General features: G+C 45.0%; 99 protein-coding genes and 1 tRNA gene (2 of these 100 cut by a window edge). 38 read left to right on the top strand and 62 right to left on the bottom strand.

Annotated features, from left to right (window positions below; all coding sequences use genetic code 11):
- The 9 genes from H8706_RS05065 to H8706_RS05025 all read right to left on the bottom strand — a co-directional run.
- Window positions 1-34, bottom strand: the beginning of a protein-coding gene (locus H8706_RS05065) for a serine/threonine-protein phosphatase (protein ID WP_262431748.1). The gene continues 1,136 nt to the left of window position 1, outside the view; 34 of the gene's 1,170 nt are visible here — the first part of the coding sequence; its start codon is at window positions 32-34; the stop codon falls past the left edge of the window.
- Window positions 27-1,700: a [Fe-Fe] hydrogenase large subunit C-terminal domain-containing protein gene (locus tag H8706_RS05060; protein WP_262431747.1), complete on the bottom strand. Its 1,674-nt coding sequence runs from the start codon at window positions 1,698-1,700 to the stop codon at window positions 27-29. Before H8706_RS05060 ends, H8706_RS05065 begins: the two co-directional genes overlap by 8 nt.
- A 29-nt stretch (window positions 1,701-1,729) precedes the next feature.
- A complete protein-coding gene (locus H8706_RS05055) occupies window positions 1,730-1,972 on the bottom strand; it encodes a (2Fe-2S) ferredoxin domain-containing protein (RefSeq protein ID WP_178347709.1) in 243 nt (80 codons plus the stop codon).
- Window positions 1,973-2,094: 122 nt separating this feature from the next.
- Window positions 2,095-2,844: a phosphotransferase family protein gene (locus H8706_RS05050; RefSeq protein ID WP_178347710.1), complete on the bottom strand. Its 750-nt coding sequence runs from the start codon at window positions 2,842-2,844 to the stop codon at window positions 2,095-2,097.
- A 14-nt stretch (window positions 2,845-2,858) separates the two neighbouring features.
- A complete protein-coding gene (adhE, locus tag H8706_RS05045) occupies window positions 2,859-5,477 on the bottom strand; it encodes a bifunctional acetaldehyde-CoA/alcohol dehydrogenase (RefSeq protein ID WP_262431746.1) in 2,619 nt (872 codons plus the stop codon).
- 200 nt (window positions 5,478-5,677) lie between these two features.
- The gene (locus H8706_RS05040) at window positions 5,678-6,607 is read right to left on the bottom strand and encodes a LysR family transcriptional regulator (protein ID WP_262431745.1); all 930 of its coding nucleotides are present in this window, start codon (window positions 6,605-6,607) and stop codon (window positions 5,678-5,680) included.
- Between the two features lie 187 nt (window positions 6,608-6,794).
- Window positions 6,795-7,553: a DeoR/GlpR family DNA-binding transcription regulator gene (locus tag H8706_RS05035; RefSeq protein ID WP_262431744.1), complete on the bottom strand. Its 759-nt coding sequence runs from the start codon at window positions 7,551-7,553 to the stop codon at window positions 6,795-6,797.
- A 19-nt stretch (window positions 7,554-7,572) separates the two neighbouring features.
- A complete protein-coding gene (locus H8706_RS05030; RefSeq protein ID WP_394354523.1) occupies window positions 7,573-8,298 on the bottom strand; it encodes a class II aldolase/adducin family protein in 726 nt (241 codons plus the stop codon).
- A 100-nt stretch (window positions 8,299-8,398) separates the two neighbouring features.
- A complete protein-coding gene (locus H8706_RS05025) occupies window positions 8,399-8,617 on the bottom strand; it encodes a hypothetical protein (protein WP_262431743.1) in 219 nt (72 codons plus the stop codon).
- 399 nt (window positions 8,618-9,016) lie between these two features.
- On the opposite strand from H8706_RS05025, the gene H8706_RS05020 reads away from it, so the two are divergent.
- Window positions 9,017-9,190 (top strand): FeoB-associated Cys-rich membrane protein, encoded by a 174-nt coding sequence (locus tag H8706_RS05020; protein WP_262431742.1) that lies wholly within the window; start codon window positions 9,017-9,019, stop codon window positions 9,188-9,190.
- A 128-nt stretch (window positions 9,191-9,318) separates the two neighbouring features.
- Here H8706_RS05020 and spoVG read toward each other — a convergent pair whose 3' ends face one another.
- Entirely contained in the window at window positions 9,319-9,609 is a 291-nt protein-coding gene (spoVG, locus tag H8706_RS05015; RefSeq protein ID WP_178347716.1) for a septation regulator SpoVG, read from the bottom strand.
- Between the two features lie 153 nt (window positions 9,610-9,762).
- Between spoVG and polA the strand changes: the two genes are divergently transcribed.
- The 17 genes from polA to H8706_RS04930 all read left to right on the top strand — a co-directional run bounded on the left by polA (window position 9,763) and on the right by H8706_RS04930 (window position 28,412).
- Window positions 9,763-12,381: a DNA polymerase I gene (gene polA / locus H8706_RS05010; RefSeq protein WP_262431741.1), complete on the top strand. Its 2,619-nt coding sequence runs from the start codon at window positions 9,763-9,765 to the stop codon at window positions 12,379-12,381.
- Between the two features lie 30 nt (window positions 12,382-12,411).
- Entirely contained in the window at window positions 12,412-12,993 is a 582-nt protein-coding gene (gene coaE / locus H8706_RS05005; RefSeq protein ID WP_262431740.1) for a dephospho-CoA kinase, read from the top strand.
- A 3-nt stretch (window positions 12,994-12,996) separates the two neighbouring features.
- Window positions 12,997-13,545 carry a lytic transglycosylase domain-containing protein gene (locus H8706_RS05000; RefSeq protein ID WP_262431739.1) on the top strand — a complete coding sequence of 183 codons (549 nt, stop codon included), beginning with the start codon at window positions 12,997-12,999 and terminating at the stop codon, window positions 13,543-13,545.
- A 133-nt stretch (window positions 13,546-13,678) separates the two neighbouring features.
- Window positions 13,679-13,765: transfer RNA gene (locus H8706_RS04995), tRNA-Leu, on the top strand.
- A 125-nt stretch (window positions 13,766-13,890) separates the two neighbouring features.
- Window positions 13,891-15,495: a phosphoenolpyruvate carboxykinase (ATP) gene (pckA, locus tag H8706_RS04990; protein ID WP_178347720.1), complete on the top strand. Its 1,605-nt coding sequence runs from the start codon at window positions 13,891-13,893 to the stop codon at window positions 15,493-15,495.
- A gap of 401 nt (window positions 15,496-15,896) precedes the next feature.
- Entirely contained in the window at window positions 15,897-16,841 is a 945-nt protein-coding gene (locus H8706_RS04985; RefSeq protein WP_178347721.1) for an L-lactate dehydrogenase, read from the top strand.
- An 18-nt stretch (window positions 16,842-16,859) separates the two neighbouring features.
- Entirely contained in the window at window positions 16,860-18,236 is a 1,377-nt protein-coding gene (gene fumC / locus H8706_RS04980; protein ID WP_178347722.1) for a class II fumarate hydratase, read from the top strand.
- A gap of 33 nt (window positions 18,237-18,269) precedes the next feature.
- The gene (locus H8706_RS04975) at window positions 18,270-19,079 is read left to right on the top strand and encodes a CoB--CoM heterodisulfide reductase iron-sulfur subunit B family protein (RefSeq protein WP_178347723.1); all 810 of its coding nucleotides are present in this window, start codon (window positions 18,270-18,272) and stop codon (window positions 19,077-19,079) included.
- Complete coding sequence (locus H8706_RS04970) at window positions 19,069-19,455, top strand: 4Fe-4S dicluster domain-containing protein (protein WP_394354522.1); 387 nt, start codon at window positions 19,069-19,071, stop codon at window positions 19,453-19,455. Before H8706_RS04975 ends, H8706_RS04970 begins: the two co-directional genes overlap by 11 nt.
- A 16-nt stretch (window positions 19,456-19,471) precedes the next feature.
- On the top strand, window positions 19,472-21,466 hold the full coding sequence (locus H8706_RS04965) for a CoB--CoM heterodisulfide reductase iron-sulfur subunit A family protein (RefSeq protein WP_178347725.1): 1,995 nt from the start codon (window positions 19,472-19,474) through the stop codon (window positions 21,464-21,466).
- Window positions 21,457-21,891 (top strand): hydrogenase iron-sulfur subunit, encoded by a 435-nt coding sequence (locus H8706_RS04960; protein WP_178347726.1) that lies wholly within the window; start codon window positions 21,457-21,459, stop codon window positions 21,889-21,891. Before H8706_RS04965 ends, H8706_RS04960 begins: the two co-directional genes overlap by 10 nt.
- A complete protein-coding gene (locus H8706_RS04955; RefSeq protein ID WP_262431738.1) occupies window positions 21,879-22,871 on the top strand; it encodes a 4Fe-4S dicluster domain-containing protein in 993 nt (330 codons plus the stop codon). The genes H8706_RS04960 and H8706_RS04955 overlap by 13 nt, the downstream gene beginning before the upstream one ends.
- Window positions 22,864-23,889 (top strand): 4Fe-4S dicluster domain-containing protein, encoded by a 1,026-nt coding sequence (locus H8706_RS04950; protein WP_262431737.1) that lies wholly within the window; start codon window positions 22,864-22,866, stop codon window positions 23,887-23,889. Before H8706_RS04955 ends, H8706_RS04950 begins: the two co-directional genes overlap by 8 nt.
- Entirely contained in the window at window positions 23,882-24,715 is an 834-nt protein-coding gene (locus H8706_RS04945; RefSeq protein WP_262431736.1) for an FAD/NAD(P)-binding protein, read from the top strand. Before H8706_RS04950 ends, H8706_RS04945 begins: the two co-directional genes overlap by 8 nt.
- 35 nt (window positions 24,716-24,750) lie before the next feature.
- The gene (locus tag H8706_RS04940) at window positions 24,751-25,425 is read left to right on the top strand and encodes a 4Fe-4S dicluster domain-containing protein (protein ID WP_178347730.1); all 675 of its coding nucleotides are present in this window, start codon (window positions 24,751-24,753) and stop codon (window positions 25,423-25,425) included.
- A gap of 14 nt (window positions 25,426-25,439) precedes the next feature.
- Window positions 25,440-27,035 carry an FAD-dependent oxidoreductase gene (locus tag H8706_RS04935; RefSeq protein ID WP_178347731.1) on the top strand — a complete coding sequence of 532 codons (1,596 nt, stop codon included), beginning with the start codon at window positions 25,440-25,442 and terminating at the stop codon, window positions 27,033-27,035.
- Between the two features lie 114 nt (window positions 27,036-27,149).
- A complete protein-coding gene (locus tag H8706_RS04930; RefSeq protein WP_262431735.1) occupies window positions 27,150-28,412 on the top strand; it encodes an aspartate-alanine antiporter-like transporter in 1,263 nt (420 codons plus the stop codon).
- Between the two features lie 58 nt (window positions 28,413-28,470).
- Here H8706_RS04930 and H8706_RS04925 read toward each other — a convergent pair whose 3' ends face one another.
- The 12 genes from H8706_RS04925 to H8706_RS04870 form a co-directional block, all read right to left on the bottom strand.
- Window positions 28,471-28,878, bottom strand: a complete 408-nt coding sequence (locus H8706_RS04925) for a hypothetical protein (protein ID WP_178347733.1) — start codon at window positions 28,876-28,878, stop codon at window positions 28,471-28,473.
- A 155-nt stretch (window positions 28,879-29,033) separates the two neighbouring features.
- On the bottom strand, window positions 29,034-30,140 hold the full coding sequence (locus tag H8706_RS04920) for a hypothetical protein (protein ID WP_262431734.1): 1,107 nt from the start codon (window positions 30,138-30,140) through the stop codon (window positions 29,034-29,036).
- A 96-nt stretch (window positions 30,141-30,236) separates the two neighbouring features.
- The gene (locus H8706_RS04915; protein ID WP_262431733.1) at window positions 30,237-33,014 is read right to left on the bottom strand and encodes a carbohydrate binding domain-containing protein; all 2,778 of its coding nucleotides are present in this window, start codon (window positions 33,012-33,014) and stop codon (window positions 30,237-30,239) included.
- A gap of 24 nt (window positions 33,015-33,038) precedes the next feature.
- A complete protein-coding gene (locus H8706_RS04910) occupies window positions 33,039-33,686 on the bottom strand; it encodes a hypothetical protein (protein WP_262431732.1) in 648 nt (215 codons plus the stop codon).
- The gene (locus tag H8706_RS04905; protein WP_262431731.1) at window positions 33,602-34,132 is read right to left on the bottom strand and encodes a hypothetical protein; all 531 of its coding nucleotides are present in this window, start codon (window positions 34,130-34,132) and stop codon (window positions 33,602-33,604) included. Before H8706_RS04905 ends, H8706_RS04910 begins: the two co-directional genes overlap by 85 nt.
- 24 nt (window positions 34,133-34,156) lie before the next feature.
- Window positions 34,157-35,527 (bottom strand): hypothetical protein, encoded by a 1,371-nt coding sequence (locus H8706_RS04900; protein ID WP_262431730.1) that lies wholly within the window; start codon window positions 35,525-35,527, stop codon window positions 34,157-34,159.
- A 12-nt stretch (window positions 35,528-35,539) separates the two neighbouring features.
- Entirely contained in the window at window positions 35,540-38,275 is a 2,736-nt protein-coding gene (locus tag H8706_RS04895) for a hypothetical protein (protein WP_262431729.1), read from the bottom strand.
- On the bottom strand, window positions 38,272-39,996 hold the full coding sequence (locus H8706_RS04890; protein WP_262431728.1) for an S-layer homology domain-containing protein: 1,725 nt from the start codon (window positions 39,994-39,996) through the stop codon (window positions 38,272-38,274). Before H8706_RS04890 ends, H8706_RS04895 begins: the two co-directional genes overlap by 4 nt.
- A gap of 16 nt (window positions 39,997-40,012) precedes the next feature.
- Entirely contained in the window at window positions 40,013-42,808 is a 2,796-nt protein-coding gene (locus tag H8706_RS04885) for a stalk domain-containing protein (protein ID WP_262431727.1), read from the bottom strand.
- Between the two features lie 293 nt (window positions 42,809-43,101).
- Window positions 43,102-44,007, bottom strand: a complete 906-nt coding sequence (locus H8706_RS04880; protein WP_262431726.1) for a carbohydrate ABC transporter permease — start codon at window positions 44,005-44,007, stop codon at window positions 43,102-43,104.
- 18 nt (window positions 44,008-44,025) lie between these two features.
- Window positions 44,026-44,979, bottom strand: coding sequence for an ABC transporter permease (locus H8706_RS04875; protein ID WP_178347740.1), 954 nt, complete (start codon window positions 44,977-44,979; stop codon window positions 44,026-44,028).
- Window positions 44,980-44,991: 12 nt separating this feature from the next.
- Entirely contained in the window at window positions 44,992-46,488 is a 1,497-nt protein-coding gene (locus H8706_RS04870; RefSeq protein ID WP_262431725.1) for an extracellular solute-binding protein, read from the bottom strand.
- A 214-nt stretch (window positions 46,489-46,702) separates the two neighbouring features.
- Here H8706_RS04870 and H8706_RS04865 point away from each other — a divergent pair, with 214 nt between their 5' ends.
- The 4 genes from H8706_RS04865 (at window position 46,703) to H8706_RS04850 (ending at window position 53,063) form a co-directional block, all read left to right on the top strand.
- Window positions 46,703-48,442: a sensor histidine kinase gene (locus H8706_RS04865; protein ID WP_262431724.1), complete on the top strand. Its 1,740-nt coding sequence runs from the start codon at window positions 46,703-46,705 to the stop codon at window positions 48,440-48,442.
- Window positions 48,443-48,840: 398 nt separating this feature from the next.
- Window positions 48,841-49,782, top strand: a complete 942-nt coding sequence (locus H8706_RS04860) for a hypothetical protein (protein ID WP_262431723.1) — start codon at window positions 48,841-48,843, stop codon at window positions 49,780-49,782.
- 16 nt (window positions 49,783-49,798) lie between these two features.
- A complete protein-coding gene (locus tag H8706_RS04855; RefSeq protein WP_262431722.1) occupies window positions 49,799-51,358 on the top strand; it encodes a response regulator in 1,560 nt (519 codons plus the stop codon).
- Window positions 51,336-53,063, top strand: a complete 1,728-nt coding sequence (locus H8706_RS04850; protein ID WP_262431721.1) for a sensor histidine kinase — start codon at window positions 51,336-51,338, stop codon at window positions 53,061-53,063. Before H8706_RS04855 ends, H8706_RS04850 begins: the two co-directional genes overlap by 23 nt.
- Before the next feature lie 487 nt (window positions 53,064-53,550).
- Here H8706_RS04850 and H8706_RS04845 read toward each other — a convergent pair whose 3' ends face one another.
- Window positions 53,551-54,204, bottom strand: a complete 654-nt coding sequence (locus H8706_RS04845; protein ID WP_262431817.1) for a single-stranded DNA-binding protein — start codon at window positions 54,202-54,204, stop codon at window positions 53,551-53,553.
- Window positions 54,205-54,515: 311 nt separating this feature from the next.
- Here H8706_RS04845 and H8706_RS04840 point away from each other — a divergent pair, with 311 nt between their 5' ends.
- From H8706_RS04840 to H8706_RS04830, 3 genes are read left to right on the top strand one after another with little or no spacing between them, the layout of a single operon-like run.
- Entirely contained in the window at window positions 54,516-55,256 is a 741-nt protein-coding gene (locus tag H8706_RS04840; protein WP_262431720.1) for an alpha/beta hydrolase, read from the top strand.
- Window positions 55,257-55,299: 43 nt separating this feature from the next.
- Window positions 55,300-56,034, top strand: a complete 735-nt coding sequence (locus H8706_RS04835; protein WP_262431719.1) for a YebC/PmpR family DNA-binding transcriptional regulator — start codon at window positions 55,300-55,302, stop codon at window positions 56,032-56,034.
- On the top strand, window positions 56,031-56,300 hold the full coding sequence (locus tag H8706_RS04830; RefSeq protein ID WP_178347406.1) for a DUF1292 domain-containing protein: 270 nt from the start codon (window positions 56,031-56,033) through the stop codon (window positions 56,298-56,300). The genes H8706_RS04835 and H8706_RS04830 overlap by 4 nt, the downstream gene beginning before the upstream one ends.
- Before the next feature lie 78 nt (window positions 56,301-56,378).
- Here H8706_RS04830 and H8706_RS04825 read toward each other — a convergent pair whose 3' ends face one another.
- Both H8706_RS04825 and H8706_RS04820 read right to left on the bottom strand, forming a co-directional pair.
- Window positions 56,379-57,764 carry an MATE family efflux transporter gene (locus tag H8706_RS04825; protein ID WP_262431718.1) on the bottom strand — a complete coding sequence of 462 codons (1,386 nt, stop codon included), beginning with the start codon at window positions 57,762-57,764 and terminating at the stop codon, window positions 56,379-56,381.
- A 142-nt stretch (window positions 57,765-57,906) separates the two neighbouring features.
- Entirely contained in the window at window positions 57,907-60,105 is a 2,199-nt protein-coding gene (locus H8706_RS04820) for an alpha-galactosidase (protein ID WP_262431717.1), read from the bottom strand.
- Window positions 60,106-60,382: 277 nt separating this feature from the next.
- Here H8706_RS04820 and H8706_RS04815 point away from each other — a divergent pair, with 277 nt between their 5' ends.
- From H8706_RS04815 to H8706_RS04780, 8 genes are all read left to right on the top strand, one after another.
- Window positions 60,383-61,786, top strand: coding sequence for an L-fucose/L-arabinose isomerase family protein (locus tag H8706_RS04815; RefSeq protein ID WP_178347403.1), 1,404 nt, complete (start codon window positions 60,383-60,385; stop codon window positions 61,784-61,786).
- A gap of 34 nt (window positions 61,787-61,820) precedes the next feature.
- Window positions 61,821-63,239: an FAD-binding oxidoreductase gene (locus tag H8706_RS04810; RefSeq protein ID WP_178347402.1), complete on the top strand. Its 1,419-nt coding sequence runs from the start codon at window positions 61,821-61,823 to the stop codon at window positions 63,237-63,239.
- 21 nt (window positions 63,240-63,260) lie between these two features.
- Complete coding sequence (locus tag H8706_RS04805; protein ID WP_262431716.1) at window positions 63,261-64,352, top strand: (Fe-S)-binding protein; 1,092 nt, start codon at window positions 63,261-63,263, stop codon at window positions 64,350-64,352.
- A gap of 21 nt (window positions 64,353-64,373) precedes the next feature.
- Window positions 64,374-65,201, top strand: coding sequence for a class II fructose-bisphosphate aldolase (locus H8706_RS04800; RefSeq protein ID WP_178347400.1), 828 nt, complete (start codon window positions 64,374-64,376; stop codon window positions 65,199-65,201).
- A complete protein-coding gene (locus tag H8706_RS04795) occupies window positions 65,198-66,127 on the top strand; it encodes a carbohydrate kinase family protein (protein WP_262431715.1) in 930 nt (309 codons plus the stop codon). Before H8706_RS04800 ends, H8706_RS04795 begins: the two co-directional genes overlap by 4 nt.
- Window positions 66,102-66,890 carry a 5-deoxy-glucuronate isomerase gene (gene iolB, locus H8706_RS04790; RefSeq protein ID WP_178347398.1) on the top strand — a complete coding sequence of 263 codons (789 nt, stop codon included), beginning with the start codon at window positions 66,102-66,104 and terminating at the stop codon, window positions 66,888-66,890. Before H8706_RS04795 ends, iolB begins: the two co-directional genes overlap by 26 nt.
- 83 nt (window positions 66,891-66,973) lie before the next feature.
- Entirely contained in the window at window positions 66,974-68,446 is a 1,473-nt protein-coding gene (locus H8706_RS04785) for a xylulokinase (protein WP_262431714.1), read from the top strand.
- Between the two features lie 22 nt (window positions 68,447-68,468).
- A complete protein-coding gene (locus H8706_RS04780) occupies window positions 68,469-69,887 on the top strand; it encodes an FAD-binding protein (protein WP_262431713.1) in 1,419 nt (472 codons plus the stop codon).
- Window positions 69,888-70,107: 220 nt separating this feature from the next.
- Here H8706_RS04780 and H8706_RS04775 read toward each other — a convergent pair whose 3' ends face one another.
- The 16 genes from H8706_RS04775 to H8706_RS04700 form a co-directional block, all read right to left on the bottom strand.
- The gene (locus H8706_RS04775) at window positions 70,108-70,950 is read right to left on the bottom strand and encodes a hypothetical protein (RefSeq protein WP_262431712.1); all 843 of its coding nucleotides are present in this window, start codon (window positions 70,948-70,950) and stop codon (window positions 70,108-70,110) included.
- A gap of 11 nt (window positions 70,951-70,961) precedes the next feature.
- On the bottom strand, window positions 70,962-71,909 hold the full coding sequence (locus H8706_RS04770) for a siphovirus ReqiPepy6 Gp37-like family protein (protein ID WP_262431711.1): 948 nt from the start codon (window positions 71,907-71,909) through the stop codon (window positions 70,962-70,964).
- Window positions 71,910-72,767, bottom strand: coding sequence for a phage distal tail protein (locus H8706_RS04765; protein WP_178347393.1), 858 nt, complete (start codon window positions 72,765-72,767; stop codon window positions 71,910-71,912).
- Window positions 72,767-73,966, bottom strand: coding sequence for a hypothetical protein (locus tag H8706_RS04760; protein ID WP_262431710.1), 1,200 nt, complete (start codon window positions 73,964-73,966; stop codon window positions 72,767-72,769). The genes H8706_RS04765 and H8706_RS04760 overlap by 1 nt, the downstream gene beginning before the upstream one ends.
- A 24-nt stretch (window positions 73,967-73,990) precedes the next feature.
- The gene (locus H8706_RS04755) at window positions 73,991-74,551 is read right to left on the bottom strand and encodes a bacteriophage Gp15 family protein (protein ID WP_262431709.1); all 561 of its coding nucleotides are present in this window, start codon (window positions 74,549-74,551) and stop codon (window positions 73,991-73,993) included.
- Window positions 74,551-75,087: a hypothetical protein gene (locus H8706_RS04750; RefSeq protein ID WP_178347390.1), complete on the bottom strand. Its 537-nt coding sequence runs from the start codon at window positions 75,085-75,087 to the stop codon at window positions 74,551-74,553. The genes H8706_RS04755 and H8706_RS04750 overlap by 1 nt, the downstream gene beginning before the upstream one ends.
- Window positions 75,088-75,127: 40 nt before the next feature.
- Entirely contained in the window at window positions 75,128-75,538 is a 411-nt protein-coding gene (locus H8706_RS04745) for a chloramphenicol resistance protein (protein ID WP_178347389.1), read from the bottom strand.
- Window positions 75,529-75,927 carry a minor capsid protein gene (locus H8706_RS04740; RefSeq protein WP_262431708.1) on the bottom strand — a complete coding sequence of 133 codons (399 nt, stop codon included), beginning with the start codon at window positions 75,925-75,927 and terminating at the stop codon, window positions 75,529-75,531. The genes H8706_RS04745 and H8706_RS04740 overlap by 10 nt, the downstream gene beginning before the upstream one ends.
- Window positions 75,921-76,211 (bottom strand): hypothetical protein, encoded by a 291-nt coding sequence (locus tag H8706_RS04735; protein ID WP_178347387.1) that lies wholly within the window; start codon window positions 76,209-76,211, stop codon window positions 75,921-75,923. Before H8706_RS04735 ends, H8706_RS04740 begins: the two co-directional genes overlap by 7 nt.
- Window positions 76,212-76,214: 3 nt before the next feature.
- Window positions 76,215-76,532, bottom strand: coding sequence for a head-tail connector protein (locus tag H8706_RS04730; RefSeq protein WP_262431707.1), 318 nt, complete (start codon window positions 76,530-76,532; stop codon window positions 76,215-76,217).
- A 1-nt stretch (window position 76,533) separates the two neighbouring features.
- The gene (locus H8706_RS04725) at window positions 76,534-77,385 is read right to left on the bottom strand and encodes a P22 phage major capsid protein family protein (protein WP_178347385.1); all 852 of its coding nucleotides are present in this window, start codon (window positions 77,383-77,385) and stop codon (window positions 76,534-76,536) included.
- A gap of 69 nt (window positions 77,386-77,454) precedes the next feature.
- Complete coding sequence (locus H8706_RS04720) at window positions 77,455-77,997, bottom strand: hypothetical protein (protein WP_262431706.1); 543 nt, start codon at window positions 77,995-77,997, stop codon at window positions 77,455-77,457.
- A gap of 151 nt (window positions 77,998-78,148) precedes the next feature.
- On the bottom strand, window positions 78,149-79,507 hold the full coding sequence (locus H8706_RS04715; protein WP_262431705.1) for a phage portal protein: 1,359 nt from the start codon (window positions 79,505-79,507) through the stop codon (window positions 78,149-78,151).
- Window positions 79,508-79,602: 95 nt separating this feature from the next.
- On the bottom strand, window positions 79,603-80,835 hold the full coding sequence (locus H8706_RS04710; protein WP_178347382.1) for a PBSX family phage terminase large subunit: 1,233 nt from the start codon (window positions 80,833-80,835) through the stop codon (window positions 79,603-79,605).
- A complete protein-coding gene (locus H8706_RS04705) occupies window positions 80,828-81,229 on the bottom strand; it encodes a hypothetical protein (RefSeq protein ID WP_262431704.1) in 402 nt (133 codons plus the stop codon). The genes H8706_RS04710 and H8706_RS04705 overlap by 8 nt, the downstream gene beginning before the upstream one ends.
- 160 nt (window positions 81,230-81,389) lie before the next feature.
- Window positions 81,390-81,788, bottom strand: a complete 399-nt coding sequence (locus H8706_RS04700) for a hypothetical protein (protein WP_178347380.1) — start codon at window positions 81,786-81,788, stop codon at window positions 81,390-81,392.
- A gap of 671 nt (window positions 81,789-82,459) precedes the next feature.
- Here H8706_RS04700 and H8706_RS04695 point away from each other — a divergent pair.
- The 5 genes from H8706_RS04695 to yfcE all read left to right on the top strand — a co-directional run bounded on the left by H8706_RS04695 (window position 82,460) and on the right by yfcE (window position 86,175).
- Window positions 82,460-83,098 (top strand): S24 family peptidase, encoded by a 639-nt coding sequence (locus H8706_RS04695; RefSeq protein ID WP_262431703.1) that lies wholly within the window; start codon window positions 82,460-82,462, stop codon window positions 83,096-83,098.
- Window positions 83,099-83,124: 26 nt separating this feature from the next.
- Window positions 83,125-83,733 carry a YigZ family protein gene (locus tag H8706_RS04690; RefSeq protein ID WP_262431702.1) on the top strand — a complete coding sequence of 203 codons (609 nt, stop codon included), beginning with the start codon at window positions 83,125-83,127 and terminating at the stop codon, window positions 83,731-83,733.
- A gap of 43 nt (window positions 83,734-83,776) precedes the next feature.
- Complete coding sequence (gene trxA / locus H8706_RS04685; RefSeq protein WP_394354527.1) at window positions 83,777-84,124, top strand: thioredoxin; 348 nt, start codon at window positions 83,777-83,779, stop codon at window positions 84,122-84,124.
- A gap of 69 nt (window positions 84,125-84,193) precedes the next feature.
- Entirely contained in the window at window positions 84,194-85,612 is a 1,419-nt protein-coding gene (locus H8706_RS04680) for a penicillin-binding transpeptidase domain-containing protein (protein WP_262431701.1), read from the top strand.
- A 14-nt stretch (window positions 85,613-85,626) separates the two neighbouring features.
- On the top strand, window positions 85,627-86,175 hold the full coding sequence (gene yfcE, locus H8706_RS04675; protein ID WP_262431700.1) for a phosphodiesterase: 549 nt from the start codon (window positions 85,627-85,629) through the stop codon (window positions 86,173-86,175).
- 61 nt (window positions 86,176-86,236) lie between these two features.
- On the opposite strand, the gene H8706_RS04670 is transcribed toward yfcE, so the two are convergent.
- The 21 genes from H8706_RS04670 to H8706_RS04570 all read right to left on the bottom strand — a co-directional run.
- A complete protein-coding gene (locus H8706_RS04670) occupies window positions 86,237-87,100 on the bottom strand; it encodes a ketose-bisphosphate aldolase (protein ID WP_178347374.1) in 864 nt (287 codons plus the stop codon).
- An 18-nt stretch (window positions 87,101-87,118) separates the two neighbouring features.
- A complete protein-coding gene (locus H8706_RS04665; RefSeq protein ID WP_262431699.1) occupies window positions 87,119-87,982 on the bottom strand; it encodes a class II fructose-bisphosphate aldolase in 864 nt (287 codons plus the stop codon).
- Window positions 87,983-88,039: 57 nt separating this feature from the next.
- Window positions 88,040-89,122 (bottom strand): PTS fructose transporter subunit IIC, encoded by a 1,083-nt coding sequence (locus H8706_RS04660; protein WP_262431698.1) that lies wholly within the window; start codon window positions 89,120-89,122, stop codon window positions 88,040-88,042.
- 63 nt (window positions 89,123-89,185) lie between these two features.
- Entirely contained in the window at window positions 89,186-89,494 is a 309-nt protein-coding gene (locus H8706_RS04655) for a PTS fructose transporter subunit IIB (RefSeq protein WP_178347371.1), read from the bottom strand.
- 45 nt (window positions 89,495-89,539) lie between these two features.
- The gene (locus H8706_RS04650) at window positions 89,540-89,878 is read right to left on the bottom strand and encodes a PTS sugar transporter subunit IIA (RefSeq protein WP_262431697.1); all 339 of its coding nucleotides are present in this window, start codon (window positions 89,876-89,878) and stop codon (window positions 89,540-89,542) included.
- Between the two features lie 63 nt (window positions 89,879-89,941).
- Window positions 89,942-90,250, bottom strand: a complete 309-nt coding sequence (locus tag H8706_RS04645; protein ID WP_178347371.1) for a PTS fructose transporter subunit IIB — start codon at window positions 90,248-90,250, stop codon at window positions 89,942-89,944.
- Window positions 90,251-90,295: 45 nt separating this feature from the next.
- Window positions 90,296-90,748 carry a PTS sugar transporter subunit IIA gene (locus tag H8706_RS04640; protein ID WP_262431696.1) on the bottom strand — a complete coding sequence of 151 codons (453 nt, stop codon included), beginning with the start codon at window positions 90,746-90,748 and terminating at the stop codon, window positions 90,296-90,298.
- Window positions 90,749-90,751: 3 nt separating this feature from the next.
- Complete coding sequence (ptsP, locus tag H8706_RS04635; RefSeq protein WP_262431695.1) at window positions 90,752-92,434, bottom strand: phosphoenolpyruvate--protein phosphotransferase; 1,683 nt, start codon at window positions 92,432-92,434, stop codon at window positions 90,752-90,754.
- A 6-nt stretch (window positions 92,435-92,440) separates the two neighbouring features.
- The gene (locus tag H8706_RS04630) at window positions 92,441-92,695 is read right to left on the bottom strand and encodes an HPr family phosphocarrier protein (RefSeq protein WP_178347368.1); all 255 of its coding nucleotides are present in this window, start codon (window positions 92,693-92,695) and stop codon (window positions 92,441-92,443) included.
- Between the two features lie 39 nt (window positions 92,696-92,734).
- Window positions 92,735-94,738: a BglG family transcription antiterminator gene (locus H8706_RS04625; protein ID WP_262431694.1), complete on the bottom strand. Its 2,004-nt coding sequence runs from the start codon at window positions 94,736-94,738 to the stop codon at window positions 92,735-92,737.
- Window positions 94,739-95,151: 413 nt separating this feature from the next.
- Entirely contained in the window at window positions 95,152-96,528 is a 1,377-nt protein-coding gene (locus H8706_RS04620) for a PHP domain-containing protein (protein ID WP_262431693.1), read from the bottom strand.
- A gap of 171 nt (window positions 96,529-96,699) precedes the next feature.
- Window positions 96,700-99,408: an S-layer homology domain-containing protein gene (locus H8706_RS04615; RefSeq protein WP_262431692.1), complete on the bottom strand. Its 2,709-nt coding sequence runs from the start codon at window positions 99,406-99,408 to the stop codon at window positions 96,700-96,702.
- Between the two features lie 19 nt (window positions 99,409-99,427).
- Window positions 99,428-101,059 (bottom strand): S-layer homology domain-containing protein, encoded by a 1,632-nt coding sequence (locus H8706_RS04610; protein ID WP_262431691.1) that lies wholly within the window; start codon window positions 101,057-101,059, stop codon window positions 99,428-99,430.
- 36 nt (window positions 101,060-101,095) lie between these two features.
- The gene (locus H8706_RS04605) at window positions 101,096-103,789 is read right to left on the bottom strand and encodes a hypothetical protein (protein WP_262431690.1); all 2,694 of its coding nucleotides are present in this window, start codon (window positions 103,787-103,789) and stop codon (window positions 101,096-101,098) included.
- 19 nt (window positions 103,790-103,808) lie between these two features.
- The gene (locus tag H8706_RS04600) at window positions 103,809-106,148 is read right to left on the bottom strand and encodes an Ig-like domain-containing protein (protein WP_262431689.1); all 2,340 of its coding nucleotides are present in this window, start codon (window positions 106,146-106,148) and stop codon (window positions 103,809-103,811) included.
- A gap of 12 nt (window positions 106,149-106,160) precedes the next feature.
- Entirely contained in the window at window positions 106,161-107,864 is a 1,704-nt protein-coding gene (locus tag H8706_RS04595; RefSeq protein ID WP_262431688.1) for a hypothetical protein, read from the bottom strand.
- Window positions 107,865-107,884: 20 nt separating this feature from the next.
- Window positions 107,885-111,244: a sugar-binding protein gene (locus tag H8706_RS04590; protein WP_262431687.1), complete on the bottom strand. Its 3,360-nt coding sequence runs from the start codon at window positions 111,242-111,244 to the stop codon at window positions 107,885-107,887.
- A gap of 17 nt (window positions 111,245-111,261) precedes the next feature.
- Window positions 111,262-112,149, bottom strand: coding sequence for a carbohydrate ABC transporter permease (locus H8706_RS04585; RefSeq protein WP_262431686.1), 888 nt, complete (start codon window positions 112,147-112,149; stop codon window positions 111,262-111,264).
- A gap of 16 nt (window positions 112,150-112,165) precedes the next feature.
- Complete coding sequence (locus tag H8706_RS04580; RefSeq protein ID WP_262431685.1) at window positions 112,166-113,086, bottom strand: carbohydrate ABC transporter permease; 921 nt, start codon at window positions 113,084-113,086, stop codon at window positions 112,166-112,168.
- 79 nt (window positions 113,087-113,165) lie between these two features.
- Window positions 113,166-114,551 carry an ABC transporter substrate-binding protein gene (locus H8706_RS04575; protein WP_262431684.1) on the bottom strand — a complete coding sequence of 462 codons (1,386 nt, stop codon included), beginning with the start codon at window positions 114,549-114,551 and terminating at the stop codon, window positions 113,166-113,168.
- 329 nt (window positions 114,552-114,880) lie between these two features.
- Window positions 114,881-115,343, bottom strand: partial view of a hypothetical protein gene (locus H8706_RS04570; RefSeq protein ID WP_262431683.1) — the end only. The gene runs 3,218 nt beyond the window's last position; only the last 463 of its 3,681 coding nucleotides appear in the window; its start codon lies beyond the right edge, outside the window; it ends in the stop codon at window positions 114,881-114,883.

Genomic DNA, 115,343 nt, shown 5'->3' with positions numbered 1-115,343 from the left:
TTTTGTAGCCGATGTCGGCGCATAGGTTATTCATCTATAATCGACTCCTTAAGCTTTGACAGTGCAATCTTTGTTTCGGCGGCAGTTTCGCCGAGAAGCGACGCGATTTCCTGAACAATACGCATCTGTTTATCGACAACCTTGTCGGCGGTTTCCACCGTATTACGGCTTATTCTTTCTTTCTTCTCGCGCTCTTTTTCCTCGTCGGTGACATCGCGCATAATGCAGATTATAAGTCTGTTTGCGTTGTCGTAGATAACCGTTTCTTCAACATATCTGTTATACTCGGCAAGATAAACAAGCTTGTTTTTTGCCTCCTCGCCGCGCATAGCGTCGGTAAACGGTTTCGGGTCGAGAATACGCACAACCTGGTCACCGAGAATATCCGACGCACTGCGCAGGTTTATGATATTTCTCGCCGAATTGTTTATCTGCTGAACCTCCAGCTTTTCGTTAACCACAATAATGCCGTTGGGCGTATTGTTAACAATGTTGTCCGAAAAGCTTTCCGCTTTGTCTTTAAGATAAGGCAGACACATAGAAATTTCCGCCTTGCCCTGATAAATGGCAATCGCCTTTTCACGGCAGGTGTTGTATCCGCACGAACCGCAGTTAAGCTCGTCGCTCGGTTTCATTTTGCCCATCTGGCGCAGAATTTCGTTGATTTCATAATCGCTCGGAGTCTGAAGCTTATGCTCGATAAATTCAAAATGCTTTTTAAGCTCCATTTTGTCGGGCTGGGTAACTTCAAAATCCTTTTCGCCGGCATATTTTGCAACCGCCGCATAATCCCTTATCGGCATACGGTGGTATTTTTCCATAACCGGACCGCCCACACAGCTGCCGACGCACGCCGACATCTCGATAAAGCAATTATGTATTTCTCCGCTTTCAATGTCTTTTAACGCGGCAATACAGTTGTCCGTGCCGTCTATCGACATATATGTGTACTTTTGGGCGCTTTTTGCCATAGTTTTAAGAATACCGCCGTTGGTCGGAAAAAACCTTGCGCGGCTGTGCTCGTTTTCGTCCATTTCAGGCTCAAGTTCGATGTTTTCGCTTTTGAGCCAGTTTGTAAGTTCTTCAAACGTCAGCACACTGTCAACAATGCCCTCGTAATGCTCCGCCTCGTCTTTTTTCGCAACACACGGTCCGATAAACACGGTTTTTGCGTTGGGATAGCGTCTTTTGATGTCGAGGCAGTGCGCCTGCATAGGCGACACAACGTCCGCAAGATAAACAAGAAGCTTCGGAAAATACTTCTGAATAAGAAGGTTAACCGAATGACAGCAGGACGAAATGAGAATATCTCTGTCCTCTTCGTTCAAAATACGGTCGTACTCATTTTTAACCATTGTCGCGCCTGCCGCGGTTTCTTCAACATCGAAAAATCCGAGCTTTTTAAGCGCTTTGCGCATAGAATTTATACCTATTCCGTCGTAGTTTGCCGCAAAGGACGGCGCGATTGAAACAATAACCGGCGCACCGCTCTGGAGGAAAACCTTTGTTTTTTCGGTTTCATCCACAATCTCCTTTGCATTTTGGGGACAGACAACAAAGCACTGACCGCACAAAATGCACTCGTTGCCCACAATATGCGCCTGCTCGCCCGAAAAACGTATTGATTTTACGGGGCAGTGTCTTATACATTTGTAACAATTTTTGCAGTTTGATTTTTTTAGTGTCAAACAGTTCGGCATTTCACTTTATCTCTCCTTTTTCGCCTTTTTTATGCAAGTTCAGCTTTTATTTCTTTTTCAAAGAAATCTTTTGTGGCTTCGGGCGTTACCGAATGGAAAGCCTCGTCTACCGTTACACAGACGCCCTCCTGGCATCTGCCCATACAAAACGTTCCGCCAAGCTCTACCTTATCGGTAAGATTGTTTTCCGAAATAAGATACTGAAGCTGTTCAACAACCTGTCTTGACCCTTTAATGTGGCAGGAACTGCCGATACAAACCGTAACTTTCATTTTTTCATACCTCCGAAAAATTTATAATTTTTTTATTCTTTATATTCGTGCAAATGCGCGCAATGCGGAAAATCCGCCATTGCACGCTCTGCTTTTTTTACATATTTTTTGCTGATAATTTTTTACTGATAATCCACAACGTCAACCCACTCGCGCAAAAACTCTCTTTCCGCCTCGTTGCCCTTTACCGACTGCGCCGCCGCAACAATCGGAAGCCATTTCTGAACATACTGCCTTGCGGTGTTGCTTCTTGTGCAGTAAGCGTGAAGATACTGCTTTGCGCCTTCTATATCTCCGTTTAACCAGAACAGAAGATAGGTTCTCGCCGCGTCCGCCGCACCGTTTCCCTGCGACGCGTGCGCCCAGTCGATTATATACGCTCTGTCGCGCTCGTTTATAATGATGTTGCTCGGGTTGAAATCGCCGTGGCAAACTTTTTTGTGGTTCGGCATCGAATCAAGACGCATATGCAAATCGTAACGCGTTGTTGCGTCAAACTCGCTCTGCGAAATTTTCATATCCAGCTTATCTTTAAGCTTGGTTAAAAGAGGACATCTCAATGCGTGCATTGCCACCTGCAAATCCGCAAGCATATTTATATAATCCTTCTTTTTGCCGGGCTTTTCCTCCATAAGCTGTGCAAGCGTTTTGCCCTTGATATATTCCGATACAATCGACCATTTGCCGTCGATAACCGTAACCTCCAGGATTTTCGGAACGCGCAGTCCCGTCTGCTCGATACGCGCCTGATTGAGAGCTTCGTTTAAAACGTCTGCCTTTGAGTAGTCGGAGTTGAACACCTTTATGCATTTGTCACCGTCGCGGTAAACCGTCTTGTTGTTTCGTACTGCAATCATTTTTTCAGGCTTCATATTTTCTCCCCCCTTTATAAGTTTGCATCTTTGCCGTAATAAGCGGCAAGATACATTTCCTTTATCTCGCTCATAAGCGGATATCTCGGGTTTGCGCCGGTGCACTGGTCATCAAACGCCTGCTCGGTCATCTCGTCAAGACGCGCGAGAAAATCTTTTTCGTCTATGCCGTAATCTTTTATTGACTTTTTAATTCCCACTTTCTCTTTAAGAGCATTCACCGCACCGACAAGCTTTTCAAGCTTTTCTTCGTCAGTTTTTCCGCCGAGTTTCAAATAATCGGCAATTTCCGCGTACCTTTCAAGCGTATGAGGGTGGTCGTACTGCGGAAACGTTCCCATTTTCTTCGGTGTTTCGCTCGCGTTAAAGCGGAGAACGTGTTCTATCATAAGAGCGTTTGCAACTCCGTGCGGAAGGTGATGGAACGCGCCCAGCTTATGCGCCGTTGAGTGGCACACGCCGAGAAATGCGTTTGCAAAAGCCATACCCGCCATTGTTGCGGCATTCGCCATTTTTTCACGCGCAAGAACATCGGTTTCGCCGTTTTCGTATGCGCGCGGAAGATATTCAAATATTGTTTTGAGCGATTTCAACGCCAATGCGTCGGTGTAGTCCGTCGCAAGCATTGACGCATATGCTTCAAGCGCGTGCGTCACCGCGTCAATTCCCGACGCCGCGGTAAGTCCTTTGGGTGCGGACATATGAAAATCGGTGTCCACAATCGCCATATTCGGCAAAAGCTCATAGTCGGCAAGCGGATATTTCACGCCGGTTTTTTCGTCGGTGATAACCGCAAACGGCGTAACCTCCGAGCCTGTTCCGGCAGAAGTCGGCACGGCAATAAAGTACGCTTTTTCTCCCATTTTCGGGAACGTGTAAACCCTTTTGCGTATATCGGAAAAACGCATTGCCATATCCATAAAGTCCGCCTCGGGGTGTTCGTAGAGCACCCACATAATTTTTGCCGCGTCCATTGCGGAACCGCCTCCGAGAGCAATAATGCAGTCGGGCTCAAACGATTTCATAAGCTCCGCTCCGCGTTTTGCACATTCAAGCGTCGGGTCGGGTGCAACGTCGAAAAATACTGTGTTTGCAATGCCCATTTCGTTGAGTTTATCAATAATCGGCTTTGCATAGCCGTTTTTGTAGAGAAAACCGTCGGTAACGATAAATGCCTTCTTCTTGTTCATCACCGTCTTAAGCTCGCCGAGCGCGACGGGCAGACAGCCTTTTTTGATATAAACCTTTTCGGGTGTTCTGAACCAAAGCATATTCTCTCTCCTCTCGGCAACGGTTTTTATATTCAGAAGGTGCTTTACGCCGACATTTTCGCTGACCGAGTTGCCTCCCCACGAACCGCAGCCGAGGGTGAGCGACGGCGCAAGCTTAAAGTTATACAAATCGCCGATACCGCCGTGAGATGACGGAGTGTTAACCAGTATTCGGCATGTTTTCATACGCTCGGCAAATTTATCCAGTTTTTCCCTTTCGGTGACTTCGTTAAGATAAATCGACGAGGTGTGACCGTAACCGCCGTCCGCGATTAACCGTTCCGCTTTTTCAAATGCGTCCTCAATGTTTTTCGCCTTATACATTGCAAGGACGGGCGAGAGTTTTTCGTGCGCAAATTCCTCCGAAATATCAACCGACTCAACCTCGCCGATTAAAATTTTCGTATCCTCGGGAACTTCAATATGCGCAAGCTTTGCTATTGTGTGCGCCGTCTGACCTACGATTTTCGCATTTAGCGCACCGTTTATGATAATGGTTTTTCTTACCTTGTTTGTGTCCTCGCGGTTTAAAAAATAACATCCGCGTGCGGCAAATTCTGCTTTAACCTCGTCGTATATATCGCTCATAGCAATCACCGACTGCTCCGACGCGCAAATCATACCGTTGTCGAAGGTTTTTGAATGGATAATCGAGTTTACCGCTTTTAAAATATCGGCACTGCTGTCGATAATCGCAGGTGTGTTTCCCGCACCTACTCCGAGCGCCGGTTTTCCGCTCGAATATGCCGCTTTTACCATTCCGGGCCCGCCTGTTGCAAGGATAATATCAGCCTCTTTCATAACAAGGTTTGTCATTTCAAGGCTCGGCGAGTCAATCCAGCCGATTATGCCTTCGGGCGCGCCTGCCTCAACCGCCGCCTCAAGCACCGTTTTCGCCGCGGCGATGGTGCTGTTTTTTGCCCTCGGATGGGGGCTTATGATAATTCCGTTTCGGGTTTTTAATGCAATAAGTGTTTTAAAAATTGCCGTAGATGTGGGATTTGTGGTCGGTATAACCGCCGCAATAACTCCGAGCGGTTCGGCAATTTTTTTAATTCCGTATGCTTTGTCCTCATAAATTACACCGCAGGTTTTTGTATTGCGGTATGCGTTATAGATGTATTCACTTGCATAATGATTTTTGATAACCTTGTCCTCAACAACACCCATTCCCGTTTCTTCAACCGCCATTTTGGCGAGCGGAATACGCATTTTGTTTGCCGCCGAAGCCGCCGCAAGAAATATCCTGTCAACCTTATCCTGTGAAAATACGGAAAATTCGTTCTGTGCTTTTCTAACGCGGGCAATAGCCGTTTCAAGACTTTCCACACTGTCTGTCAGTGCATAATTTTTCGTTTTCATAATATTAAGGCCTCCCATTCTTAATACGCACGGCACATCTTTTGATGAAAACTTCCCCGCCGTGCCGACTGCATCGCTTTTCCAAAGGCAAAATTTTAACATCTCTTACCTTTGTTAAAATTTTAACATAGTTTTTTCACATTAGGAATAGTAAATAAAATATAGCAATATATCAAAAACGATATACTATAAAATACATATCAAAAATTAAAACATTCCCTTTTAACTCTGCAAACTTCGGAGATGAAGATGCTGTCCAGCTTTGAAAGCTTGTAGTCGCCTCTGTAAATAAGCATATCCTTGTAGATTTTCTTGCTTTCCTCCGACCTTTTCTGCACAAGCCTGTAACGCTCGCAAAGGCTTTTGGGAAGCGGCGAAACCCACATAAAACTGTCGGTGTTTTCCGAAAGAATGTCAAACTGGCTCGCACGGTCAAACACAAAAATACGCTTGTTTATATTATCCTCTGTTACCTCTCTTTTATGCGACGGAAAAGGCTGCGGCGGAGTTGAAGAATCGGTGTGCACAATTTCGGTAAACGCAGAAAGGCTCTCGCACGACACTGTTTTTTCTTTTGCAAGCTCGTGTTTCTCGCTCATAGCGGCAACATAACCGAACTCTGTTATAAGCTCATACGAAAGATTTTTCTCCTCCAAAAGCCGTTTGAAATACGAGTCGTAGTTGGACGCATAGCGGATAATTCCCAGCCTGCATATGCCGTTTACAATGTTGCTGACGGTTGTCATAGAGTTTGTTTCTTGATAAAAAATTTCGGACGGCTCTTTTTTGTCGATATACTTATTCAGCGCCAGAAACGCCTCGGCAATGTAGCTTGCGCGCGGAACAGACGCGGAAAAACGCTGTTTTTCGCCGCGTTCGCGTTTGTAGATGTTTTCAACCTCGTCTATCTGCGCAAGAATTTTGCGCGCGTATTCCAAAAACTGCTCGCCCTCGCGCGTTACAATCATTCCGCGCGTTGTGCGCTCAAAAATAGCAATGCCGAGATTTTCCTCAAGCTCCTTTATCGCACGGCTCAAATTCGGCTGATTCATAAAAAGATTTTCCGCCGCTTTGTTTATGGAACCCGTGCTTGCCACCTCAACGGCGTATCTTAAATGAAGAATATTCACCGTGCACCTCCGAAAATTTAAAATTTTGCATACAATTATACAATTTAAGTATATCACATAGTTTTCGGCAGGTCAATCAAAAATTATGCCGTTTTAACCAAAAAATTGACAAAAAAATACCGCTTTATCAATTATGATAAAACGGTATTTAATATAAAAGTGAAAATATTTTTCAAAATACGGCAAATTATACCTCCGCGGTTTTTGTGCCGTGTTCGTCAAGATACGCGCGCTCGTCCTCCGAAAAATGCCTGTCAGTGATGATATAATCCACATTGTCCGCGCTTGTGAGCTTGATATGCCCCACCTTGCCGAACTTGCTTTTGTCGCACAAAAAATACTTGGTTTTCGCATTTTCAAACATTTTCTGCTTGACTGCCGCCTCGGCGCCGTCGCTCTCCAGAATAAGAAAATTGTCGGCAAAACCTTTTGCGGAAAAGAACATTTTGTTCGCAAAAAGACTTTTTTCAATACATTTTTCCGCAATATTTCCCACAAATGAACCGTTTTCGCTCAAAACACCGCCGACGCTCACCACTCTCACACCGCTGTCGGACAAAAGCGAAATCACCTTCAACGAATTTGTAATTACGGTTAAATTTTTGATGTTTTTAATTTCGTTTGCAAGATAATATGCGGTGGTTGACGCGTCGATAAACACCGTGTCAAACGGGTTTATGTGCCGTGATGCCTCTTTTGCAATGCGCACCTTTTCGGCGGTATACGCCTTAAATCTGCGGTTGTACGAAAGCTCCGCGGTGGTTTGGTCAACGCTCACCGCACCGCCGTGCGTGCGGATAAGCTCGCCGTTTTTCTCCATTTTTTCAAGGTCACGGCGCACCGTTTCTTCGGTAACACCCAAAACCTCGCTCAAAACACTGACTGCCGCCGAGCCGTTTTCCTTTAACATTTCAAGTATTCTGTTGTGACGTTCAATCGCGAGCATATTTTATAAAAAACTCCTTTTATCTCATCTTGACACAGCAGGACATAACGTTGCAGTCCTTGCAGTCCTGACCGTTGCAAAGGTTTGCAGGGTGTTTGCCGGTCATTTTAAAGTTGCGTCTTATCTGATAAAGACGTTTGATGTTTTCGTTGTCAAATTTGTTGGGTCCGCCGAGCTGTTTTGAAAGGAACAAAAGCTGTGCGTAAAATTCGAGCGACTCCATTTTGTGATACGCGTTAAGAAGCGAATCGCCGTAGGAAAGCGCGCCGTGGTTTTCCAAAAGAACAGCGTCAAAATCCTGCAAATATTTTGAAACCGCGTCGGGGATTTCCTCGGTGGACGGTGTGCCGTATTCCGCAATGGGAACAGCGCCGAGCGAAATAACCGCCTCGGGCATAATGGGGTCTACAAGGGGAATACCTGCGATTGCAAAGCTTGTGGCATACATCGGGTGCGCGTGAACAACGCTTTTAACGTCGGGGCGCTCTTTGTATACGCGAAGGTGCATTTTGATTTCGGACGACGGTCTGAAACCCTCGTTCGCCTCCAAAACCTTGCCGTCGGAATCAATTTTGCATATGTATTCGGGTGTCATAAAACCTTTGCTCACGCCCGTGGGAGTGCACAAAAATTCGTTTTCCGAAATTTTAACCGAGATGTTTCCGTCGTTTGACGCAACCATTCCGCGGTCGTAAATTCTTTTGCCTATGTCGCAAATCTGTTGCTTGATTTCTGCCTCTGTCATAATTAAAAACCTCACTTAACAATAATTTTATAGCTTAATTTTAACAGATTTTCGGAAAAAGTCAAGCATTTTCAAACATTTTCAAACAAAATAACAGATTTTATTTGATTTTTGTCACGTCAATTTTATTTTCAAGACAATATTTTGCACTCTTTATGAAAAATGCGTTTATACTGCACCCCATTTCGCCGATATGTTTCATAAATTCTTGATAATCCTCATTTTTAACATTCAGCGTAATATGCTTGTAGTGCTTTTGATTGTATCGGTTGTTCGCTTTTATTCTCGCCGGACTGTTCTTGTTTTCGTTGTTTTCCATAACATCACCCCTATGAATTTTGTATATATTTGACCATTTTTGCACTGGATTATTGTATATTTTGCACATTGACAATACCAATAATCCAGTGTATAATATAAACCGTAAAACAAAAGCTCACATTATTGCTCAATTTGAATGTCACGATTTAAAGAGAGCAGACAAGGATATAAGCATTAGACTCCCAACAATCTAATGCTTGCGCGTTTATTACATTATTTAGCTACAGTTATACATAATAATATTATAATATTTGCGGGGCAATGTCAAGCGGCATTGCCTTGTCCTTGTGTTTGCGTAAAAATATTAAAAAAACTATTGACAAACAAAAAAATATGTGTTACACTTCTTTTGTAAGTTAGATACAACTAACTACATAAATAACGAGGAGGACTGCTTATGTTTGCTTGGCTTGCACAAAACATTTCTACAATTATTGTAGCTGCAGTGCTTATTTTGATTGTTGCGCTTATTGTTAAATATCTTGTAAAGAATAAGCGGCAGGGAAAATCCTCTTGCGGCGCAGGGTGCGCACATTGTGCTCTTCACGGCAAGTGTCACGGCGCAAAATAATTTTTAATCACCTACCTTAACAAACGGCAAAATGACTTTTGCCTGCACACAATTAAAAACACCAAACACAAGCAAAAAAGGACGGTAATTTTCACCGTCCTTTTTTGCATTCTTTATATATTAAGACTCTATCCCACTATATCAATAGCGTTAAGCTCGTCCTGAACGAGCGTACTCTCGTATTTATCAATAATTCTCTGCTGCAAAAGCTCGCGCATTTCCATATTTATCGGGTGCGCAATGTCTTTATACTCGTTTTCGGGAGTTTTTCGGCTGGGCATTGCTATAAAAAGCTTGTCCTGCCCCTCGATTATTTTGATGTCGTGCACCACAAAGCAGTTGTCAAACGTCACCGACACCACCGCTTTCATTTTTCCCGTTTCAGCAATCTGTCTTATTCTGATATCCGTTATTTCCATTGTGAAAACCTCCGTAAATATTTTGTGTTCTACATTTATATTATGAAGCTTTTTTTATATTTTATTCATTTTTTGTTCACTAATAATATATTGATTTTTTCATCAAAATATTATATAATGATAAATCAGGCAAATAAATTTAAGGAGTTTAAAATGAAAAAATTATTGCTTATCGACGGAAACAGCATAATAAACCGTGCATTTTACGGCATAAAACTTCTCACAAACAAAAGCGGAGTTTTCACCAACGGAATTTACGGTTTTTTAAACATACTTTTTAAAAATATTGACGAGCTTTCGCCCGACTATGTGTGTGTTGCGTTTGACTTAAAAGCGCCTACCTTCCGCCATAAAATGTATGACGGCTACAAGGCGCAGAGAAAGCCTATGCCCAAGGAGCTTGCTATGCAGATGCCGATTTTAAAGGACGTTTTGTCGGCGCTTAACATTGCAATGTACGAAAAAGAGGGCTACGAGGCGGACGACATTATCGGCACAATCAGCAGAATTTGCGACGAAGAAAATGTCGGATGCTATATCGTCACGGGCGACAGGGACGATTTACAGCTTGCAAGCCAAAACACAAAAATTCTTCTCACCGTCACCAAGGGCGGTGCGAACGAAACCACATCATACGACGAGGACGCGGTTTTTGAAAAATACGGAGTTACGCCCGAGCGGTTTATTGACGTTAAGGCGCTTATGGGCGACAGCTCGGACAATATTCCGGGAGTTGCCGGAATAGGTGAAAAAACCGCGCTCGGACTTATCCGGAAATACGAAAATCTCGACGGAGTTTTTGCGCACGCGGACGAAAACACAAAGAGCGTTGCCAAAAAGCTTGCCGACGGCAAAGACAGCGCGTATTTAAGCTATACGCTCGCGAAAATCGACCGTTTTGTGCCGATTGATTTTAACTTTGACGACAACTTATACGGCAATTTTGACGCGGAAAAAACCGAAAAAATATTTAAAAATCTTGAGTTTAACTCATTTTTGAAAAAACTCGGCATAGGCGGTGCGAAGACCAGAGCCGAGGTTAAATTTGAAAAGCTTAACAAAGCCGAAACTTCGTGCGGTGATGACAACAATCTTGTTTACAGAATTTACGAAGCGGACGGCGAAATTTTTGCATTTTGCTATCTTTCGGGCGATACCGTTTTTGCAATTTACAACGATATGTTCACCGAGGGCGATTTTTACGGCGAGATAAAACGTGTGTTTGAAGATGAAAACATCACAAAAATTTCGTCCGACATAAAAAAAGATATTGTTCTTCTGCACGGCAGAAACATAGAATTTAACGGGAAATATTTCGACACGTCGGTGGGCGGATACATTCTAAATCCGTCGCGCTCGAACTACGAAATCAGCGCGGTTGCAAGTGAATTTTTAGACATTGAAATTCCCGATTTGAAAGAAACGTTAAAAAAAGAAAAATGCACCGTTTCGGCGCTTAATTCCGAAACGTTTTCGCGCATTGCCGCCGGAGAAACCGACGCGGTATCGGCTCTTTGGAAATATGAAAAGGCCGAGGCGGAAAAGCACGAACAGCCGCACCTTTTATACGACATTGAACTGCCTCTTGTAAAGGTTCTTGCGTCAATGGAAATTGAGGGATTTAAGGTTGACAGACAAAAACTTTCGGACTTTTCAAAATATTTGTCCGAAAATATCGGTATTCTGGAAAAGCAGATTTATGCAATCGCAGGCGAGGAATTTAACATTTCGTCGCCCAAACAGCTCGGCGTAATTCTGTTTGAAAAGCTGAATTTGCCTGCCGTTAAAAAGACGAAAACGGGATATTCCACAAACGCGGAGGTTTTGGAAAAACTCCGCGGATACAACGACATTGTTGAATATATTTTGGAATACCGTATGCTGACAAAGCTGAAATCCACCTATGCGGACGGACTTTTGGCGGTTATCGGCAGTGACGGGCGCGTACATTCAAGCTTTAACCAAACCGTCACCGTGACGGGCAGAATAAGCTCAACCGAGCCGAATTTGCAGAACATTCCCCAGCGCAAAGAACTGGGGCGCGAAATCCGCAAAATGTTTGTTGCGAAAAACGACGAATACACGCTTGTTGACGCAGATTATTCACAGATTGAATTAAGGGTTCTCGCGCACATTGCCGATGACAAAAATATGATTGAAGCATTCAAGAACGGCGCGGACATTCACACCGCCACCGCGAAAAACGTTTTCGGCGTGACAGATGATGAAATCACGCCTATGCTCCGTTCAAAGGCAAAGGCGATAAATTTCGGCATTGTTTACGGCAAGGGCGAATTTTCGCTCGCACAGGATCTGCATGTTACGCGCAAAGAGGCAAAAGCGTATATCGACGGATATTTCGAAAAATATTCGGGCATTAAAAAATATATGGAAAACATTGTTAAAACGGGCAAGGAGCAAGGATTTGTCGAAACGATTTTCGGCAGACGGCGCTATATTCCCGAGCTTAAATCGTCCAACTTTATGCTCCGTTCGTCGGGCGAGAGAATGGCGCTCAACACGCCTATTCAGGGCACTGCCGCAGACATTATAAAAATTGCGATGGTGAAAGTTTACAACGCGCTGAAAGCGGAAAATCTGAAATCGAAACTCATTTTGCAGGTGCACGACGAACTTTTGATTGAAACGTACATTCCCGAAAAAGAAAAGGTTAAAAAGATTTTAAAAGAGTGTATGGAAAGCGCGTGCGACCTTAAAGCGCGCCTTGTTGCGGAGGTCGGCGAGGGAAAAACCTGGTACGACGCACACTGATTTTACCGCGTTTTAAAAGGGGGAATTTTCGTGATTATCGGCATAACGGGCGCGTCGGGCGCAGGCAAAAGCATAGCATCCGAAATTTTTAACGAAAACGGGTTTTACGTTATCGACCTTGACAAAACCGCGCACGGAATATACGAAACAAGCAAAGAATGTGTCGGCGAAGTTGCAAAGGCTTTCGGCAAAAACATTCTTGACGCGGACGGGAGGATTGTCCGAAAAAAACTCGGCGAAATCGTTTTTGCGGACAAAGAAAAACTGAACATTTTGAACAAAATCACGCATAAATATATATTGGAGGAAGTTTATGCCGAAATGGACGGCAGGAAAAACGTCATTCTCGACGCGCCTCTTTTGTTTGAAACGGGGCTTGACAAAAAATGCGACATCACGCTCGGCATACTTTCGGCAGACAGTTTGAAATCCGCGCGTATAGAAAAGCGCGACAGCGTATCGGAAATTTACGCAAAAAACCGTCTTGCGCGCCAAAACGGCGACGGATTTTTTGAGGAAAACTGCACCTTCTGCATACGCAACGACGGCGGTATTGACGAATTTAAAGACAAAATCCGTCTGTTTATTAAAAATGAGGTGAACAAAAAATAAATTATGTATAAATTTTTTAAAAGGCTGATTATTTTTGCGCTTATCGCGGTGATAGCCGCCTGTGCTTTCAAAACGCCGATTTTAAAGGCAATATACCCGATCGGGTATATAGACGAAATTGACGAAAATTCACAGCGTTTCAACGTTGACAAATACCTTGTTATGGGTGTAATCAGCGCGGAGAGCGGATTTGACCATCAGGCGCAGAGTCACAAGGGCGCGATGGGCGCAATGCAGGTGAAAGAGGACACGGCAGAGTGGTGCAACGAGCACTTTGCGCTCAATCTCGACGTGAGCAATCTTTACAATCCGTCGGTAAATATCACGGTCGGGTGCTCGTATCTTGAATATCTTATAGATATGTTTGACGGCGACGCTTATGTGGCACTTGCGGCATACAACGCGGGGCTCGGGAACGTGAAAAACTGGCTCAAGGACAAAAACTATTCCTCCGACGGCAAAACGCTTGACAAAATTCCGTTCAAAGAAACCGACGAATACGTTAAAAAGGTGCTTAAACGCAGGGATATATACAAAAAGCTATATGGGTAAAATATGCACATTTTTTACATATTTGATGTAAAAAAATATGAAAATTTTGAATAAAATTGAAAATTTGTATTGCTTATTTTGAAACGGTGTGATATAATGTGTTTCGATTAGGCTGATATACAAATAAAAATCCGCACCCGTGGCGGAATTGGCAGACGCGCACGGTTCAGGTCCGTGTGAAAGCAATTTCATAGGAGTTCAAGTCTCCTCGGGTGCACCAGAAGGTCTTAAGAAATCAAGGCAAAGCGTTGATTTCCTAAGACCGCTACTTAAACATTTGTTAATTTTTAAGGAACATTATTAAAAGCCTTATGAAGAAAAAGTATGAAAGAGAGGTAATTCAAAATGGCAAAAATTGATTTGAGCAAGTATGGCATTTCGGGTACAACCGAAATCGTGCACAATCCCTCTTACGATATGTTGTTTGAGGAAGAAACAAAATCAAATCTCGAAGGATTTGAAAAAGGTCAGGTAAGTGAACTCGGCGCAGTTAACGTTATGACAGGCGTTTACACGGGACGTTCGCCCAAAGACAAATTTATCGTTATGGATGAGAACTCAAAGGACACCGTTTGGTGGACAAGCGACGAATATAAAAACGACAACCACCCTGCTTCAAAAGAGGCTTGGACGGCTGTTAAAAACCTCGCGCTCAAAGAGCTTTCAAACAAAAGACTCTTTGTTGTGGACGCTTTCTGCGGTACGAACAAAGACACGCGTATGGCTATAAGATTTATAGTTGAGGTTGCTTGGCAGGCTCATTTTGTTACAAATATGTTCATCAAGCCGACCGCTGAAGAACTTGAAAACTTCGAGCCCGATTTCGTTGTTTACAACGCGTCGAAAGCTAAAGTTGAAAACTACAAAGAGCTTGGCTTAAATTCCGAAACCGCAGTTATGTTCAACATCACAAGCCGTGAGCAGGTTATTGTTAACACCTGGTACGGCGGCGAAATGAAAAAAGGTATGTTCTCTATGATGAACTACTACTTACCGCTCAAAGGCATTGCGTCTATGCACTGCTCGGCAAACACCGATATGGACGGCAAAAACACAGCTATCTTCTTCGGTCTTTCGGGCACAGGCAAAACAACTCTTTCCACCGACCCGAAACGTCTCCTCATCGGCGACGACGAGCACGGCTGGGACGACAACGGCGTATTCAACTTTGAGGGCGGATGCTATGCAAAGGTTATCAACCTTGACAAAGACTCCGAGCCCGACATCTACAACGCTATCAAACGCGACGCGCTTTTGGAGAACGTTACACTTGACAAAGACGGCAAAATCGACTTTAACGACAAGAGCGTAACGGAAAATACACGTGTATCTTATCCGATTAACCATATTAAAAATATCGTACGTCCCGTATCTGCCGCTCCCGACGCAAAGAACGTAATCTTCCTGTCGGCTGACGCATTCGGCGTACTCCCCCCTGTTTCGGTTCTTACACCCGAACAGACACAGTATTACTTCCTTTCGGGCTTTACCGCTAAACTTGCGGGTACAGAGCGCGGAATTACCGAACCCACACCGACATTCTCGGCTTGCTTCGGTCAGGCATTCCTGGAGCTCCACCCCACAAAATATGCGGAGGAACTCGTTAAGAAAATGCAGAAGAGCGGTGCGAAAGCATACCTCGTTAACACCGGCTGGAACGGCACCGGCAAACGTATCTCAATCCGCGATACAAGAGGTATTATCGACGCTATTTTGAGCGGTGACATCAAAAATGCACCCACAAAGAAAATCCCGTACTTCAACTTTGAAGTTCCCACAGAGCTCACGGGCGTTGACAAAAACATTCTCGACCCCAGAGATACTTATGCTAATGCTTCCGAGTGGGAAGAAAAAGCTAAAGACCTCGCTGCAAGATTTATCAAGAATTTTGCAAAATACGAGGGCAATGCGGCAGGCAAAGCTTTGGTAAGCGCAGGTCCGCAGATGTAGTTTTAAGGTAAATTTTCGGATTAAATCCGAACGTTTGCATTTGAAATTTACACATAAAATTTTGAAAATAATTTTTAAAGCGTTCTCTTTTTAAGAGGACGCTTTTTGTATTTTATGAATATTTTTTTCACATATCGGGTACCGCCGTTTTTTCGCAAATTCTTATTTTTTCGCATAATGCACGGGAATAATGCCGTTTTTGGCATATAAATTTTGCTATATCAATAAATATAATACGATATACCAAAAATAATGTTGCAATTATTGTCGAATTATGTTATAATTTACAGAGTATTTATAATATATTGTTAAAAATTTGACAAACTATCGGACACAATTACTCCGACCGTGTTTGACAACAAATCTACCAAGAAATCTACAAGGAAAGGTGTAATGAATTTATGAACAAAATTTCTATCGTAGGAACAGGAAGCGTAGGCTCCACTATTGCTTACACACTTACAGTAATGGGCATAGCGTCAGACATTGTTATGATTGACATCAACAACGAAAAGGCGCTCGGCGAAGCTCTCGACATAAGACAGGGCACTCCGTTTTGCGGCGCTTGTTCCATCTATGCCGGCGACTACCGCGACGCGGTAAATTCCGACATTGTTATCATAACCTCCGGAATAGCAAGAAAACCCGGTCAGACAAGGCTCGAACTTGCGCAGACAAACGTTAACATCACAAAGGAAATCATTCCCGAAATCACAAACTATGCGCCCAACGCAATTTACATTATTGTCAGCAACCCTGTTGACATACTCACTTATACATTCCACAAATTCTCGAAAATTCCCGAAAACCACATCATCGGTTCGGGCACAATTCTCGATACCGCAAGACTGCGCGCGCGTCTTTCGGAATACTACAACATAAACCAGAGCAACGTTCACGCTTACGTTTTCGGCGAGCACGGCGATTCGTCGTTTATTCCGTGGTCGGTTGCAAACATCTCAAACGTTCCGATTACGGAATGTCACAAACTCATCACAACTCCGGGAATTTCAAGCCCCGAGCTTGACCTTGAGGAAATTGAGCAGTACGTAAGAAAATCGGGCGGACGCGTTATCGCAAGAAAAGGCGCGACATTCTACGCGGTTTCGGTTTCGGTTTGCCACATCTGCAAATGCATTTTGAGCGGAATTGACACAACTATGACGGTTTCTACAATGATGCACGGCGAATACGGCATTGACGATGTTTGCTTGAGCACCGTAAATATGATCGGTCACAACGGCGTAAGAGGAAAAGTAAACGTTTCGCTTACCGACGAGGAAATCAAAAAACTCCGTCACAGCGCAGATACATTAAAAGAAGTAATCAACAATCTTGACATATAAGAAAGGTGGAAATTTAAAATGGAATACCGTATTGAACACGACTCTATGGGTGAAATGAAAGTTCCTGCCGACCGGCTTTGGGCGGCACAGACACAGAGAAGCCACGAAAACTTTAAAATCGGCGTGGACATTGAAACAATGCCCCGCGAAATCACACATGCATTCGGAATACTCAAAAAAGCGGCGGCAATGGCAAATGCCGAGCTTAAACCCGAAAAAATGACGGCTGAAAAGCTGGACGCTATCAAAAAAGCGTGCGACGAGGTTATTTCGGGCGAACTTAACGGACATTTTCCGCTCGTTGTTTGGCAGACAGGTTCGGGCACACAGTCCAATATGAATGCAAACGAGGTTATTGCAAACCGTGCAAATCAGCTTGCCGGCACAAAACTCTGCCACCCCAACGACGACATAAATATGAGCCAGTCGTCTAACGACACATTCCCCACCGCTATGCACATTTCGGCGGTTATCGCGATTGAGGATAAACTCCTCCCCGCGGTTGAAAAACTTATCGAAACATTCAAAAAACTCGAGGCTGAAAACGAAGGCATCGTAAAATCGGGACGTACGCATCTTCAGGACGCTACGCCTATCAAATTCAGTCAGGAAATTTCGGGCTGGAGATCGAGCCTTGAAAGAGATGCCGAACTTCTTAAAATGGCGGTTAAACCGCTCTGCGAACTTGCTCTCGGCGGAACGGCTGTAGGTACGGGACTTAACGCTCCGAAAGGATTTTCGGAATTGGTTGCAAAAAAAGTTGCCGAACTTACAGGCAAAGATTTCATCACCGCTGAAAACAAATTCCACGCTTTGACATCGAAAGACGAAATCGTTTTCGCTCACGGCGCTATCAAAGCAACAGCGTGCGATATGCTTAAAATCGCAAACGACATTCGCTGGCTTGCGTCCGGTCCGCGTGACGGTTTGGGTGAAATTCACATTCCCGAAAACGAGCCGGGTTCGTCCATAATGCCGGGTAAGGTTAACCCCACACAGTGCGAGGCGGTTACAATGGTTGCGGTTCAGGTTATGGGCAACGACGTTGCGGTTTCGGTTGCGGCATCGCAGGGTAACTTTGAGCTTAACGTATTTATGCCCGTTGCGGCTTACAATTTTCTCCAGTCCGCAAGACTTCTTGCAGAGGCGATAGTTTCGTTCAACGACAACTGCGCAGTGGGAATTACCGCAAACAAGGACAAAATGTATCACAATCTCCACAACTCGCTTATGCTTGTTACGGCGCTCAATCCGTATATCGGATACGAAAATGCCGCAAAAACGGCTAAAAAAGCCTTCAAAGACAATATTTCGCTTAAAGAAGCCTGCGTTGAATTAGGTTTCCTCACAGCGGAAAAATTTGACGAGGTATTCCACCCCGAACAGATGGTTTAATACAAAGTATTCCCAAATATTGGAGGTAGACAAATGAAGGTAAGTTATTTTCCCGGATGCACCCTCCGAACAAAGGCGAAAAAACTTGATTTCTATGCGCGAAAATGCGCCGAAATTCTCGGTGTTGAAATGTGCGAAATCAAGGACTGGCAGTGCTGCGGCGGTGTGTTTGTAAGCGCAAAAGACGAAATTGCGTCAAAGCTTTCGTCGGTCCGCGCGCTTAAAGCCGCAAAAAAAGACGGTCAGCCTTTGGTTACGGTGTGCTCCGCTTGTCATAATGTTATAAAACAAACAAACCACGAAATGCAAACCGACAAGGATTTTGCCGCAAAAGCAAACCTCTATATGTCACAGGATAAAGACTTTGACGGCGAGGACTACAACGGCGAAACCGAGGTTCTGCACTATCTTGAATTGCTTAAAAACACCGTCGGCTTTGACAAAATCAAAGCCGCGGTGAAAAACCCGTTAACCGGCAGAAAGGTTGCGGCATACTACGGCTGTATGCTTCTGCGTCCCGGCAAGGTTATGGCGTTTGACGACGTTGAAAATCCCTCAATTATTGAGGATTTCATCCGCGCTCTCGGCGCAGAACCCGTTATTTATTCTATGAGAAACGAGTGCTGCGGAGGATATGTTGCACTTGAGGACGCACAAAGCGCGAAGAAAAAATCAAACGCGGTGTCCGACAACGCAAAGGCAAACGGCGCGGAGGTTATAGTTACCGCCTGTCCGCTTTGCAAATACAACCTTATCAAAAACGAAAGCAGTGTTCCCGTTGTATACTTTACCGAACTTTTGGCTGAAGCTCTCGGCGTGAAGGAGGATAATGATGCAGAATAAAAACTTAAAAGAACAAGTTATCCGTATGTCGGGCGTCAACCCCAGAAAGTGTATGCGATGCGGAAAATGCTCGGCAACCTGCCCGTCCTACGGCGAGATGGAATATCATCCCCATCAGTTTGTATATATGGTTGAAAACGGCGATATTGACACTCTTATGAAATCCGATTCGGTATACAAATGCCTTTCGTGTTTCGCGTGCGTAGACCGCTGTCCGAGAGGCGTTGAGCCTGCAAAGCTTGTTGAGGCGCTCCGTCTTTTAAACGTTCGTCAAAAAGGCGCAAACCATCTCACGGCGAACGATATTCCGAAGCTTTTGGACGACGATATGCCCCAGCAGGCAATTATGAGCGCGTTCAGGAAATATTCAAAATAGAAAGGAGAGAAAAACAATGCAAAGAATTGGAGTTTTTGTCTGTCACTGCGGAACGAACATCGCAGGTACGGTAGACGTAAAATCTGTTGCCGAAGCGCTTAAAACAGAACCCGGTGTTGTTTTCTCCACCGATTATCAGTATATGTGCTCGCAGGCAGGTCAGGAAATGATTATAAATGCCGTTAAAGACAACAATCTTACAGGTATTGTTGTTTGCTCCTGCTCACCGCGTATGCACGAGGCGACGTTCAGAAAAACCGCCGCAAAAGCAGGTATTAACCCTTATATGGTTGAAATTGCAAATATCCGCGAACAGTGCTCGTGGGTTCATAAAGACGTTCCCACAGGCACACAGAAAGCGATTATTCTCGCAAAAGCCGCAGTTGCAAAAGTTAACCTCAACGCACCGCTCACACCCGGCGAAAGCCCCGTTACAAAGCGCGCGCTGGTTATCGGCGGAGGTATTGCCGGTATTCAGACCGCTCTTGACATTGCAGACGCGGGATTTGAGGTTGACATTGTTGAATCGAAACCGACAATCGGCGGAAAAATGGCACAGCTTGACAAAACGTTCCCCACGCTCGACTGCGCGGCTTGTATTTTGACGCCTAAAATGGTGGACGTTGCACAGAACGAAAAAATCAGAATTTTCTCATATTCCGAAGTTACCGACGTAAAAGGCTTTGTCGGAAACTTTGAAGTTACCGTAAAACGCAAAGCGCGTTACGTTAAAGAGGACGTCTGCACAGGATGCGGAGCGTGCACAGAGAAATGTCCGCAGAAGAAAGTTCCCAACGAGTTTAACCTCGGTATGGATACAAGACGTGCTATCTACATTCCGTTTGCACAGGCAGTGCCCAAGGTTGCCACAATCGACCCCAACTACTGCACAATGCTTAAAACGGGAAAATGCGGTGTCTGCTCAAAGGTTTGCACCGCCAAAGCAATAGATTACGAAGCAAAAGACGAATTTATCACCGAACGTTACGGCGCGATTGTTGCCGCAACGGGATTTAATCCCATTTCAATGGACAAATTCGACGAGTTTGCTTATTCGCAGTCCAAGGACGTTATCACCTCTCTTGAGCTTGAGCGTCTTATGAACGCGGCAGGTCCTACGGGCGGTACGCTTTTAAGACCGTCGGACAACGAGCACCCTCACACCATTGTTTTTGTTCAGTGCGTAGGCTCAAGATGCGATTCGTGCGCGGCAAAGGGCAAGGAATACTGCTCGAAAATCTGCTGTATGTATACAGCAAAGCACGCAATGCTTATACGCGACAAATATCCCGACACCGACGTTTATGTTTTCTACATCGACGTTCGTACGCCCGGTAAGAATTTCGACGAATTTTACCGCCGTGCGGTTGAAGAATACGGTGTTCACTATATAAAAGGTATGGTCGGAAAGGTTACGCCCGAAAACGGAAAATTAAAGGTTCAGGCGAGCGACCTTCTGGACGGAAAACAGCTTCATATCGACGCGGATCTGGTTGTTCTCGCGGCGGCGATAGAGCCTGACAAATCGGCGCGTCCGCTTGCAACAATGCTCACCGCAAGTATGGATACAAACGACTTCTTCACCGAGGCGCACCCCAAACTGCGGCCCGTTGAAAGCCCCACCGCCGGCGTGTTCCTCTCGGGAGCGTGCCAGGGCCCGAAAGATATTCCCGAAACGGTATCGCAGGCAGGCGCGGCGGCATCAAAGGTTATCGGACTTTTGTGCAAAGACAAGCTTGTGGGCAACCCGTGCGTGGCACATTCGGACGAAATGATGTGCAACGGCTGTTCGACCTGTGCAAACGTTTGCCCCTACGGTGCAATAACCTATGTTGACAAAGAATTCCGTATGCCGGACAGAACCACGAAAGTGCGCAGAGTTGCGTCGGTAAACGAGGCGGTTTGCCAGGGCTGCGGTGCGTGCACGGTTGCTTGTATGTCGGGCGCTATGGACCTTAAAGGCTTTACAAGCAAACAAATTATGGCGGAGGTAGATGCAATATGCAAGTAAACGAATATAAACCGCTTATCGTTGCGTTCTGCTGTAATTGGTGTTCATATGCAGGCGCAGACCTTGCGGGCAACAACAGACTTAATTATCCCGCGGACGTAAAAATTATCCGCGTTCCCTGCTCGTGCAGAGTAAACCCGATGTTTATTCTCCGTGCGTTTCAAAGAGGCGCCGACGGTGTAATCATCTGCGGATGCCACCCCGGCGACTGCCATTACACCTCGGGAAACTACTACACACGCCGACGTATGGCGCTTTTGTTCTCAATGCTCGACTATCTCGGCATAGAAAAAGAGCGTACTCGCGTTGAATGGGTAAGCGCCGCGGAGGGTGCAAAATTTGCGCAGACTATGAACGATTTTGCGTCAAAAGTTGCGTCACTCGGCGAAAATAAGAGATTGGAGGATTTACGATGCAAAAAATAAACCGTGAAATTCTCATTTCAAAAGCAAAAGAACTTATGGAAAACGGCACGGTAAACCGTGTTCTTGCCTGGGGAAAGGGCGAATTTGACTACGACGTTACGCCGTCGGTTTTCAAAGACGTATCCTCCCTCGATGACGGCTTTGTATGGGGCAGCTTCTGCGGTGCAAACTTTTCAAAATATCTTGTAAAAGAAACCGCAAAAGACGAAAACAAGGTTTTGGTTTTCTTAAAACCCTGCGACTCGTACAGCTTTAATCAGCTTCTCACCGAGCACCGTTTTGACCGCGAGAAGGTTTACGCGGCGGGTATCCCCTGTGACGGTATGCTCGATATTAACAAAATAAAAGAAAAATGCGACGGTATTGTGTCGGTTGCCGAAAACAACGGCAAAATCACCGTTGACACCTTATACGACGGCAAAATCGAACTTGACAGAAACGACTATCTCTCGGAAAGATGCATAAACTGCAAATCGAAAAAATGCGTTGCGTACGACGAACTTATCGGCGAAAACGGCGAGGTTCTCGAAAATACGCGTTTCGACGAGGTGGAAAAGCTTGAAAAAATGACTCCCGACGAAAGATTTGCTTTCTGGCAAAACGAACTTTCGCGATGCATACGATGCAACGCGTGCCGTGACGTTTGTCCTGCCTGCACCTGTGAAAAGTGCGTGTTCGATAACCCCAATTCGGGCGTTGAAAACAAAGCGGCGTCAAACGAATTTGAAGAAAAAATGTTCCACATTATCCGCGCGTTCCACGTTGCCGGAAGATGTACCGACTGCGGTGAGTGCTCGAGAGTTTGTCCCCAGCACATTCCGCTCCACCTTTTAAACAGAAAGTTTATAAAAGATATAAACGCTTTCTACGGCGACTATCAGGCAGGCGAAGAAGTCGGCTCGAGAGCGCCGGTTGTAAACTACACCACCGAAGATATTGAGCCGGGCGAGGCAGTGGAAAGAGGTGAAGGCGATGCGTAAAATTTCAGCTGATAATATAACCGCGCTTTTTGAAAAAATCGCGTCGGGCAAAACCCTTTATATTCCGCAGGATACAAAGGGCGGTGCAAAATTTAAAAAGTTTGAAAACGGCAGTGTTCTTTCAAACGAGCTTAACACGGTGCGCAGTGCAAAAGATTTCTTCTTTCCGCAGACCGAAAACCTTATGGATTTTAAAGTTGAGGGCAAAAACATTGAAGTTATCGACACGCGCGAAGAATGTGAAGATTTCGTTATTTTCGGCATAAAAGCGTGCGATGTGAAAAGCTTTGACGTTCTCGACCGCGTATTTTTGGCAGAGCCTGTAGACACCTATTACAAAAACAGGCGCGAACACGGCATTATAATGTCGCTCGCGTGCAATAAACCCGTTGAAACGTGTTTCTGCCATACTTTCGGCATTGACGCGTCCGAACCCGACGGCGACGTGGTTTGTTATAAAGCGGACGGATTTTTCTATCTGGACGCAAAAACCGAAAAGGGCGAAAATCTCTTAAAAGAAATTGACAGCGTTACCGAAAATGCGGACGAAACCGCGGTTGACGAACAGAAAAAGGTTATAAAAGAGTTTCTTTCGCGCCTTCCGCTTGCAAATCTTACGGCGGACAAATTCGGAAGCGGAAAAACAAAAGAGTTTTTCGACGCGCCCGAATGGAGCGAGCTTTCCGAGTCGTGCCTGGGCTGCGGAACGTGCACATTTGTGTGTCCCACCTGCCAGTGCTACGATATAAAAGATTTCAACACAGGTCACGGCGTTAAGCGTTTCCGCTGCTGGGATTCGTGTATGTATTCCGAATTTACCAAAATGTCGGCAGGTCAGCCCCGTCTTACCCAGCTTGAACGTTTCCGTCAGAGATTTATGCACAAGCTTGTGTATTATCCCACAAACAACGACGGACTTTTCTCGTGCGTCGGCTGCGGAAGATGTCTGGCAAAATGCCCCATTCAGATGAACATTGTAAAAGTTATGAAAAAGTTAGGAGGCAAGGCAAATGCTTAACGAAAAAGAAGCGCTTATCCCCGTTGTCGGCGTTGTTACCGACATTCGCATAGATACGCCCGACGTTAAAACTTTCCGCGTGGTAACCCCCGACGGAAAAAAAGCTTTCGAGCATAAACCCGGTCAGTGCGCTATGCTTTCAATCCCGGGAGTCGGCGAAGCGATGTTTTCGATAACCTCCTCGCCCACTAACACAGAATTTATGGAATTTTCCATAAAAAAATGCGGCTGCGTCACCGAATGGCTCCATTCTATGGAGGTAGGTCAGCAGATTACAATCAGAGGACCTTACGGCAACGCATTTCCCGTTGACACCGAATTTAAAGGTCACGATATGCTCTTTATCGCCGGCGGTATCGGTCTTGCACCGCTCCGCTCGGTTATAAACTACTGCCGTCACTACCGCGACAGATACGGTAAAATTGATATTGTGTACGGTTCGAGAAGTATGCAGGATTTGGTGGACTACAAAGAAATTATCGACGAATGGTCGAAGGACGAAGGTGTGAACGTTCACCTTACAATCGACCGCGAACAGCCCGAATGGAACGGACACGTCGGATTTGTTCCGAACTATGTTAAAGAGCTCGGATTTTCCACCGACAAAACCGCGATTTTGTGCGGACCTCCGATTATGATTAAATTCACTCTTGCAGGCCTGCAGGAACTTGGATTTGACAAAACGCAGGTTTACACCACAATGGAACTTCGTATGAAATGCGGAATAGGAAAATGCGGACGGTGCAATATCGGTTCAAAATACGTCTGCAAGGACGGCCCCGTTTTCAGATGCGACGAAATCGACGAGCTGCCCGATGAATACTAATACGACGGATTTTGATATATAAGGAGGAACTGATTATGGAAAATATGGTTAATGTTTACCTTTTCGGCAAGCAGTATTCTGTGCCCGATAACCTTACAATAATGCGCGCAATGGAATATGCAGGCTATCAGCTTGTGCGCGGCTGCGGCTGCAGAAACGGATTTTGCGGTGCATGCGCTACCATTTACCGCATAAAGGGCGACAAGGAACTTAAAACTTGTCTTGCTTGTCAGACCAAGGTTGAAGATAATATGTATGTTGCAACTCTGCCGTTCTTCCCTCTCGTAAAAGAGGTTTACGACATTGAAAAGGTTAAGCCGACAGAGCAGATTATGATGCAGCTTTATCCCGAAATTTACGCTTGCGTAGGCTGTAATGCCTGCACAAAAAGCTGTACGCAGAGCCTTAACGTTATGCAGTATATCGCATACGCACAGCGCGGAGAGTTTGACAAATGCGCCGAGGAATCGTTTGACTGCGTTATGTGCGGTGTATGTTCGTCAAGATGTCCCGCGGGAATTTCGCATCCGCAGGTTGCAATGCTTGCAAGACGTCTTAACGGAAAATATCTCGCGCCCAAGACAAAACATCTTGAGGACCGCATAAAAGAGATTAAAGACGGCACATTTACCGAGCTTATAGAAAATCTTATGGGCAAACCCATTGACGAAATCAAAGAACTTTACAATAACAGAGAAATCGAAAAGTAAGGAGGTTTTAAGCAATGTATTCTGAAAATTTTCAAAAATCACTTAAAGCGGTTGAAGAAGCAAGAAAAGAAAATATCGCTTACGAGCCGAAACGTATGACGGCGGAGGAAAAAGAAAAACTGCTTGCCTCCTATCATCCCGACTACAAAAAAAGCGAATTTAAAAAGCTTTCGTTCGGCCCGAACAAAGGCGAAGAAGTGCCGATTGAGCTTTGCGATATGCTCGAGGCTCATTCGAGAATTTCCGCAAAGGACGTTGACCTTTCAAACATCAAATACGACGTTGACGTGCTTATCATAGGCGGCGGCGGTGCCGGAACAAGCGCGGCTATCGAGGCGGACAACGCCGGCGCGAAAACTATGATTGTCACAAAACTCCGTATGGGCGACGCAAACACAATGATGGCAGAGGGCGGTATTCAGGCGGCAGACAAACCCAACGATTCGCCGGCAATCCACTTTGTGGACGCATTCGGCGGCGGTCACTACGCGGCAAAAAGAGAACTTCTGGCAAAACTTGTGTGCGACGCTCCCGAGGCTATCGGCTGGCTTAACGAACTCGGCGTTGAGTTTGACAAAGAGCCGGACGGCACAATGATTACCACCCACGGAGGCGGTACATCGAGAAAACGTATGCACGCGGCGAAAGACTATTCGGGCGCTGAAATTATGAGAACCTTGCGCGACGAAGTGTTAAACCGCGGTATCGAGGTTGTGGACTTCACATCCGCGATTGAACTTATTCTCGACGAAAACGGCAAGGCTGCAGGCGCTGTGCTTATGAATATGGAAACAAAAGAGCTTATGGTTGCGAGAGCAAAAACTGTTATCATCGCAACGGGCGGTGCCGGACGTATGCACTACCAGGGCTTCCCGACCTCCAACCACTACGGCGCAACTGCGGACGGTCTTGTTTTGGGCTACCGCGCAGGCGCAAAGCTTTTGTATGCCGACACACTTCAGTATCATCCCACAGGCGCGGCATTCCCCCAGCAGATTTTCGGTGCGCTTGTTACCGAAAAGGTGCGTTCGCTCGGCGCAAAACTCGTAAACAGGGACGGCAAAGTGTTTATGCATCCGCTCGAAACGCGTGACGTTGCGGCGGCGTCCATCATAAGAGAGTGCAGTGACCGCAAAGAGGGCGTTGACACGGGAAGCGGAGACGCGGTTTGGCTCGACACGCCTATGATTGAGGCAATCGGCGGTGAAGGCACAATCGAAAAACGTATTCCTGCAATGATGCGTATGTTCGCAAGCTACGGCATAGACATTCGCAAAGAGCCGATTTTGGTTTACCCCACACTTCACTATCAGAACGGCGGTCTTGATATAAACGTTGACGGTATGACAACAAACGTTGAAAACCTCTATGTTGCAGGCGAGGCAGTCGGAGGAATACACGGCAGAAACCGTCTTATGGGCAACTCACTGCTCGATATTATCGTATTCGGCAGAAGCGCCGGCAAAAATGCGGCGGCTCATTCAAAAGACGTTAAAGTCGGCGCGCTCACACTTGAGCACATTGCAAAATTTGACGCGGAAAGAGAAAAAGCAGGTGTTAAAACAGACGCTGTTTCGCCTATGCTTTTGCCCGATTACCGCAGAAAATAAAAAAACATAAAACGCATCTTTGTCCGAAACATCTGAAATACACGGGTGTTTCGGACAAAATGTTACTTTGGAAAATACATAAAAAGAACAATTAAACTGAAAGAGGACTTAAAAATGCACTTATTTAACGGAGTTATTTCCATTTCGAGCGTATCGTACCTTATCTTTTCGATAATGGCGATTGTAGCGCTCGGATACTTACTCGGACGCGTAACCGTGAAAGGCATTTCGCTCGGTACTGCCGGCGTTTTTGTCATTTCGCTTTTGTACGGCGCGTTTTTCTATGAACAGCTTGCAAACGCTTTAAAAACGGCAGAAATTGCACAGCAGGGACTTAAAATTGTTGAAAATCTCGGACTTGTTTTCTTTGTAACCTCGGTAGGATTTATCGCCGGTCCGAAATTTTTCAAAAACCTTAAGCAAAACTTTAAATCGTATATTCTTCTCGGTGTTGCAATCATTCTGTCGGGCGGAATAACCTGTGTGGTTTGCTATCTTATCGGCAGAAACTTTGAAGCCGACCACACACAGTTCCTCGCGCTTATCGACGGACTTTTGTCGGGCTCGCTCACCACAACGCCGGGATTTTCAGCGGCAAAAGAAACGGTTAAAAACGTTTACGGCGCAAACGCAAATCTTGCGGCGGAGCTTGAATCGGCGGTTACCGTCGGCTATGGTATCGCATACCTTTTCGGTGTAATCGGCGTTGTTTTGTTCGTTCAGATTATGCCCAAAATCGTGGGCGCAAATATGGATGAGGAGCGCAAAAAACTTTTGAGCGTAAACACAGGTTCGGCAGCAAAAGCGCTCGGAAACCTTATCGACATTGACGATATGGGACTCGGCGCGTTCGGACTTGCGGCGCTTATCGGAATTATAATCGGAAACATCAAAATTCCGCTCTCGGCAAAAGGACTTTCGGGAACGTGCTTCTCGCTCACCACAACGGGCGGTTGTCTTATCACCGCGCTTGTGTTCGGACATTTCTCGCGTATCGGCAAGGTTAACGTTATGCCTCCGAAAAAGACTCTTGAGTGCCTTCGTGAGCTCGGACTTATGATATTCTTAATCGGCGCGGGCGTTGCCGGCGGTGCAAACTTTGCGAAGTATTTCAAACCGATATACTTCCTCTACGGCGCACTTATGACCATTGTTCCGATGATTGTCGGATTTATAATCGCAACAAAGATTTTGAAGCTGAGTCTGTTAAACTCGCTCGGCTCAATCACAGGCGGTATGACAAGCACCCCTGCGCTCGGCACGCTTATCCACGTTGCAAAAACGGAGGACGTTGCCTCGGCATACGCGGCGACATATCCTATCGCACTTTTGGCGGTTGTGCTGGTGTCGCAGTTTATGATTGTTATATTCGGTTAGGTTTACAAAAAGTATGTAAAGGACGGGACGGAATTTTAATCCCGTCCTTTTTTAATGCCTACATTCTGCATCTTTGTCCGTCATTGCTTGACGTTCCGAGTGCGTTTATGATTATGCCCGATATAAGCAGAGAGGCAAAAAATGCCACAAATGCCGATATAATCGCGGCAGTCAAAACGGCGGCGTCAAGCGTTGCGAGTGCGATTATTGAGGTTATAACAGTTCCGATTGCTCCGACTGCAAGAAGAATACGTCCGCATACGCTTGTGTGCTGACGGCACGAGGTACAGCGCGACATAAATATACCGGCAATGAGCAGTGCAAGCGCTGCAGTGCCGACAACAAAAACCGCCCAGACGGGTTCTGCACCGACGATATATCCGAAGTAGCGGAGCACGCCGACAACCGCCGCAACGACAAGCGAAATTACAATCTGCAATGCGCAGCAGCATCCGTTTTTACACATAAAATTAACCCCCTTTTTCGTTTGAATTGCAAGTTTTCCTTGCATTGTATAATATGTATAAAAAACGGAGTTGGTGCAAAATTTGTCGAAAATTAAAACGGTACACAAAAATGTGTACCGTTTTTCAAATTCCACTCGTTTTTTTTTATATATTTTTATGGTAACGAAACAGTTTCTGCCGCACAGAGAGGTGCAAGACTCGACTTGTTCCAGAAGAATATTTTTGCGGTTTTCGCATCAGCGTGACCGAATGTTTCGTCGTTGAGAGGAACCGTCTGACTTCCGCCTGCCGGAACGCTCAATGCTGTACTTGCCTCTTTTGCCGCAAGAAGATTTTTGTCGTTGTCGTAGAGCGCAATGAAAACATTTCCCTCAACCGCATTACTTCCGTCATTTACGATTTTTACGGTTTTCTTTACTGCGTCAATGTCGGTCATATATACGTCGTACGGCTCGTAGATGAGAATGTCATCAAACATATAACCGTTTCCTTTTGCGTTACCAATGTTAATTGCATTTAACTTTTCAGCAGGATCCGATACATTCTTCCACCAGTTACAATCAGCCATAAGCTCTCTTACATCTGCAGATATTTTAGCCTCTGTACCGTTAACGAACATCTTATCTATTTTTGCAACTGCGCTATCTCCGCTGCCACTCTTAATCAAAACTAAAGTAAAGTCAATCCACGTCTTGCTTGCCGTTCCGTCGATATTATATAACCATGGCGTATTATATCCGCTCGATGTAGTGGGGTCAGTAATAAACTTGTATATCTCTACACGATTTTTACTTGTCCACAGGAACCGCAAGGCTCTTGCGCTGTTTGAACTTCCAAATCTCAACATAAAATCATCGCCCGCTGCTCGTGTGCTCACATTAAATTTAAAAGAAATAACCAATCTGTCGGCAGATGTCGGTATTACCTTATCACAAACCCTAATTGTCTTATACTGCGTATCATTATAGGCATAAATATTGTCATTTTCTTTTTTAGCAGTAAAACCGGCTCCGGCTTTGTCGGCCTCTCTAATTTGATTTGCACGATAACCGGGTTCGCCCTTAGCAACAGGAGCAACCCCCCCGTCAACCGTTCTATTCTCAAAATCATCATCAACAAATATCGTTTTAACCGGAGGCATATAGCTTTCGGGTTTTACATTTGTTTGCGCACCTGCCGCAAAGACGCTCGCCGTACCAAACACAGTTGCAGATAAAAGTGTTACAACAAGGAGTAAACCTAATATTTTTTTACTTTTCAATTTTATCCACCCTTTCAAATTTTCATTTTCTAACTTAAGAATATCACACCGCGTCCGCGGTTACAATTCCACTTTTTTAACATTTGGTGTACTTTTTCAATTCATTTTAATACTGCTTATTTTTATGCTTTCGCCAAGGCGCGTTTCGCCGAATGTAAAGCGAATTTTGCTTGTTTCACAACTTAATGTCAACGTATTTTCACCTGCGTTTAATCCGTTTATTTCGGTAATTTTTCGCAGAGCACCGTCCGATTTTGCATACACAAAAATTTTCGCGTTCGTTTTTTCTTTCGCATTTATAACGATACTTGAAATATTTTCGTATTCGCCGAAATCAACTTCAAAATACTCGCCCTTACGCACCTCGGACGCAAAATACGTATCGGCACTGCCGTCAAACGCATAGCGTAAATCACGGTAGCCGCAGCCGTCCTCGGCAAAGGCAAGCGACGAATAATAAAGCCTGTTGTCCGACGTATTTTCCGCGTTCTCCGTATGGCAGATGTCATACCAGCCGTTTTTGCACTCGGCGGTTATACCAAGCTTAATATCGGGATTTTCTGCGTCTGCATCCGAAAAAACTCCGAGATAGATATGACCTGCGTTTTGCTTATTTTTAAACGAAATTTTTTGCGTAATATACGAAATTTCGCCCGCTTTCCAGTTTTTCGGATTTGCGTCAAGCGTTATTTTTTCCAAAATATTGCCGTCCGCGTCCGCAAGCGCAAGCTTTACGCCCGAATTTTGCTTGTATCCCGCATAAAGCGGTGCACTTCCGTCATTTTTAACCGCCATCATAAAATATCCGTCCGCAAAATTCTTAGGATATTTAAAGCTTATCGGCTTAAACCAATACCCCGTTTCATTTGCCATACGCTTTGACAAATCGGGAAACATTTTGTAAAAATCCTCGGGATTCCAGTATCCGAGCGAAATATAGCTTACCGCACCCTCACGGATTGTCTTTTCTATAAATGTCGGAAGATAGCCGAAATATTTTGAATATTTGCCCTTGGAATAGGTTTTTCCGTTGTATGTGCCTGCCGGATAAAATGTTTCGGGTTGTGCAAACCACTCCGCAACCGCAAAATTTTTGCCGTCAAACCTTTTAAGCTTCAAATGCTCGTCCCTCTCGCCCGGGTTCATCGTTCCGTCAACGCGAATACCGGCGTTAAGCGTATCGGACGCATAATTAAGCGCCATTGTGTTCGAGGTGAACATTGCAAGCGGAAGTCTGAAATTTTTGAATAAATCTACAAGCCTTTTGAAGTCCTCATCGGTGTATGTGACGGAATTTCTGTAACCGTCAAAGACACTGCTGTAAAAATGCCATTCGCCCCAGTTGCCGTAAACACGCATATCAACATAGGCAATATTTTCGTTGCCGTTAAACCTTTCGGCGAATTTATCCAAAAATCTCTGCATTTTTTCAAGAAAAACCGCGTCGTTGTAATACGGAATTTTCAGATAGTTATTGCCGATTTTAAGGTCGTAGCTTTTTGCGCCGTACTTTGTAAAAAGCCAGCCGGGGGTATCTTGGCGGTAATCTGACGCACTGTTATAGCACACGGTTGAGCCGATGCCGATACCCAGCATCATACCGTTTTCGGCACAGTAGTTTATATTTTCTTCAATTTGGTCAAAATTATAAACTCCGTCCTCCGGTTCGAGCGCCGCCCAGCCGTAACGCGCGTAGACAACGTTTGAAATTTTTGCGCCGTCACCGCTTAAATTGAGTTGGGAAAAATCGAGCTTTGTAGTGTAATAATTAAGCCCTTTATACGGGTTTTTCAGCACTTCGTTTGTATCCTTCGGATGAATTGAAACATAATCGGATTTTTTTCCGATTAAATTTTCAAGCTCGCGCGCAGTGTCGATTTCGCAAAAATACGCATTTTCCGCAAGATATTCGCCGTAGGTTATAACCTTTCGTATCGAGCAGAAATCAATATAAAAATCAGAGATATTGTTAAGCATTTCGACATAAACTTCCGCGCTGTAAAAATTTTCGGGAACGTTTATATTTACACTTTTTTCCGCGCTCATCCACTGATTTTTGTGCTCCGCATCCGTTTTTATATAAAGTGCGTTCCAGGGAACGGGTTTTGCGCTTGTTCTTACCCCGTTTTTGTCATACAGTGCAATTATAATCTGAAAATTTACATCTACCGCGGCGGTCAGCACACTGTAACGCACGCGGTATTCTCCGCTTCCGGATTTCTTAAGATTTTCGGTGATATCCTGCCTTATTGCGTCGCTCGCCCATACACGGTTTGAAACCTTGCAGGAATAGTTTTTGTCAAACGCATAATCGGCGGTTCTTTGAATTTCGCTTGCACTGCGCGGATTCCAGCCCATCACCGAACGGCTGTCGTCTTCAAACGACGGGTCAATGATTATATCGCGCGAAAGATACCCGCCGTTGTAACCTTCCGTTTCATACGCGCCCGACGCGTCAAACGAAACGGCATTGCAAAGCGGTGTAAGAGTTGTTTTTTCAAATACGAAAATTTTTATAAAATATTCGTCCGCAATATCGGACGGAATTTTGCCGTCGGTGCGGATAAGCGATTTTTCGCCGTTTTCAAGGATTAAATCCGCGCTTTCAAAAACGTCCGCAAGTGCGTTTGTACCTTTTTCAAACACTGCAAGATATGCCTTTGCGGTTAAAGGCTCACCGCTTGTGTTTTTAACGTTTGCGGTAAAATAAAACTCCGTATTCTTTTCTATTTTTCCCATAATAGGATTATTTTGTAAATTATAAAGACAAAAATCTGTCACCTCTGCCTTTTTTTCCGTCTGCGCACACGCAAACGGGGCTTGCATTACGGCGAAAATCACCGCAATGCAAAGAGCCGTAAATTTTTTAAACATAGGATTTTCTCCTTTACACCGTCATCAAAGCTCGGGTGTTTCAATACTTGAAACAATGCGCATATTTTCAGCACTGTCAATCAAAAACACCTGAACTCTGTCGGCATTTGATACGTCCCCGCCGTTAAGAGAAAGCGAAAACGAATTTGTACCGGAGGCCGAAAGAGTTACCTTTTCAAGCTTGAAATCCACAATGCTGTCACCGGAAAATGCCGTTGCAACCGCATAAACCTCATCGTCACATTTCGCCTCGGCGTCTATGCTTACGGTGATTTCGTCCGCGCTCTTAACAGCCGACGCGTCAAGCTTTCCGACGTATTCTTTACCGAGATAAAGCCGCGCGTCCTCAAGAATGTCGCCTGCCGACGCTTTGACGTAATCAATGTCAAGGTAGTAGTTTTTTTCATTTAGGTCTATCGCCTTATCAAACGAAATGTGAATTTCTTTTGAATTTGCACCTCTGTCCGCCTTGCAGGCATACGTACCGTCATCGTCGGTAAGGGTGAAATTCGGCAAATCGGTTTTGTCTATGGCGTAGTTGAAAACAACCCTTGCGCCCATATTGTCCGCGTCGGGTTCAACGCTTGTCACGGCAAATTTTTCGGGCGCATAAATGAGTATGTTGTCATAATAGTTGTAAAGCGGTTTGCCCGTTCTGTTCTGCAAAAGCACCTTTGCAGCACCGTCTGCGCTCCACCAGTTTGCCGCCGCCGTGTACAAAGCGGTGTAAGAGTTGTTTTTTCAAATACGAAAATTTTTATAAAATATTCGTCCGCAATATCGGACGGAATTTTGCCGTCGGTGCGGATAAGCGATTTTTCGCCGTTTTCAAGGATTAAATCCGCGCTTTCAAAAACGTCCGCAAGTGCGTTTGTACCTTTTTCAAACACTGCAAGATATGCCTTTGCGGTTAAAGGCTCACCGCTTGTGTTTTTAACGTTTGCGGTAAAATAAAACTCCGTATTCTTTTCTATTTTTCCCATAATAGGATTATTTTGTAAATTATAAAGACAAAAATCTGTCACCTCTGCCTTTTTTTCCGTCTGCGCACACGCAAACGGGGCTTGCATTACGGCGAAAATCACCGCAATGCAAAGAGCCGTAAATTTTTTAAACATAGGATTTTCTCCTTTACACCGTCATCAAAGCTCGGGTGTTTCAATACTTGAAACAATGCGCATATTTTCAGCACTGTCAATCAAAAACACCTGAACTCTGTCGGCATTTGATACGTCCCCGCCGTTAAGAGAAAGCGAAAACGAATTTGTACCGGAGGCCGAAAGAGTTACCTTTTCAAGCTTGAAATCCACAATGCTGTCACCGGAAAATGCCGTTGCAACCGCATAAACCTCATCGTCACATTTCGCCTCGGCGTCTATGCTTACGGTGATTTCGTCCGCGCTCTTAACAGCCGACGCGTCAAGCTTTCCGACGTATTCTTTACCGAGATAAAGCCGCGCGTCCTCAAGAATGTCGCCTGCCGACGCTTTGACGTAATCAATGTCAAGGTAGTAGTTTTTTTCATTTAGGTCTATCGCCTTATCAAACGAAATGTGAATTTCTTTTGAATTTGCACCTCTGTCCGCCTTGCAGGCATACGTACCGTCATCGTCGGTAAGGGTGAAATTCGGCAAATCGGTTTTGTCTATGGCGTAGTTGAAAACAACCCTTGCGCCCATATTGTCCGCGTCGGGTTCAACGCTTGTCACGGCAAATTTTTCGGGCGCATAAATGAGTATGTTGTCATAATAGTTGTAAAGCGGTTTGCCCGTTCTGTTCTGCAAAAGCACCTTTGCAGCACCGTCTGCGCTCCACCAGTTTGCCGCCGCCGTGTATCCGGTTTTAAGCTTTTCGGTAATAATGTTTTCACCGTCAACATAAAGCGCGGTAAGATAAACTCCCGTCGCTCTTTTCTCATAAATCGACGTAAAATTAACGTATCCGTCCTTTTCCGTATTGTTTTGCACAACCGGGATTTCACTTCCCTGCGAATTGGGCGCTTTTCCCGAAGCAACCCACATATTGAGGGTTTCTTTTTCAACTTTGGGATTTTTATTACTGCTGAATGACAATACCGCACCGTCCTCGCCGCTGCCACCGAATCTTATACCGAAATGTGTTGCCGAACGTTTTGTCAGGTCAAACGTTGAACCCGATACCGCGTCGGCGAAACTTGTACCTGTCGCTTTAATATCAAACGAAACAACAAGCTTGTCGGAATTTATAAAATTATCCTTCGAAACAAGCGGAACCGAATTCCAACTGTTGATCATAAGCGCCGTGTTTCCGCTGTCCTCGCTCACAGAGTTTGACGATGTGAGCGCCGCAGCTATCGGGTATGAGCTTGTTCCCTCAAGCGTATCGTCAACAATAATTTCGCCTATCGGCGGCATAAACGACTTAACCTCAACCTCGGTTTCGTATTCGCCGTCCGCAAGGCAAACCGCCGAAAACGAAAACGCAAATATCGTCACCGCAAGGAGTGCGCACAGAAATTTATTGTATTTTTTCATAATTCTCCCCTCCTACCGAAAGATTATAACCGCCGAATACTCGGACGGACAGCTGAGTACCAGAACGGTGTCCGCGCCTGCGCCCGTCTTCATATAATCGTTTAAGTCACTGCGCGTAACGGGAGTGAGATAGCTCTTTCCGTTAGATTTTACCTCGCTTTGGTCGTAAACGTAATAGTTGGGGCTTCTTCTTTTGTGTGCAACCATTTTGCAGTCGTTAAAATTGCTTTTTGCGAGCGTTTTTGCATCGCTGCTCTTTGAATACGGCAAAAGATAGATGTAGTTGAGCGATGATGCATACGGCATACCGTGCATCCACTTCTGCGCGCCGCCCGACGGCGCCGCCGCACCGTTTACACCCATTTCGTCAATAAACGAAATATGATTTGCCGCCGACGCGTCGTAAGCAAGATAAACCTTTCCGAATTCACCTGTCGGCGTGAGGCGGTACGAGAACATATCACCCTTTGTAAAGCCTGAAACGGGCGTAATATCGTCAACCTCAATTTCAATGCTTGTGTTTTTAAGCAAATCCCAGCCGACAACACAGTATTTTTCGTCCTCGCCCGACACACGCTTTGTGATTTTTTCAAAGCACATCGCCGAAAGATTGTTGTTCTGCATATCCGTTGCGTAATCCTTTGTAAGTCCGACCACAATGTAAGACGCGTCGGGAGTTTTAAGGTCGGTGGTGTATGCCGAAATGTTGGGAACGCTGTAGCCCGACGCAAAATCGGCAACCTTCATAACCGAATATCCATTTTCGTCCTCCCCGTCAAGGTCAACACGGTAGCCTAAAAATACCGTAACCGCACCGTCGTAAACAACACCGTCACCCAGCGCGGTATAGAAATACTGGCCTTCACGGTGAATGGTTTTGTTTGAGGTTTTGCCTATCTGATGAAGCGATTTTTCATCCTCTTTCGACGAATCATAATATGCGGTATCAATTTCGGTGATAAAATCGTCTTTGAGTTTATATCTTATAAATTTCGATTTGTAAACCTCGTCGCCGTTGTCGTCTGTCATATAAAGCGCCTTGTAAGCGTTTGTCACCTTTTTCGCGCTTTCTTTTGCGGATTTTTTATATTTGTCACCGTCAATAGTCACATTTTCGGCAAAATAATGCTTTTCAACCTTACCGTCCGACGTGAAAATTTTAAGCTGTGTAACCGGTTCTTTCGACTTGTCGGTGTCGTTTACAACGCTCATTATAAGACCGTAGTTAAACACCGAATCGCTCGAAACAAAACCTGCGATTTCGCCCTGAAAATCGAAAGAAAGCTGATACTGTGCGCCGAGAGTTATCTCGCCGATATAATCTTTTGCACTGTCGGCAACCGCGTATCTTTCGCCGTTGGCATAAATATACGTACTGCCGTTTGAATTTTCAATTTCGTCTACGTTTGCTTTAAGTACTTTGTCCGACACTATTGCCGTGCCGATTTTTTTGTCGTCCGAAATAAGCACCGAAACAACGTTGCCCTCTTTTATTGCGGAATACTGAATTTCATTTCCGCTTGTGTCGCGGATAATAAACTGACTGTCGTTTATGGTATCGTCAAGGCAAACGCTCTTTGCAGTGTCAAATTTATCGAAAATTTCCTTTGAATATCCGTTTGCAACCGAAACGTAAATTGTGGTATACGACGAAATTTCGACAAAATCATACTTGCCGTCGGAATTTGTGTCAACAAGCGTAACGGAGCCGTCTATATTGCCCTGATATTTTTCAAGTCCGTTTTTGGTCACTCTTTTGTTGTAAACAAGCACATAGCCGTCCGAAAGATTAACCTGTTTTAGCGAATTGTTTTTGGTGTAGTAAAAAATATTTTTGTCCGCAACATATGTGCTGTCGTCTTTTGAAACGGTGAGGATTTTGTTTGCGCCCTCGTCGATTTCCATATAAAGCGCGTCGTTCATATACGGTGCATTGTCGCGGTAGTAATAGTGCACGTTATAGCCGATCAAATCGTCATACGACGAATCGGCATTTTTGTATTCCTTTGAGTCAATTTCGATTTTCTCGGGATTGTAGTTATTGTCGCCCGAAAGTGAAGTGATTGAGTTCGCGGTAACTCTGCCGTAGCCGTCGTATATTTCAAAAACTTCGTTCAAAACCTTGTCGGTTTTCTCGGATTTTGTGTTCCCGTTATACGAATTTGAAACGAGCATTTTAACCTCAAGGCTGTTATACATCATAACGCACATCATACCGTATGTAAGCGGAGTGTCGTTTGATATTCCGTCAAGTCCGTCGGTGATTTTGAGGTTTGCCGCCTCAATGATATAACCGCCGGGGTATCCGCCGTAATTTTTCGCATACACGTCGTAGCCGAGTGTGGAAACTATGGTTTTAACCGCCTGGGCATATGTTATATCCCTGTCGGGATACGCCGATGACGACGGCATATATCCGCAGTCGATAAGAATTTGGAGCACGCCGTCCTGATAGTAGTCTTTTGCGATACCGCCGACCAGCGCCGCCGCGCCCGCAAATTCCTCATTTGTAACGTTCTGCGTAAGCTTTGCCTCGGTGAAATTTACAATTCCGAGACTGTTTAAAACGTTCATTTCGTAATGTCCGAGAACTTCTGTATTTTCAGTATTTTCAGTGCTTTCTGCAACTTCGGTATTGCCTGTGTTTTCCGCCGAAATGTCCGTTTCGCCCAATGCCGAAATCGGCGAAACGAGCATCACAAATGCAGCAAGCACCGAAACTGTTTTATTTAAAATGTTTTTTCTCATTTTTCCGCCCCCTCGCCGATAAGTGTCATAACCTTGTTTATCATAACCGCCGCCTCTGCGCGCGTCGCGTTTGCGTTCGCGTTGAAATTGCCCGACGCGTCGCCGTTTAAAATGCCGAGCTTGTTAAGGGCCGACACCGCGTATACCGCATACGACGAAATATCGCCTGCGTCGCCGAACGGAAGTTTTTCTATTTTGAGATTTTCCAAAAGGTCGGGACGTTCTTTCTTTATCGCGTTAAGGCACATAATCGCCGCGTCCTGACGGATAATGCAGTCGCCGACGCCGAAGGTGCCGTCATCTCTGCCCGATATAAGCCCTGACGCTTTTGCGCCGTTGATGTATTTTTCATACCATTCGCCTTTTGCAACGTCCGAAAACTCTGCGCTCGGCGAATTTTCGTCAAACGCTGTGAGCGCGGAAATCATTTTTACAAACTGTTCGCGCGTTACAAGATTTGACGGCGAGAATGTATTTTTCTCGGTGCCGTCCACAGCGCCCTTGTTGTAAAGCGCCATAATATGCTCTTTCGCCCAGTCAAAGTTTTCCAAATCTTTGAAAATTTCTTCTTTTACTATAGAAATATCCTCGGTGACGGGAGTGGGAACAAAGCCGACCGACGAACCGCCCTTTGAGGACGAACTGCCTCTTGACGGGGACGAACCTCCGCCGTTTCCGCTTCCCTGTTCCGCGGTTTTCTGCGCGCTCGCCCAGCCCTCGTATTTTGTTTTAAACGTTTCAAAATCCGAGTATGCGTGACGGTTTTCCAAAACCTTTGAGTCAACCTCATATTTGTTTGACACCGCGTCGTAGTCGGTGAAATCAATTTTAAAATAATCGGTGTTGTAAAGGTCGATAAACGGCTTTACATCTGCATAATACGTAATTTCCGAAAACTTATTATAAACAGCACGGCTGTATATCACCGACGCGAAATCTTCAGTGGAAATATCTTTCGTTCTGAAGTTTGCCGAGTCTTTGAAAAGCACGGTTTTTTCGTCATCACTCATTTTTGAAATGATGTTTTCATACACCGCACCTTTCACGGCGTCGATTTCGTCATAAAACTCCGAAACCAGCTTTGCAAGCGTATCCGCCGAAAGATTGTTTATCGCAAAATTTATGTACGGTGCGATAAAATCGGGCGCGAAATCACTGATTCTCGTTGCCTCGGGAAGTTTTAAAAGTTTTTCCGCAAGCACCGTTTTGTCAGCGGACACAAGCTCCGATGCGAGAGTATCCGCAAGGCTTGAATTGAGAATGATTTTAAGCGCGGTTTTGTCGTTTATAACCTTTTCCATAGAGGTTTTATCCTGATTTTGTATCGCGCTGTTCCAGTTAAGCAAAATTGTGTCAATGCTTTCGGACGAATAAAAATCAATCTTATCCTCGCTCTTTTTGCCGACAACGGGGCGCGCAAAAATTTTCTTTTCGCCCGTCGCGGACGTTTTGGGAAGTTTAAAGCTTACAGTGTAACTGCCGTTTTCATCGGTATTCACCGCAAAAATTCCCTCAAGACCGTTTTCGTAATCTACCGTGCCGTTATCGAAATTGAACACCTCGATAAGCACTTTGTCGTTATTTGAAAGCTTTGAACCCGAAACCGTAATAATCTGCGTGTCCATATCTTCTTTCACGGTGTCTATCGCTGCGGCAAATGCCGTTGATCCGCATTGCGCCAAAACAGCCGTGCAAAGAAGCGCTGAAATTGTTTTTTTCATCTTATCACTCCTCATTTTACCAAACCTTCATTTCACAGATTTTCACAACTGCGTCTTTGTCCTCGTCTATAACAAAGCGAAGTTTTTCGCCCTTTGCCGTCCTGAATTTCACATTCGTGCCTTTGGACGAAATTGAAACGCCGTTTGAAACCTCTGTCCATTTTCCGTTTCGGAAAAGTTCTATCGAATATTTAACCTTAATATTTTCCGCCGATGTCAAAGAAACCTGTGAAACGCTCTTTTCCTCGCCGAAGTCAATTTCAAGATAATTTCCGTTTGCGCATTTGTTAGCCCAGTAGGTGGACATATCGTTGTCGCACGCATAGTCGGGCTGACGGAAACCGTATCCCTCGTCGGCATAAAGCTCTTTCGCCGAAAACAGCTTGTTGTGTGCAACGTTCGCACTGTCGCTTTTTGACATTGACGAGATGTCATACCAGCCGTTTACAACTTTTGCGTTAATGCCGAGTTTAACGTTTGGATTTTCGTTTTGCTCACGCGTGAACACACCGAAAAGAAGCTTTTCTCCGCCGTCGGTGTTTTTAAATTCATACTCGCCCACACAGTCGGTCATTTCGCCGGGATTCCAGTATAACGGGTCAATTCCCTCAAGCGTTACGGTATCTAAAATTTTATTGTTTTTGTCGGCAAGCGCAAGCTTTACAACTGCCTTTTTCTCATAGCCTGCAAAAAGAGGCGCAACGCCGTCGTTTTTAACCTTCAGTTTGAAAATACCCTTTGTTATATCCTTTGAATGTTCGATTTTTACAGGTTTATACCAGTATCCGACATAATTCGCCGCGCGGTCGTACATATCTTTCCACAGTTTGTACGCGTTGTTTGCATCCCAGTTCAAAAACGCAATGGATGAAATGTGTCCCTCGCGGATTTGACGTTCAAAAAGAATGGGCACAAAATCGAAATATGCCGCGTATTTTCCGCCCGGCTGATACACCGTTGCGTACTGCTCAAACCACTCGCCGACCGCCATTGCCTTGCCCTCGACAAGGTTCATATTTTTGTGCTTATCCATTTCCGCGGGCGACACCAGACCGTCACCGCGTATGCCTGCGCCGAATGTATCGAGCGCGTGCTTTGTAACGTCAGGTTTTGCAACAAACGAAAGCGCCGGCAGACGCATATCCTTAAACATATCCACATACGCAAAAAATTCTTTGTTCGTTCTCTGTTTGTCAAGTTTATCGCTGATGGGGAATTTATAAAAATGCCACTCGCCCCAGTTGCCGTAATTACGCATATCGACGTATGCGATTGTTTCGTTGTCGTTGTAACGCTCGGAAAACGCATCTATCATATTCTGCATTTTCTCGCGGAAAATCGGGTCGTCATAGTCGGGGATTTTCAAAACACAGCCGTTTCCCCTGTCCTCAAGGATATATTTGCATCCTGCCTCAAAAACCCATTCGGGTGTATCCTGATTGTAGTTTGTTGTCGAGTTAAAGTTTACCGTCGAGCCTATGCCGAGACCTAACTGCATACCGTATTTTTGGCAAAGAGCAATGTTTTTGTCTAAAATATCCCAGTTGTAAACGCCCTCCTGAGGTTCCATATAGCACCACGAATATCGGTGATACAAAATCGAGCCTATGCCTCCGCCCCACTTTGCCGACTCCTCGTCAAAGAGCTGTCTGCCGGGATAAATTATAAGTCCTTTATACGGATTTTTCAAAATTTCGCGGCTTTCTGCGGGATAATAAACATCAAGCGCGTCGTCTTTGTATTTTTCCAAAATTTCGTTCGCCCGTGCGTTTTTCTCATTTTCAAGTTCTTCCGCTTCGTCTTTTTCTTTAACCTTGTTTTCAACTACTGCGTAATACTCCTCCTCACTCATAAGCTTGGTAAGAGAGCAGTCGTCGACGTAGTAATCCTGAACCTCGCAGGTTTTACCGGTGTTCGACGTTGCCTCACAGTAAAATGTCGCCAGCGAAACAGATAAATCCCACTCCAAATCGGCAATATAGTCAAATTCCGTCCATCCGTCGCTATTGACGATTAAAACACCGCCCTCGGTTTCCTCTGAATTGATTTTTTGGCTGTCAGTTGTCTGCACCTGAATTTTAATTGTCATATTGCACGGTTCGTCCTTCGTGCGGACAAATCCGCGGATACGGTATTTTCCTGTTCCGTATTCCTTCATAATTTGAGTTACGTCCTGACCTATTGACGCCCAGCCAGACGGTCTTTTTGTTACCATACCCGAAAATTTTCCCGAGTGAACAACGTCCGCCGACTGCATAACCGTGCTGGACACTCTGTTTGACCAACCGCCTTTAAGGACAAAATCCTCCTCAAACGACGTGTTTGACAACAGCTCGTCCGAGAGATACATTCCGTCTATAACCTCGGCATTGTTCACCGTTTTTTCTATCTCGGACGCAACGTAAATATCGGCAGTATTTAAAAGGTCGTCGTATTTAATCTGAAAGCCGAGCGCCTTTACAACCGTGTCGAGCGGAACGTAAAGAACACCGTTTTTTAAATACGGCGCGCCGCTTATCTCCCTTGCCGTGCCGTTTATGTATACGGTTTTGCTCATATTTTCGCATATAACCGATACGTTGTCTTTTGAAAATACTGTTTTTTCACCGTTATTGTATGCTATTTTGTCAATGCCCATAGTTTCGGCGAAATTTGACGAAATCATATAAATTCCGTCTTTTTCTTCGATGTCAAACTGTGACGGTTCGCCGTTAAACAAAAATGTTCTGTCCTCCTCGGCAAAAACGCCGAGGGGAAAGACAGAAATAAGCATACATAACAGAATTAAAAACGAAATTGCTTTTTTTATCATAAACTCTGCCTCCAATAGGCATCAGAGGATCGAACTCCGTATGCCTTGCATTTTAAAAATTTCATGCCTTTTCGGCTTGTCGTCCTCGAAAGGCGTCAGCCTATCTTCGTCCTCCGCACCGAAAATTCAAATAATTTTTAAAATGGAAGGTCGAAGAGTTTAAATAGAGCAAATTTTTTAAAAGACAAGGCGAAAAGCTGGGTTAATACTGACGTATAACATAGCTTTTCAACGCAGTATTTTGGAAAATTTGCCTATTTAAACCACACGAGGTTCGATCATCTGATGCCTAATTATCCCTTTACCGCGCCTATTACAATACCTTTTACAAAGTATTTCTGAATAAACGGATAAAGCAGAAGTATCGGGCCTGTTGCGATTATTGCCATTGCAAGCTTTGCACTTTCGGCAGGCAGCTCCGCTCCCGACGAAAGGTCTACGCTTGTGCCCGAAACAAGCTCTTTCATAGCCGCTGCGTTGTTAAGCATATTATAAAGATAATACTGAAGTGTGTAAAGCTTCTGGTCGCTTATAAAGAGCATACAGTTATACCATTCGTTCCATATCAGAAGTCCCGTAAACAACGCTATTGTGGCAAGCACCGGTTTTGAAAGCGGAATGATAAGCTTTATAAAAATAAGAAAATCGTTTGCGCCGTCCACCTTTGCCGATTCCGATATTTCATGCGGTATTCCGTTTAAATAGTTTCGCACGATAAGAATGTTGAACACCGAAAAAAGGTGCGGAATGATAAGCGCCGCAAGGTTATTTTTCATTCCGAATTTCATCATAAGCATATACCACGGAGTAAGACCGCCCGAAAAAAGCGTGGTGAAATATATAAAATACGAAATTTTGTTTCGCCACGGAAAATCTTTTCTCTGCAAAACGTATGCCGTCATAGCGGTTAAGAAAAGCGAAATCACCGTTCCTACAACCGTGATGAAAATTGTCACCGCGTATGAATTTACAATTCTCTGCGGATTTTCAAAAATTGTTTTATATGCGTTAACCGAAAAGTCTTTCGGTATAAGCGAATAACCGTGATTTACAATGTAGGATTCAGAGGTAAAAGAACCTGAAAGCAGCATTATAAACGGAATTACTCCCAAAAGCGCGATAATTACGACAAATATGTATGCAAACGCGATGAAAACTCTGTATTCAATCGGCTTTTTGTCCAATTTATTACTTTTCAATGTCTTTTTCCCCCTTTCCTAAAACAGTGCGCTGTCGCTGTCAATACGCTTTACAACAGCGTTTGCGAGCATTATGAACACAAAGCACAGTACCGACTGATAGAAACCTACCGCCGACGACATACCTATATCGTTTGAGAACAAAAGCGTTCTGAACGTGAACGTGTCGATAACGTCGGTGTAGTTGTATAAAAGCCCGTTGTTGCCCACAAGGCTGTAAAACATTGTCATATTTCCTCTGAAAACCCTGCCCAGAGCAAGCAGAACCAGCGTCACCATAGTTGCGCGCAGCGACGGAATGGTGATGTGCCAAATTCGTTTCATAATGCTTGCGCCGTCGATTTCCGCCGCCTCGTAGACGGACGTGTCTATGCCTGTGATTGTTGCCATATACACAACCGAGCCGTAGCCGAGACCTTTCCAGGTGTTTAAAACAACCAGTATAAACGGCCAGTATTTCGGTTCGGAATAAACGTTTACAGGCTCTATTGAAAGCGCCTTAAGAACAGCGTTTACCATACCGTAGTCAAAGCTGAAAAGGTTATACACAAACGCGCCGACCACAACCCACGATATAAAATACGGGAAGAATATGCAGGTCTGCGAAATTTTGCGTACCTTTTTACTGCCTATTTCGGTTAAAAATATCGCCGCGGCAAGCTGCATTGCATTTCCGAGAAGAATAAACACGATGTTGTACAGAAATGTATTGCGCGTAACGGTGTATGCCTGACCGCTTTTAAAGAAAAATTCAAAATTTTTAAAACCTATCCATTCGCTTTTGAGTATTCCCAGCGCGTAGTCGTATTTTTTGAACGCAAGAATTACGCCGAACATCGGTATGTACTGGAAAACCAAAAAATACAGTATTGCCGGAGCTATCATAAGCAAAAGAATTTTGTTGTTTGACACTTCGTGCAGAAAGGTGTTTCTTTTAAGCGCCGTACCTGCCTTTGTGTTAACTTTTTTCATTGAAAATGCCACCTACTTTAATGTTTTCTGATATTCTTTGTACTGTTTTTCGGTTTCCTCAAAAACCTTGTCTATGCCTGCCTGCGTGAGTTTTTCCTGATATGTTTTAAACGACGCGTCAAGCTTTGATGCCTCTATCATACCGTTATACAAAGGGCCGCCGTACTGTGACGCCGCAGATGATATTGACGCCATTTCGGTCTTTACGTTTGTGTCGTCAAACACAAATCCGCGAATGTCGCTGTCAACCGTTTCTTCTTTCCAGCGTGCGAGAATTTCCTGTTTTTCGGGAATATCCGTTTTGTCAACTCTCATCATAGATTCGTTTTTCCAGCCCCATACACAGCCCGGCTCGTATTTCTGCTCTTTGGGAAGGTCTGCGTTGAGCGAGATATATCCGTTGTCGCCGTCAGCTTTCCAGTGTTTGCCCTCAATGCCGTACCATGTAAGATCAAAATATCTTTTGTCGTTTCTCAAAAGCTCGATAAACTGCAAAGCCTTGTCTGCATTTTTGGTTGCACGGTTGAGCGCAAGACCGTTCGACACTGCCGAGTTTGCAATTTTCTTTGCGCCTACCGAAAAATCGCAGATTTCGATTTTCCATTCGGGATGCTGTGCGCGGAGCTTTTTAGCCATCGACGCGGAGGTTTCGAGATTTTTTACATATGTTGCGCATTTTCCGTTTTCAAACATATTGTCTGTGGTTTTGTTCGCAACTATATCCGCAGGGATTATACCCTTTTCAACAAGCTCTCTCGTTTTGCGGATTTGATTTTTATAATAATCTTCAAACTCTCTCTTGGTGAATTTACCGGTCGCAATGTCGTAGTAAATTTCTGTGCCCTTGGGAGTTTCAAAGCGATCCGTACCGTCTTTGTAGGCGCCCCAGAACGAACCCACCGCAACAATGTTTACGAGCGGGATAATGTTTTTATCGTTCTTTGCAACGTTTTCAAGATATTTTTCATAATCTTCAACCGTCTTGATTTCGTCCATACCGTATTTTTCTCTCAAATCGCCTCTGATAAGCGAAACATATGTACTGTATTCCGACGCGGTATTGGGAATCATATACATTTTGCCGTTAACCTTTGCCTCGTTTTTAATTCTTTCGGTTAAGGTTTCATATGTTTTGGGAGCATTCTTTTTAAGCATATCGTCGGTGATTTCCATGAAACTGTTTTTCGCCGCCTGCTGATTGTATTTTACCCAGTCTGCCGCAAAAACAATATCGAAATCCTCGCCTGTCGAGAAAAGGAGCGAATATTTCTGCTGAAGGTCGGAATAGTTGTAATATTCCACTTCAACCTCCGCGCCGATATCTTTACGGAGCATTTCATTCAGTTTTCCGTAAATTTCGTCGTATATGGCAGGTTTTTCACCCACAAGTATCATTTTAAGTTTCGTGATTTTTCCGTTTGCTTCCTCACTGCCGTTTCCGCACCCTGCAAATGATGCGCACATAATAAACGCAAGTGCCAAACAAACAATTCTCTTTGTCAGTTTCATTTTCCATCTTCCTTTCGGGGATATTATTTTCATCTTACATTTAGTTTAGCATATCCGATTTTTAGTGTAAAGTGGGTATTTCTCACATAAAGTGTAATATTTTGCACCCACTTGACACGGAGGTGAAATTTACATATAATCATGATATAACCGGACATATATATGATATAAACTTTATATGATATAAATTTGCATAAAAAGGAGCCGTACCGATATGCCCCGTTTTAAAAATTCAAGCATAAAGCACAAGCTTTTTATTTCGCAGATTTCGCTCATCTCGGTGGCGTTTATCTCGTTTTTTGTCATCTCGGTTTCGTATTTCGTTGTGAAAACGACCGACGACATATGGCGCAATATGAAATATTCGTCAAACATCACCGCGTCAAACGTTTACAACTATATAAGCAGTATGGAAAACTGCGTGCATTACGCAAGCTACAACACCGATATTTCCGATATTCTGTCGCAAAAAGAGGTTACGAGTCTTTTTGAACGTCAGGGAAATTACAAATATGTTCAGGATACGTTTATTTTGACGCTTTCAAATTACAGTATTCCGCTTTCGCTCACGCTCTACCCCGTAAACGAAGGGTGCATAAACTTTGACGGCGTGACGGTGGACAAAACCGCAAACGTGGAAAACACCGACTGGTACAAAGACCTTATCAAAACAACGCCGAAGTTTTTCTATTTTACCGAAAATTCCGACGGCAAGGATAAGCTCTGCATCATCAACACAATTTACAACCCCGATAATTACAACGATATCACAGGCTACATAAAGGTTTCGGCGGATATGGAAATTTTTGAAAAGCTTCTTCACGATACCACCATACAAAACTGCGACACCGTTCTCACCGACAAGCGCGGAAATGTGCTTTGCTCCACTGCGAAGGACGGATATGCAAAAAAGACGAGGGCGGAATTTTTAAATCTCACGCCCGATGTGCGGAGTACGGTGAAAATCGACGGCAAAAACTATTTTGCGATAAAGGGCGTCACCAAAAACAGCAACTACGCCACCGTGACGGTGCAAAGCAAAAGCAATGCGTACAAAGACGCATATTTTATGTTTGTGATTTTGTTTATAATTTTAACGGTAATCGCGCTTGCGTCGTATGCAGCGGCGCACTATGCCAGCCGTTCGGTGATACGCTCGCTCGACACGCTGATAAACGCTATGAAACGTGCAAATTTCGGCGAGCTTAAGCAGATTAAAAATTACGAAAGCTCAAACACCGAGCTGAACGAGGCAATCGGCGCGTTTAACAATATGGTTACAAGCATTGACAACCTTGTGGAGTACAACACGAATTATTCCGAAACGCTCAAAAAATATGAATTTAACTTTCTGCAAATGCAGATTAAACCGCATTTTTTATATAACACGCTGGATATTATTCAGTATCTTGCAAAGGAAAACAAGCCCGACGACGTAACGTATCTTATAAAAAATCTGTCGAAATTTTATAAAATCAGTCTGCACAACAAAAGCGATTTTGTGAAAATCGAAAGCGAAATCAAGCATATTTCGTATTACACCGCGATTGAAAATTTCAAGCACGACAATTCGATTAAGCTTGAGGCTGACATTCCGGACGAAATTCAAAATATGCTGATACCGAAAATCACCTTCCAGCCTCTTGTGGAGAACGCAATAAAGCACGGAATTTTGGAAAAAGACGTTCCCGAAGGATATATCCGCATTACAGCCGACAAAAAAGATGACGACGTGTATATTTATATCGAGGATAACGGCGTCGGAATTGAGAAAAATAAAATTGAAGATATACTGCTGCAAAATTCGTACAGCGTCGGCGTTGCGAATACCGATAAGAGATTAAAATTGTTTTTCGGCGCGCAGTACGGATTGAGCATTGAGAGTGAGCCCGGCAAATTTACGCGCGTAATTGTAAAAATCCGTGCAATCAACGCGGATAACGAAGATATGTAATGAATAATTTTAAAAAGACAACCCGTTCGCCGAAAAATTTGCGTTTGCAGAACGGGTCAAGGGCAGAGCCCTTGTCGTTGTGGGGCGCTGTTTGCCGGTGGCAAACGTTTAGCGCCGACCGAGCCGGCAGGCGAGATAGGGGGAATCGAACCCCCCGCGTTTTCCCTCTGCTTTTGCGCCAAAAGCAGAGAAAAGCGGAGCAACCAAGAAATTACGATAACCTGTTTTTGATATGACAGGGTAAATTCAAATTCAAAAACACGGGATTGCAAAGGCACTCCTTTGCCTACACTTTATGTCCCACTATTCTACTTCTATGTCCTTTTACTTCACTTGAATTTTCACAAAAACTTTGTTATACTGTAGTTGTAATATTATAATTTTAATCGGGTGAATATATGATTCGCAATCTTGACAACCGTATAAAAATATATACAATACTTTTTATCGCACTGTTTATCGTCTTTATGACGCTGACGTCCTACGGCGCGTTCACAAAAATCCTGACCGACGACTTTGTGGAAAAATCGGTGCGCATATCAAAACAGCAGGCGAGCAACGCGGAAACGGCAATAAAAAACATCGAAGAAATGAACTCTATCATCATTGCCGACTTAAAGCTGGACAATCCCGAGCACTACCGCGCGCACGATTCGTCGTATATAGGCGCGCTCACGTCCTACGGCGCGAGCAGTCCTTATTTTACATCTTTCGTGGTCTACCGCAACGACGAGCTTTTATACTACAACATTCCGGCAAGCGTCGGAATGTTCAACATACGCGATATTGACATTGCCGCCGCGAAAAGCACCGATTTTGACGAAAACGGCATAGGCTGGCACATTGCCGAAAGCGGAACCGACGCGCCCGATTTTCTTTTGCTGGCGCGCAAAATTCCTGCCGGCGAGGACGTTATTTACATTATTTTTCAAGTTGACACAAGCTATCTTTCCGACCGTTTTTCTGTGGAAAACAACTTTGCAAATCACTCGGCGGTTATGCTGAAATCAAACCGAAACGGCGCGTTTCTGCGTCTTTCCAAAATGAACGCGGACGAAAAAAAGAAAAATGCCGAGAGCATTTCGCACCTTAACGGTGAGTTTGCAAAAAACGGCAAAAAAAGCCTCATTACCAAAGCCGGTACCGGGGACGGCATTTTTACGTTTTATGTAAAAGACGATATTTCGCAGATTTCCGGATATACAAAAAATCTTGCCTTAATTTACACGCTTATTCTCATTTTTGCGCTTGTTCTCGGATATTTCGCGGTGAGTATGCTTTCCAAAAGTATGAAAATGCAGCTTGAAAAAATAAGGCTGAAAATGCAAAATTATTATTAAAAAACAGAGGTTTGATATGCTGAAAGTTTTATTGGTTGACGACGAGGTTATCATAAGGCAGGGACTCAAAAAAATAATAGACTGGCAAAGCATCGGTTTTGAAATCGCGGGCGAAGCGTCCAACGGCGATGAGGCGATAGAGCTTACCGAAATTTTGTCGCCCGACGTGGTTATTACCGACATACGTATGGCGCAGTCGGACGGAATTGAGCTTTTGCGCGAGCTTAAAAAGCGCAAAACCGACTGTGAAATTATCGTAATCAGCGGTTACGACGATTTTTCCTACGTTCAGGAGGCTATGGCGGCGAACGCGTATTCCTATCTTTTAAAGCCGGTTGACATTGACAAGCTTTATAAAATTATGGGCGAAGTGCGCGACAAAATTTTTGCCGAGCGCAAAACCAAAAGCGAAGTTATGGCATACAACACTCTTTTGGAGGAGAAAATCACCTTAAAGCTTTTGAACGGCGCGGACTACGAAAAGGTTGTACAGGACAATCCGCAGTACCGTTTTCCCGACGGAAACTATATGACCGCACTCATATCAATCGACCGCAAAAGCGAACCGGCAAGCGAAAAAACAAAGGCATTTTTGTCACTCACCGAAATAATCGACTACGAAGTAAGCATAAGCGAAAACCACATTATAAAATGCTTTGTGGACAATATGAAATACGCTCTTGTCATATCGGTTAAAAACGACTATTGCTATGACGCGGCGATTAAAACATTAAACAACATTCTTACAAATTTCAGCGCGCAGACGGGATTTACCGTAACAATCGGCATAAGCGGAATTTTCAGACGCGCGAACAAACTTTTCCGCTCGTATGAACAGTGCAATCAGGTGCTGGCGCAAAAGGCGATTATGGGCAACAACCGCATTATCGACTATATTTTGTACCGCGCAGGCATAAACGGCGAACCAACCATAAATGCCGACGCGGTTATATCCGCAATGAAGTCGGACGATTTTAACGGTGCGCGCGGTATTTTGGACGAATATTTTTCCGACGTTATAAAACGAATGAACATTCCCGTTTCGTCGGTGAAAAGCACGGTTGCCGAAACCGCGATTATGATAATCAAAACCTTTGCGCCCGACTCCGACACTATGATGCTTATGTTCGGGCGCATTGTAAAGCCGATTTTGGAGCTTGAACAGATTGAAATTATTGTGGATATTCAAAACTGGCTGTATGAAATTATCCGCTCGATAGAAAGCCGAAGCAAGATTTTTTCCATTGAAACCAACAATATTTTGGTGAAAGAAACCATTGCGCTTATCCACGACAAATACGACACGCATATAACGCTCCGCGAGGCGGCGGACGCACTTTTTGTGAGCACGCGCCATCTTTCGCGGTGCTTTAAGCAGGAAACGGGTATGACGTTTAATGATTATCTCACACTTTACCGTATGCGCAAGGCGGATATTTTAATTGAAACGGGAAAATACAAAATTTCGGAGGCAGCAAGTCTTGTGGGATATTCCGACGCGAAATATTTCAGCAATCTTTACCGCGAATTTAAGGCTGACCGGCAAATAGGGGTTGAAAAAAATAAACAGGCTTAAACAAAAACTTCTGCACCTTTTTTCGTACCGAATACTTTTAAACGCAGTTGTATTGATATTCACACTCGTGCCGTCAATACTTCTTTTCAGCATGTCAAAAAGCTATATTTCAAACTACGTTATGCAAAAATACATCTCAAACTATGTGGGCTCTATCGAGGCGGAATTTTCCGACAATATTTCGTCGTTTGTTTACCGCGCGAATGTGCAGTCGCTCTATTTTACCGCAAAAAACAGCCTTTACGTCACGCTTTTCAACAAAAATCTCACGCACGATGAAAAATACGCGCGCATTTCGGACAATATTTCGGCATATCTTAAAAACAACACGCTGATGTCGGGCATAAGCATTGTTGACAAACAGCGCGAGGTTTTCCACTTCTGCCCCATTCCCGAGGATATTGCGCTTAAAAACATTGACGAAATAACAAAAACCGTAAATTCGGGCAAAATGTATATGTCCGAAGGCTTTGAATACGGCGGAAACTACTATTTTGCGGTCGCGGTGAAAATGCGCAACTACAACACAAATTACACCGCCGGCGAGCTTGTTATGTATATCCCCGAAAGCGCGCTGTCGCAGATGTATCAGACCTACACCCTGGACGGCGGAGAGGTGTTTATTATGCACGGCGGAAAAATTCTGTCGCACAGCAATAAGTCGCTTATAGGGTCGGAAATTTTTCTCAGCGATAAATTTTTCGACGGCGAAAACACCGAAATCGGCAAGCACTATCTTATGAGCCGCCGCGCCGTTGACGCAAATTCCATTATAGAAGGACTTGAAATCGTCACAATCACGCCCAAAACTGTTTTTGACAATATGCTCAAAACGCTCAATATGTTTCTCATAATTCTGCTTTTTGCGGCGATAGTTTTCAGTATTCCGTTTTCGGTTATCGTGTCGAAAAAACTGCTGTCGGAGATTGAAATTCTCATAAAAAATATGTATTCGTTCGAGAAATCGCCCACTGAATACGAACCGATGTTCAAGCTTTACGAAATACGCGAATTGGAGAACGTTTTTAAGAATATGACGCGGAAAATAGGCAGGCTTATAGAGAACATCAAGGACGAAAAAGAAAAACAGCGCATTGCGGAATTAAGCGCGCTGTCGGCACAGATTAACCCCCATTTTATCTATAATACGCTCGATTCCATATCGTGGATTTTGCTGATGAAAAACGACACCGAAACGTATAAAATCATCTACGCGCTGGCGAATTTCTTCAGAATTGCACTCCACGGCGGTATGGAGGTTATCACGGTGGAAAAGGAGCTTACGCACCTTAAAAGCTACCTCGTTATACAAAATATGCGTTTTCCCGATAAATTTGAGGTTACATACGATATAAGCGGCGAAATTATGCAGCTTAAAATGGTGAAAATCATTCTTCAGCCTATCGTTGAAAATTCGATAAAGCACGGATTTGACAAAATGTCGGAGGGCGGAAAAATAAGCGTTAAAGGATTTTTGACGGATAACGGCGATATTAAATTTGTGATTTCGGACAACGGGTGCGGTATGGATTTTGACCCGTTAACCGCGAAATTGAAACCGAAAAAAGGCAGTTCGGGATACGGAATAAGCAATATTAACAGACGTTTGAAACTCGCCTGCGGTGAGGGTTACGGATTGAAATTTATATCGGAAAAGGGCAAAGGCACAACGGTTGAGATTTTGATAAAACCGCAGATGGATTGAGGGGATAAATCCCCTGTTACCCCTGTTTTGGGGTTGTGATTTTTAGAATGGTCTTGTCATATCAAAAACATAAAGTTTGTTATTTTACTAATTCGCTCCGCTTATGGCACTTTTAGAGTAAAAGTGCCGCAAAAGCGCGGGGGTTCCGATTCCCCCGCACCCCTAAACGGCTTGGGGTTCCACCCCAAGACCCCTTGCAACAAACAAATCATTCAAACAACAGATTATCGAAATATTTTTCAAACAAAAACCGAAAACAAACCGTTAGCCGAAAAATTTTCGTTTGCAGAACGGGTCAAGGGCAAAGCCCTTGTCGTTTAGGGGTGTGGGGGAATCGAAACCCCCACGTTTTCCCACCGCTTTTACGCTAAAAGCGGTGCCTGCGGAGCAAAAAGAAAAATAACGATAATCTGTTTTTGATATGATACAATAAATCAAAATTTAAAATAGGGATTGCAAAGGCGCTCCTTTGCTCCTCCCCCTCCCCTCACACTATCTCGCTGTCACTCTTTTCGTCTTTCTGAATAACCTCCATTTTTGAAATTGAAATTTCAAACGCGGTTTTGGTGACCGTTTCCTCCTCGGAAATTTTCTTCTGATATTCTCTGCTTTGTATGCGTCCCCAGATTTTTATATTGTCGCCCACCGCGAGATTTCCCGAAAAACGCGCATTTCTGCCCCACGCGATACACGGCATATAATCCGACTTATTATACGCGCGGTTGACGGCGAGCAAAATATCGGTTATCTCGCGTCCGAACGGCGTAATTCTGTAAACGGGCGCTTTGCAGATAAACCCGTTTAAATAAATATAATTCGGGTTTTTAAAATCATCATCGGCGCACAGCGCAATATCGCGCGCAAACACCGTCAAAAGAAGCCTGTTTCCCGTGGACGAATAATTATTATACGAACGGAACTGCCCGTCAATCTCGACCGACGTGCCGGCGGACAAATCCATAGCTTTTATAAGACGCTCCGAAACCGTGACGTTTATGTAATCGGAAATATCGCTCAACCGCGGAACTTTAAGACAAAACGTTAAAAATCTCTCGCCGTACACCTCGTGACTGAAAGAAAGAGCGCTTACTATTGTTCCGGCAAGATGCACCTCGTTATTTACATTAACATTATCCAAAATTTATACACTCCCCAAACTTTATTTTTTGTATTATGTTATATTTCTATTCCGTTTTTACGCCGTTTATCACAAAAAGTGCAAAAAAAACTTGACTTTTCGGCTATTTACGATAAAATATAATAGTGGAGGTTAATGCTGAAGAAACTTCCGCATTAACCTTGTACGGATTTGTGCCCGTGCGAAATTTTCTAAAGGCAAAGCCTTTAGAAACGCACATGGGCGAAAAATCTCTTATCATTCCTTGCCCTGCGGATAAGAGAAATTTTATTGCCGTTTTTCGGCGCAGGGCGGCAGAATGGAGATTTTTATATATGGCTTTCTTTAACTGTTATTACAAATCGGCGGAGCTCGGACAGGACGTCTGCTTTAACGCGGTTATTCCCGAAGACTGCGCCGACAACATAAAAACGGTATATCTTCTGCACGGACTTTCGGACAATCACACCGCCTGGGAAAGGCGGAGCAGTGTTGAGCGCTATGCGCAAAACGCAGGCGTTGCGCTTATTATGCCGAACGTTGACCGCAGTTTTTACACCGATATGAAATTCGGAAGAAATTTTTACACCTTTGTCACAAAGGAACTTGTTGAATACACAAGAAAGGTGTTCCGTTTGAGCAAAAAACGGGAGGACACGTTTGTTGCAGGGCTTTCTATGGGCGGTTACGGCGCGTTTAAAATTGCACTGCGAGAGAGCGAAACGTTTTCCGCGGCTGCATCTCTTTCGGGCGTGCTCGATATTTCGTCCCACGCGAAACCGACGGGCGACTGGAAAAACGACGCATACCTTGCGTTCGGTGAGGGCGACACGTTGGAGGGCACAGACGAAAGCGTCATCACGCTGGTAAAAAATTTCAGCGGTGCTCACAAACCCCGTCTTTATCAGGCTTGCGGAACGGAAGATTTTTTGTATAACGACAACAAAAAATTCCGCGAAGTTATAGCGGACAAAGGTTTTGATCACGTTTACGAAGAAGACAAAGGTGCGCACGAGTGGAATTTCTGGGACAAATACATAGAACGCGCGATTAAGTTTTTTGTAAACGAAAAATAGAAAAAAATAAATTGCAATAAAAATATACGGAGGAATTTAAGTTATGTCAGGACATTCTAAATGGTCGAATATTAAGCATAAAAAGGAAAAAACGGACGCTCAAAAGGGCAAAATTTTCACAAAACTCGGCAGAGAAATAACCGTTGCGGTTAAAAGCGGCGGCGCAGACCCCGAGGTTAACAGAAAACTTAAAGATATTATCGCAAAGGCGCGCTCAAACAATATGCCCAACGACAATATTTCAAGATGTATCAAAAAGGCGCTGGGCGACGGCAACGAGGACAGCTATGAAAACATCACATACGAAGGATACGGTCCGTCGGGCGTTGCGGTTATCGTTGAAACGCTCACCGACAACAGAAACAGAACAGCAGGTGATTTGCGCCATTATTTCGACAAATTCGGGGGAAATCTCGGCACAAACGGCTCGGTTAGCTGGATGTTTGACAAAAAGGGCAAAATCATCATCTTAAAAGCAGACGACATCGACGAGGACACAATTACAATGGACGCTCTCGACGCAGGTGCAGAGGATTTTGAGGCGAACGACGAGTATTATGAAATCACCACCTCGCCCGACGATTTTTCGGACGTCGTGGCGGCGCTTGAAGATAAAAATTACGCATATGCGTCGGCGGAGGTTGAAATGGTTCCGCAGAATTATATAAAACTTACCGATGACCACGATATTTTGATGATGCAGAAACTTATCGAAAATCTTGAGGACAACGACGACGTTCAGGACATCTACCACAACTGGGAGGAAGAAAACGAATGAACGGCGAAAATAACGTTGTGACGCTTTCGGGCGATAACGGCGAAAAAATCGATTGCGAAATTTTGGGTACGTTTGAGGCAAACAGCAAGGAGTATATCGCGGTTACACCGGTCGAGGGAGAAAAGAGAGAGGGCGAAATTTTTGTTTACGGCTACCGTGAACATAAAAACGGCGAATTTGACCTGCTCGACATCACCGACGACGAAGAATTTGAAAATGCGTCGGCAGAGCTTGACCGTATTTTCGACGAGATGAGCGAAGAATAAAAATACGCACGAACTGCAAACACAAAAATATCCGCCCGAACACGGGCGGATATTTTTTTTATTTACATCATATTTTATTTATTCAACCGCATCAGCAAGCCGTGCCGATTTTTTCTCGGCAACTTTAAACTTATAAATGCACACAATTCCCAGAACCAATGCCGTTGCAAACCAGCTTATGGGATAAACCGCAACCAGCATTGCGAACGTCTGCACCTTTTTGAACACGGTATAAATCCACAAAACGCGGAGTCCGCACGCGCCTGCCATAGATATGAGTGCCGGTTCGAGCGAATAGCCGAGTCCGCGCATACAGCACGAAATATTATCCATAATACCGCACATAAAATGCGTACCGCCCACCACCGCGAGCCTTTGCGACGCAATTCTTATAATTTCCTTATCGTCGGTATAAATGCCGAGGAGCGGTGTGCGGAACACAATAAACACTGCAAACATTGCAGCCGATGCCGCAACGCTCAATCCCATTCCGATGAGCACTGCCCTTTTGCATCTTTTAAGGTTCCCGGCGCCGTAGTTTTGGCTGACAAACGTCACCGTCGCCTGTGCGAACGAGTTTGACATAAAATAAATGAGATTTTCGTAGTTCTGCGCCGCGCTCGATGCCGAAACAACGTCCGTTCCGAGCAAATTAAGACCCGACAGAACGCACACGTTGGAGATTGAGAAAACCATTCCCTGTATACCCGCCGGCATACCTACGCGGATAATTTCGGAAAGATTTCGTTTGTCTATTTTAAGGTTTTTAAGCGTAATTTTAATCGCGCCCTCTTCTTTTGTGAGCGAACGGAGCATTAAAACCGAGCTTATCATATTTGATATAACCGTTGCGATTGCAACACCGGCAACGCCCATTTTAAACACGATTACGAAAATCAGGTTAAGAATTACATTCACAATTCCCGACACAAAAAGGTAAATCAGCGGTTTTTTGGTGTCGCCCTTACTGCGGAAAATCGCCGAGCAGAAGTTATAAAGCATCATAAACGGCATACCGCAGAAATATATGCGCAGATAAAGCACCGCGAGATCTATAAAATCGTCGGGCGTACCGATGAGATTGAGTATCAGCGGCGAAACCAAAAGTCCGAGCGCCATTATCACAAATCCGCAGATTACCGAAACCAAAACCGCGGTGTGTGCGGCGCTGTTCGCTCTTTTTTCATTTCCGCTTCCTATGTACCGTGCAATAACAACGTTTGTGCCAACCGAAATTCCCACAAAAAAGTTAACCAAAAGGTTGATTACGGGTCCGTTGCTTCCGACCGCCGCAAGCGCCTGTTTTCCGGTGAACTTTCCCACCACTGCAACGTCGGCGGAGTTGAAAAGCTGCTGGAGCATACTGCTCGCCGCAAGCGGAAGTGCAAACATCAGAATTTTATCCCACAAAGAACCTGAAAGCATATCGGTATTGTGCCTGTTTCTGCCTTTAAACACACTCATTTTTACATATCCTTTTCATAAATTTTTCATTAAATTTACTACATTATATCATACTCCGTTTATGCTGAAAAGTCAACCTAAAAAGCACAATTTGGCAGAAAATTACGGCGGATTTTTATCTCCGCCGTAATTTTGAAATGTTTTATTTAACTTTTTTGATAATAAGAAGCTCGCTTTCAAAGTCACTGTCGGGTGCACGCTTAAATCCCACATTCATAAGGAAATCGCCGCCGTAGATTTCGCCGGTGTTTTCCACCTTATAGTATGCGTTTTCATCAAGTCCTTTAAGCTTGATTTGCGTAAACGGCAGCCAGCCGCCGCGTCGGATAATGCTTGCAATCATAAGCACAATTTCGTTTTCGTCCTCCGACACAAACTCCCAGGCCGTGTAATTTCCCTCAAACGGCGAGAGAAGTCTGTACATTGTGCCTTGATGTGTGATATGCGAAATTTTCTTGTAAAGCTTAATCTGCTCTTTTACCGCCTCAAACTCCTCCTCGGAAAGCTTGTTTAAGTCAAGCTCGTAGCCGAACTGACCGCACATTGCAACGCGGCCGCGCATATCTATCGACGTGGTGCGGTGAACCTGATGGTTGGGAACCGCAGAAACGTGTGCGCCCATTGCAGACGTGGGATAGAGCATACTTGTGCCGTGCTGGATATAAAGTCTTTCCACCGCGTCGCTGTCGTCACTCGTCCAAATCTGGGGGAAGTAATGGAGCATACCGTAGTCGAAACGTCCGCCGCCGCCCGAACAGCCCTCAAAAAGCACATCGGGGAATCTTTGATTGAGCGTTTCCAAAATTCTGTAAAGTCCGAGCATATAACGGTGCGCAACCTCGCACTGTCTTTCGGGGGCGATATCCGCACTGCCGACGTCAGTCATATTGCGGTTCATATCCCATTTAACGTATTCAATGTTCGCACTGCCCAAAATATCGGACATAAATTTTATAACGTAATCGCAAACCTCTTTGCGCGACAAATCGAGAAGATACTCGTTTCTGCCCTCGTTCTGCGGTCTGCCGTTTATGTGCAGGCACCAGTCTGGGTGATTTTCATAAAGCTCACTGACGGGTGAAATAGCCTCGGGCTCAAACCAAAGTCCGAATTTAAGCCCCATATCGTTAACCTTTTTAACAAGTCCCTCTATGCCGTTCGGAAGTTTTGCCTTATCCACAAACCAGTCGCCGAGCGAGGATTTGTCGTCGTCGCGTTTGCCGAACCAGCCGTCGTCCAGAACAAAAAGCTCAACGCCTGCCTCCTTCGCCTTTTTGGCAATGCTGACAAGTTTTTCTTCATTAAAGTCAAAATACGTAGCCTCCCAGTTGTTGAGAAGAACGGGGCGCTCGATATCACGGTATTTTCCGCGGCAAATTCTTCTTCTTGCAAGCTTTTGCAGGTTGTCGGACATTTTGCCGATGCCCTCGCACGAATACGTGATAACACCCTCGGGCGCCGTGAAGCTTTCGCCCTTTTCAAGCGTCCAGCCGAAATTAAACGGATTTAAGCCGATAAATGCGCGCGTGTTGTTAAGCGTGTCAACCTCAACGCCGGCAACAAAGTTACCGCTGTAAAGGTGAGTGAAACCGTAAACCTCGCCCGAAAACTCGTCGGTGTTTTTGCGTGCAAGCGCAAAAAACGGGTTGTGGTGAGCGCTGGACGAACCGCGTTTCGAATCGATTGTCATACCGCCGTTTATAAGCGGTGTACGCTGAATTTGACGCTCTCTCGCCCAGTGACCGTAAAGATGAATAAACTCAAAATCTTTATCGCGCAAATCGAGTGCAGCGCTCATAATCCTGTCGATTTTCACCTTTTCGCCGCCGTTTTCAAGCTTGACGTTCTGCGTGATAACGTCGTAGTCGTAAAAAGCGGTGTACGAAAGCGTGAGAGTGAGCCTGCTCAATTCGTCGTAAAGCTTTAATTCGAGCGTCTGAACGTTGTCGCCGTCCTCGCTGTAAACATAAGGAAGTCCGTCCGGTTTTACAACATCATCTGTTATTTTGTGCTCTTTATAATAAAAATTTGAGCACATTGTGCCATCTTTGTGCGTGATTGAAAGCGCAGGAATTCTCAAATCGGGGTTGCCGTATGTAGGATAAAGCGCTGAGGCAGCCTCAAGCGTTATTTCGCCGTCAAGGTCTTTGTTTCGCGCCGAAAACGACACTATTCTTTTGAGCTGAAAATCCAGCATTTTATCCATATCATAGGTATTTTTTATTCTCTTTCCGCTATAAATCAAAACGGGAACTTTCTCTTTGAATATACCGAAAACAAGACTGAAATTTTTGGTATATACGTTAAAAACTTTGTTTTTTTCGTCAAATGAAACAGGCATTTTGTATCCTCCTTAAAAAATCACATTTTTACATATTTGCATAATATCACAGATAAACCGCAAAGTCAACCGAAACAAAAAATTTCCCTCATTATACAGTAAAAATTCATTATATTGCACATCTTTTAGACAGATATTTGTAATATTTACACAAAAAGTGTAAAATCATTGTTTTTTTTGAAAAAGGTATTGAAATTTTTTTCATTATGTGCTAAAATATTTTTGTTTAAAAAGCAAAATAATAAAAATTATTTTCATAAACAAAGGGTGATTAAAAATGATGGACTACAAACTCAAAATCGGTCTTGTGACCGAAAGAAGATACCTTGCTGACTGGAAAACCAGAAAAGGCATCTTCGCACCGAAGTACGCTGTGGAAAACAAAAACCACATCGTTAAGTACATAAAAGACAATTTCACAGACGAAAACACTGCGTTCGTGGATTTGGAATGGCTTAACGAGGAAGGACTTCTCTCGGAGGTTTCCGACTGTGCAAAGGTAAGAGATTACTTTGTAAAAGAGGGAGTTAACGCGATTTTCATTATCAACTGCAACTTCGGAAACGAAGAAGCGGCGGGCACAATCGCAAAAATGATGAATCTTCCCACGCTCCTCTGGGGACCGCAGGATATGCGTTTCGACGAGGACGGCGGACGTTTCACCGACGCACAGTGCGGACTTTTCGCAATCAGCAAGCAGCTTAAAAGACTCAATGTTCCGTTTTCTTACATTGAAAACTGTCAGATTGAGGACGAAATTTTTGCTGACGGTCTTAAAAAATTCTTCTCGGTTGCAACAATGGTTAAAAACTTCAAAAACCTCAAGGTTACACAGGTCGGCACACGTCTTAACCCGTTTAAGAGCGTTATGTCGAACGAGCTTGAAATTACCGAAAAATTCGGCACAAACATTTCAACCGTTAATATGACAATCTTCACACAGAAGCTTGAAAGACTCTACAAAGAAAAGCAGGGCGTTCTCGACGTTGACCTTGCAAGACTCAAAACACAGTACGACGTCGGCGGTCTCGACGACGAAACACTTAAAAGAATGCTCACATTCGTTTATGCTTATATTGAAGTGTTTGAAGAAAACGACGCAGACGTGCTTTTGTCGGAATGCTGGACATCAATGCCCCAGGCGTTCAACGCAAACCCGTGTCTTGCAATGAGCATACTCTACGATATGGGTTATATCGTAACCTGTGAATCCGACCTTCACGGTGCAATTTCGCAGGCAATACTTCTTTCGGCATCGCGCGGCGGAGCAAAACCGCTCTTCGGCGAATTTACCGCAAGAAACCCCATCAACAAAAACTCCGAACTTTTGTGGCACTGCGGACCTTTCCCGCTTTCGGCTAAAAAAGAGGGCGCACCGGCTAAACTCTTTAACACAAAACCGAGTTTCCCGGCAAAAGACGGTACATACACAATCACACGTTTCCAGGGCGAAAGAGGAACATACAAACTTCTCGGCGGAAAATTCAATACCTGCGAGGGTCCTTACACGTTCGGTACTTATATGTGGGCTGAATTCAACGACCTTTCAAAGCTTGAGAAAAAGCTTATCAACGGCCCGTACATTCACCATATGAGCGAGATTTACGGCGATTATGCCGAGGTTTTGGAAGAATTTACAAAATATATTCCCAACCTCGAATTTGACGATATAAACAGCTAATCATTAAAAATTATAATAAAAAGGAGAAAACAAAATGAACGAATTTTTATTTGATATGATTGCCTCCGAGCTTGAGGATGCAGTCGGAAAAGAAAACTGTTCTACAAGAGAAATTGACAAAATCACTCACAGTGTAGACTACTACTGGCTTTCCAGAATGTGGGCTGACAGAGGCTTAAGAATGCCCGAGGCCGATATGGTTGTATCGCCCAAGGACGCAAAAGAAGTTTCCAAAGTTTTGAAAATTGCAAATTACTATAAAATTCCCGTAACAACCTGGGGCGGCGGCGGCGGTACGCAGGGCGGCGCTATTCCGGTTTGCGGCGGTATCGTTCTCGACACAAAGAGAATGGACAAAATCTACAACGTTAACGAAAAAGCTATGTACATAGAGTGCGGTACGGGTACAATCTACAAACACCTTGAGTGGATGGCTAACGAAAGAGGCAAAGCTACAATGCACTATCCTTCTTCGCTCACCTGCTCTACTGTCGGCGGATTTTTGGCTCACAGAGGTATCGGCGTTGTATCCACAAAATACGGAAAGATCGACGATATGGTTCTCGGTATGGAGGTTGTTCTCCCCAACGGCGACATCATTGAAACATCGCCCGCACCGAAACACGCGGCAGGTCCCGACCTCAACCAGATGTTCATAGGCAGTGAGGGTACTCTCGGCATTATGACAAAGGCACAGATCAGAATTTACGACCAGCCGGAAGAAAGACGTTTCAGAGGTTTCCTCTTTAAAAATATGACAGACGCGTTCTCGGCATCAAGAGAACTTTTGCAGAAATTCAAACCTTCGGTTATGCGTCTTTACAACGAAGCTGAAACAGCTACACTTATTAAGAAAATTGTCGGCGTAGAAAAACCGGGCGCATTTATGAACATTGCTATCGAAGGCGTTTCGGAACTTGTTGAAGTTGAAGAAAAAATCCTTCTTTCGACATTCGCAAAATACGGCGCAGAGGATCTCGGCAGCGAATACGGTAAAAAATGGTGGGACGAAAAGATTACATTCTTCTATCCCGGTCATATGATGGATTTACCGCAGATGTTCGGTACAATGGACACAATCGCTCCTTACGACAAAATCGAAAACATCTACTGGGAGATGAAAAAAGCTATCGAAACAAACTTCCCGATGGCAAGATTTATCGCTCACTTCTCGCACTGGTATGAATGGGGTTGTATGATTTACGACAGATTTATCGTTGACAATCCTCCCAAAGACCCGCACGAGGCATTAAAACTCCACAACGAAATCTGGACTTGCGGTGTAAGAACAGCGCTTGCTAACGGCGGTGTTGTTAACGACCACCACGGCGTCGGCATCAAGCTCGGCAGACTTATGAAAGAACAGTACGGCCCTGCTATGCAGGTATTTGAAGGTCTTAAGAAACAGCTCGACCCGAACGGAATTTTAAATCCGTACAAACTCGGATTATAATAAAAGGGAGGATTTTTAATTATGTTAATTTCAAATAAAAGCAAAGAAATTATAGACAGCTGCAGATTTTGCTGGATGTGCCGTCACATCTGCCCTATCGGCAACGCAACAGGTCAGGAGAGAAACACTGCAAGAGCAAGAGCGCTTTCGCTTTCGCTCGTTGAGCGCGGTGCGGCTAAGCTTGAAGGCAGTATTGTAGACAACGTTTACGAATGTGCGCTCTGCGGTGCCTGCACAAAAGACTGCGCAACAGGCTGGGACCCCGTTAAATTTACAAAAGAAGTAAGACTTGAGGCGGCTCTTAACGACCAGACTCCTGCTTACATAACAAAAATGCTCGAGAGCGTTGCAGCAAACAAAAACCCCTACGGCGTAAAAGAAATTGCGTCCGACCTTGCTGCTGAAATCAAAAAACACGCTGACAAAAAAGACACTGTTCTTATTCTCGGCGCAGACGCAAGATATGTAGGAAAAGACAGCGCAATCGCGGCTATGAAAGTTCTCGACAAAGCAGGCGTTGAATACACCGTTTTGGCAGACGAGCCCGACACAGGATACGTTCTCGACACACTTATCGGCGCGGCAAGCGAAACAAAAGAAGTTATGGAGAAATTTGCAAAAGAAGTAAGCGGCTTTAAGACAATCATCACGGTTGACCCTGCTGACGCTAAAACACTTCTCCGCGAATACAAAGAGTGGAACATTGACCTTAAAGCGGAAGTTATCACATTCACAGCGCTTTGCGCAAAACTTCTTGCTGACGGCAAAATCGCTCTTAAATCCGCTCCGAAAAAATACAGCGTTCAGGATTCTTTCTTCCTCGCGCGCGACCTTGAAGAGGACAACACAAGAGGCATTGTTGAAAAAATCGGCGACATCTGCGATATGCTCCTCGTTAAGAAAGAAACAGTTTGGGCAGGCAGTATCCTTTTGAGAGAATACATTCCCAACGTTATCGACAAAGTTGCGTCAAGACGTCTTGACGACGCTAAACGTGTCGGCGGTGAGTGCGTTGTATTCGAGTGTGTAGGCGAATACGAGGCGGCAAAGAAAATCGACGGCGGTATTGACATCATCAGTATTCACGAGCTTATCGCGGATAACTTGAAATAATTTAAGTTCGGAGGGTTAAAAATGCTTGTTAATTTAAAAGAAATACTCGACATTGCAAAAGGAAAAGGCTTTGCCATTCCTGCATTTAACGTTTACAATATGGAAACCGTTATGGGCGTTATCGACGCGGCTAAAAAAGCGAAAGCACCGGTTATCATTCAGTCCTATTCGCGTCTTTTCTCAAACGAAGAAGCTTTCTATCTTGCTCCTATCGTTTTGAAAGCGGCGCAGGAGGCTGACGTTCCCGTTTGCTTCCATTTGGACCACGGCGCAGGCGAAAAAGAAGTTACCAGAGCGCTCCGTTACGGCTGCACAGGCGTTATGATTGACGCGTCTATGCAGAGCTTTGAAGAAAACATTGCAACAACCAAGAAAATCAAAGAAATGTGTGCGGCGGTTAACGTTCCCATCGAGGGCGAGCTCGGACACATCGGTTCTACAAAAGACGGCATCACAACCGAATATACAAAGGTTGACGAGGCTGTTAAATACGTTAAGGAAACAGGCGTTTGCGCACTTGCTATTATGGTCGGCACGGCTCACGGTCACTACAAACAGGCTCCGAAGCTTGCTATTGACAGAATTAAAGAAATCGCAGACGCAACAGATGTTGCTCTCGTTCTTCACGGCGGTTCGGGCGTAGGCGACGACCAGATTAAAGAGGCTATCAAAGCAGGTATCACAAAAATCAACTTCGGTACCGATGTTTGCTGTTCGTTCCTCAACACAGTATTCGATACTTCAAGAGATTTAATCGCTATTGACCTCTTTATGAAAGACGCAATCAAAGCTGTATCCGCTTTCGCAACGGAAAAAATCAAACTTTTGGGAGCTGAAAATAAAGCATGAGTAAAATTGTCGGAATAGGCGCAAATGTTTATGATACCCTGATGGTTTTGCCCAATTATCCAAACGAAGATACAAAGCTTCGCGCCAAAGGCTCGAAAGCAGCAGGCGGCGGTCCGTGCGCAACGGGTCTTGTCGCCGCCGCAAAGCTTGGCGGCGAGGTGTCGTTTATCGGTTCTATGACCGACGACGACAAGGCTAATTTTCTTATAAGAGATTTTGAAAAATACGGCATCGGCACCGACCTTATCACAATTCATAAGGGCTATGACACGTTTTTCTCAATCGTAATGCTTTCGGAGGACACCGCGTCGAGAACAATAGTTTTCGACAAAGGCAATACTCCCGCGCTTTCGCTTAATGACAAACAGAAAGAAGCGGTTAAAAACGCCGAACTTCTTTTGGTTGACGGAAACGAAATGCCGGCGGCGGTTGAGGCGGCACGCATTGCAAAAGAAAACGGAACAAAGGTGCTTTTGGACGCAGGCGGACTTTACGACGGCATAAAAGAGCTTCTTGCTCTTACCGATATTTTAATTCCGTCCTACGAATTTTCGCTTGGCATTACGGGCGCAAAAACCGCCGAGGACGCCGCAAAAATCCTTTTTGACACATATAAACCCGAAGTGGTTGTCATCACAAAGGGCAAAGAGGGCGGCATCATCTACGACGGAAAAGAAATTATTTCCTATCCTGCCTTTAAGGTTGAGGCAGTGGATTCAAACGGCGCGGGCGATGTTTTTCACGGAGCATTTGCATTTGCCGTTCAAAAGGGTTATAATTATCATAAAGCCGCAATATTCTCAAGTGCGGTGTCCGCTTTGAAATGCACCAAAATGGGCTCGAGAGCGGCAGTGCCGTCATTTGACGAAACGGTTGAATTTTTAAAGGAGCGTGAAGCAGATGAATTTAAAGAAAACCTGGAATAAGAAATACGGAAAATGTGAAATCGTAACAAAAGAAAACAGTTCGCTTAAGCTTGTTGCCATTGATATGGTAAGACTTCACGACGGCGAAACAAAAACATACGACGAAAAAGACACCGAATTCGGTATCATTATTTTCGGCGGAAAATGCAAAGTTGCGGGCGAAGGCTTTGAATATAACGAAGTCGGCAAAAGAAAAGACGTTTTTGACGGTCCCTGCGCTTGCGTATATGTTCCGAGAAACACTAAATTTACAATCACAGGCATAGGCGAAGTTTCTATGTGCGTATCGAAATCTCCCTCGGAGAACGACCACAAACCTGCGCTTATCAAACCTGAAGACGTTATCATCAAAAACCTCGGCAAACCCGGCTGGCAGAGAGAGGCTCACTTCATTCTCGACGAAAGAGTTGACGCCGACATTCTCTACATAGGCGAAGCTTGGGTTGAAGGCGGTCAGTGGTCAAGCTATCCCCCTCACAAGCACGACGACGACAATATGCCCGTCGAAGCGGCAACAGAGGAGCTTTACTACTACGAATTTGACAAACCCCAGGGCTTTGGTATTCAGAGAGTATACACCAAAGAGGGCGACATTGACGAAACATACACCGTAAAAAGCGGTGATATGGTTGAAATGCCCAGAGGTTACCACCCCGAGCACTGTGCACCGGGCTACAAAAACTACTATTTGTGGATTATGGCAGGCAAAAACAGAGGTTTCTTTATGACAACCGATGAAGATCACGCTTGGCTTAACAAATAATTAAGTTTATATCAAAACCTGCGCTTTGCAAACTATTTGCAGGGCGCAGGTATTTTTAAATTTATATAAAAAGGAAAATTACTATGAAATATTTACTTGGTATCGACTTTGGCGGCGGTTCATCAAAAGCAACCCTTTTGTCGCACGAGGGAAAGGTTGCCGCAACCGCAGTTACGGAATATCCCACTCTTTACCCCAAAACAGGCTATGCCGAGCAAAACCCCGGCGACTGGTATGACGCGGTAAAGGTCGGCATTGCAAAGCTTATCAAAGAAAGCGGTGTCAGCCCCTGCGACATCACCGCGGTATGCCTTGACGCGGCAACTCACACCGCCGTTGTCACCGATGACGATTTTAACGTTGTTATGCCGTCAATCTACTGGACGGACACGCGAAGCATTAAAGAGGCGGAATATTTAAAAGAAAATTACGGCGAAATGATAAACGAAAAGTGTCTTCATCAGCCGAGCACAATATGGACTCTCCCCCAGCTTTTGTGGGTGAAAAACAATATGCCCGAAACCTTTGCGAAAATCAAAAAAATATTTTTTGCAAAGGACTATGTTCGCCATATGCTGTGCGGCGACTACGCAACCGACTTTATCGAGGCGGAAGGCAGTATGCTCTTTGACGTAAATACGCTTTCGTGGTCGGAGGAGCTTTGCAAAATTTTAAATTTCGACGTTAAAAATATGCCCGAAGTTAAAGCGCCTACAGACATTGCAGGCAAAATCACCAAAAAGGCGGGCGAGGACACGGGACTTTTGGAGGGCACAACCGTCGTTACCGGTTCGACTGACACTGTTATGGAGGTTTTCGCGTCGGGCGCGGTTAAAGAAGGTCAGATGACATTAAAACTTGCAACAGCAGGCAGAATTTGCATTGTCACCGGCAAGGCATATCCCGACAAAAACCTTGTTAACTATTCGCACCTTGTAAAAGGCTTGTGGTATCCCGGCACCGCGACAAAAGCGTGCGCGTCGTCCTACCGCTGGTACCGCGACACGTTCGGCGGTTCGTATAAAGACCTCGACACCGGCGCGAAAGAAACGCCCATCGGCGCGGACGGACTTATGTATCATCCGTATCTTAACGGCGAGCTTACGCCGTATAACGACCCCAAGCTTTGCGCAAGCTTTACAGGAGTGCGCGCGTCGCACACAAAGGGACATTTCAGCCGTGCGGTTATGGAGGGCGTTGGATTTTCGCTTATCGACTGCAAAAATGCCATTCACGAAATCGGCATAAAAATGGGTGACTGCGCAACCATCATAGGCGGCGGCGCGGCGTCTCCGATTTGGCGTCAGATTGTTGCGGATATGCTTAACATCAAGCTTGTCACCACAAACAACAGCGACTCGTCGTTCGGCAGTGCTATGACGGCAGGCGTTGCAACGGGCGTTTTCCCGTCGTTTGAGGAGGCAGTGGAAAAATGCTCCGAAAAAGTGTCGGAAACGCTCCCGAACGAAGAAAATCACAAAAAATATCTTGAACTTTACAAAGATTACAAAAAAATTCACGACGCGCTTGCGCCGATATATCAAAACCGCGGATAATTAGCCGAAAGGGTGTTTTATTTTGAAAATTGTTGTTTGCGTTAAAGAAATAAACTGCGAAATAAACCCGTTTGACGAATGTGCGCTTGAGTGCGCGCTTTCGTTTGACGGAGCCGAAATCCACATTGTAAGTATGGGCAGAGAACGCGCCGTTGACCCGATCAAGCGCCTTTCGCGCCTCGGTAACATAAAATCGCATCTTCTCTGCGACACCGCATTTGCCGGCTCGGACACCCTTGCAACGGGCTATGTTTTGTCCGAAATGATTAAAAAAATCGCGCCCGACCTCGTAATCTGCGGACGTCAGAGCATTGACGGCGACACGGGGCAGGTCGGACCTGCGGTTTCGGAATATCTTAACTATTCGCTCATCACAAACGTGCTTGAAATTTACAAAACGGAAAACGGCAAAATTTTCACGCGCACTCGTGTGTGCGACGAAACTGCCGACTTTCCCGCGGTAATCTGCGTTGACAGAATTAACACACTGCGTTTTCCGCGTATCGGGCAAAAACCGAAGGAAGTTGAAATTTTGTCCGCGTCCGGCCTTGGTGTTGACGTTAAAAAATGCGGACTCAAAGGCTCGCCCACACAGGTTGTGAAAAGCTTTCAAAACGAAATCGGCACGCGAAAATGCAAGTTTGTCACACCTGATAAACTTGCCGGAATAATCGCCGAAGAACGCAAAAAAGAAAGCAAAAAAATCGAGATAAAAGATTTTGACAAAAAGCTTAAAAACGTCTGGGCGGTGGGAAAAGACGTTCTTGCACAGGCAAATTCAATCGGCGAAAACGTGACGCTTTTTGACATTCCCGACGAGAAAAACATAAGCCAAAGCGAAAAATTCATATCCGAGCTTGAAGATAAGTTAAAAACCGATGTCTGCGACGCGGTTTTGTTCCCGGCAAGCTTTTGGGGCAGAAAATATGCGCCCATTTTGCAGGTCCGCTTAAAAACAGGACTCTGCGCCGACTGCACTTATCTTGAAACCGACGGAAACGAGCTTTTTATGTACCGTCCGGCGCTCGGAGGCGACGTCACCGCAAAGATAAAATGCACCAAAAAACCTGCGCTCGCAACGGTGCGCGTTGAGGCAAAAACCGAAAACGACGTCATCATTTCGGTGGGAAAAGGCGCGGTCGATTATATCGACGATTTCAAATCGTATGCCGACAAAAACGGTTTCGGTTTCGGTGTTTCGCGTCCCGTGGTTGATACGGGCAAAGCGCCGTACGACTGCCAAGTCGGTCTTACGGGCAAAAACGTAAATCCAAAAATTTACGTTGCCGCGGGCATATCGGGCGCGGTTCAGCACACCTGTGCAATAGAAAAAGCCGGCGTGGTAATCGGCATAAATCCCGACAGAAACGCGCGCATTTTTTCGTACTGCGATTACGGCATTGTATGCACCGCCGAAGAAATTTTGAATGTTTTGTGTTGACAGAATTAAAAATTTGTGATAAAATAATAGAAATAAATATTTAGCTTGCTTCTATACTTTTTTCACTTGCTGTGCGGCTTTGAATACTCAATGTCGTATGGCTGCCGCCGATTTTAATATTCTGCGTTGAGAGTCTTAAAATCGGCATCTCTCCTAAAAGTATGGTTCAAAACATAAAAAAATCAGCAGAATTTTTTAAAAATTTCTGCTGATTTTGCTTTTATAGAGCCGTAATTTCCAAAAGTCCCTCACAGTCGTAAGTACCTACCTGGCTTATGTTGAGCGTTAAAATATTCCCCGAATACGAAAGCCTCAGCATTCCTCCGCAGCCGCCGTTTGAGTTTATAACCTTTATCGGCATATAATCATAGCTTTTGTAAATCTTTTTAACGCCGGTCGTTGCAAAAATATATCTGTTGTCGCAAACCTCCCACGTGCCGTAGGTTTCGTAGTTGGTGTCGGTGTATTCGCGCGACACTCCGCGGACGATAAAGAAATTGTACTTGTTGCCCTGAACATCTATCTCATACGTGCCGGGGCCGTTGTAGCGGTACTTAAGCTTTGTCGGCAGATTGTATCCGCTTATGTATTTCGGAATTTTTCCCACCGCATACTGCCTTTCGTCAACGATTGTGCCGTCCTCCTCAATGTGCGCGAGCAGAACATAGTCTCCCGTCGGCGTGGTCGCAGATGTTTTCGGCATAGCCGTGCCCGTTTCCTCGTCGTAGTAAAGATAAACATAAGTGTATGTTCCTGCCGAATAAAGAATTGTGTATTTGTTAACGTCAACCGTAAGCGTCATACCATTGCTGAAAAACGCAGTCCCGGGGTTTATCGTAACCGTGTTTGACGAATTTCGCACAACCTTTAAGCTTGTGTCTGTTTCAGGCACCGTTCCGCTCGTCATCATATTGCTGTTCAAAAGGTTAAACGTTTTAAGATTATGCGGTGTGCCGTCGGTGAACGGGTCCTCAACACCGCTCGTCACAAGCCTTTTTGTAATTTCGTTAATATCCGCCGCCGAATACGTGGCGTTGTCTGTAAAACTGAATTTGTAGCCCATAAACTTCCTCCTTATAAATCTGTGTCCGAAAATACGGGTTTTTCGCCCGAGTTTCCGTTTTCATACCAAATGTTAACCTCGGTAATCTGTTTTCTGTCGCTCCTTATGCAGCCGCCGAATTCCGAATTTACCGTCACAATGTCGCCGAGCGAGTAATCTTTGCCGTAGGTTAAATCGCGCACGTCAAATTTCACGTCTTTCTTTCTGCTTTTCGACTTAAGGCTCGCCTTTGCGTCGTATTCGTTGTCGCCCCCGAGAACCTGTACCCAGCGGTAAAGCCCCGTTTTGTCCGACGCAATTTCCGTCCACGAGGTTTCGCTGGTGCTTTCGTCGGTAACCTCATAGTATCCGCCGTTTGCACTGTCCTGAAAATCGTCGGTATACGATAAATTCTGTGCGTTTAAGTTTGTGCGCGAAATGATAAGTCCCGTGTCGGAAGGCTTTACCGCGCAGTATTTCAGCTTTTTTTCGCCGATGTCAAACCACATTTTGTGCCCTGCGCTCACACGCGCCAAACACTCCGAAACAACCTTTATCGTGGGATTGTAAACATTGCGCCAGAACCTTATTTTTGTGGTAAACCCCGACGTACGCACAATTTTAAAATTGCTGACATCCTCCATTGCCGCGGCAACGTGCTGTTTTGCGATAAATTCGGGCGAATAATACATCAGCGCAAAATTAGGCGTGACGCGTTTTGACAAAAACCAGTTTGGTGTTCTGCCGTAAAGCGTCAAGTCGGACGACACCTTTTTGCCCGTTATAACCGCCTGATTGTCACCCTGCACGGCTATGATATATTCGTTTTCCATACAAAGCTTCGTAACGGGGGAATTTATGGGAAAATGCGCCTCAAACGTGCCTATGTCGTTGAATTTTAACAGCCAGTCCACCGACGAATACGCGTTGTCTATGTGCAGAAGATTAAGCTCAAAATCGTAAAACTTTATATCCGCCATTTAATACACCGCCTCAACATATTTGTTTTCGTATTCCAGCGATATAAGCGACTCGTCATCGGTGCCGAGGTCAACCGCTTCAATTTCGTTTCCGCCGGGAATTAAATAAAAATCGGCAAGCTCCGAGCCTTGCGCAATATTTCCTATTATATTTGTGATAATAGTACCGCCCTTTATGCTTGTAACCGTTCTCTTGCCGAAATCAATAACAATTCTTTCCCCGGCCTTTGACGTATACTGTAAATGCACGCTCTTGCCCGTGGTGTTGTTCAAAAGCTTGTATCCGTATTCCGTTGCCGACGCGGTTGTGCCTTTTTTCACAACACGGATTGTAACAATGGGATAAACGTCTTTGTCGCCGGCGTTTTCGATAATTCTCTTTGTGTCACGGCTTGACAGCATACACGGCAGTGTAATAGGATTGGTTATAAGATTAACCGAGCCGTGAATACCTGCTTTCACGGGCTGTTCGTCGGTAAAATACGGGTCGTCGCACACAAACTGCACGCCGAACACCGCGTGGGTTGTGCTTCTATCCGACACAGAAACGGTAACCTGACTGCACTCGATTTTTCTCACCTTGTCGCCGTAGTCCAAAGTGAGCGTTCCGGCGCGGTTGAGCACACGCATGGCGCGCTCCAATGCAGGGCGCAGATTTTTCGACACAATGTCGCACCCGAGCGTTATAACCCTCGCATTTGCGTTGCTCTGATAAGTAAACTGACCGTCGTATTCCGCATAACGCACCGTGCCGTAGGTTTTGGACGGAACGTAAAGCCCCGAAACTGCCGTAATTTTAAACTCCGCACCGTCGCCGAAATAAAGCGTTCCGACGCTGTTTTTAAATGTAAGCCTCATCAGTATCCCCCTCTCAAATGTTCAAGCTCCGCGTCCGCGCGCGCCGCCTGAAGTTTCTGCGCGGTTGTTTCTCCGCTGCCGTAAAGATTGTATATGCGCGTATTTCCCTTGTCCGCGCTTGAAACATCCACCGAGAACGAACATTCAATGCTTTCAAGCTCGCTTTCTATGGTGGCTTTTATGCTGTTTAAAATCTCCTCTATTTTCGCGCCGAAACTGCTGCCGAACGCCGTCGCCGCCGTCTTTCCGCACTCAAGAAAGTTTTCGTTGACGTTGCCGAACGCCTCTTTAAGCTCGCCCAAAAATTCCTCTTTAATCTGCTGTGCCTCACGGTTGTAAAGCGTTTTTGCAATTTTGTCCGATATTTCGCTCCGCGCGGATAAACCGCCGAGATATTTTTCATAATCTTCGTCGCTCAAATTTAAAAGCGCACTCATAAAGCCGATACCGCTTTCCGCGTCCTTGCCTTTGAGCGACTCCAAAATGTCGCCGGGCAGATTTTCCTTTTGCATAAGCTTGTCCAAAAGGCTGTTATATGTTGAAAGAAGTGCAATTTCGCTTTTAAAATCGTTTAAACCGTACGAAACCTCGTCGGCGCTTTTGCGTTTCCACACGCCGTCCTCAAAAACAGATTTTGCGTCATCTCCCGTGTTAAACGTAAGCTTTTGCACAAAATCACCGTTTGTAAGCTTTTTTGAGAATTTTTCCTCCTTGTTCGCCAAACTTTCCATTTTGCGCTCATAGCTTGCAACACTTTTGTCAAGCGTCCTGTCAAATTCCTCAACCCTTTTTTCTATCGCGTCAAACGTTTTTTCAAGATTTTTTTGCTGTTCGTTGTAAACCTTCGTTTCGTAGCCGATAATTTCCGCCGTGTAATTCCACCAGCCGAGCGAACCCTTTTCAAAATATTTGTCGCGCAGATTTTCCATCTCGGCATAGTATTCCTCCTCGTCAACAAGCCCGACACTTCGTTTGAGTTTCAGCTCCTTCATCGCCGCGTCCATTGCCTCGGTTGCCTGATAAGCATTCTTCTTAATGCCGAACGCAATGCCCTCAACAAGCTTTTCGCCGATGTCGTTTTCGCCTATGCGCTTTGACGATTTCCCGTCCGCCAAGTCTTTTTTAAGCTTGTCAATGTCGTTTTCAATGCCGTCGGTGTCAAGCTTGGTGCCGATAATAACCTCGCCGTCGTAATTCATATTTTTCACTTCCCTCCGATAATTTTAAAAAATCTTCAAAAGATTTTCGGCAATTTCGCCGTCGCCCTCAAATCGTTTGAGCGCGTAAAGACGTTTTTGCCGAGCGTAAAATTTCCTTTGTTCCCTGTTTTTTATTTTCGATAAATCAACCGTCCTGTACTTTATAACCTCGCACAGTCTGCACGACGGGCGCAAACCTTTAAGCAAAGCCAAAAATTCCCACCAGTGCAGATGCGCGGTCAAAAGATTTATGCCGTATTCGGTAAGAAACGAGCTTAAAATATACGGCGCGTCCTCCTCAAAGCTCAAAACGCGCCCGTTATCTTTTCTGCCGTCATCATACTTCTTTTGCATATCACTTCCGCCGGCATAAAATTCCATAAGTGCTTCAAGCGCCCCGTCCAAAGAGGACGGGAGCTTTTTGTAGCAAAGCGCAAGAATTTTCGCCGTACGTCTGTAAACAGAAACCGAATTATCGAAAATAATGCTCTCGAGCGAAAGATAAACCTTAAAATCGGTGTTAATCTCAAATTTTTCGCCGTCAACGCACACAAACGAAGGAAGCGCCGAAGTTAAAATACTCATTACAGTTCGTCATCGGAAGCTTTCACCACGGTGCTGTCCGAGCTTGACATAGTGCTTGTAAAAGTAACGGTTTCAAAACTGTCACTCGTGGTTGCGCTGCCGATAACAACGTTGCTTTTTGCCTTAAGTGTACCGCTTATCTGATAAGCGTCGGTACCGCTTCCCTCTGTGTCGATAATAACGGCAAAATCGCGTTTTACCGCGTCAAACTTGCCGTTGTCGCTCTTGGATAAATCAACAATAACAATACTTCTCACAACGTCCGCACCGAGCGATTCGTTAACCGAAATTTTTTCAATATCCTCCGCAACCTTGTTTCCGCCGATAACGTCAAGCGCAAACGAAACGGACGGAGAATATCCCACAACGTCCGACTGTTCAAAACTTTCGTCAACGTATTTTCTGGAATATTCCGTCGGGTTTTTGCTCACCGTAAAATCGGTAAAACCCTTCATACGGTAATACGTGGTGGCATTATTCTCGGTAATGCCGTAAAAAGCAATTTTGTCGCTTCTTTTTTTAATTTTATTAGCCATTTTCCTCTCTCCTTAAATTTTTGTATATTCGGGCGAAAAATCATTTTCCGCTCTTGTGATAAATAAGTCTGCACTGAATTTGGTATCTCGCGGTATTTTTCGCGCTGTCGTATAAATACCCCGAGCTTTCCGCCTCAATGCCTATAGCCTCCAGCCCGTCGCCGAGCGTCGGCAGGGTGCCGTTTTCGGTACATTCGTCCAGCCATAAAGAAAAGTTCTCGTAAAACTCAATATTTTTGCAGTTGTCCGCGCCGTAAAAATTGCGCGACGCAAACACAAAGCCAACCTGTTTAATGCACTCTCCGTCGGTGTATTTTCTTATTGTTCCGCCCTCGGGCATAATCTCAACGGTGTATTCGTATGCGTCCGAGCCGAGAAAATCAATTCCCACCTCCGCGCCGTTAAGATAAGGACACGTTTCCAAAAAAGTTTTAATGCCGTCTATAACCATCTTCTGCCTCCAAAATTATCAAGCCGTCTCGGGCCGTTTGTCATATTCGCATATGCCTGATTTTTGTTGTATATTCCCTCGCTTCGGTTTACCTCCGCCATAATTTCGCCCTTTCGCGATGCCCACATTCTGTCGAACCAAAGCCGTCCGCGAAGTCCGCGCCCCTTGTTTTCGTAATATTGCTTTTTCGCATAAGGCACGCTCCACGAAACGATCCCGACACCGCTTTTTCCGCTTGCGATAAGCGCACCGCTCCTTTTCGGAATGTACGGCTCGCAATAGCTTAAAATAATGTTGTTAATGCGGTTGTGCACGGGACCGAAATTTTCAATGCCCCTGCGCTTTACAATCGCGTCGGTCATATCAAAGCTAACTTTAACCGTCAGCATACGCAGTCCAGCCTTATGTGCGAAAGAATACCGCGCCTGTTGTCGGATACGCGCTTTATGATAAATGCCGTATCGGGCGGATTTTTTGCCGTGCTTTTCTCAAAAACAACCTTGTCGTACGGCGAAATGCCAAGCTCTTTTTTGGTGTAAATTCTCACAACCGCCTCGTTTTCGCTCTCAATTCCGCCCCCGACAAAGCTTATTCCGTCTTTTCTGCGCACCGCCGCAGGGTAAACCTTTGCCGAATATCCGCTCGAAACCTTGTGAAAAACCGTGATATACATAACCTATATCCCCCTGTATAAAAGTCCCGTATCCGCAAGATAAACGGCGATGGCGCCGTCGGCGCACCTTGAAAGCGCGCCCGTTTCAAACGTGCGTGAAATTCCGTCGTTCGTTTCGGATTTTATCCCGTCGCGCCCGTCCAGCTTAAAGTAAACCTCGCATACCGCGCAGATTGCCTTTTTAACCGCGTCACATTCATTAAATTTGTAACCGAGATAAAATTTCACATAGTCCGACGCCCTCGGCTCCAAACTTTTAAAATCGTCCTCCGACAGTAAAGTGCCCGAAAATTTTTCGGTGTAAAAAGCAAAGTCAACCATATTAAACTTCCTTGCGTTTTACGATAACCGCGTCAGCTTTGGAAATCTTGACGCCGAAAATTTTTCTTCCCTGAACCGCCGAAGCACCGATAAATGTATTTGTAAGCGAGTTAACCGCAACGGGAACGCTCCATTCCTCAACCCTGTGGCACCAGTTGGGATGACCGGCAATCATTTCCGTGGTAGTTTTTTTGTTTGAAACAAGCGCAGTGTTGTTTTTCATAAGACGCGAGCTTTCGTAAACGGTAAATCCCGCAATCTGACCGATAGCACCGCTCTCGATAAGCGCCTGCGACAAATCGCCCTGTCTTATAAAGTTTGTTGTGTCCTGGAGCAAAAATCCGTAAACCTCGGGCGAAACGATAAGCCATCTTCCCTGTGCCGGAACGTTTTTCTCCGAAAGCTTTGTTCTCAAATCAACGATTTTTTTGTAAACGGTGGACGACGTAAGCGCCGTTTTGTCCGAGTCGATTGTGCCGTCCGCCTCAAGCGCGTTTATAGAAACAGTGTCCTCAACAACGCCGAGCGCGTAGCCTGCGCTGTCAAGACGTTCCGCAACAATGTCGTCGGGCACTGCCGCCGCGTCGTAACCGTCAATAATCTCGTTAACCGCCTTGTCGTAAGTAAGGTTTAAGTCAATGTATGTGGTTGTGCCGGTCTGAAGGCTCATACCCGAAGTTTTGTCGTAGTCGCCCACAACAACCTCGGTGGAACGCACGGGAATTTTAACCTTTCCGCCGACCGCGTTTCCCTCGTAGTGATTGTTAAAAATGTAATTGTCCTTTGTAACCAAAGTAGCCTGAAGTTTTTTGTCAATTAAGTCAGAATATCTGTCCTGCAATGTGTGTGCCATAATTTTTACCTCCGAATTTTAAATTTTTGTTGTTTTGCCGATACGGGAAATCCGCTGAAAATAAGCGGATTATCTCCTCTCGGCAAGCATAGGATTGATTTTGTAAAAGCTGTCCTCAACCGCGCTCACCGAGCTGATTGCACCGCCCTGTTTCAATCCCGTGGCAAGCCTTTCTTTCACCGAAAAATCGTTGTCGGCGTAAAACTTTTCAAAAGCGTCGTCAAAGTCAGCCCCGGCGTCAATGTCTTTTTTAATTTCATACAGCGCAAAATCGGCAAACTTCGGCTCAACACCTTTTTTGATAATTTTGTCTTTAAGCTCGTAAGCGAGCAGCCTTTGTGCGGCGCTGTCCGCCTCTGCGCGCAGTGATGAAATAATACCGAGATTTTTCTCTGCCTCCTCTTTCAAAGTTTTAATTTCCAAACCATCGGCGTCGCTTGCCTCTTTCGCCGACTTCGCCGCCCTTGCAAGGCGCACCTTGATAAGAGCGTCAACCTCCTCTTGAGTAAAGAGTTTCTTTTCCGCGTTGTCCTGCGCGTCAGTTTTCTGTTCGGGCTTAAAATCTGCCTTATCTTTGCCGTTTTCCAAACCCTTTTCATTTTCATCAAACATATGTTTACTCCTCCGCTTAACGTCCGTCGACTTTTTTTCAAAAATTCCCCAAACCGCGCCTTTCAACGCTATTTTCTTATTTTGTCCGTTTGTACGTATCGGCAGGGAAATTTTTTATATGTAAAACCGTGTTCTCACATCGGTCAAACACCTAATTTTCCAAGGCTTTGTCCTCATCTGCGCCGTTTTTCAGTCTTTTTTCAATGCCGTGCGCTTTCTTTTTCGCCGCACCCTCGGGCAGATTGTAAACGCGCATAAAATATTCGCATTTGTCAATAATGCCGTTTTTGTATTCCTCCATAGCGCGGTTGAATACCGATTGAGTGTCCTCGATAATGCCGTCGCCGAAACAAATTGTAACCTCGCGGTTTTTAAATCCGCCGAGATACAAAATAACCTCTGCAAGGTCGCCGACCGCCTTTTCAATAACAAGCTCATTCTTTTTGACATTCTGATAAAGCACGCTTTTCTCGCTTATAACCTCGGTCGCCGTCTTGATGCCGTATTTCGTCTGTTCATATCTGTCCGCGCCGAGTCCGCACCCTGCCGTCAAAAGGTTTATGCTCCTCTTTAACGCCGCCTCGTGCTCGCTTGCCCTGATTTCCATATTGATTTCGCGTATGTCGGTAAGCTTGTCGCTTTCCTTAATCGCGTAAAATTCAGTGTCGTTGTCGTCAAAAACAGGCATAACACCGCTGTTTGTGTTCATCATCTGCGCAATTCCCAAAGGCACGATAATCCTCTTTTTGCCCAGCCTGAACTCATTCTGATAACTGTCGTAAATAAGGTCAATGCCCTTTAAAATGTCAATGGAGTTGGCAAAAACCGAAATTCCCATAGGATTGTCAAAATCGGTGTTGTTCACAATGTTCGGTGTAACAATCTGGAAAAACGGCTTTGTGTAACCGCATAAAACAACGTCCTCAACGCCCGATGGAAGCTCAACCTCCTTAAGACGTGCGCCGTTTCGCAAAAATAACTTGTTTAAAATAACGTATTTTCCGTTCCGCAAAACGTGCATATTAAGATAAACGTGCGGTTTTCCGTCAATCATCTTTTCGCTTGCAAACGCACATTCGCAAATCTTTCCGTTGTCCCACGATAACGGATAAATCATATCCGCGCGGATAAAGTCAATCTTCACTTCACCGCCAGATAAATATTCCACAAACGCGCCCGTGCCGAGTGCAAACGCAAGCTCAACAAGACGGTTCGCCGACGCGTAAAAGTTGTTGTCTTTCAAAACTTTTTTAAGAAATTTGTCCGCTTTCGCGTCGCTCGCCGTGATTGAGAACTTTTCGTTGAGCAAAAGATTAGCCCAGTCCTCGCAAACGCGCTTTGCCATAGAAAGCGTCGCCCTCTCCCTCGAAATCAGCTTTTTACCGTTGTATTGATTGTACCTGTGAAACGACTTAACCTTTCCCTTGTACCAGTCCTCCCATAACGCAATATCCGAGTAGAAATTTTCGGATAAAACGCTGTAACCCTGGCTCTTTAAATAATTTCTCATTTTCCTTCCGCCTTTCTTTTTTATGTTATTTTTTATCTGTTGTTTTTCGTTCATCAGCCGTCTTTCGTTGTAGGGAACAACGGGGAAATCCCCGTCTACCCCAAATCTCCAAAATACGGCTCGGTCGCATATTCGAGTGCGTCCAAACTGTCCACATTCAAAATTCCGTTGTCCAGCCTCATATCCCCGACGGCTCGGTCGTCCCAAACCGCCGAACAAAGTGCGTCAATGGTGTTTTTGCACCCGCGCAGAATCAAATACCGCCTCATAGACATAAGCCTGTTGAAAAACCGTATTCTCTCGGTAATCCTGCCCTTCTTCGCAAGCCTGATGTCAATCTGCACACCCCTCCTTGCCGCCGCAAGACGCAGCCCCTCAATCAGCGTCGTTTCCGCGCTGTCGCAGTATGCCTCGTAAACCCTGTATTTTCTTTGTTGCTTTAAAATAAATTCAATAAACCGCTCCTCCAATTCGCGCGGTGAAATTCTCTCTTTAAGATAAAACTCATCCAGCGTGACAACCTTTTCAAATCCGCGCGTGTACCCGTTGCAAACAAACGCGTGCGCCGACTTGTTACCGCCGAAATCCACTCCGACGCTTGCAAACATAATATCCTTTTCGTCAATGCCGTCAATGATAAACTCCTCGCTCGCGTCGGCAAATTCCCTGTAAATAACGCCCTCCGCGGCAACCCAGTTGCCAAGAATGAATCTCTCGTAAAAAACGCCCGTGTATTCCTTTTTCAAATTTTCAATGTAATCGCGCGATAAAAATAAATTCTCACCGATTAAAAATTTGTAAAGGTTAAAATCCAAATCGCCCTTACGCAAAATGTATTTTTTATAAAGCCAGTGGTTCGGATTGTCGGGATTTGTCGTTGCAAAAAGCTTTGCGCCGGGTTCGGACAAACGCGATAAAAGCATAGCGAAAAATTCTTCGTTAAACAGCGTAAGCTCGTCGCAGTACGCACCGCAAAGCGTCATACCGCGGATTTTCGATTCGCTCCGCGCGTCGCTCGCACCCTCCAAATAAACGCGCCGTCCGCACAAAATTCCCTCTTTTTTGGAAAGCGAATATGTAAAATTTTTGCTCCCCACCAAAACGGCAAGCGTGTCAAGACAGTTCCGTTTGAGCGTTCCGAGCGTCTTGCCTACCATCAGATAACCGCCGTTTTTCGGCATCGACGCCGTCCAAAGCGCCCATAAAACCAGGCTTATCCAGGTTTTTCCGCTTCGCACCGAGCCGTCCAGAAGATTTATTCTTTTGAGTCTGCCGTTTTTAAAATCGGATAAAATCTTTTTTTGAGGCGGTGTAAAAATCTCACTCAAGCCTGTTCACCGCCTTCAAAATTTCGCCGAGCTTCCCGTCGTCATCGTCCTTTTTTGCAAACTTGTCCATCACAACGCCCATAGCCGACGCAATCTGATTTATCGGCGCGTTTGCAAGCTTGTCCTCGCTGGACATCGTGTCAAGACACTTCCCGATAAACTGCAAAGCGTCGCGCCGTCTTTTCTCCATATAGTCCTCGGCGTCACCTTGCAAACCTGCGTTTTCACAAACACTTTTCATTTTAACTCTTTTTTTGTTTTTCTCATTCGCACCGCCCTTTATGAGCTTTTTTGCCATATAAACCGAAATGTTGTTTTTCTCGGCGCATTTTTTGTACGATTTGAGCCGTCTGTAATCTCTCTTTATTTTTTTAATTTCCTCATCGGAAAACATTTTCCAAATCCCCCCTTGCCTCTATAATACACTGCTGAAAACGGAAAAATCGGAAAGTTTTAAAAAATTTTCAAATTCGATATTTTAAGAATCCGCACCGTGCTTATAATTGTACTTTTCAAACAAATCCTATTGCCCTAAAATGCATTGTGTATATTTATCAAATCGCAATTTTTCCGCCCGAATCCTCGCGCATTTTTTTAAGATACGCGTCGTGTTTTTTGCGGACATAGCTTTCGTCGTGCTCGCCCACACTGAACGCAACCTGTTGCCACGACAGCCCGTTTATGTAGCGGTAAGCCAAAATAATGCGCATCTCGCTTGACTTAACCTCGCTTATAAATTTTTCCAACCGCCTCTGCTCGCAAAAGCATTTTTTCTGTTGCTCCGCCAAAACCTCGGCAAGCTTTTCCGCCTCCTTTTCCAGCGCGCCCGACGCCTTGCCGTCGGTGTGCATCTTAATAAATTTAGCACGGTAACGCAGCGTTGCCATACGCTTTGAAATTTCTTCAACCTCCCTGTTGAGGTAGTAAAGTTGAGATAATTCATTTTTTGTCATAATTCTCCCCCGTCCCAAAATATCAAAACAATAATTTACAAAAAATCAAATATTTACCAACAAAAAGACATAGAATTACCCGTTTTTTATCGTCCTTGATTTTAAAAAACAAAAAATTCTGAAATTTTAAAAGACAAAACTTGAAAACAGAAGGTAAAATTGTATGCCTGCCCGAAAGCCTAAAGCAAGGCTTTTGCTTTTTTTACTGCACGAGCGGAACAAAGCCTGCAAAACAAACCGCAAAGGCGAAATTTACCCGTAAAAGGATAACGCAACATTCGCCTTACATTTACAATATACCTCGCCGAAATCGGAAAATTCGGAAAAAAACAATAAATCCGCAAATTTTTCAAAAAATTTCTACATACGGCTTACCCTCCTAATCCGTCCGAAATTAACCGTTAACGGTTATTACACAAATATACTATTCTTATTTTAGTAATTTGTCAATATTTTTTGTCGGATTTTGTAAAATTTTGTAGAAAAATATAAATTTACAGCGGTTTGATTGACATTTTAACCTTATAATGATATAATTTCAGTAGAAATTAACAAGAAAAACAGAAGAAAAATCACGCATAAATTATCATCATAATGCCGGTACATAAAAGCGGTTTTCCGCATCGGAAAGCGCTGTTTAACGCAAAATAAAACGGAAAGCAGAGAATGATATGAAAAACGATATAAACACAGATGTTATAATTATAAAGAAAAAAGCACGCAAAATGACGTCGAAACAGCTTTCCGAGCTGTCGAACGTACCGCTCGGTACGATAAACAAAATACTCCGCGGCGAAACGAAAAGTCCTCAAATAAGCACTCTTTCCAAGATTTGCAAAGTTATCGGGTGCAGTGTCAACGAAGTTCTGACCGACAATACCGAGCCTGCGGACGTAACCGAAAACATCGAAATGCTGCGCGACAGTCTGCCCGGCGGATATTCCGCGCCGAAAAAAAACGGTTCCGAAACTTCGCGCCGTATGCTTACGCTTTTCTACGCCGATTCGTATTCCGACGCGGTGCAAAAAAGCGATATGCTCGCGCACAACGCGCCGACAAACTGCGATTTTGCCGTTCAGGTGTGCGACGACAGTATGGAACCGCTTATCCGAAACGGCAGTATATGCTATGTAAAAAGAACAAAAAATATAATCGTCGGCAACATCGGCGTGTTCAAAATCGGCGGAAAACTGTACGTCCGCAAAGTGGAAAAAGAACGCATTTCGGCGCTTAATAAAAATTATCCGCCCTTTTTGCTGGACGATTACGAAAAATTTGAAGGACTTGTCGTTGACTTTGTCGAATATTAAACCGAGATTTATATAAAGGATAAAAAATGAGCTATATACGTATCGAAAAAAACGAAACGTGCGAAATAACCGAAAAAAAATCGCGTTTTATCGCATACCTTGCGTATGTCACAACCGAAGAAGACGCGCAGAATTTCGTTTCGCAAATCAAAAAAAAGCACTATGACGCGCGCCACAATGTGTATGCGTATATTTTAAATTCGGGCGGGAAAAAATACAGTGACGACGGCGAACCGTCCAAAACGGCAGGCTATCCGATACTCGAAATGCTCGAAAACGAAGGCGTGACCGACGTTGTGTGCGTGGTAACGCGCTATTTCGGCGGAACGCTCCTCGGCACGGGCGGACTTATCCGCGCATATACAAAATCAGCAAAAGACTGCCTTGAAAAAGCCGGCGTCAAAAAAATGATACTGTGCGACGTGTTAAGCTTAACGTTTGACTATGCTTATCTTAGTAAAATCGAGCATATGTTAAAAACCGAAAACCTCGTTACAAAGGACAAAACCTTTCTCGAAAACGTCACGCTCACGGTAGTTTCGCCGAAAGATAAGACCGGCGCGCTTAGGGAAAATATACTGAATGAGTTTGCCGGCGCGGTAAATTTCGCAGTAACGGGCGAAATTTATAATTAAAATTACCTTGTATGGGACGATACCAGCAAAAGTCCCGTAATATATAAAATCACAAAGGAGTGCACAAAAAATGGCAGGAAAATACGTAACATTGTTAACTAACGATAATTTTGAAGAAATCATATCAAACGCCGATAAACCGGTGCTTGTCGACTTCTACGCGGATTGGTGCGGACCGTGCCAAATGCTCGCGCCGATAATCGACGAAATTGCAGAGGAATTAAAAGACGAGGCGATTGTATGCAAATTAAACGTTGACGAGGCTCGCGACATCGCGGTTGAATTCCGCGTTGCCACAATCCCGACGCTTATGGTGTTCAAAAACGGCGAAAACACCGAAACCGTAATCGGCACGCGCCCGAAAGATGAAATAATTGCGCTTTTAAAATAATTTTTCAAAATGCAGAGCATAATTTTGTGCTTTGCATTTTTGAAATTTATCTGACAATCGGAGAATTTTATGAATAATAAAAAAATAATCTATGTGCTGGTATTTTTCAGCGCGCTTTTTCTGTCGCTCGCGGCATATCTCACCACCGTCGGCGTGTATAAGCGAAACGAATACGCAAAAAAAGACCTCGGCAGAAGCTTAAAGCGCGAAACCACCGTTCAGCGCGGTGATATATACGACCGAAACGGCGAAAAACTGGCATATACCGACATAAAAAACGATAAAGCCACGCGCGTTTATCCGTATAAAAATTTATACAGCCACCTTATCGGCTACTATACCGAAAAGCGCGGTTCATCACTGCTGGAAAACCGATATTCCAACACATTAAACAGCGTCGCGGTGTCGGACGACGTGGTAAAAATCGCGTCGTTTCTGAACAATAAAAAACCCAAAGGCAGTGACCTCTACATCAGCGTTGACCACCGTCTGCAAAAGCGCTGCAGCGAAATTCTCTCGCCTTATAAAGAAGGCGCAATCATCGTGTCAAACCCGAAAACGGGCGAAATTTACGCAATGGTGTCCAAGCCCGATTTCGACCCGAGCGAGGCAAATCTCTATAAAAACTGGGATAAACTCGCAGCCGACGATACGCTTTTCCCGTTTCTCACGCGCGCCGCGCAAGGACTTTACGCACCCGGTTCTACATATAAAATCGTCACAAGCACGGCAATGCTGAAAAACGGAAAATCGTCGTTCACCGCCGAAGATAAAGGCAAAATTGAGATAAACGGCACAACAATCAAAAACGCAAAATCCAGAGCTTACGGAAACCTCGACCTTGAGAGCGCGTTTCTTCATTCGTCAAACGTCTATTTCGCGCTTGCAGGCATAGAAACGGGCGAAAGCGCACTGCGCCAAACGTCCGAAAGCTATATGATGAACAAAGATTTCAATATCAAAGATTTCTACCTTGCACGGTCGGTTTTCCCCGACAAAATCGAGTATGACGACTCGCTCGCGCTTGCGTCAATCGGGCAGGATAAAGTGCTCATCTCGCCGATGCACCTAAATCTTATAACCTGTGCAATCGCAAATGACGGAAAAATGCCCGAACCGTACCTTGTGCAAAAGGTGAAATCGAACCTCGACGGCACCGAAAAAACCACCGCGCCGAAAACGATGAAACAAGTCACCGACGCGCAAACCGCGCAGATTATAAAAGACAATATGAAATCCGCAGTCGAGCGCGGAACGGGCGGAGGAGCGGCAATCGCAGGCAAAAACATCTGCGGAAAAACGGGCACCGCCGAAAACGAAAAAACCGCCGAAAACGAAAACCTCACCCATTCGTGGTTCACGTCTTTCGCGCCGTACGAAAACCCCGAAGTGTGCGTCACCGTTCTGCTTGCATACAGCGGTTCGTCGTCGCTCGCCTCATCGGCGGCACGTCAGGTTTACAGTGCATATTACAATATTTTTAAATAAAGGAATGATAAAAAATGAAACTTATGATAGCGTCCGACATACACGGCTCGTACCTCTACTGCAGCGAGCTTATGAAACGTTATGAGGCGGAAAAACCCGACAGACTGGTGCTTTTGGGCGATATACTCTACCACGGGCCGAGAAATAATCTCCCCGGCGAGTATAACCCGAAAAACGTGATTGAACTTCTTAATCCGCTGAAAAAAAATATCCTCTGCGTGCGCGGAAACTGCGACACAGAGGTAGACCAAATGGTGCTTGACTTTTCGATTTTGTCCGATTACGCGCTGATAAGTATAGATGACGTAACAATCTTTGCAACGCACGGACATCTTGTCGACGAGCAGTTTTTGTCACGCTTAAACGATAATGACATTCTCCTGTGCGGACATACACATATCCCGGCGTGCGAAAACGACGGCAAGCATATATATCTAAACCCCGGCTCGGTGTCAATACCGAAAGCCTGCTCAAAAAACAGCTATATGACCTTCGAAAATAAAACATTTTTATGGAAAACCCTCGACGGCGAAATATATAAGGAATATAAAATACCCGTATAAAAAGACGGACCGCAAAGAAAATCTCTGCAGTCCGCCGATATAAAAGGGTATTGTGAAAAAGCTATCTGTATAAATCCGCCTTGCCTATATCGTTAAACAGCGACATCTTAAATTTCGCAACTTCTTTGAGAGCGTCTATGCAAGGAGGCTCAATCGCGTTCGGCTCAATCCATTTCGGATTTTCCGCCAATACTTCGCGGTATTTTTTGTAGAACGCAAATTTAATATCGCTCGAAATGTTAATTTTGGAAATACCAATCTTAACCGACTCCGCAATTTCCTTGTCGGGGTTGCTCGAACCGCCGTGAAGAACAAGCGGAACGTCAACGGTATCGCGGATTTCTTTGAGCAAATCGAGCTTAAGCTCAGGCTTCATATCCTTGGGATAAATTCCGTGCGCCGTGCCGATAGCAACCGCAAGCGAGTCAATTCCCGTCTTGTCGATAAAATCTTTCGCCTGTTTCGGGTCGGTGTAAATAATATCCGAACCGCCCTCGTACGAATCGCCCGTCGTGCCGATTGTGCCGAGCTCTGCCTCAACCGAAACGTCCGAAACCTTTGCAACCTCAACCACCTTTTTGGTGATTGCAATGTTGTCCTCATAAGACATATGCGACGCGTCAATCATAACCGATGTGAAACCGCATCTTATCGCGCGGAGGATTTCCTCAAATTTTCCGCCGTGGTCAAGGTGAATAACCATCGGAACCCTCGCCTTGTGCGCCTCGTCAATGCAGGTTTTGATGAAACTGTCGCCCAAAAATTCAAGTTCGGTGGGGTGAATTGCCAAAATAACGGGTGCGTTATTCTCCTCGGCACATTCAACAACACCGCGCAAAATCGCGCCGCTGCCAATGTTAAAAGCAGGAACCGCAAATTCGTTTTTGTCTGCAACCGCAAGCATTTCTTTCATATTGATTAACATAACAACACATCTCCCAGTCTATTTAAAATTTTTATTTTTGCCTTCCGAGCCGGATAAACCGATGTAATATCTCACCAGTTCCGCGCTCTCTCTTTCAGTGCCCTCAATAAGGTCAAAATAGTTAATATCGGGGTTTTCTTTCAAAATTTCCGCCGCCGCGTTTCTGTTTGCGTTCATAAAATCACAACCGACGTTAATTTTGTTAATACCAAATTTCACCGAATTTAAAATGTTTTCGCGTCCCGAGCCGGAACCGCCGTGAAGTACGAGCGGAGCGTTTGTTAAACGTTTTATCTCTTTTAAACGTTCGATGTCAAATTTCGGCACCATACCTTCGGGATAATTGCCGTGCGACGTGCCGATTGAAATTGCCAGCGCGTCAATGCCGGTCTTTTCAAAAAACTCTTTCGCCTGTTTCGGGTCGGTATACATCTCGTTTTGAGTAAATTCACCGCCGTCCACCGCACCGAGACAGCCTATCTCGCCTTCAACGCTGACGCCTCTTGCGTGAGCATACTTCGCAATTTCAGCCGTCATCTTGATGTTTTCTTCCAAGCCGAAGCGCGACGCGTCCACCATAACCGACGAAAAACCGTCGTCAATCGCCTTTATGATGTAGTCTTTCTCCTGACCGTGGTCAAGGTTTAAGGCAACGCTCACGCTTGAGCGTTCCGCAAGCTTTTTAACGATAGGCACAATCAATTCGCTGTCGCAATGCGTAAGAAGGTGGTCTTTGAAAATATTCACAATAATCGGCGCATTTGATGCCTCGGCGGCACGGATAACCGTGCGCGCCGTTTCAAGATTAAAGCAGTTAATCGCCATTATTGCATAGTTGTTTGCGTTTGCATCGCAAAGCATATTCTTCATTGAAACATACATAACCTGCTTCCTTTCACACTTTTGTCGTATATATTATACCCGTTTTTTAAAATTTGATTAGTTAAATTTAACGTCCGAAAGGTCAACTTCTTCCTCTTCCTCGTCAAGCACAACGTCGTCCTCTTTTTTAGCGTCTTTTTTAAGAACAACCAACAAAAGCGCCGTTACAACCGTGCCTGCGGTGAGAGCCGCCATAAATCCCCAGGGGTTAATCATAGCGGGAACGATAAACATGCCGCCCGACGGAACCATAGAACCTACATTGAGTATCATAATGAGCGCACCGCCCACAGCCGCGCCTATCGAGCAGGACGCGATAACTCTAATCGGGTCAACCGCCGCAATGGGGATAACACCTTCGGTAATCATACAAATTCCCATCGGGAACGCAATTTTGATGTTGTCTGTTTCGCTTCTTGTGTAACGCGACCTTTTGATGAGCCACGAAAGCGCAACACCGAAGGGGGGTATCATCGACGCGCAAATCTTAACAGCCTCGGGGCCGTAAACGCCGTCCATCAAAAGACCGTCTGCAAAGAGCGACGCAACCTTGTTGACGGGACCGCCGAAGTCGAATGCCGCCATAGCGCCCATAATCGCGCCGAATACACCTTTTGAACCTGTCTGCATATTCACAAGGAAGTTTTCAAGCGATTCCGAAAGAAGTGCAATCGGCCCGCCGATAACAAAGAACATAATGAGTCCGATAACGACCGATGCCAAAAGCGGAATGATCATCATAGGCATAAGTCCCTGCGCCCATTTGGGAACTTTAAGACGCGTTTTCAAAAATTCAACGAAATAACCTGCAAGATAACCGCCGAGCATACCGCCGAGGAAACCTGCGCCCATATTCTGGGCAATCATACCCATTAAAAGACCGGGAGCAATACCGGGACGGTCGGCAATGGAGTAAGCAATCGCCGCACCCATAACGCCGGGCAAAAGTCCCATACCGTAAACACCTAACGTAACTGCCGCCTGCCAAATGTTGTAGCCTGCCTTGTAGTCGGAAATCACCGACGGGTTGCCGCCGAAAATATTGCCGATCGCAATTAAAAGACCGGACGCAACAACCAGCGGAAGCATAAACGAAATACCCGTCAAAGCGTGCTTTTTAAGCTGTAACTTTTTAAACATCTTTTTTCTTCCTCCTTTAATTTACACTTTACGTTTTTATCTTATGCCGCTTTCGGCTTAAGCTTATTTTAATTCTGCCTCGATTTTGTTTAACAATGCCTTGGGGGATTTAATTGCAATGTGAGTGGGAACTTCAACCACCCTTTTGCCCTTGAAGCGTTCCTTTCCGCCGACCTTGATGTCCGCCGCAATGATAACAACGTCCGCGTTTTCAATGTCCTTTGCAGTAAGTTCGTCTTCGGTGCCGATTGTACCCTGCGTTTCAATGTGTGCCTCGTGACCGAGCTCTTTCGCCGCCGACATAAGCTTTTCTTTTGCAATGTAAGTGTGCGCAATACCCGATGTGCAAGCCGCAATTCCTACGATTTTCATAATGAATACTCCTCTCTTATTTTAAAATTATACATTTTAATTTTTTTATTCACCGAAAATTTTGATAATTTCGTCCGCGTCCTTTGCGTCAAGAAGTCTTTTGCAGTTTTCCTCCGACGCAAGCTTTCGCGCCATATTTGATAAAAGTTTTACGTGAACACCCGTCTTGTCCGCCTCGTTGACCGCCAAAAGCACCACCAGTTTAACCGGCTTGCCGTCAACGCTTTCCCATTCGGTTTCGTTTTTGAGTCTGCCGATTGCAACGGTCGTTTCCTTAACGCTTAATGACTTTCCGTGCGGAATTGCAATTGACGCAACAACCAGCGGAAGCATAAACGAAATACCCGTCAAAGCGTGCTTTTTAAGCTGTAACTTTTTAAACATCTTTTTTCTTCCTCCTTTAATTTACACTTTACGTTTTTATCTTATGCCGCTTTCGGCTTAAGCTTATTTTAATTCTGCCTCGATTTTGTTTAACAATGCCTTGGGGGATTTAATTGCAATGTGAGTGGGAACTTCAACCACCCTTTTGCCCTTGAAGCGTTCCTTTCCGCCGACCTTGATGTCCGCCGCAATGATAACAACGTCCGCGTTTTCAATGTCCTTTGCAGTAAGTTCGTCTTCGGTGCCGATTGTACCCTGCGTTTCAATGTGTGCCTCGTGACCGAGCTCTTTCGCCGCCGACATAAGCTTTTCTTTTGCAATGTAAGTGTGCGCAATACCCGATGTGCAAGCCGCAATTCCTACGATTTTCATAATGAATACTCCTCTCTTATTTTAAAATTATACATTTTAATTTTTTTATTCACCGAAAATTTTGATAATTTCGTCCGCGTCCTTTGCGTCAAGAAGTCTTTTGCAGTTTTCCTCCGACGCAAGCTTTCGCGCCATATTTGATAAAAGTTTTACGTGAACACCCGTCTTGTCCGCCTCGTTGACCGCCAAAAGCACCACCAGTTTAACCGGCTTGCCGTCAACGCTTTCCCATTCGGTTTCGTTTTTGAGTCTGCCGATTGCAACGGTCGTTTCCTTAACGCTTAATGACTTTCCGTGCGGAATTGCAATTCCGTTGCCTATTCCCGTTGTCGAGATTTCCTCGCGCGATAAAACGTCGCCCAAAAACGCGTCTTTATCGTTTAACGCACCGCTCTCAAAAAGCAAATCGGTAAGTTTTGCAAGTGCCTCGTTTTTGTCTTTTGCGTCCAAATCAAGTATAATTCTGTCTTTTTTCAATACGCTTGCAATGTCCATCATCGCTCATCCTCTCAAAATAATATTTTTAATTTCGTTTTCGTCCTCCGCGCCCAAAACTCTTTTCGCGAGCGCCCTTGCACTTGTGCCGTCCGTGTGTGAAATTTTGTGCTTAATTCTGCCTGCAACGGGGAGCGGAACGCTGAATTTTTTGAGTCCCAACCCCAGCAAAAGCTTGGTAAATTCGGTGTTTGACGCCAAATCACCGCACACGCTCACCTCAATGCCGTGTCTTTCGCCTGCCTTAATGACGTTTGAAAGCATATTTATCACCGCCGGGTGATACGGGTTGTATAATTCCTCAACGTCGGCATTTCCTCTGTCCGACGCGGTGATGTACTGTACCAAATCGTTTGTTCCCACGCTGAAAAAGTCGCTGTGTTTCGCAAAACTGTCCGCCATAATCGCGCTCGCCGGTGTTTCAATCATAATGCCGACCAAAATTTTGTCCGCATACTCCGTATCTTGCGCATCAAGTTCTTTTTTAACCTTGTCAAGCACCGCGCGCGCCTTCTTTATCTCCGAAATGCTTGTAATCATAGGAAGCATAATTTTTGCCGTGTATCCCCTCGCCGCAACGAGTATTGCCTTTAACTGCTCGGCAAAAATTTCCTCGTTTTTAAGACAAAGCCTGATACCGCGGTTGCCGAGGAACGGATTTTCCTCATCTTTCATATCGAGATAATCAAGCCTTTTGTCACCGCCGATGTCCAGTGTCCTTATCGTCACCGCGTCGGGGCTTGCCTTTTCAATCGCCTCACGGTATGCCTTAACCTGTTCGTCAAAGCTTGGTTTAACGCTTTTCGACGAATATAAAAATTCCGAACGGAACAGCCCCACGCCGTCAAGCTTTTCTTCCTCATAACCTTTAAGGTCGGACGGTTTTCCGATGTTTACGCAAACCGAAATTCTCTCGCCGTCCTCTGTCTGCGCGCCGATTTTTTTGATTTTTTCAAGCTCCTGCGCAAATTTTCTCTCGTCGTCAAGCTTGCGCGCATATTCCGCGCTCGCGCCCTCGTCGGGAGTTATAATAAGCCGTCCGCCGTATCCGTCAAGATAAGCGTCCTCGCCGTTAAATTCCTTAACTTCCGCAATGCCTTCCGCACCGACAACCGCCGGGATACCGAGCGACTTTGCCAAAATCACAACGTGCGACGTTGCGCCGCCCTTTTCAGTGATAAATCCCGCAATTCTGTCTTTGTCGAACATCATAGTGTCAACGGGGGTAAGCTCCTTTGCCGCCACAATGTATTTTTCGCCGTCGTCGGGAAAATTGAAGCCGTCCTCCGCGCCCGAAATAACATCGCACAAAAGTGAACCGATATATCTTATATCCTCTGCGCGCTGACGCATATATTCGTTTTTGCTTGACGAAAGCCTGTCCGACATAGTTTTCGTAACGCTTTCAACCGCGCTTTTTGCGTCCTCGCCGTTTTCTGTTGCCGTCTTGATGGGAGTTATCAGCATTTTGTCCGATAAAAGCATTTCGTATGCCGAGAAAATTTTCGCCTTTTCCGCACCCAGCGTGTCCAGCGTCTTTTTGTGCAGATACCTCACCTTTTCAAGCGCCTTTTCCGCCGCCTCGTCAATGCCTATTTCGTTTGCACCGTTGTCAAAGTTTTTTTCAAAAAATATCATCTTGCCGAAAACAAGTCCATGTGCCGCCGCAATGCCTTTTAAAATTTTCATCTTAAATCACTCCGTATCCAACGATTTAATAACCGCCTCGAGCGCCTCTTTTTCGTCGTCGCCCTCCGCGCGTATCTCAATCACATCACCTTTCACCGCTCCCATACAAAGCACCATCAAAACGCTTTTAGCGTCGTAATCCTCGCCGTCCTTTGATATGGTCACACTGCTTTTAAACCTGTTTGCCTCTTTGCACAAATCCGATGCCGGACGTGCGTGCAAACCCTCCTCATGCCTGATTTCGTATTCCGTCTTTACCATAAAAGTCAACCCCTTTCCGTAGGTTAAACACCTTTAAAGCTACCATTGGTCAAAAATTTTGATAATCTCGTTTGTGTCGGTGGTGTTTCTCAATTTATCGCAATTACCGTCCTGTTCCATAAATGAAACAAGTGATTTGTAAAATCTCACAATTTCTTCTTTTATCTCTCCGCTCTCGTCCATATCAAACGCGGCAAGAAAAACAATGTCCGCCGTGTCGCCGTTTTTTGTCCACTCAATCGGCTCTTTGAGAGTTGCAAAAGCCGCCGCCGAATGGTTTACAAAATTTCCGAGTCCGTGAGGAAGCGCAAATCCGTTTCCTATATCGGTGGGTGTGCTCTTTTCGCGCTCGAGAACCGTTTTTTCAAACCCCTGTGTCACATAACCGAGGTTTTCAAGCCTTGCGCACATCATATGCAAAAGTTCTTCCTTTTTTGAAAAATCGCATTTCGGAAAAATCAGTTCGGTGTTGAAAAGCGACGTTTTCGGCTTAAGCTGTTTAATTCCTCCGCGCCTTTTCGTTCTCACCGTTTTGACCTGTTCTTCAAGCCGTTCAATGTCGGACGCGCTTAAAAGATTTCCTACATTTATAATGTCGCGGTTAAGTCTGTACCCGTCGAGCGACGTCGCCGAAATGATGAAATCGCACATCTCACTCTTTATTTTGTGTATGTCGCGGCCCGAAAATACCGACGTAATTTTAATTTCGGGAATACGGCGCATAATTTTTTCTTTCAAAACCTGTGAAATTCCCACGCCGTAGTCGCACACAATGCACGCGGTGACCGAGGAAAGCTGTCTTTCAATCGCACCGCCGATGTGCAGCGCCAAAAATCCCGCCTCGTTTTCGTTGAGTTCGAGTTCAAGTTCTTTTTCAAAAATGTTTCCCAAAAACCACGCAATCGCCATCATATTCGGATAATTTAGCTTAATCTGCGAAAGAAGTCCGTTTTTAAAAACAATTCCGTATTTAAGCCGTGCGATTGTAACTTTAAGCTGTAAAAACATCTGTTTTACAAAAAACTTGTCGTCGCGGAGTGCAGCTCCCGTAACCTCGCCGATAAGCGTAACCGCCCTCATTGTGAAACGGCAAAGCTCAATGTTCATAGCCTCAAAATTTCTTCGTGCCGAAACGTCGTCAAACTCGCGGATTTCCGAAATTTCCGCCGCAAATTCAATGAATTTTTTCTCATTTTGCGGTAAAATAATATTGTATGCACTCTCAAGCCTTTTTATAAGCTCGTCCGCAAAAAGCGCGTCCGATCCTCCGTCGGTGATGCGTTTTTCGCTCGGCGGCACCTCGATGTTTTCGCCGGTTCGCATAATGCAAAGCGAAATGAGGAACAAAAGGTCGAAGCCCGACGCGTAGTTTAAAGTAAGCCCGAATTGTTCTTCGGTCTTTTTGAGCGCCTCCGATGCCTTTTTCGGTTCAAAGCCGTCAAGTGCACCGCATATTGCCCGATAATCTTCATATCCTACAACAAATACCTCACTGCCTCCGACATTTGCAAGCTCTGAGTAAAACGCGATGTTCTCACGGCAATGCGCCAAAAGCGCCATACGGTAGTTAAATTCACTGCATCGGATTGAAATTCCCTTTCCTCTGCGCCTTTCAAACGGAATGTGCTTTTCAAAAAACCATTTGGAAACTTTAGAAATCACCTTTTCAAGCTGTGTACGGCTCAAATAGTATTGCTCCGCCAATCTTTGAGCGGTGAGACTTTTATTTTTCATCAAATGGCGAATGATAAAAAAAACAGCGTCTTTTTCGTCGTTTCCGTCATTCTGCAAAGAAATTTTCTGCCATTCTTCCTCAGATATGTTGAGCCTGACACCGAGATGTGTTTTTGTTTCGATTAAGCCCGAACCGAAATCCGCCCCGGCTGTGTTTAAGCTTTCACCGTCAAGGAAATCCCTAATCGCGCTGATGTCGTTTCTCACCGTTTTAACCGATACGTTAAATTTCTCCGCAAGATGCGCAAAAGTGGTAAATTCTTTTTTTGAATGAAGATTTTTCAAAATTTCAATCTGTCGTTTGTTCATTTCAACCGCGGCTCCTTTTATCCGCACTTCCTTTGTACGAGTTTATTATACAAGCAAAGTGCAAAAATGTATTTTTGTTTTTTTGCCACATTAGGGAAAGTTTTTGCAAAACCCCGTAAAAATATAGCTTTTCGGGCAAAAAAATTTTTTAAAATTTTTAAATTTTGTTGATTTTTCAACATAAATACGCGTTAAAAAACCGCGATAAAGCATTTTCTATGTTTCACCGCGGTAAATAACCTTAAATGTATATTTCCTAATTTAATTTTAACATATGCCGTGCAGATTAGTCAAGCAAAATGTAGGGACGATGCCCACATCGTCCCGTTCGGCAATCGAAAACCAAAACGGGGCGATGTGGGCATCGCCCCCTACAATTTACATTCATAATCTAAATAAACGGGAAACAATCTCTATCTCCCAAAAAATTCATTTTCAAATTTCTTAATTCTGTCCTCGCACGCGCAAATAATATCCCTGCAGCCTGTATCGCCCAATAAATACCTCTCAACAAAAATTCCCGACGCATTGCAAATCTCGGCGCGCCTTGCAAAATAATTCTCAATGAGAAAATGCGTGTATTTCATCATTCTGAAATCGCCGAAAACGCGTATCTCCTCGCCCTGAACCGACTCAACCGCAACGCTGTAACCGCCGTCAATCGCGCCGATTGTGTCGCCGTCCTTTTCAAATAAAACGGTGGAATCCTCGTCAAACCACTGCGCACCGGGCATTGTGGTGTGGCTGTCGCTCGAACCGACAATCGGCATTTTAAGACCGTTTTTCTGCAAACTGTAATAAAGCGCAACCTGCAAATTGTTCTCCTTCACCGAACAGCCGCCCAAAAGCTCAAACGCGTCGCAAAGACCGTTTTTCATCACAGCCTCGCTCATATCGGTTTCAACGTGATAATGCCCTTTCCACGTCCAGAACGGGTGCGGATATATCGCATAACCTCCGCTTTTTTTAATCTCTCTGTACGTCCAAACCCTGTAAAGATATTCTCTCTCGTCCACGCCCTCGGGGACCTCAACCTCTCCTTTAAGCGCCTCAACTTCTGCCTTCACGCGTTCCGGCTCGTCCAAAAATATGTCATTCACGCTGTATTTACTGCCGACATTTACAATGTGGAGCTGACGTGCGTAGCCGTTATGAACCTCCTCACCGGGGATAAGCTTGAAATTGTGCATAAAATCAAGCTTTTTTGCAACCTCCGCCGACGCATTGTAAATGTTGTGGTCGGTTATCGAAATGATGTCAAAACCCTTTTTGCGGTAGTTTGCCGTCGTGCGCTCGGGCGTTTCTGTGCCGTCTGAAAAATTGGTATGTATGTGAAAATCGCACTTTTTAACGTTTCTTTCGTATAAGTCGGGATAAAGCGAGTAAACCGAAAGTGTTATGCCTTTCTTAACCGCGGCAATGTATTTCCAGCGTCCGCGCGAAAAAGCAATGTTGTTGTCATTTTCGTATTGATCATATCTCTCCTCGGTGGACGAAATTTTAATCCGCCATTCCTGTTCGCCCAAAAATTTATGTGTTAATGTAAGTTTTCCGTCTTTTGCCTTAAAAGTGTGAACAACCCTGTTTTTGTCCCAGCCGGAAAGCGACATTTCCTCATCCGACGGCACATCGCTCTTTTCGGTCGGAATAAAAATAACGTCGTATTCCATACCGTCAAAAAAACTGAACGTTCCGCTTTGGCTCTCTATAATAACCGTACTGTCCGTGTCTGCCTTTATAACCGACGGTGACACGGTAAAATTGTAAATTTCATTTGATTTTGCTGCCATAATATTTCACCTCGCCATAATTTTAGCATATAAATTTTTAAATTTCAATAGCATATCCGTGATTGATGTTAAATTTTTTTGCGGTTTCCGTGAACCCGGCGGGACGATGCCTACATCGTCCCGCTTTTCCGATAAAAAGAGGCACGGAGAAATCTCTCCGTGCCCCATCTCCTACTTATAAACCACAACGTCCTTGACGTTTAAATATCTGTAATGCACAAACAGCTTGGAACTGTTTTCATTTCCGACCGCCGCGGCGCACTTAATATCCGCCGCCCTGCCGGCATAAACTTTGTTGCCTTTGGTGCGTCCGCTGTCCACCACAATAATCTTAACCGCCGATACGTCAAACGCCTCACTGCTGTCGTATGCGTCCTGCGAAATGTCGTAAATTCCCTTTATCAGATTGCCCGACTTGTATCCGGCATACATAAACGACATCGCGAATTTCTGTGAAAACGTGGTGTAATTGTTGTTAAATCTGTTTTTGTCATACCACTTGCTTCCCGTCTGCGCAAACGGCTCACCGCCCTGGCTGAAATCGTATAAAACGATAATATCGCTTACTTTTCCCTGATTGTCAGTCCGGAGAGATAACAGGTCGCCCTCGGCAAGACCCAATGCCTCAAACTGCGAAACATACGAATCCGCAATAAACAGCGACACCTCGTTTCCGCCTCTCAAACCGTAAATCTTTGTGCCGATAAATCCTTCCGCGTCGCTCGCCTTTTTGATATCCTTTAACACAAAAACATTCGTATTGTCGTCGTGTGCCTCGCCCGTGCCCTTGCCGTAGCATACCACCGCGTCCTCGTAAACCGCGGTTTCGTCGGCACGGTATCCGGCCGCGTTAACGCCCGAATCTATCACCATATCGGCAAACGCGCCGATTGAAAAGTCACTGCTTTCGTAGTTTTCGTTTTTAATATCGTCGTATTTCGGCACGAAAAACAGCTTTGTGCTGTTGGTGAAAACAACGTTTGTTCCTATTCTGCGCGAGCTTGCCGTACACGAGAAAATTCTCTGTACGTCCGAGCTTGCAAGGCTGTCGTCAACGGGAATTGTTTCCAAAAGCGCATCTTTTCCGTTTTCGTATTCGCCGTTTTTGTAAACGGTGTCAATGTGTGTAATTTTTCCGTCCGCGTCGGTTTTGTATCTTATCATCTGCGGTTGAATAACCTTGTTTTTCGCCCATTCAAGCGTAAGCGCATCTTCTGCCTTTTTGATTTTCTCGCCGTCCATCACAATGTTGTCCTCGATTTTGCGCATTTTAAGCGCGCCCGTGTCGTCGAACAGCTCAATCTGCACCGCCTTGGGGTGAGTGTCCTCGGCAATCTCTCCGTGAGTGATGTATCCGTAGCGGAAATCGGACGACATATCTGGCTTAATATAGGCAATTTCGCCGAACGCGTTCAAATAAAACGTGCCCTTGTAACCTGCATAAACCGCGTCTTTTTCGGCACATTCCGCGCTGATTTTGTATTCGTTTCCGTCAACCGTAATAAACGTATCGTTTCCGCTTGTTAATATTTCGTCCGCACTGCCCGAAACGATTGCATTTGAAACGATAATTTCAATATATGACGTTTTGTCCTCGCTCACCGCAACCGACAAAACCGTGTTTTCCTTTATGCCCGAAATGCTTGTTTTTGCACCAGATACGTCCAAAACCGCGTATCTGTCAAACTTTTCAAGCTCATATTCCGTCTTGCCGGCTTTATCGTAAATAATGCTCTTTTCCGCGTCGGCATATCCTGCTACAAAATCGGAATAATCGTTTACAACTGCATATTCGTAAGTTCCGTTTTCGTCCGCGTCAACAAGTCTTACAGTACCGTTTTTGAGGTTTGCAAACATATCGCGTATGCCGTCCTGCTTTAACGCACCGTTATACAAAACGCGGATTGAGCGTGCAAGTTTTTTTGAAGAAGTCTTGTCCGCGCCGTCCTTGTAATAATTAAGCCTGTAGTCCGCGTCAAGAGTGTCAATATCCGTTGCGTCTGTTTCAAACGACGAATCGCTTTCCGATACGCACAAAAGGCGCGCGGTGCGCTGTTTTCCGCTTTCGGAATAGTAAACGTCAACGTATTTTCCCAAAAATCCGTCCGCGCCCGATATGCTTTCCGCGTTGTATTTTTCACCGCCGATATACATAATATCGCCGTCGGCGCTGATTCCGTCAAGCGACATATTTCCGAAACTTGTAACATATCCCTCGTCGGATTTTATGCCGTGATAAACTTTCAAAAGTGTGTTTTCGCCGTCCTGCTCGTAATAAACCGTACCGCCCTCAAGGCTCTTTATCTCGTAGCACGGTGCCTCAAGCGCGTTTGCAAGCGCATAGATAACCTCTGCAAAGGTGATGTTTTCGCCAACGCCGTTCGGGAAAATTCCGAGCCTTGACATTATGAGCAAATATCCCGACGGATAACCGCCGTTCACCCTTGCAAGCGCGTCATAGCCCAAAACAGACGTGATAATTTTTGCCGCCTCGTCGCGCGTTACAGCGTCCTCAGGACGGAAAATTCTGTCATCTCCCGGCCAAATAACGCCCATTTGCACAAACCGCGAAACAAGCTTTCCTGCCCAGTGACCTTCAAGGTCGGTGAAATATTCCTCATCAACATTCGGCTGTTCCTCAATTTTTAAAAGCTTTGAAACATAATAGAGAAAATCCGCACGGCTGACGTTTGCAAGAAGCTCCGCGTCGCTGAACGAAGTTTGCGAAACAACGCCGGCAAGGTTTAACAGGCTGACGTTTTTCTCAAATTCCAAGCTTTCGCCGTTCTCCGCAAAGCCGAATGACGGCAGAAATGCGAAAATCAAAACGGTGCAAAGCAGTGCCGAAATAAATCTTTTCGCCGAAATAAATTTTTTCATTGTTCAAATCCCCCCTGCACTACTTATTTTTCATAAATTCAATAATGTTGTAAATCATCTGTGCCGACTCCGCGCGCGTTGCCGTGCCGTTCGGATTAAATCTTCCGTTTTCGTCGCCGTTAACGATTTTAATGCTGTTTAAATACGACACCGCCTCTTTTGCATACGGCGCAATATCATCTGCGTCGGCAAACGCGTTTTCCGCGTCACCGCCAGTGATAACGCCCTTTTTGATAAGCGCGTTATAGCACATCACAGCCATATCCTGGCGCGATACCGCGTTTCCGCTTCCGAACATTCTTTCCGACATACCGTTTACAATTTTGCAAAGATAAGCCTTTTTAACGGTGCCGTAATACCAGTCGCCCGATTTTACGTCGTCAAAATCGAACGCGCCGTCAAGCTCCTCGAACGTAACCGCCGAAAGGAGCATTTTCAAAAATTCCTCTCTCAAAACAAGTTCGGACGGAGCAAAAATTCCCTCCGACCTGCCGTTTAAAATTCCCTCGGCACGGAGTGTGTTTATCGCGTTCTGCGCCCATTCAAAACCGTCCAAATCGGTAAATTCTTTTGAGGATTTGTCAATCGGCTCGGCAGCCGGAGGTGTAATACCGCTTATGCCCGAGCTTGATACTCCGCCTTTTGACGGCGAACCCTTTGAACCTCCGCCCTGTATCGGCTTTTCGTCGGGAACAAACGAGTCAATGCCGATTTTTGAAATCGCGTCGAATTTCTTTCCTATAATGCTCTCGGCAAATTCGTCGGTAACCTTGGTTTTGTCAATTCCCAAAAGCTCCGCATTGTCGGTAAGACAGTTTTTCACGTTGCCCGCGCCGTCCGCCGAATAAATCACGCCCAGCGCAATGCCCTCCGCCGCGGCTTTGTCAAACGACGCAAAATCCGCGCTTGTCTTTTTGGTTTTTTCGTCAATCAGCGCGCGTGTTTCGTCGGTTATGCAGTCTTTTTTAAGATACTTTTCCGCGCTTTCGGGCAGATTGAAACTTTCTTCAAATTCGCCTGTAAGGCTTATTTTTCCCTCGTTGAAAAGACTCACCGCCATAGCTTTGTCAACCGCGCCTTTCGCGCTTTCATATAAATTTACTCCATCTTTTGAAACGCCCGCGAAAAATATTTCCGCGCTTTTTTTAATATCCGCCGTTTCGGCAAGCTTTTTGTTTATGCCGAGCGATGCGGTGTTGTTTTTTATAACGTTTTCAAATTCCGCATATTTTTCGTCCGCGTCTGTAATGTCAAACACCGCCGAAAGGAGCGCCAGCGCCGACGCATTTTCGGTTTCGTTTACATATTTTAACACCGAATGTTCAGGCTCGCCTTTGCCCGTTTCGCCCGTATAAACCTCGTAAACCGCACTTTTTGTGCCGATGTCAAAGGTAAGCGTGTAATCTCCTTTTTCATTCGCCTTAACCTCGCGGTAGCAAAGGCAAAGCGTTTCGGGCGCGTCTGATGCATTAAACTCGTCCGCGGTAACACCCTCTTTTAAAACCGTCACCGTCACAGACGCGTTTTTCTCAGCCTTTCCCGAAAGTGTAATTTTACCGTCGCTGAAAAATTCGGTATCGCCCGACGCAAAAACGGCGGTATTTACCGCAAGTGCAAGCGCAAGCGCAAAATTAAAAACTGTCTTTTTCATATCCGTTATCCTTTCACTTGTTACTTATAATCCGTCTTAGTAAGCCGAAAATCCGCCCTGCTTTGTTTTAACCAGTTTTATGCCCTTGTCAATCGGCATAATGGTGTCTGCCGAGTTGAAAATGTAAAAACCTGCCGTGTCCGCGTCTTTAAACGTGTCGGACGCAATTTCAAGCGTGTACCGTCTGCCGTCAAACGCCATATCGTTTTTGTTTATAAGACGTGCTTCGCAGAGTGCGCCGTTTTTGTATGCCGCGGCGGCAACGGTGAAATTATCAACCGCACGGTCAAAAATCTCGGCGCATATGCTTATGCTCTCCGCACTCGCAAGCGAGAATAAATCGCCAATTTCACCGCCGTTTTTTTCTATCGAAATTTTCGCTTTACCCTTTCCCTCGGCGCTCGTCACATACACAGACGTTCTGCTCTTCATACCAAGCAAAATTGTGTATTCCTCGCCATTTTTTGCGGAAAACGAAAAGTTTACCGTGTTTTCGTCCGATAATTCAAGCTGATTCAGATACACAAGCTGTCCGTTTTTGTCAAACACCTTTGCGCCGATTTTTTCGCCGGCATCTCCAAAGCTAAACGTTCCGTTTACAACAATTCTGCCGTTTTCAAGATACATTTTGCACTCGTCGCGAGGCGTGTAAACAACCGCATAAACGGGATTTGTGCCGACATCAACGGTGTATTTTTCGCCGTCAAAACCGAACAGAATTTCGTTTCCGTACATATCGTAAAAAATAACCTTTTCGTCCGTGACGTATAAATTATATACCCCCGAACCGTTTTCCGAAAACATCACATAACCCGTCTTTTCGCCGGTGTCCTTTGTAAATTTGTAAACCGCAAGGTCGTTTCCGTCGCAGACAACCTCGCCGGCTTCACAGTCGCCGATAACGCGGTTCATATTCGCAATCGCAATAAGCGCAGGTTTTGCCGCATACGGCACATCTGCCATAGCTCCCTCAACCAAGCCGAAATTCTGCTCGGGCTGATTTTCCGCCGGGCCGTCGTTTGAAAAATCGTAAATGAAAAATAAGTCGCCGGCTTTTTTAGCTCGGAGCGTCGACGCATATTTTACAAGAAACGACGCCTGTTTTTCCTCGCCTCTGTATACCCATTTTCCGTTGCTTCTGATGGTTTCGGTGTAGCCGAATTCGGTGTGATATAGCTTTTTGTCCGCAAAACCGTAGTTTGCAAGAAGAGTTTTAAGCTTTTCGCCGTCGGTGGAAATTCTTTTTACATCGCCTATGTAGTGATGCACCGAAATTCCGTCGCAGTATTTGTATAAATCATATTCCCCGTCTCCGTCAGTGTCGGTTTTAACCGCTTTTTCAAGCCATTCAAGACCTTTGCTGTTATACGCGTTTGCAAGCGCGAACGCACAAATTTCAACGTCGGGGAAATCGGTATGAATTCTGTCATACACCGCCTTAACAAGACGCGCGCAGTCCTCGGGGGTTGCATTGTTCTTGTTAAATCCGGGAATGTCAGGCTCATTCCAGATTTCAACGACTTTAATTCTTCCGCGGTTTTTGTCCAGCATATTGTAAACGTAGTTTGCATATGCCGTGCGGTAGTCGTTGGTGTTCGGAATATCATAATTGGACGGGTCCTCAACTTTCGGGGAATAAAGCGTGTTTCCGTATGCCGCCAGTGCAAGAACGTCAATGCCGTATTTTTCCGCCGCGTCAAGATAGTTTTTCATAGCCGGCTTTTCGTCGTAATAACCTTTTTTCCACTCGAAAGTCGCCCAGTTGTATCCCTCGCGGATATGGTCAATTCCTGCGTTTTTGATGATATACGTCCCGTTGTCACACTCTCTGCCCCAGTTAAAATGCGGACAAATGCCGATTTGCGAGTCATATCCCTCATAGTTTGCCGCGGGGCAAACCGAAAATTTGTAAGAATAACTTCCTATATCGTTTCCGCCGTTGTCGGTAAGATAAACGTTAAACGTGTAAACGCCGTACTTTTTCACGCCGACAGGAATGTTAACTTCCTCTTTCCCGCCTGCCGAAAAACTCAAAACGTCGGTTTTTGCAAAAACAACGCTCCCGTCAATGCCCGTTGCCTCGTATTTCACATTAACGTCCGCATCAACCGAAAACTTATTTTCAAACGATACGTCAAATGCCCTCACATCGCCGTCAAAAAATATATTTCCCGGGCTTTTTGTTGTTGCCGAAACGGTAACGGGACAGCTCTCGTCCGAAATTTCAACCGAAACGTTTAAAACCTTTAAAGGCTTATAGTAAGCGTCCGCAACAGTTGTGTACTTTCTTTTCGGCATAGTGACGGAAAAATCACCGCCCGAAACGGAATTTGCAAATTTCGCGTCGTAAAGCGTAAACGAGCGCGTTTTCACCGTCTGCGTGCCGATTATTTCTTCAAAGTCCGAGTATTCCTTTGCGCCCGAAAAACTGTCGTATGTAAGATAAAAAAATCCTCCGCCTTCGTCAAGATAAGTAACGCTCACAGTCACTTTTTTCCGCTCCGCATTGCCGAAAATCATATCGTCGCCGACGTTAAACACCGCCGCCGCACTGTCGCCGATAATTACGGCGCTTTTTCCCGAAACGGACGTCTTTTTAAATCCTTTCTCACCGATAAGCGAAAGCGTACCGCCTCCCGACGGAAGATATTCCGCGCTTTGTGCGGATACCGAAAACGATATGCACAAAAACGCAAAACATATTAAAACCGTTCTTAATTTAAAACGCATATTTTTACCTTTCGTTACTCTATTTTATATAGCTTGCAAACGAATTTACAACCGTGCGCGACGCTAAATCCCAAAGATAAACGTTCGCCGTGTCAAATTCACATTCTGCCGGAACAGTAACGTCAAACTTCGCGCTGTTTCCGCCCGTTTTGTCAAGATTAACCGTCTGTTTTGCAATGTGCGTAAGTTTTCCGTCTTTTTCAAAAACAACCGCAAGCACCGCGTTTTCAATCTTCTTTTCGGGACGGGTAAGCACGTAATCCGCCGAAACGGTCACCGCATTGCCGGATGAAATTTCACTTGCGCTCTTGATTTTAACGCCGTCTTTTTTGAGGAACAGTCCCAAAATATTCATACCGCCCTCGTCGGTTTCAAACAAATATTCATAGTCTGTTTCGCAAATTCTGTCAAAAATGTCGGTATATCCTGCGTTAACCTTAAGCGCATAGCTTGACGCGCTCTCAAAATATCCCTTTTCGGGAGTAAGCGTCACGCATCTTCCCAAACCGTCCCACGTTTTTGTGAAATTCTCGTCTGCGCCGTTGCATTCAAGCAAAATCTCAGGCTCGGACGTGATTTTTTCCGAGAACGTAACTTTAATGCTCTGCGCGCTCGGCGAAATTTTTTCACCGGTCAGAATATTTCCGTCCGAATCTAAAATCTCGGTTTTGTAAACGCCGTTTTCCGCGCGGTAAACGTTAACATTGTCAAGTGATGTGTCCGCCAAATTCGAGGTGTAAAACGCAATACCGCCGATACCGTTTTTGCCCGAAATAAACGGAATTTCCTTTGTTTCAGCCGATCTTACGCCGTCAATTTCAACCGTGATTTTGTTGTAGTCGGTGTCAAGATAAATTTTCAAATTCTGCCATTTTTCCTGTGCAAGCGTCATCTGTTCGGTTGAATTTTCTTTCATAAGGTCAAACGTGTGACCCTGCAAAATGCTCGGAGGATTTGAACCTGTCGCGTCGTAATACATTGCCTTGCCCGACGCGTTAAAACCGATAGGCCATTTTGAATATGCCGACGGCGACGCGGTGTAAACAATACCGAAGCCGACCGTGCCCGATTTTATAATGCTTATATCGGCGTCAACCACAATCACACCGCTTGTCACGCTTTCGTTAAACAGAAAACGCGACCTTGTCGCAGTAACCATATATTTGTTGCCGTTTTCCTCTTTCACAACGGCAAAATTCTGTGTAGTGTCCGTTTGTCCGAAAACGTTTTTCGGTTTGCCTCCAACTTCGCTGTCCTCAAAATCGTTGCTGTAATACGAAATTCTTTCCGCGCTTATTAAATCGGTAGTGGAAAACTGCACTTCGTATTCCTCGGTAAACAGTCCGCTCTCCGACTCGCACGCGCCGACCATAACTTTGTAGTCGGTGTTTTCTGCAAGTCCGTCTACGGCAAAGTTAAAAATCTTGCCGTCCTCCGACGTATCGGATAAGCTTAAATCAACATTCTGTGCGTTTGTAACGTCGTAAAGTGACACCGCGTCCGACACGCTCTGTGCGTTCATCGCCTCCGAAAACGCAGCTCTGATTGTGTTTGTCTTGGGCGAAACTTTAGTCAAATCGGCGTTTTCTTTGCCGTTTGTTTTGATAATTTCTACTTTTGAAACCTTCGGGGGAGCCATATAAACGCGGATATTGTCAATAAGCGCCTCTTTCAAATCGTCCGGCGCGTCGGCAGAAATGCCCGACGGCGCCCATTTAAAGCCAATTCCGACAATATCGGATAAATATGTAAATCCCGTCACTGCCTCTGATTTCACATCATCAAGAGTAAGATATGTGCACGCGTTGTCAAAATCAATCTCAAGCAAAACGTGCTGCCACTTGTTCGCGGTTATAGCCATATCCGACGTCGCACCGCTTGCACGGTAGCCTTTAATGTACGTCTTACTGCCTGCGTTTCCGGCAGGGTGCTGACCTTCCGCCGTGGTGTATGCCTTAAGTCCGCGCGCCGGAGTTGAATTTCTCGTACCCGAGCTGAACGGCGCCTTGCTGTAGTTGCCGTAGTTTGTGTCGGAGGACGTAAAAACTCCCATACCGATACCGCCGAATCCCTCTTTTAAATCAAACTCAACGCAAAGCGTACCGCTTGAAACGGAAACCGATTTGTCGGCGGAAAACATAAATCTTGCAACGTCGTTGGCATTGCCGAAGGACAGGCATTTTCCCCCGTCCCCGGCTTTGCCGTCGACAATGGAAACGGTCGCGGATTTGTTAATTCCCGAAACGCTTCCGTCCTCAAAATCCCTGTTTAAAATGTCGCCGTCCGCCGCAAAACCGACGGCAGGAAAAAGGCTTGATAAAAGCGTAATTAAAAGTAATGTGCAGAGTATCTTTTTCAAATGCCTCACCTCTTATTTGTTGTTTGTCTTTGAAACGTGTTCTGCAAGCGGAACAAGAGTTCCGTTTTCCCAGGCAAACGCCCTTATTTCGTCGCAGTCTTTTGTAAGCGTAAGCGACGCTTTTTTCGTACCGCTCGTATTTACGTTTTCTATTTTTTCAATGTTAACTTCGCAAAGCTCACCGCCGTTGTACGACGCAACAATAAGCTCAACGTCTTTGGACGATAAATCCGTAACCGTGAAGTCGTAGTTTACCTCAATCTTTGTGCCTGCCGTGTATGCCGACGGTGTGAAATCTTTAATACCAACATTATACACCTTGTCGGCTATCGTGTAAACTTTTAAATTGTCGATGTAGTTCTTTTGTGCCTCTTCGGTAGTGGACAGCTTATTACTGCAATGGAAACAAATGTGCGCTACGTCCACGTCCTTTAAATACGTAAATCCCTCAATATAATCCGAAACTACACCGTCAAGTGTTACCCTTATTCGTGCATTTGCAAGGTCAACTTCAATTTTAACGTGATTCCAAGCGGTTTCGCCTGCCGTAAGTTTCATATCCGTTGTTGCACCGCTTGCACGGTAACCTTTTATGTAAGTCTGACTGCCCGCATTTCCGCTCGGATGTGTGCTCATACCGCTGCCATATTCCGTGTACGCTTTAAGTCCGAGTTTTGGATTTGAAGCTAACGTACCCGAACTAAAGATATACTTTGAGTAGGAAGTTGTGGGATCCGTTTTGCTCAAAAGCGCAACTCCGAGTCCGCCATGACCTGCCCTTACGTCAAATTCAATGTAAAACGTTTCGTTCTTTAAAGCTCTGCTCAACGGATATCTTGCTTTTGCTCCGGTTTGTTCAAAGCTTAAAATCTTCGAATTTATGTTCAAAGCCTCCGGGCTGTCTATAACTTTCACATTGCTTGCATTTCCTGTTCCAACATTACCGTCCTCATAATCTTTATCTATCAAATAATTGCCGTACCCGGTATAAACTTTAATATTGTCAAACTTATTCGACGGTTTATAGGTTTCGGCGTCCGGCTCCGAGCAATAGAAAGCCAAACCTGCTATTGCGTCGTTGGTTTTTCCGAAATACTCATAACCGCCGATTGTATTTGATTTTTCATTATCAATATACGCCGTAACAGTCTGATTGTCAAAGTCAAATATTACCTTGTAATGTTGCCATTGGTTTACTTTAAATGTTAAATTATCACTGCTTCCGTCCTTGGTAAATGTAACAGTTTTGCCTGTCACTTCTGTTCCCGGAGGGTTACCGCCGGTTGCCGTAAAGCCTTTTACCGCATAATCTTTAATACCGTTAGTCACATAAAAAGGCCATTTAAGATACTCGGTAGGTTTGCTCTTATAAACCATACCGAGAGCAACCGCACCGCCGGTTGTATTAAGGTCAAATTCTGCAACAACCGTACCGCTTGATACAGCCTCATTAAACAACATTCTAAATCTCTTTCTAGCGCCCTTTCCGAGTGTATCGGCATATTTGTTGCCGTCAGCTTCCGCATAAACAGTCGCATTGTCTGCGATTGCATTGCCGTACGGCGCAAGTGCCGCAGGTGCTTCTCCAACCGTATCATTTTCAAAATCGGTTTCAAAAAGCGTAATTTCCTTTAAGGTTGCCGCCGAAACACTCGGAACAAAGCATAAGCCGAGCAACATAGATAATACCAATACCGCCGTTAATAATTTCTTCATTTTTTACCTCCAAAAATTATTTATTTTAATACATTAAGGAATGTAAACAAAGATGTGTCTTTAGATTTTCCGATACCGCTGCCGTACTCAATCCAGCCTTTTCTGCCCTGACCGTCGTTGTCGTTAACAAGCATTGAAAAGCCGATTTTTGAAAGGGTGTCAAAATCTATGCTGTTTGCGGTAATTTCTTTCCACGGTACACTCACCTCATAATATGAGTGCGTGCCCTCGCGCCTGAACGCAACCTCGGCGCTCTCAACTTTTCCCGTCGGGAAAGCGTTGCCCTCCGACGCGTGACGCCAAACTATCGCACCGTCGGGAGTATCCGAAAACGAAATTTCGGTAAATGTTCCGCCCACAAACACGTCGTGCTCTCTTTGTGCAAACGTTATGCCGAACTGCACCGAGTCGTTTTTCCAAATCGTTGAGTCTTTGTCGCTTGCCGAGTGTATGTCGTCGGTAACATCAAGATACAAATACAAATTATCTTCGTCGTACGAAATAATCGTTTTTGCGCTCAAATCGTTTACGCCGTTCCACACATATCCAGCCGAAAGATAAACCTGTTCAAGCGAATCGGAATAAAGATATGTCGCCGTGTCCCACTCGCCGTTTTCCAAAACCGCGTCGATTTTCGGTTTTGTTTTGGTATACCGCGCGACGGTGAAATCCACCTTCTGCGAAAAATCGTACCGCGCGCCGGAGTCAAGATAAACCGTATATTTTATGGGATAAACCGCAAGCTGCGGAATACGTCCTGTTGTAAATCTCACACTGCCGAGGCTGTTTTCGGGGATTGTGTCAAATTTCACTTCGCCCACACTGCCGGCAATTTCTTTCGGCTCGGTAATTTTAATTTTTCCGCTTATCGGCGAGCCTATCGAGTTATTTTTGATATTTATGCTCAAATCCCACCGTGTAACGCTTCCTGCCGACGGCGACGCGGTAACGCTTGCCTCGATTGCCTCTTTCGTTTCAATGGGAAATTCATATACAAACGCTTGTTTTTCGCCGTCGTAAACGTGAAGTTTCGCGCTTGTGACAATGCCGTTTTCGCTCGGGAGCCTGAATTTGAATTTTGCATTTTCGTCCAAAGCGCCCGTTTTGTTTATAACTTCAAAATTTTTCGGTGTTTCAATTTCACAGGTAAGTCCGCTTATTTTTACATTTTTCGGAACAACCGAAAGCAAGCTTCCCTCCGACACCGAAAACGAATTTTCCGCAAATCCGACAGGGTTTTCGCAAATTTCAACGTCCGCAATATCGCCCTCGATATACTGAACCAAATCGTTTATCATCAGCGAATAAACGCCGTCCTTGCCGTAAATTGTTTCTTCGTTTCCGAAAATGTCAATGAGTTTAAGCGACGGCGCGCTTGATTTAAACGAAAATACCTTTGTTTCGCCGTTGTTAGTCCAAACGGGCATTGCCAGACCGTTATCCGCCGGACGTTTGAAGATGTAGGCAAATGTGCCGTTGTCCTCGCTGATTATCTTGTGAATTTTCGCGTTCATCAAAACTTTGTTCATATTTGCGTCCACGATAAAATTCTCTCTCGCCGCGTAGTTTACCTTTGCCGCGTCGGGAATTGACGTTTCCACGTGACCGAAATTCGACTCCGCGTGAGCGTCGTTCGAGCCGTCGCGCGCGAAATCGTAAAACGCAAATGCACCGGTAAGACCTTTCGCGTTGTAGGCAATGTATTCTCTAACGTTGACAGTCGCCTGTCTAAGCGTTGTCGGCGCCTTGGAGCTGAACGAATAATAGCCAAGCTCGGAATAGTTTACCGTCGGCTCTCTGCCGTCTGCATATTTTGTATAAATATCCTTATACTTCTGCGTTTCTTCAAGCCTGCTCACCTCGGGGAGCGCTTCGTGCGAATACGGGTGAACCGTTATCGCGTCGGCATAGTCCGCAATGCCGGGAGTTTTCATAACCGTTTCAAAGTAGTCAAACGTTGTCGACGCCTTCATATTGGTGATACTCATAATGCCGACACTGCCCTTTTGGTCGTATTTTCTTATAGCTTTTGCAACCTCCAGCGCAAATTTGCCGTATTGCTCGGCGGTTGCGTTGGCTTTGTTGAACGAAGGTATGTTCGGCTCGTTCCATATTTCGTAAGAATGGATATACACATTCTGTTTTAAAAGCTCCTGAATTAAAAATTCGGTGTAGCCGGCAAAGCCTTTAATCGCCTCATCTTTTGTGGGGATTGTCTGTGTGTGCGTGCCCTCATATTTTGTGTTTCCGTATGTCAGAAGAAGTTCAAGACCAATGCCCGAACCGTTTAACACGTCAATAATGTTCTGATATTTTTTCGGGAAAACGTATGTAAACTTGGGTGCGCTCGCAACGTCTATTTCATGCCACTGGAGCGAGTTTCGCACAAATCCCGCGTTGGATTTCTGAATAACGTCAATACCCTCCCGCGCGTCGTAGCCGTCCCAGGTAAAATGCACGTTGTAACCGAACAAATCGTTTTTCGAGCCGTCGAGAGTGTTGTTTATGTAAGAAAACGGGTAACTGTCGCTGTACGAAAATCCGTCGCCCGAAAGGCTCACATCAAAGTCGTAAACACCGTATTTTTCCGCCTCGGCGGTAACCGAAAGCGTTTTTTGCTCCTTTGCGCCGAGCGACACTTTATCTTCGCTCTGCCAAATAACCGCCCTTGACGCGTCGTATGCTCTGTACGTTACGTCAAAATCTTTCTGCACCTCGGAATAGTTTTCAAAAGTAACGTCAAACTTTTTCTCCTGACCGTTTCCGAATATGTTTCCGAGTTCGCTTGTTTTAACCTTTGTCACGCGCACGGGATTTTTCGCCTTGTGCTTATAAACTCTCACACCGCCGATTATAACGTTGCCCGACGAAAATCTTATGCTTTTGGAGCGCACCGAAACGGTAAAATCGTATCCGCCCTTTATGCGGTTTATAAACGCCGCGTCGTCAATGACAAAAGTCGCCGTCGTCCATTTCTGGCTCGTGGAAAGATACACGCATTTCGTTTCTTTGGCTGCGCTTTCAAGCGAATCGTATATAATGTTGAAAACCGACTTATCCGCATCGAGATAATCAACCTCAATGGTGTAGCTTGTGCCGTCGGTGTTGCCGTATGCAAAGCTGTCACTCAAATTTATGTTTATGTCCGAACCCGTTGTTGACGCCGACTGCAAAAGCCAGCCTTTCCGTCCTCCGCGGTCGTTGACCGTTATATTGGCTGACGAACCCATCACCGCCTCGGCAATACCTCCGCTTTTGGCAAGACCGTCGGTGAAGGTCGCCTCGGCAACGTCGGACACTATTTTATTTTCGGCAAAAACCGGGCACGAAAGCAAAAGGCACAACGCCGAAGTTATCGAAATAATTCTTTTTATAAGCATTTTTGCCCTCCGTTTCATTATTCTTTGACACCGCCGACATTCTGTCCGCCGAGAATGTATTTCTGGAAGATAATATACATCACCACGGGCGGAAGCATACCGAAGATAAGCGCGAGCATATACTGGTCAAGCTGATACTGCGTTTTCATTCTGTATAATTTAACCGTCACGGGCATATAGTTTTCGTCCTTGATAATGAGCATCGGCCACAAAAAGTTGCTCCACGAGCTTACAACAATTCTTATTACCGTTACCATTATGATTGGCGCGGAAAGCGGAAGAAGAATGTCTTTAAACGTTTTAAAATCACTGCACCCGTCAATTCGCGCCGCCTCGATAAGCGAAATTGAAATCGCGTCAAAATTGTTTTTAAAAAGAAGTGTTGTAAAAATGTTTGCGCCTGCCGCAAGCCAGAACGGGAAATATGTTCCTATAAGGCTGACGTGAATAATGGGCAAATCGTTGAAAACCATAAAAAGCGGAACAGTTCTTATTGAAGCCGGCATCATCATAGTCCACAAAAGCAGGCTCATAACAAGTTTTGAACCTCTCGGACGCAGACGCGATATAACATATCCGCCGAGCGCCGGGAAGATTACGCCGAATATCACCTCGCCTATGCAGATAACCGTCGACACGATGTAGCTGTTGCCGAGTTTTAACAGTTTCCACACTTCAACAAGTTTTGAAAGACGTATTTCTTTGGGGAAAATATCGGGCGGGATTTGGTAAATTTCCTTTACCGACTTAAAACCCGACAAAAGCACCCATACCGACGGAACAATGCTTATGAGCGAAATAAATATAAGCGTTGCCACAATGCACCAGTAAAGCACCTTGCAGCGCGTTTTCTTAATTTCAAGAGCGCCGATAATTCCTGTTGTTTTGTTGTCAAATGCTTTCATTATATTACCGACCTCCTTAATTGTTGGCTTCGATTTTCCTGTTAAGCTTGAAATAGAAAATCGTCATAATAATAAGTATAACAAAAACAATGTTTCCGATTGCCATAGCAGGGCCGACTCTGAAGTTTTCAAAACCCTGTTTGTACGACCAGTAAACCAGCGAAATGGACGCATTGTTCGGTCCTCCGCCCGTCATAGCCATAGGCTGTTCCATTATCTGGAATATGCTTATAATCTGGTTTATCAGCATAAGGAGCATAGTTCCCGAAATCTGCGGAATTGTTATCGACCACAAACGTCTGAAAATACCTGCGCCGTCAATGGTTGCCGCCTCGTAAAGGTCGCGGTTTACGCCCTGCAAAGTTGCGTAATACATAAGCATACTTCCGGGCATACCCTTCCAGGTTATCGCAATGATGATAAGCGGAATGGTGAGCGCCTCGTTCTGGAGCCATTCAAGCGGTCCCATACCGAAGAACGACAAAATCATATTGAGCATACCGCCCTCGTCGGGGAAGTACATAAGATACCACATAAGGGATACCGCAACGCCGGGAAGAACGTGCGGAAAATAAATAAGCGTTTTAAATCCCGATTTAAAATGCACCGTTTCGTTGAGCATAAGCGCCACAACAAGCGGTGATATGTAGCCGATTACAAGCGACCAAAAAACGTATTTTAAAGTGTTTATAAGAATTTTTACAAACATCGTGTTCGTAAGCACGTTTTTGTAGTTTTTAAGTCCGACGAATGCAGTCGGGGTGTAGCCCTGCATATCGCACATTGACCAGAAAAAACTCATAATCTGCGGATACCATACAAGAAGTACCACAAGGAAAAGGAGAGGCGCTATAAGGAGCCACGCCTCCGCCTCTTTTCCTGCAAAAAGTCTGTTTTTCTTTATTGCACCCGTTTTTTCTTTTTTGCCGATTTTCACATTATATCAACCTTTCGTTGTTGGGAATAAGAATGTCGGCCAAACCCTTTTGCGGTTTGATTTTCCCATTCCTTAAATATCATTCTGCACTGTCAAGAAAGTTGGTCTGGAAGTCTTTCGCCGCGTTTGCAATAAGTGCCGCACAGTCTGCGTTCTGGTCGGTAAGCACCGCCTGAATACAAGAGTCAAGCACGCCGTAAAGGTCCTGACAGCAAACAGGCTCTTCGGGTTTAACGGTAATTCCGTCAAAGTTTTCGTACTGCGAAAGATGTCCTTCTTTAACGTTCATATTTTCTTTGCGGAGCTGGCGTCCGAAAACGTTGATTTCCGCGTCGTCCGACCACGGGGAGAAAAGTTTCTGACCTACTATGTAGTTTTCTTTAAGCTTGGACTGTATGCTCTCCTCCATCGACTTTTTCGCCGCGTCGGTAAGGAACGGCGTGGTGCTTACATATTCAAACCATTTGAATGCCGCGTCTTTCTGTGCCTCGGTGGAGTTTGCCGAAAGCGCCTTTGCCGAACCGCCCATAAGCGTAACGTGCGCCTTCTTGCCGGCAGGAATTGCACCGATTGCAATGTCGTCTTTGTTCATACCGTAGTTGGAAATAAGCGTGTCGGACGGCTTGCTTGCAAGATAAAACGCGCCCTGGTCGGTTGCGTAAAGTTTCTGCGCCTCTGCCATATCAACAAGTGCGTTTGAGCTTAACGCGTTGTATTTCCATTTCATATCTTTAATCCACTGCAAAACTTCAACACATTCGGGAGTGTTAAATGTTGCAGTCCATTTGCCGTCTTTCTTTTCCATAAAGTTTACGCCGTTCGCCCACGCAATGATGGTGAAATGCCATCCGCCGTTGTTGCCCGTTGTCGGCATAATAAAGCCTGCCTTGCCGGTTTTCTGTGCGATTGTTTTCGCAAATTCGGTAAGCTCGTCGTAAGTTTTCGGGAAAATCGGGTTGTCGTCGCCGTCAACATATCCTGCCTGACGAAGAAGATTCATATTTGCCAAAAGTCCCATAGCGTATGTTTCGGCAGGGATAACGTAAAACTTGCCGTCGCGTTTAACCATATCCTCAATAAGCGGATTAACCTTGTCGGCATAGCCGTATTCTTTCATCTGTTTTGTAACGTCCGCCGCATAGCCTGCGTCAACAATTCTGTTAAGCTCGGTGAAATATATGCCGTAAACGTTGGGGAGCTGACCCGACGCCGCCTTGGGGAGAAAAGTTTCCACAGTAAACGTCCAGTTGTCGGGAGTGATTTCAATTTCGTTTCCGTATTTTTCGTTAAAGCGTTTTAAAGCGTTGTTCATAGAATCGAGAGCCGGACCCTCTTTTGTGGGCCAGCCGCCGACAGAAAGTTTAACCTTGCCGTCCGCAGTTTTGTCGTTCGTCTTGGTTCCGCAGCCCGAAAGCATAATCACCGCGCCGAGGGCTATACAGGTCATTCTGAATATTTTTTTCATTTCGTTTCCCTTCCTTTTTTATAAAATTTTCGTTTTTCTTTCATCGTAATTTCATTATATAATGTAATTTTTTATTTTCAAGGTGACATTTAAGACTAAATCAGATACAAAACAGACATCATTTGAAAAACATTGTATTTTTTTTCCTCCGTTTCAGAAATATATGAAATTAAGCAAATATTTCCTAAAAATTCGCTTTTGACGGTCATAAACCCAACGGGACGATGCCTACATCGTCCCGCCCCAGCAAACGAAACACCCCCAAACCTATAAACAAGGCTCGGGGGTGTGATTTAAAAATCAAATTCTCATCAATTCTGCAATGCCTGTCACTCCGCGCTAAAATACGGCGGCTGCATATTTTCGTTCAAAACATTGTTTTTGTCGGTGTCGAGCACGCCCGAAAGGCTTGCAATCGGAACATTCACCGCAAAATAAATCTTATTTCCGGCGCAATAATTGCCGTTTAAAATTCTTCCCTCAAAATCGTAAATCTTGCCGTTTTTCACAAACGAAAGATTTTCGGGAATGTTAAATCCCTTTGAATTTCCGCTCCAGAACGCAACCATCGCGCTGTCACCGTTTTTAAAGCTCACCGCGCGGACGTTATCAAATCTGTCCTCGCCGATATACTCAAAATCCTTGTCAATCAGCCTGAACATATTAAACGCGGTCAGCGCCGAAAGCTTGGGTTCAATATTCGGATAACTTCTGAAAAGCCCGTACGGCGCGGTTTTTCCGCCGTTTTGATTTACAAAAACGCGGTACTCGTCGCCAACAATATCAAGCAGT

The sequence above is a fragment of the Qingrenia yutianensis genome (genome assembly GCF_014385105.1).
Lineage (GTDB): Bacteria > Bacillota > Clostridia > UMGS1810 > UMGS1810 > Qingrenia > Qingrenia yutianensis.
The sequence above is the reverse complement of the archived record's forward strand: the minus strand, read 5'-3'. Positions and strand labels throughout refer to the sequence as shown.

Excerpts from the sequence above, each read along its gene's own strand:
- H8706_RS04965 (WP_178347725.1), top strand. The coding sequence starts at position 19,472 with ATGCAAAGAATTGGAGTTTTTGTCTGTCACTGCGGAACGAACATCGCA.
- H8706_RS04665 (WP_262431699.1), bottom strand. The coding sequence starts at position 87,982 with ATGTATGTTTCAATGAAGAATATGCTTTGCGATGCAAACGCAAACAAC.
- H8706_RS05025 (WP_262431743.1), bottom strand. The coding sequence starts at position 8,617 with ATGGAAAACAACGAAAACAAGAACAGTCCGGCGAGAATAAAAGCGAAC.
- yfcE (WP_262431700.1), top strand. The coding sequence starts at position 85,627 with ATGAAACTTATGATAGCGTCCGACATACACGGCTCGTACCTCTACTGC.
- H8706_RS04595 (WP_262431688.1), bottom strand. The coding sequence starts at position 107,864 with ATGAAGAAATTATTAACGGCGGTATTGGTATTATCTATGTTGCTCGGC.
- H8706_RS05030 (WP_394354523.1), bottom strand. The coding sequence starts at position 8,298 with ATGACAGAGGCAGAAATCAAGCAACAGATTTGCGACATAGGCAAAAGA.
- H8706_RS04815 (WP_178347403.1), top strand. The coding sequence starts at position 60,383 with ATGATGGACTACAAACTCAAAATCGGTCTTGTGACCGAAAGAAGATAC.
- H8706_RS04875 (WP_178347740.1), bottom strand. The coding sequence starts at position 44,979 with ATGAAAAAAGTTAACACAAAGGCAGGTACGGCGCTTAAAAGAAACACC.
- ptsP (WP_262431695.1), bottom strand. The coding sequence starts at position 92,434 with ATGAAAATTTTAAAAGGCATTGCGGCGGCACATGGACTTGTTTTCGGC.
- H8706_RS04985 (WP_178347721.1), top strand. The coding sequence starts at position 15,897 with ATGAACAAAATTTCTATCGTAGGAACAGGAAGCGTAGGCTCCACTATT.
- H8706_RS04720 (WP_262431706.1), bottom strand. The coding sequence starts at position 77,997 with ATGTTTGATGAAAATGAAAAGGGTTTGGAAAACGGCAAAGATAAGGCA.
- H8706_RS04970 (WP_394354522.1), top strand. The coding sequence starts at position 19,069 with ATGCAGAATAAAAACTTAAAAGAACAAGTTATCCGTATGTCGGGCGTC.
- H8706_RS04645 (WP_178347371.1), bottom strand. The coding sequence starts at position 90,250 with ATGAAAATCGTAGGAATTGCGGCTTGCACATCGGGTATTGCGCACACT.
- H8706_RS04575 (WP_262431684.1), bottom strand. The coding sequence starts at position 114,551 with ATGAAAAAAATATTCAGAATGACCTGTATAGCCCTCGGCGCGGTGATT.
- H8706_RS05035 (WP_262431744.1), bottom strand. The coding sequence starts at position 7,553 with ATGCTCGCGATTGAACGTCACAACAGAATACTTGAAATGTTAAAGGAA.
- H8706_RS04695 (WP_262431703.1), top strand. The coding sequence starts at position 82,460 with ATGAAAAACGATATAAACACAGATGTTATAATTATAAAGAAAAAAGCA.
- H8706_RS04840 (WP_262431720.1), top strand. The coding sequence starts at position 54,516 with ATGGCTTTCTTTAACTGTTATTACAAATCGGCGGAGCTCGGACAGGAC.
- H8706_RS04625 (WP_262431694.1), bottom strand. The coding sequence starts at position 94,738 with ATGAACAAACGACAGATTGAAATTTTGAAAAATCTTCATTCAAAAAAA.
- pckA (WP_178347720.1), top strand. The coding sequence starts at position 13,891 with ATGGCAAAAATTGATTTGAGCAAGTATGGCATTTCGGGTACAACCGAA.
- H8706_RS04760 (WP_262431710.1), bottom strand. The coding sequence starts at position 73,966 with ATGAATTACGACGGCGAGGTTATTATCGGCACCAAGCTTGACACCGAC.
- fumC (WP_178347722.1), top strand. The coding sequence starts at position 16,860 with ATGGAATACCGTATTGAACACGACTCTATGGGTGAAATGAAAGTTCCT.
- H8706_RS04885 (WP_262431727.1), bottom strand. The coding sequence starts at position 42,808 with ATGATAAAAAAAGCAATTTCGTTTTTAATTCTGTTATGTATGCTTATT.
- H8706_RS04900 (WP_262431730.1), bottom strand. The coding sequence starts at position 35,527 with ATGAAAAAATACAATAAATTTCTGTGCGCACTCCTTGCGGTGACGATA.
- H8706_RS04700 (WP_178347380.1), bottom strand. The coding sequence starts at position 81,788 with ATGACAAAAAATGAATTATCTCAACTTTACTACCTCAACAGGGAGGTT.
- polA (WP_262431741.1), top strand. The coding sequence starts at position 9,763 with ATGAAAAAATTATTGCTTATCGACGGAAACAGCATAATAAACCGTGCA.
- H8706_RS04750 (WP_178347390.1), bottom strand. The coding sequence starts at position 75,087 with ATGGCTAATAAAATTAAAAAAAGAAGCGACAAAATTGCTTTTTACGGC.
- adhE (WP_262431746.1), bottom strand. The coding sequence starts at position 5,477 with ATGAAAACGAAAAATTATGCACTGACAGACAGTGTGGAAAGTCTTGAA.
- H8706_RS04770 (WP_262431711.1), bottom strand. The coding sequence starts at position 71,909 with ATGGCGGATATAAAGTTTTACGATTTTGAGCTTAATCTTCTGCACATA.
- H8706_RS04650 (WP_262431697.1), bottom strand. The coding sequence starts at position 89,878 with ATGTTTAAAAAGTTACAGCTTAAAAAGCACGCTTTGACGGGTATTTCG.
- H8706_RS04825 (WP_262431718.1), bottom strand. The coding sequence starts at position 57,764 with ATGAGTGTGTTTAAAGGCAGAAACAGGCACAATACCGATATGCTTTCA.
- H8706_RS04740 (WP_262431708.1), bottom strand. The coding sequence starts at position 75,927 with ATGCTGACGGTTAAAGTTAGCTTTGATATGACCGACGCGATTGTAAAG.
- H8706_RS04765 (WP_178347393.1), bottom strand. The coding sequence starts at position 72,767 with ATGAGGCTTACATTTAAAAACAGCGTCGGAACGCTTTATTTCGGCGAC.
- H8706_RS04660 (WP_262431698.1), bottom strand. The coding sequence starts at position 89,122 with ATGTTTAAAAAGTTACAGCTTAAAAAGCACGCTTTGACGGGTATTTCG.
- H8706_RS04630 (WP_178347368.1), bottom strand. The coding sequence starts at position 92,695 with ATGGTAAAGACGGAATACGAAATCAGGCATGAGGAGGGTTTGCACGCA.
- H8706_RS04615 (WP_262431692.1), bottom strand. The coding sequence starts at position 99,408 with ATGAAAAAATTTATTTCGGCGAAAAGATTTATTTCGGCACTGCTTTGC.
- H8706_RS04715 (WP_262431705.1), bottom strand. The coding sequence starts at position 79,507 with ATGAGAAATTATTTAAAGAGCCAGGGTTACAGCGTTTTATCCGAAAAT.
- H8706_RS04785 (WP_262431714.1), top strand. The coding sequence starts at position 66,974 with ATGAAATATTTACTTGGTATCGACTTTGGCGGCGGTTCATCAAAAGCA.
- H8706_RS04755 (WP_262431709.1), bottom strand. The coding sequence starts at position 74,551 with ATGAGTATTTTAACTTCGGCGCTTCCTTCGTTTGTGTGCGTTGACGGC.
- iolB (WP_178347398.1), top strand. The coding sequence starts at position 66,102 with ATGAATTTAAAGAAAACCTGGAATAAGAAATACGGAAAATGTGAAATC.
- H8706_RS04795 (WP_262431715.1), top strand. The coding sequence starts at position 65,198 with ATGAGTAAAATTGTCGGAATAGGCGCAAATGTTTATGATACCCTGATG.
- H8706_RS04610 (WP_262431691.1), bottom strand. The coding sequence starts at position 101,059 with ATGAAAAAGACAGTTTTTAATTTTGCGCTTGCGCTTGCACTTGCGGTA.
- H8706_RS04620 (WP_262431693.1), bottom strand. The coding sequence starts at position 96,528 with ATGGCAGCAAAATCAAATGAAATTTACAATTTTACCGTGTCACCGTCG.
- H8706_RS04810 (WP_178347402.1), top strand. The coding sequence starts at position 61,821 with ATGAACGAATTTTTATTTGATATGATTGCCTCCGAGCTTGAGGATGCA.
- H8706_RS04585 (WP_262431686.1), bottom strand. The coding sequence starts at position 112,149 with ATGAAAGCATTTGACAACAAAACAACAGGAATTATCGGCGCTCTTGAA.
- H8706_RS04680 (WP_262431701.1), top strand. The coding sequence starts at position 84,194 with ATGAATAATAAAAAAATAATCTATGTGCTGGTATTTTTCAGCGCGCTT.
- H8706_RS04935 (WP_178347731.1), top strand. The coding sequence starts at position 25,440 with ATGTATTCTGAAAATTTTCAAAAATCACTTAAAGCGGTTGAAGAAGCA.
- H8706_RS04870 (WP_262431725.1), bottom strand. The coding sequence starts at position 46,488 with ATGAAACTGACAAAGAGAATTGTTTGTTTGGCACTTGCGTTTATTATG.
- H8706_RS04930 (WP_262431735.1), top strand. The coding sequence starts at position 27,150 with ATGCACTTATTTAACGGAGTTATTTCCATTTCGAGCGTATCGTACCTT.
- H8706_RS04590 (WP_262431687.1), bottom strand. The coding sequence starts at position 111,244 with ATGCTTATAAAAAGAATTATTTCGATAACTTCGGCGTTGTGCCTTTTG.
- H8706_RS04670 (WP_178347374.1), bottom strand. The coding sequence starts at position 87,100 with ATGTTAATCAATATGAAAGAAATGCTTGCGGTTGCAGACAAAAACGAA.
- H8706_RS04655 (WP_178347371.1), bottom strand. The coding sequence starts at position 89,494 with ATGAAAATCGTAGGAATTGCGGCTTGCACATCGGGTATTGCGCACACT.
- H8706_RS04855 (WP_262431722.1), top strand. The coding sequence starts at position 49,799 with ATGCTGAAAGTTTTATTGGTTGACGACGAGGTTATCATAAGGCAGGGA.
- spoVG (WP_178347716.1), bottom strand. The coding sequence starts at position 9,609 with ATGGAAATAACGGATATCAGAATAAGACAGATTGCTGAAACGGGAAAA.
- H8706_RS04775 (WP_262431712.1), bottom strand. The coding sequence starts at position 70,950 with ATGGGCTACAAATTCAGTTTTACAGACAACGCCACGTATTCGGCGGCG.
- H8706_RS04830 (WP_178347406.1), top strand. The coding sequence starts at position 56,031 with ATGAACGGCGAAAATAACGTTGTGACGCTTTCGGGCGATAACGGCGAA.
- H8706_RS04605 (WP_262431690.1), bottom strand. The coding sequence starts at position 103,789 with ATGCGTTTTAAATTAAGAACGGTTTTAATATGTTTTGCGTTTTTGTGC.
- H8706_RS04955 (WP_262431738.1), top strand. The coding sequence starts at position 21,879 with ATGCAAAAAATAAACCGTGAAATTCTCATTTCAAAAGCAAAAGAACTT.
- H8706_RS04865 (WP_262431724.1), top strand. The coding sequence starts at position 46,703 with ATGCCCCGTTTTAAAAATTCAAGCATAAAGCACAAGCTTTTTATTTCG.
- H8706_RS04890 (WP_262431728.1), bottom strand. The coding sequence starts at position 39,996 with ATGAAAAAAACAATTTCAGCGCTTCTTTGCACGGCTGTTTTGGCGCAA.
- H8706_RS05055 (WP_178347709.1), bottom strand. The coding sequence starts at position 1,972 with ATGAAAGTTACGGTTTGTATCGGCAGTTCCTGCCACATTAAAGGGTCA.
- H8706_RS04805 (WP_262431716.1), top strand. The coding sequence starts at position 63,261 with ATGTTAATTTCAAATAAAAGCAAAGAAATTATAGACAGCTGCAGATTT.
- H8706_RS04725 (WP_178347385.1), bottom strand. The coding sequence starts at position 77,385 with ATGGCACACACATTGCAGGACAGATATTCTGACTTAATTGACAAAAAA.
- H8706_RS04640 (WP_262431696.1), bottom strand. The coding sequence starts at position 90,748 with ATGATGGACATTGCAAGCGTATTGAAAAAAGACAGAATTATACTTGAT.
- H8706_RS04730 (WP_262431707.1), bottom strand. The coding sequence starts at position 76,532 with ATGGTTGACTTTGCTTTTTACACCGAAAAATTTTCGGGCACTTTACTG.
- H8706_RS04915 (WP_262431733.1), bottom strand. The coding sequence starts at position 33,014 with ATGTTTAAAAAATTTACGGCTCTTTGCATTGCGGTGATTTTCGCCGTA.
- H8706_RS05020 (WP_262431742.1), top strand. The coding sequence starts at position 9,017 with ATGTTTGCTTGGCTTGCACAAAACATTTCTACAATTATTGTAGCTGCA.
- H8706_RS04940 (WP_178347730.1), top strand. The coding sequence starts at position 24,751 with ATGGAAAATATGGTTAATGTTTACCTTTTCGGCAAGCAGTATTCTGTG.
- H8706_RS05060 (WP_262431747.1), bottom strand. The coding sequence starts at position 1,700 with ATGCCGAACTGTTTGACACTAAAAAAATCAAACTGCAAAAATTGTTAC.
- H8706_RS04690 (WP_262431702.1), top strand. The coding sequence starts at position 83,125 with ATGAGCTATATACGTATCGAAAAAAACGAAACGTGCGAAATAACCGAA.
- H8706_RS04735 (WP_178347387.1), bottom strand. The coding sequence starts at position 76,211 with ATGTATATCACGGTTTTTCACAAGGTTTCGAGCGGATATTCGGCAAAG.
- H8706_RS04960 (WP_178347726.1), top strand. The coding sequence starts at position 21,457 with ATGCAAGTAAACGAATATAAACCGCTTATCGTTGCGTTCTGCTGTAAT.
- H8706_RS04895 (WP_262431729.1), bottom strand. The coding sequence starts at position 38,275 with ATGAGAAAAAACATTTTAAATAAAACAGTTTCGGTGCTTGCTGCATTT.
- H8706_RS04860 (WP_262431723.1), top strand. The coding sequence starts at position 48,841 with ATGATTCGCAATCTTGACAACCGTATAAAAATATATACAATACTTTTT.
- H8706_RS05000 (WP_262431739.1), top strand. The coding sequence starts at position 12,997 with ATGTATAAATTTTTTAAAAGGCTGATTATTTTTGCGCTTATCGCGGTG.
- H8706_RS04905 (WP_262431731.1), bottom strand. The coding sequence starts at position 34,132 with ATGTTTAAAAAATTTACGGCTCTTTGCATTGCGGTGATTTTCGCCGTA.
- H8706_RS04800 (WP_178347400.1), top strand. The coding sequence starts at position 64,374 with ATGCTTGTTAATTTAAAAGAAATACTCGACATTGCAAAAGGAAAAGGC.
- H8706_RS05050 (WP_178347710.1), bottom strand. The coding sequence starts at position 2,844 with ATGAAGCCTGAAAAAATGATTGCAGTACGAAACAACAAGACGGTTTAC.
- H8706_RS04950 (WP_262431737.1), top strand. The coding sequence starts at position 22,864 with ATGCGTAAAATTTCAGCTGATAATATAACCGCGCTTTTTGAAAAAATC.
- H8706_RS04975 (WP_178347723.1), top strand. The coding sequence starts at position 18,270 with ATGAAGGTAAGTTATTTTCCCGGATGCACCCTCCGAACAAAGGCGAAA.
- H8706_RS04945 (WP_262431736.1), top strand. The coding sequence starts at position 23,882 with ATGCTTAACGAAAAAGAAGCGCTTATCCCCGTTGTCGGCGTTGTTACC.
- H8706_RS04820 (WP_262431717.1), bottom strand. The coding sequence starts at position 60,105 with ATGCCTGTTTCATTTGACGAAAAAAACAAAGTTTTTAACGTATATACC.
- H8706_RS04835 (WP_262431719.1), top strand. The coding sequence starts at position 55,300 with ATGTCAGGACATTCTAAATGGTCGAATATTAAGCATAAAAAGGAAAAA.
- H8706_RS04705 (WP_262431704.1), bottom strand. The coding sequence starts at position 81,229 with ATGTTTTCCGATGAGGAAATTAAAAAAATAAAGAGAGATTACAGACGG.
- H8706_RS04745 (WP_178347389.1), bottom strand. The coding sequence starts at position 75,538 with ATGGTTATAGACGGCATTAAAACTTTTTTGGAAACGTGTCCTTATCTT.
- H8706_RS04925 (WP_178347733.1), bottom strand. The coding sequence starts at position 28,878 with ATGTGTAAAAACGGATGCTGCTGCGCATTGCAGATTGTAATTTCGCTT.